This window comes from Natronorubrum sediminis (assembly GCF_900108095.1).
In the GTDB taxonomy this organism is placed as follows: Archaea; Halobacteriota; Halobacteria; order Halobacteriales; family Natrialbaceae; genus Natronorubrum; species Natronorubrum sediminis.
This window is the reverse complement of record NZ_FNWL01000002.1, coordinates 1196875-1300740: the sequence shown is the minus strand read 5'-3', so window position 1 is coordinate 1300740 and position 103866 is coordinate 1196875. Positions and strand designations below refer to the sequence as shown.

Below are 103866 nucleotides of genomic sequence, written 5' to 3'. Positions count from 1 at the left end.
TCGGAGACGTTCGGCGAGCCATACCCCTCGAGATTCGGGGCGTAAAAGCCCAGATCGCCCATCTCAGTGATGAGGTCGGTGGGGAACGTGCCGTTTTCGAAGTGTTCGCCGATGTCAGGGCGAACCTTTTCATCGACGAAATCCCGGGCCGTGTCCCGAATCATTCGTTCTTCCTGGTCGAGGTCCTCCTCGAGGGTGAGGAAATCCAACATGGATAGCACATCGGCGATGAGGTGCAAAGGTATTGTGGTTCACAGTTGCACGCCGTCTCACGAGAACGGCGTCGACTGGGACTAAATTGCTCCCGAATGTGACTTGGTACCACTGATCTTAGGAAGAGAGAAACACGCTCCGCGCTCCGTTTCGCGTTTCGGTACTTCTATAGGCGTTGCTCACAGACGACCATGGTATGGCACACCAACCGAGTGGCCAGTCTACCGTATCGACCCGGCGGTCGTTTCTGTACACTGCCGGCGTCGGGACGTCAGCAGTACTCGCAGGTTGTCTCGGTGGCAATCAGGGGGAACCAATACGCATGCGGACGTCGACCGAAGGGACGACTGCCTACGCCGCAAATCAGGGTATCGCGGCGGTCATCAACGAACACAGCGACGAACTCTTCCCTGAGGCACAGACGAGTCCCGGGACGGAGGCTAACGTCGGCGCGCTCATGCGAGAGGAAGCCGAGATGGCGTACCTCCAGGACTGGGCTGCCTACGAGGTCACCGAGGGAATCGACGAGTACGGCGACCTCGAGTTCCAGATGGCGCAAGTGTTTCACTTCTACGACCTGCCATGGTTCTTCTGTACAGCGGACGAGGACATCGAGACGATCGAGGACGCGACGAGTGATACGACGATCTCACCGACACCGGAAGGGTCGGGAACAGCTCCGGCACTCGAGTACATGCTCGAGAACGCGATCGGCGACTACAACCGCGTAAGCCTCACGTACGACGAGCAGGCCAACGCCATGGAGGAAGGCCGTCTCGACATCGGCGTCGGGACGTACATGAACTTCGACACCGAACCCGGGTGGCTCCAGGAGATGATGAGCACGGTCGATCTTCGTATCCTCGACGTTGCCGACGAGACCGTCGAGGAGTGGGAGAACGACGAACGGCTCTTCATCGAATCCTTCGATGGCAGCGAACTCGAGGAGGGCGAGTCCACGCCCGAATCGGTCCCCGACGAAATCCAGTCTCAAACGTTCGCTCACAACTTCGTCTCGCGAGCGGATCTGGAGTACGATCTGGTCTACGACTTTCTGGAGGAACTCCACGAACACCGCGAGTCACTCGACGAGTACCACGGCGTCCTCGGGCCACTCGAGGACGAGGAATTTTGGGTCGAAAACGCTTACGACGACATGCCGTTTCACGCGGCGGCTGCCGACTTCTTCGAGGAACTGGGTGTCTGGTCGGACGACCTCGAGCGCGCCGAGGAGCCGTAACCGAGTTGAGCACTAATGGAACGAACAATACCTTACGCCGATCGATTCGCTGCCCGAATGCCCCCGTTCGTCGCCGAGCGGGTTCCGAGACGACTCACGCCGCTAGTCGTCCTCAACGCATTGGTCACGCTGCTCGCGATCACGTTCACCGTCTGGACGATCTACTACGCGTACTCGCTGATGTGGATGCGTCTGCGGTTCTCGAACGTCTTCCTCGGATTAGGTCTCGCGTTGTACTACCTCGACGTGGTCCGAACGCGCTACGAGGAGGCGGAATCGGCCGAACAAGCGACTCCCGATCCGGGGGCGATGAACGCCTCTGGGTCTACCAGCGTGTCGAATCGCGGTCTATTCGCCCGGATTCGGGAGGGATACGACCGTATTGACCCGTACATCGCACTCGCCTCGGCGGTGTTGGCCCTCGCCGCGACGGCCTACGTCGAATTCAACTTCCAGCGGCTGCATCAGGACGTCCACCTTGCGGGTCACACGCAAGCGGACCTCGTCGTCGGCGTCGTGTTGATCGCGCTGGCAATCGACGCGACTCGCCGCGCGTTTGGGAACATCATCGCCGCCGTGACGGTGGCTTCGATCGCCTACGCGCACACGGCATTCGCGATGCACCTGCCCGGCGTGCTCCAGCACATCGGCTACGACTGGACGCGGATCACCAGGGAGGGTGCCATCGAACTCACGGGCGTCTACCACGACACGCTGATGGGGATCGGCTCGACGTGGGTCGCGATCTTCATCATGTTCGCCGGCATCGCCAAAGCCTACGGTCTGATGGACTTCGTCCTCAAGGTCGGTCGGGAACTGGGGAAGACGCTCAAGACGGGCGTCGTGCAGATCGCCGTCATCGCCAGTATGGTAATGGGATCGATTACCGGCAGCGCCGCGGCGAACACCGCCACGACTGGTAGCTTCACGATCCCGATGATGCAAGATCAGGGCATCCGCGACGACTTCTCCGCCGCGATTGAGTCGGTCGCCTCCGCCGGCGGCCAGATGCTCCCGCCGGTGATGGGCGTCGCCGCGTTCCTCATGGCTGACTTCATCGGCGTCAGCTACCTCGAGATCGTACAGGCGGGTATCATCCCGGCCGCGCTGTTCTACCTGAGCGTCGGTATCGGTATTCACTTCGCCGTCTTGAAGTTCGGCTGGACCTCGCCGAACGTCGGTTCGTTCGACTGGCGGCTCCTGTTGAACGGCATCCACTTCGCCGTGCCACTCGGTGTGCTCCTCGTCACGCTCATCTGGCTTCGGTACACGCCGCTCACCGCCGGACTGTACACGATCATCACGATCTTCGTCGTCGGCAGTCTGAAATTCGTCGTCGTCGACGCACTCGAGGCCTCACGTGCCGACTCCGGTCCGACCTCGGTGAAATCCGGTGTCGCGTGGGCATTCAAAGAGTGTTATCTCGTTTTCGAGCAGATCGCACTCGCCCTTCGTCGCGGTGGCCTCGAGATGGCGCCGCTCGTGGGCGTGCTGGCCGCGATGGGCGTTATCATCGAGATGCTGACGTTCACGGGGCTCGCGCCGCGAGTCAGTACGTCCATCCTCGGGATCGGCGGCGGCATGCTCTTCGTCGTCCTAATCCTCGCGATGATCGCGAGCATCCTGTTCGGTCTCGGAATGCCGACGCCGGCGGCGTACGTGCTCGTCGTCGTGCTCGTCGTTCCCGGTGTCACCGAGATGGGCGTCCCCGAGATCGCCTCGCACATGTTCGTCTTCTACTTCGCGATGCTCTCTGCGATCACGCCCCCGGTTGCAATTTCGGTCGCTATCGGTGCCCGAATCGCCGGGACGAGCTTCGTCAAAGCCTGCCTTCAGGCGCTCCGGATCGGTGCACCCGGCTTCGTCATCCCGTTCGCGTTCGTCGCCAACGACAGCCTCATCTACTGGTCCCAGGAGACGCTGCTCGCGTTCCCCGTCGTCCTCGCCGGAACGGTCGCCCTCATCGTGGCGACCATCGGCTTCGACGGCGCACGAAATCTCTCGTACCCGGTTCGTGGCTTCTACGTCGTCGCAGCGTTCGCCGCGATGTTCGGCTCGCTCGTCAGCGTCGTCCTTCAGGTCGTCGCGGCGGCGGCAATCGTGGCTGCGCTCGGCTACGCTAAGACCGTCATCGGCTACGACGAGTCCCACACCAAGGCGAGCCCGACGTCGGACTAACGTCTCGAGTCCACCGTTTTCGTTATCAACGCTGGGGGACCGACCCGGACAGGAATCCTTTAGTAGTGCTCAGCCAATCCACGAACAAGCGAATGACCAATCTCGTTACGACTGTCGCCGAGACCGTCGAATCGAACCCCGATTCTCCCGCAATCGTCTACGAGGGGACGGAACTCACCTACGAGCAGTTCTGGACTCGTGCCGGCCAGTTCGCGCAGGCGCTCCACTCTCGTGGCATCGGCGAGAACGACCGCGTCGGCATCTACCTCCCGAATCTCCCGCAGTTCGTGACCGCGTTCTACGGTACGCTGCGCGCCGGCGCCATCGTCGTCCCGATGAACCCCCAGTACAAGGCCCGCGAGATCGGCCACCTGCTAGACGACAGCGGGGCGAAGGCGGTCGTTTCCCTGGCTGATAACGTCCCGAACGTCGTCGAGGTACTCGAGGACACAGACGTCGAGCAGGTCATCAGCGTTGGTGACGCTGTCGAGGGTGCAACCGCTTTCGACGAGTTCCTCGCGGACGATACTACGGACGTCGTCGACCGCGCGGACGACGACGTGGCAGTCCAGCCCTACACGTCGGGGACGACTGGGACCCCGAAGGGCGTCCTCCTCACTCACGACAACATCCGCTGGACGACCGAAGCCAACGCCGACGTGCCACACGGCGGCTTCCAGTCTTCGGACCGCCTCGTCGGTACTCTGCCGCTCTTTCACATCTACGGCATGTCCGTCGTGATGAACGGCGCGATGTACAGCGGCGGTGCCTACTATCCGATCCCCGAGTGGGACGCACCGACCGTGATGGACCTGATCGAGGAAGAAGACCTCTCCATCATGTTCGGCGTGCCGGCGATGTTCAACGATATGATCAACCAGCCCGACGCCGCGGAGTACGAACTCGAGGCGCTCCGGTTCGTCAACTCCGGCGGCTCCAGTCTGCCCCTCGAGGTTCTCGAACGCTTCGAGGATCTCTACGGCGTCGAACTCTACGAGGGCTACGGCCTGACGGAAACCAGTCCGGTCACGCACGCGAACCGAAAAGGGGCGCGCCGAAAGGGCAGCATCGGAACGCCCCTCGACGGCCCCGGCGAGACGAGCGTCGACGCGAAGATCGTCGACGAAGACTTCGAGACGGTTCCGCGCGTCGAGGAGGGGCCGATCGACGAAGAAGAAGCCGACCTCCACGAGATCACGGGCGAACTCGTCATCTCGGGTCCGAACGTCATGCAGGGCTACTACGAACTGCCCGAGGCGAACGACGAGGCGTTCACCGAAGAAGACGGAACGACCTGGTTCCACACCGGCGACATCGGCTACTGGGACGAGGACGACTTCTTCTTCGTCGTCGACCGCGAGAAGCACATGATCGTCACCGGCGGCTACAACGTCTACCCGCGGGAAGTCGAAGAACTTCTCTTCGAACACGAAGATATCGCGGACGCGGCCGTCGTCGGCGTTCCGGACGACCGGCGCGGCGAGACCGTCCAGGCGCTCGTCGTCCCGACTCCGGACGCGGATGCCACGCCCGAAGACATCAAAGACTACTGTCTCGAGCACATGGCTGCGTACAAACACCCTCGCGAGGTCGAGTTCGTCGAGGAACTCCCGCGAACGACGACGGGGAAGGTCCAGAAGTTCAAGATCCGAGATCAGGAGTGAGATCTCCCGTTCGAAACGATTTGCGCCACCGGCGCTACACTCGAGTATAGCGTATGTGGCAATTACCGTTGTAAAGCATCGGGCAGGACGTGCTCGTCAGTCGACCGTTCGATGTGGAACCCAGAGCACCCCACTAGTCGGTTGAAGGGTCGAAATAGGGGTAACTGCGACGAAACCCGTCGAAAAGCACTCAGAATTAATACGCATCGTTCGTGTCGCATATCTTTACAACGTTCGGTATTGTTACGAGATCGGTTGCAACTGTTGAATGGATCGAAGCTATTTTGGTACCTGACCACAATCGTCACGTATGGCATTCACGCTGTCGGCCGAACACGAAGCGATTCGCGACGCCGTCCGTGACTTCGGCGAAAACGAGATGAAACCGGTCGCCGAGGAACACGACCGCGAGCACAAGTATCCAGAAGAGATCCGCAAAACGGCCGCGGAGTACGACTTCGTCGCCCCCGGCATTCCGATCGACTACGGCGGCGCTGGCATGGACAAGATCTCGAGTACCATCGTCACCGAAGAGCTCTGGCGTGCCGACCCCGGAATCGGCTCGGCTGTCGGTTCGGCCGGCTTCGGGACGAACATGATCATCGAGTTCGGCGACGAGTGGATGAAAGAGGAGTGGCTTCCCAAAATCGCCAACGGCGAAACGGCCTCCTGTTCGATGATCTCCGAGCCAGCGCACGGCTCGAACGTCGCCGGCATCGAGACGGTCGCCGAGAAGGACGGCGACGAGTACGTCTTGAACGGCAACAAGATGTGGATCACGAACGGCACCGTCGCAGACGTCGGCGTCTTGATGGCCAAAACCAGCCCCGACGAGGGTCACCGCGGCATCACCGCCTTCCTCGTCGAAATGGACCAAGACGGCGTTTCGACCGACAAGATCGACAACAAACTCGGCATCCGCGCCTCCGACCTCGCCGAGGTCGTCATCGACGACGTGCGCGTCTCCGAAGAGAACGTCATCGGCGAAGTCGACAAGGGCTTCTACCAACTCATGGAGTTCTTCGCCGCCGGTCGCACGAGCGTCGCCTCACAGGCCGTCGGCGCCGCACAGGGTGCCCTCGACGCCGCCATCGAGTACGCGAACGAGCGCGAGCAGTTCGACCAGAAGATCAAGGAGTTCCAGGCAATCGAGCACAAACTCGCAGAGATGGCGACCAAGGTCGAAGCCGCTCGCTCGCTGACCTACCGCGCCGCCAGCCAGGTCGAGAAGAACAACCAGGACGTCGCCGCGCAGTACTCGAGTATGGCGAAGCTCTTCGCCTCCGAAATCTCCGTCGAAGTCGCCGACGAGGGCATCCAGGTCCACGGTGGCTCGGGATACGTCACGGACTACCCCGCCGAGCGCTACTACCGCGACGCCCGCATCACGAAGATCTACGAGGGAACGAGCGAAATCCAGAAGAACATCATCGCCGACCAGATCCTCTAACGCGGACCTCGACTCTCGCTTTCTGCTGTCGTTTTCGGCTTCTGTCGCTGTCGTTTTCGGTTTCGGTTTCGTGTCGGAAGCCTCGCACAACGCGCCTCGAAAAACGTGGAGTACGTCGATTACTGCTCGGGAACGCGGAACTCCACAGCCGCTCCTTGTCCGTACCCGACGCACATCGTCGCGAGGCCGAGCCCGCCGCCCTGGCGCTCGAGTTCGTGGATGAGCGAAACGGGGAGGCGAGCGCCGGAGGCACCGAGTGGGTGTCCGATAGCGATTGCGCCGCCGTTGACGTTGAAGACGTCGTCGTCGAAGCCGAGTTCGTCCTGACAGTACAGCGTCTGGCTGGCGAAGGCCTCGTTGAGTTCGACGATATCGTACGCCTCGGCCGAGCGGCCGTTTCGCTCCCAGAGGCCGCGGACGGCGGGGACGGGGCCGATTCCCATCACCGTCGGATCGACGCCGGCGACGCTGTGATCCTCGATTTCGGCGCGGATCTCGAGGCCGCGTTCCTTGGCGAACTCGCGACTCGTGACGAGGACGGCCGCTGCGCCGTCGGAGACCTGCGAGGCGTTGGCTGCGGTGACGGTGCCGTCTTCCTCGAAGGCCGGTGGGAGGCCGCTGATCTTCTCTTTCGTGGTGCCCGGACGCAGCCCTTCGTCTTCCTCGACGACCTGTTCGCCCGTGTCGATGGGGACGATTTCGTCGTCGAACTTGCCCGCCTCGGTGGCTTCGACTGCACGCTGTTGACTGCGCGCGCCGTAGGCGTCCTGGCGCTCTCGAGAGATATCGTACTCTTGGGCGACCTTCTCTGCGGTCTGGCCCATTGTGAGGCCGGCGGCGTCGTACTGTTCTGCGATACCGCCGTAGGCGTCGATTCCCTTTCTGCGCTCAGTCCGTGACATGTTCTCGACGCCGCCGGCGACGATCACCTCGCGCTGGCCCGCGCGAATGGCGTCGCTCGCGCTCATGATGGCTTCCGCGGAGGAGGCACAGAGTCGATCGATACTGGTCCCCGGGACGTCCTCGCCGAGTTCCGAGAGGAGAGCGATAACGCGGGCGATGTTGTTACTCTGCTCGTCGACTTGCTTCGCACAGCCCCAGCGGACGTCGTCGACGTCGTCTCCCGTGAGCCCGCTTCGCTCGAGCATCGTATTTACGAGCGGAACGGAGAGTTCCTCGCTGCCGGTGTCGGCGAAGACGCCGCCGTGTTTGCCCTGTGGCGTTCTGCATGCCTGCACGATAACCGGTTGTTGGTCGCTCATTGATACGGATTAACTCGCACTCGGTCGGTAAAGTAACTCCGTTTGTGGACGCCGAGTCCACTCCCCGAAGAGCCAGTGGTGGGAAATCTCGGCGAACCAGCCGTTCGAAATCTCGCTACATCAGTCGTTCGGGATCTCGGCTGGTGATTTCGGACCGTCAGACGTGACGACTGTCCGATCGGGAAGCGCTGGCGGCGGAGCCTGGCCCAGCGTCAGCAAACGTTCGGTACGAGTGATTTCGTCCGCGCTCGGACTCGCCTTCTCGATCTCCTCGTACCCCACCGCCACGCCTTCCGAAACGGCCGAGATGCGGACGACACAGAGTTGATACGACGGGTAGAACACCGGTGGGAGCACCCCGGTTATCACGTCCCGTCGATGAAGCCGTTTGAGCCACGTTCCGGTGTTGACGAGCAGCCGCTCGTCGACCTCGCGCACCAGCGGGCGATGCGTGTGCCCGTAGCAGAACACCGCCGTCTCGGGCCTGTCGGTGAAGACCTCGCGGGCGGCCCGCTCGTACGGTTCGTCGGGGTCGACGGTGAGGTCGGTCTCGAGGACTCCGAATCGATCGACGGTCTTCCCGAAGTCGCGGAGGATGAAGTAGATCGGAACGCCCGCAAGGAGGAGCACGCCGGCGACCGCGGCGTTGACGACGAGGAGGAAGTGAACGGCTTCCCCGACGAACCCGAGTTGAGTGAGCACGGCGTCCGTTCGCTCGACCGGCATTCGCCAGACACCGGCGACGTCTAGTCCCGCCAGCACCGCCAGAACGACACTCACGTTGAACAACAGCAAAAACGGGATTACGGCGTATCGCAAGAGCGGATTCATTTCGCGGTAGAAGTACTTCGAGAGGAGCCAGCGAGGCACCCGTTCGGTGGGCGTAATCGCTTGCACGTCCTTCAACCAGTTGTATCGACCCCGATCCGAGAGTTGGCCCGCGCGACTCGTCACGAGGGTGTTGTAGTAGAACCCCAGTGGCCGCTCGTAGGGATTGCCGAAGTCCTCGAATCGGTTGTTGGAATCTTGTTGGTGACCGTGTTCGAACCAAATCGTTCGATCACCAACCGGACGAGTGATCGACTCGGCTTGCACGAGGTCGACGTTGTACTCGGCCAACCGCTCGACGTACTCTTCGTACGCCGCGAGCTCGCTATCGTGGTTTCCCGGCAAGAGCGTGATCGGAATCGAGTCGCCGGTCGCGCGTAACTGCTCGAACAGTTCGGGGTAGCGCTCGAGGAGGACGTCGAATTTCGCCACTCCACGGACCTCGGTGAACTCCCACAGGCCGAACGCGTCGCCGTTGATCACCAATTCGGCATCTTCGTCGGTCGTCTCCAAGCGCTCGAGGAACGCGAGTAACTCCTCGAGAAAATCGACCTGCCCCAACTGTTCGTCGCCGCCGATGTGAAGGTCACTGATCACGTAGTAGACCGGCCCATCGGAGTCGTCTGCTGGCGAGCCGTCGTGTTCGGCCATCGGTCAGCCATCCAACCCGAATACGTAAAATGCTGCGCCCCGCTGTTCTCGAATCGGGCGCCCCTCGAGCGAACGTCGCCACTCGTCTCGAGAGAGGAACGTTTTTGCTTCCGACTCGAGTCAACACGCACATGCAAATCGCAGTGCTGGGAGCCGGAAGCATGGGTCACGGTATCGCACAGGTGTCCGCAATGGCGGGTCACGACGTGATCTTGCGGGATATCGAGGACGAGTTCGTCGAAAACGGCATCGAGGGCATTCGAGACAATCTCCAGGGCGGCGTCGACCGTGACAAGGTCACGGAAGAGGAGATGCAGACGGCACTCGATCGAATTTCGGGAACGACCGACCTCGAGGCGGCCGTCGCTGACGCGGACCTCGTCATCGAGGCCGTTCCGGAGGACATGGACCTCAAAAAGGACGTCTTCTCGGACGTCGAGGCTGCGACGGGCGAGGAGACGATTATCGCCTCGAACACCTCCTCGATGTCGGTGACGGAGATGGGCAGCGTCCTCGAGCACCCCGAGCGCGTCGTCGGGTTGCACTTTTTTAACCCCCCTCACCTCATGGACCTCGTCGAGATAATCATCGCGGAGCAGACCGACGAGCGCACTGAATCTGTCGCCGTCGACTACGTCCGCGACATCGAGAAAGAAGACGTCGTCGTCCGCGACACGGCCGGGTTCGCCTCCTCGAGACTCGGCATCGCCCTCGGCCTCGAGGCGATTCGGATGGTCGAACAGGGCGTCGCCAGTCCCGCAGATATCGACGAGAGCATGTCTATTGGCTACGGTCATCCGATGGGCCCACTCGAGTTGACCGACCACGTCGGCCTCGACGTTCGACTCCACATCGCGGAGCACCTCCGAGAGGAACTCGGCGAGCGATTCAAGCCGCCACAATCCCTGCGCCGGAAGGTCCGCGCGGGCAACCTCGGCAAGAAATCCGGTGAAGGATACTACGTCTGGGAGGACGGCGAACGCGTCGGGATGAGCGGCGACTGGGACGACGAGTAACTCGCCGCGAACGTCGTCGGTTTCGAGGACGAAAGTCGATTTCCACTCGAGCAACCAGACCTCTCAACTTTCTTTGACAAACAGGGAGTTATAATATTTCGCCCACTTGATCCCGGGTGCAGCTACCCTCGTGTCGACATGCGTTTTCTGGAGGTTCTCTGGGGTATCGATCTCGTTACTTCCGCCCTCGGCCGGCTAAACGGCACCTCATAGGGGTCGAGTGAATGACTAACAATGGGATCGCCGTCGCTACTCGAGCGACGATTTCGGCACCCACTCGAGGAAGATGACGGATACGAATGATAGTATGAATACTGATCTACCGTGATTGAGGTACGTTCGAGTTGCGTGCTCACCTTGCGTCACAAATCTGCTCCCTCGTTCGTATCCGTCGTCGCGTTCGCTGTCGATGCACGGTTGACGCTTAGGTATCGTCGCGTCCAGTGGACTCCTATGGGCTGGAGCGCAACGGACATCCCCGACCAACATGGCCGAACGGCCGTCGTCACCGGCGCGAACAGCGGAATCGGTCTCGAGACGACCCGCGAACTCGCTCGTCACGGCGCGCGGGTTATCATGGCCTGTCGCGACGCTGCGAGCGGCGAGCAGGCTGCGCGAGACGTTCGAGCAGACGTTCCCGAGGCGGACCTCCGCGTTGAATCGTGTGACCTGGCGAGTCTCGAGTCGATCCACGAATTCGCCTCACGGCTTGCGGACGAACCGGTAGACGTGTTGGTCAACAACGCCGGAACGATGGCGATTCCGCGTCGGGAGACCGAAGACGGGTTCGAGACTCAATTCGGCGTCAATCACCTCGGCCACTTCGCGCTCACGGGGCTCCTCCTCGAGCGACTTCGGACCGACGACGAATCGGACCCTGCGCGGGTGGTGACGGTCTCGAGCGGACTTCACGAACGCGGTATGATCGACTTCGATGACCTCCACGGCGAGGGGAGCTACGACGGCTGGGACGCCTACGCCCAGTCGAAACTCGCGAACGTGTTGTTCGCCTACGAACTCGAGCGACGGTTTCGAGCGGGCGACGTGAACGCCACGAGCGTCGCCGTCCACCCCGGATACGCGGATACGCAACTGCAATTTCGCGGAATCGAGGGACGCGGAACGTGGATTCACACGGCGCTCCGTCGACTCATGAATGCCGTCTTCGCCCAGTCGGCTGAGGAGGGGGCCCTCCCGACGCTCTACGCGGCGACGGCACCCGACGTCGACGGCGGGGCGTACTACGGCCCCGGCGGACTGGCGAACATGCGGGGCGCTCCCGTTCGGCAGGCGTCCTCGGATCGATCCTACGACCGGGAAACGGCTCGTCGGCTCTGGGACGTTTCGAGCGAGTTGACCGGCGTCACGTACGACCTTCCGGAACCCGCCGTTTCAACGTAACTCACGCAGTCTCAGTGTGACCGACTCCAGTCTCAGTATGATTCTCTGGGGCCTCGTTCGCGGCGACCGTAACCTGAAAGTCGGCTCGGTCGAATAGGCTAGCAATGAGCGACGACGACGGTATCCAGCGTGCGAGCGACGTTGGCTCGAGCGACGCCCCGCCCATCGAGGAAAAGCCCTACAAACTCATCTTCGAGGCCAACAAGTGCTTCGGCGCAGGCAAGTGCGCCGAGGTCAGCGACAACTGGGAGATGTCTATCGCCTCCGGAATCGCCAAGCCGAACACCTACTTCTTCGACGAGGACGACCTCGAGCACAACGTTCGTGCGGCGGAGATCTGTCCTGCGAAGAAAGACGAGGGCTGTATCCACGTCGTCGACCGACGGACAGACGAGGAGATCGCACCGGATCCACACGGCGACGGCACGCTCAGCGTCGACTGGTAGTGTTTCTCGAGTCGACCTGAAACGCACCGCCCGCCGTAGAGCTGGAGTGTTTGCCGCGTTCGATCGCACTCGGCCGACACCGAAACGCACATCCCACCGTATGGCCAACGAACGAGTGCATTCTGCGCGAGGGTAGCCAAGCAGGCCAACGGCGGTGGGCTTAAGACCCGCTCCCGTAGGGGTCCTTGGGTTCAAATCCCAACCCTCGCATGTTGCCACGAACACCCGTGAGTGGCAACTGCGGCAAGCGGGATTTGAAGTAAACGAGTCGCAGCGCCCGAGCGAAGCGAGGGCGACCGTCTCGGCGTAGTTCAAATCCCAACCCTCGCATACCGACTCGAACGACTGTGAGAGTCGTGTATGCGACAAGCGGGATATGAACGAGAGAAGTCGCAGCCCGAACGCGAGTGAAACGAGCGTTCTGGACCGTCTTCGCGTAGTTCAAATCCCAACCCTCGCCGACTCTCGCCAATTCTCGCCAATTCTCACCCCTTTTCGTCAACCCACTCTAGTTCCCTCCACTCGAGCGAACGCACTCTCCTCGAGTATCGCTGTTCACGAATCGGGTCAGGACGGTCGAGTTCCTAACGGCGAATGCACACCTGCTCCCTGATCGCCGATGGAACGTGCAGGTGCAACCGTTTCACGTCCGGAACTGGTAGCATCCTCGAGCGATCGATGTCGGGATCGGACCAGACGCAATCACGGGTTGAGAACAACCGAGTAGCGATCGCCGTGGTCGTCGGCTCGTTAGTCGTCGCCGCGCTCGTCGTCGTACTCGCTCGAGCGGGCTGGATCGACTACCTCGTGCCGGAACACGGCCCCGCAGCCGACGCGTTACCGCTGTACGTGCTGGTTGCTGTCGTCCTCTTCGTGCTCGTGGTCTGGAGTTGGAGTCGCCTGTTTTCGTGGTTCAGCTGAGAACCCCCGTCGGTGGTGCCTCTCAGAACGGATACTCGCGGGTCTCACGCTGGATCGAGATCAGCTTCGTCGTCGTGAGTTCCTCGAGGATCGAGTCGGCGTTGTACCGCCCCAGTCCCGACTGTTTCATCCCGCCGAAGGGAACGTGTGGCTCGTCGTTGATGGGCTGGTCGTTGATGTGGATCATTCCGGTCTCGATCCCGTCGGCGATCTGTCGAGCCTGCGCGAGATCCTCGCTGTGGACCGATCCGGAGAGGCCGTGGATCGTCTCGTTGGCCAGTTCGATCGCCTCTTCGTCACTCGAGTAGGGGATCACTGGTGCAACGGGGCCGAAGTGTTCGTTGCACGCGGCGGCCATATCGTTGTCGGCCTCGGAGAGCACCGTCGGTTCGACGACCAGCGAGTCAGCGACCTCGTCGATGTCGGCCGCCCCGCCGCCGGTTTCGAGCGTTGCACCCTCGTCGACGGTTTCCTCGACGTACTCGAGGATCTGGTCGCGTTGGCTCTCGTCGATGATCGGGCCGATCACCGTCTCCTCGTCGGTCGGATCGCCGCTCGGCAGACTCGCCGCGCGGTCGGCGAGCGCGTCAACGTACTCGTCGTAGACGTCCTCGTGGACGAGATGACGATTGATCGAGATGCAGGCCTGACCCTGGTGGAGAAACGAGCCGAAGACACCGCCGTCGACGGCGCGCTCGAGATCCGCGTTCTCGGTGACGACGTGGACGTTGTTGCCACCGAGTTCGAGGGCGGGGAGCGCGCAGTTCCCGGCCGCGTTGGCGGCGACGCGCTGGCCGATTTCGGTCGACCCGGTAAAGGCGAGCACGCGCGGAACTTCGTGGTCCGAAACCGCGTCGCCGACCTCCGAGCCGCGGCCGGTGACGACGCTCAGGACGCCCTCCGGAACGCCGGCTTCTTCGAAGATGCGCGCAAGGAGTAATCCGCCCGAAATGGGCGTGTTCGAGGCTGGTTTGAGCACGACGGCGTTTCCGGTCGCGAGCGCCGGTGCAACTGCTCGCATCGAGAGGTGCAGCGGGAAGTTCCACGGCGAGATAACGCCAACGACGCCGGCAGGCTGGCGTTCGACGACGTTCTCCTTGCCGGGAATCGTCGATCCCTTGTGCGACCCGTCCATCCGGAAGGGGTAGCTCGCGGCCTGTTGCATCATTCCCGTCGCGGTCTGGAGTTCTGCACCACACTTGACCTGCGTGCTACCCGACTCGAGGGCGAGCAACTCCGTAATCTCCTCGCGATGGTCCCGTACGAACTCGAGTGCGGCGGTGATCGCACCCGCTCGAGCCTGTGGCGGCTGGTCGGCCCACTCCTGTTGGGCCGCGGCCGCGCGTTCGTAGGCCTGATCGACGTCGTCCTCGGTTCCGGCCGGAACGGTTGCAATCTCCTCGCGCGTGAAGGGGTTCTCGACGGTGATCGTCTCGCGGTGGTCAGGGTCTGTCCACTCGCCCGCGAGGTACAGTGCGTTCCATCCCGTCTCCGGTGCTAACGGTAGGTCCGTCATGCTCAATCTTTCCCGACGAGTGTGGAAAAGGGACACACGCGCAGGCGCAACGGGACGGAACTACCCTACCCTCAGCAGCGAGCAGCCCTCGAGTGGGTGTCGACGCTCACTCGCCCGTCCGAAACGACAGGTCCAGCGACGGCGCGGAGTGAGTGAGCGATCCCATCGAGACGATGTCGACGCCCGTCGCGGCGTAGTCGGCGACCGTCTCGAGCGTAATGCCACCACTCGCCTCCGTCAACACGTCGCTGTAGTCAGCGAGCAACGACACGGCTTCGGCCGTCTCGCCGGGAGACAGGTTGTCGAGCAAGACGACATCCGCGCCGGCCTCGGCGGCCCGCGGAGCGTCCGAAATCGTCTCGACTTCCACGTCGAGGTTCGTTGCGAAGGAGGTTCGTTCCTGGAAGTGCTCGATGGCTCCCTCGAGGCCCATCTCGGCGACGTGGTTGTCCTTGACCATCACCATGTGCGAGAGATCGAGTCGATGCGTGTCGCCGCCGCCCGCGAAGACGGCCCGTTTCTCGAGGCCGCGCAAGCCGGGAGTCGTCTTTCGGGTCGCGGCGATTCGCACGTCGTCGGATTTGCCCCGCGTCTCGTCGACGACTCGACGAGTGCGCGTCGCGACGCCCGAAGCGTGGCCGGCGAGATTGACGGCGACGCGCTCGCCCCGGAGGACGTCGCGTGCGGGTCCATCGACGCGACAGACGTCGTCACCAGGTTCGATTCGGGTGCCGTCCTCGAGCGCGTCGCGAACGTCGACGCCGAGATACTCGAAGACGGCCGTCGCCGCCTCGAGTCCCGCGACGACGCCGGATTCTTTCGCGACGAGTCGACCCGTCGTCTCGCCGGGCACCTGATTCGTCACGTCGTGGTGGCCGACGTCTTCCCGGAGCCAGCGTTCGACCTGTGCGTTCGTGATCATATGGATCAGTCGCTGGTTGGGTGTTCGGCCATTTGTTCGTCACTCGAGTCCTCGACGACGTAGTGACACCCCGCCGACTCCCCGTTCTCGCTCGCGGCACGTGCGATCAACAATGCGACGACGCTGGCGTTTCGGAGTTCGTAGAGGTCTCGAGCGGTCCGCGTTCGGACGTAGGCGTCGACCTCGCCTTTGAGCCGTCGGAGGACGGCACTCGCTCGGGCGATGTCGTCGGGGTCTCGCTCGAGGCCCAGATACTCGTCCATCGTCTGCCTGAGTCGGATTGCTTTCTCGGCGGCGAAGCGTTCTGGAAGTTCGGGGTCGCTGTTGCGGAGGTCAGGAGTCTCGACGATCTTGGGGTCGGCGTCCGTAGTCGCGGCATCCTCGCCCGCTCGCAGCCCCCAGACGAGGCCCTCGAGCAGGCTCGTACTCGCGAGTCGGTTCGCGCCGTGGACGCCCGTTCGAGCGCACTCGCCGACGGCGTAGAGTCGGTCCAGCGAGGTTCGCCCGCGCTCGTCGACGTCGATTCCCCCACACAGAAAGTGCTCGCAAGGGGCGACCGGAATCTCGGTGCCGTCGATGCCTCGGTCTCGGCACTTCTGAGCGAGGGCGGGGTACTCGGCGTCGAACTCGCCCTCGAGGGTGCTCACGTCGAGGACGACCTTGCCTGTCGCCTCGCGTTCGGTCTCGACGGCGCGGGCGACGACGTCGCGGGGTGCGAGTTCGGCGTCGGGGTGGGAGTCAGCCATGAACCGCTCGCCGTCCCCGTTTCGCAGGACGGCCCCCTCGCCGCGCAGGGCTTCCGAGAGCAAGAACGGGTCGTCACCATCGTACGCAGTGGGGTGAAACTGCACGTACTCGAGGTCCGCGACGTCGGCCCCGGCGAGGGCGGCCATGGCGATGCCGTCGCCGGTCGCGTCGTCGGGATTGGTCGAGCGCGAGTAGAGCGCGCCGATGCCGCCGGTCGCGAGGATCGTTGTTCCCGCACAGACGGGGTGGCCCGTCGCCACCTCGTCGGTCAGGACGCCGTGGACGCGCCCCTCGTGGGTGAGCAACTCGAGGGCGGCCGTATCCTGGCGTACCTCGATTCGCTCGTGATCGTCGATGTGGTTCAAAAACGGCCGGAGGATGTGGGTCCCCGTCGCCGCGTCGACGTGAAGAATTCGGTTTTCGGAGTGTGCCGCCTCGCGTGTGTAGTCGAACGCGCCGTCTGCGGTTTCGTCGAAGGGGATCTCGAGCGTCTCGAGGAGCACGTCCTCGACGGCGTCGTCGGCGTTTTCGACGAGTACGTCGATGGCGTCGGGATCGGCGGTCCCGTCGCTGGCTGCGAGGATGTCGGTTTTGAGGCTCTCGGGGTCGTCCCGCGTCGTCGAGATACCGCCCTGGGCCCAGTCGGTGCTGGTGTCGTCCGGGCGTTCGGCCTTCGTGACCAGACAGACGTCGGCACCGCCCCGGGCGGCCTGAAACGCGGCCGCACAGCCGGCGATACCGCTGCCGACGACGAGGACGTCTGTGGTGTCGTAGTCGGATGAGGTTTCCGTCATGGTGTTAGATCTCGAGCATGCGTTCGAGGGCGACGGTCGCGAGTTCTTTCTCCTCGGGGGCGACCTCGATCACGTTGCGTTCGCGGCCTTCGACCAGTTCCTCGAGGACCCACGTCAGGTAGTTGGGGTCGATCTGGCGCATCGCGTTGCAGTCCATGCAGGCGTCACCGCAGAGCGGGAGGACGTTCACCTCGGGATGCCAACGCTCGAGGTGCTCGGTAAGGTGGATTTCGGTGCCGATGGCCCACGTGTCACCGGGGGCTGCGTTTTCGATCGTTTCACAGATCGTCGCCGTCGAGCCGGCTTTGTCCGCGGCCTCGACGACCTCGCGGCGACACTCCGGATGGACGATAACCTTTGCGTCGTCGTGGGTGTCCCGAACCTGCTCGATGTGATCGACACGGAATCGCTCGTGGACCTGGCAGTAGCCGTCCCAGAGGATAATATTGCTCTCGGCGACGTCCGCGGCGTCTTTGCCGTCGGGGTCCCAGGGGTCCCACTCGGCGATGTCGTCTTCCATGCCCAGTCGGTAGGCGGTGTTCTCGCCGAGGTGCTTGTCGGGCAGAAAGAGGACTTTATCGCCCTTCTCGAAGGCGTACTCGAACGCTTTGTGGGCGTTCGAAGACGTACAGACCAACCCACCCTGACTGGCACAGAACGCTTTCAAATCAGCGTACGAGTTCATGTAGGTGATCGGGATGATGTTCTCCTCGGGCGCGGCGGCGGTAATTTCGGCCCACGCCGCGTCGACCTGCAGCGCTTCGGCCATTCCGGCCATCGGACACGACGCCTCCATGCTGGGAAGGATTACCGTCTGCTCGTCGTCCGTGATGATGTCCGCACTCTCGGCCATGAACGTCACGCCGCCGAAGACAACGTACTCGGCGTCCGCGTTGGCCGCCTCTTTCGAAAGCTGGTAGGAGTCACCGACGAAATCGGCGTGCTCGACGATTTCGCGTCGCTGGTAGTTGTGCCCGAGAATCACGACGTCGTCGCCGAGTTCCCCGAGTGCCGTCTCGATACGTCTCGTCCGTTCTCCCTCCTCGAGATCCCGATAGCGAGGCGGCAACTGCTCGAGGGAGTCGTATTTGAATAGACTGAGATCGGTGTCCAGCGCTGTGGTTTCCATTTTCACCATCGTGAGTCACTTTTGGGTAGTCTCACATCACATGGCTCTATTGAATAACTTTTTCCTTCGAACAACCATTTCGGTCGAATACCATCGATGGATACGGCCTTCGAATACGCGATAGTCAGTTATCGATGTTCGGAACACGTAGACGGCCGTGACGCTCTGAACGCTGTGAACTAACGATTTTTCGCTGTCGCTCGTAGGACGAGTATGGAACTCGAGGACACGTTCGTCGATTTCACGCGACGAGATTGGGAGACCGAGTCGCCCGACGGGACGGTTCGCGTCGCCGTCATCGGGATCGGCGGATTCGCGCGAACGCGAGCGCTTCCCGGCATCGCCGAGAGTTCGTACTGCGAGACGACGACGCTCGTCACCGGCTCGCCGGATCGGACGCGAGCCGTCGCCGAACGCTTCGACGTCCCACACGTCGTCGACTACGACGGATTCCTGGCCGGAACCCACGAGGAATCGTACGACGCGGTCTACATCTCGACGCCGAACGCGACCCACGGCATCTACGCGAACGCGGCTGCCGATCGAGGTGCACACGTCATCTGCGAGAAACCCCTCGAGTCCAGTCTCGAGGACGCTCAGGGAATCGTCGACGCCTGCCGCGACGCCGGTGTGACACTGATGACTGCCTACCGATTGCAGACCGAGCCGACGGTTCGACGGACGCGCGAACTCGTCCGTGACGACGTCCTCGGCGAGGTCGTGCAGGTTCACGGCGCGTTCTCACACCCGCTGTTGGAGGAGGCGAGCCCCGACTCCTGGCGACTCGATCCCGACCTCGCCGGCGGCGGCGCGCTGGTCGACCTCGGCGTCTATCCCCTCAACACGACCAGATTTATCCTCGAGCAGGATCCGACGGGAATCTACGCGACGACCCACTCGAGTGGCGACCCCTTCGAACGAGTCGACGAGCACGTCGCGTTCCAACTCGAGTTCGACACGGGCGCGACGGCCTCCTGTACGGCGAGTTTCGACGCCCACGCGAGCAGCCGACTCGAAATCGTCGGCACCGAGGGGATGATCTCGATCGCCTCACCCTTCGGCGGCGTCGTCCCGCAGGATATGATCGTCGAGAGCGGCGACCTCCGCATGGAGTACACGGGGGTGCCGGTCGACGAGGTCGGCGAGGAGTTCGACTACTTCGGCTACTGCGTGCTCACCGAGACCGATCCCGAACCCGACGGCGAGGACGGACTGGCGGACATTCGTGCGATCGAGGCGGCCTACGAATCGGCCGAAACGGGCCGCCGGGTCGACATCGACTGACCGAACACCGGCTAGAAGTGCGTCGGAGCCAGCGCGTCGATCGTCGCCTCGGTAATTTCGCTCGAGGCCGGTTCCGGAACCACGACGATCGGGTGATCGATCTCCGTCTCGGCGACGAGCGTCTCGAGTTGTTCGCGCGCGTCCTCGGGCGTCCCGGCGACGCCGAGATCCGCGAGCATCTCGTCCGTGACGGCCGCTGCGGCCTCCCGGTTGTCGCCGTTTCGCCACGCTTCGGCCACGCGTTCGGCCGCGTCGGGGTACGCCATCGCGGCCGCCCGTCTGTACCCCTCGCCGCTGCCGACGTAGTAGGCGATGTGTCGACGCAGCGTCTCTCGAGCCTCGGCTCGGTCCTCGCTGACGGCCGAGGGAACGTACGGCGCGATCGTTATTTCGTCGGGATCTCGCTCGCGTTCTCGAGCCGCGCTCGCGACCTCCTCGAAGGCCTCCTCGAGTTTCGAGAAGGGGATATTGTGGGGAATCCAGCCGTCACACAGACGGCCGACGACGCGACGGTTCGCCGGGCCGAGTCCCGCGTGGTAGATCGAAAGCGGAACGTCGAGCGCGGGGAAGTCCGCGGCCTCGAGCAGTTCGCCCTCGTACGCGACCGGCTCGCCGCCGGCGGCGGTGAACTCGCGGACGAGTTCGATGGTTTCGTGAGCTTGCCGGACGGGCCGATCGAAGGCCATCCCGTGGAGGTCCTCGACGGCCTTCGGCGTGCTGGTGCCGACGCCGAGCGTGAACCGGCCCTCGGACGCCCGCTGGAGCGACGCGGCCGTCATGGCGAGGACGGCCGGCGTCCGCGAGTAGACGTTCACGATCGCCGTGCCGAGGTCGATCTCGTCGGTTCGACAGGCCATCTCGGTGAGCTGGACGACGCTGCTCTCGCCCCAAAGTTCGCCGGCCCAGACGGCGTCGTATCCTAACTCCTCCGCGCGGACGGCGACGTCAGCCTGATCGACGTCACCGAACGACGTAACCATGAGTCCTGTGTGCATATCCGTGCCAACTATTCCCAGTACAAAAAGACGGTCGTTCGCGTAGGTGTCGACGATCGTTCGTCGCGAGGTCGCCACGCAGTCGCTCAGCAGCGTCGACGGCCACTCGCACGCTACCGCTCGAGCACGTCGTAGACGACCTCCCCGTCGACGGCCGTCATCGCCACGTCGATCTCGTCGATCCGTTCCGAGTGCTCCCACGGCGACTCCTCGAGCACCACGAAGTCGGCTCGTTTGCCGACCTCGAGCGTGCCGAGTCGGTCCTCGTCGAACCCGGCGTTGGCCGCCCCGTGCGTGTAGGCTCCCAACGCCTCAGTGACCGACAGTCGCTGGGATTCCGTGGGTGCATTGACGGCGTGGTGGACGCCGAACAGCGGATCCAGTGGCATGCCGTCCGAGCCGAACGCGAGCGGGACGCCGGCCTCGAGCACGTCTCGGAACCGATTCGTTCGATTCCGTCGCTCGCGTCCGAGTCGCTGGTCGTAGAGCCCACCCTCCTGGGCCCACCGGTGGAAATTCGGCTGCATCGACGCGACGACCCCCGCGTCCGCCATTCGCTCGAGTTGGTCGTCCGTCGCCAGCTCCGCGTGTTCGATTCGATGGCGCGACACTTCGGGATCAGCGGTGGCCTCGAGGATCGAGAGCGTCTCCTCGATCGCTTCGTCGCCGATGGCGTGGACGGAGAGCTGGAATCCCTCGTCGTCGGCTCGCGTGAGCAGCGACTCGAGGTCGTCGGGATCGACGACCCACTGGCCGCGGCCGTCGTCGCTCTCACCCGCTTGGGCGTCGTGGTAGGGCTCGGAGAGCTTCGCCGTCCGACTCCCCAGACTGCCGTCGGAGAAGGACTTGATCGCCCCCGTCTGGACGCGCTCGTCGCCCGCGTTCGTCGTCAGACCCACGTCGACGAGTGACTCGAGGTGGTCGCTCCAGTAGTCGATCCGGACGCGAAGGGGCAGGTCGCCCTCGGCCGCCAGTTCGCGGTAGACCTGTGGCGCTCTCGAGTTGCGAACTTTGTCGTGGACGCCGGTGACGCCGAGTTCGACTGCGCGCTGCGTCGCGGCCGAGAGTACGGCGTTCATCTCCTCGCGGTCGGCCGAGAGCGCCGTCCTGACGCGTTCGGCTGCGTCCTCGACGACGATTCCGTTCGGTTCGCCGTGTTCGTATCGAAGATCGCCCTCGGGCATCTCGTCCGCGAAGTGCTCGAGAGCGGCCGTGTTCAACGAGGCGGTGTGGAGGTCGACGCGCAGTGCGACGACGGGCCGTTCCGTGGCGACCTGATCGAGGTCGTCGCGCGTCAGTGGCTGTGTGCGTGTCCCCTCCCAGGCACTCTCGTCGTAGCCAAAGCCTTGCACCCACTCGCCGTCTTCGGTGGACTCGAGTCGTTCGCCCAGCAGGTTGAGACACTCCGTCGCGCTCTGGGCACTCGAGAGGTCGGCGTGGACGAGGTGTTGGCCCAATTGCTCCATGTGGGTGTGGGCGTCGACGAAGCCGGGGAGGATGATCCTCCCGCCGCAGTCGATCACGTCGGTCTCGACGCCCTCGAGGAATTCGACCTCTTCGCGTCGGCCGAGTCGGACGATTTCGCCGTCGCGAACGGCCATCGCGTCGTGAACGGTGTCGGGGTCCGTGAGGGAGTGAATCGCCGCGTCGATCAGCAGACGATCGGCAGCCTCGGTCATAGCTCACAGCGGGCGGGCAACGGGCAAAATAGTTCGGTCTGAGACGTCGAGCGTTCGACGTGAGGCGTCGATTCGGCCGCTGCATCTCGGCGCAACGTTGACCTATCCGCTCGTTGAGTGTCCGACTATGCTCGATCGAGACGGCCGCGTCGTCTTCGGGTCGCTGTTGGCGTTCGTCGTCATCCTCGGCACCTCGACGCTGATCGACGGCCAGTTCGGTGTGTCGCTGTTCGACCAACCGTTGCTCGCGTTCGTGGTGTTCGCCGGCGTCGCCATCGCGATTCCCCAACTCTACCTCGCCGTTGTGGACGACGATCCGTGGTCTCGAGAGCGCGTCCAGTTCGCGACGGTGACGACGGCCGTGCTTGCCATCGCCTTCGGTGCCGACGCCGAGGGTGGGTACTACCTCGTTATCTCGACTATCGGCGCGTGTTCGCTGCTCGGCCTCGTCGCCTACGAAGTGTACCGTTGGCACCGGCTCACGGTTGACGAGCGTCCCCAACAGACCCAGTAATCGCTCGAGTGGAATCAGCAACTGTTAGGGCATCCCACTGTCTCGACCAACGCATGACAGAGCCAGCGGACCTCGCCGAGCGCGTACGCGAGGGCGACCTTCGCATTCACGAACTCGAAGAGCACGCCGACTACGACACCGCAGTCGCGGCCCGACGGCTGGTCGTGGAGGGCGAAACGGGAACCGAACTCGACTCCATCGGCGACTACGGTTTCCCCGCGGAGGCCGCGGAGCCCAACATCGAGAACATGATCGGCGCGGCCCAGATTCCGATGGGAATCGTCGGTCCGGTCGCCGTCAACGGCGAGGCGACCGCAGCCACAGACGGCGGCGCGGCGGACGGCGAGTACTACCTCCCGCTGGCGACGACGGAAGGTGCGCTGCTCGCGTCGGTCAATCGCGGACTGGGCGTTATCTGGGACGCCGACGGGGCGACCGCTCGCGTCACGAAAAACGGCATGACTCGAGCGCCAGTCTTTCGGGTGTCGGGCGTCGCGGAAGCCGCACAGACGGTCGAGTGGGTCAACGACAACGTCGACGCGCTCCGCGAGCGAGCCGAGTCGACGACGAGTCACGGCGAACTGTTAGACGTCGAACCGTACGTCGTCGCCGACTCCGTCTTCCTGCGATTCGCCTACGACACGAAAGACGCGATGGGGATGAACATGGCGACCATCGCGACCGGCGAGGCCTGTGAACTCGTCGAGGCCGAAACGCCCGCGTCGCTCGTCGCGCTCTCGGGCAACCTCTGCTCGGACAAGAAGCCCGCCGCGATCAACGCCGTCGAGGGTCGCGGCCGATCGGTTACGGCCGACGTACTCATTCCGGGCGAACTCGTCGAAGACCGCCTCCACACGACCCCCGACGCCATCGCCGAGGCGAACACTCGCAAGAACCTCACCGGCAGCGCCAAAGCCGGCGCGCTTGGATTCAACGCTCACGCGGCCAACGTCGTCGCCGCCGCGTTCCTCGCGACGGGCCAGGACGAAGCCCAGGTCGTCGAGGCCGCCAACACCATCACGACGATGGAAGCGCGAGAGCGCGAGGACGGCACGACCGACCTCTACGCCAGCGTCTCGCTGGCCTCCCTCGAGGTCGGGACCGTCGGCGGCGGGACGAAGCTCCCGACCCAGTCGGAAGCCCTCGAGGTGCTCGGTCTCCGCGGTGGCGGCGACCCCGCCGGATCGAACGCTGACGCGCTCGCGGAGATCATCGCCGTCGGCACGCTCGCCGGCGAACTCTCCTTGCTCGCGGCGCTCGCTTCGCGGCACCTGGCGAGCGCACACGAAGACCTCGGTCGGTAACCGTCCGTCCTTCTAGTCACAAACTGTCTGGTCTTTCTGGTCGCAAACTGTTTCGTCCTCCTGGTCGATACTCCCTCTTAGCTCCCTTCTTAGCCCGCGAGTTCGGGGGTCTCCTCTCGAGCGCGAATCGTCACGACGGCGATGTAAGCTCCGCCCGCGGCGAGCAAGAGGTAGCCGCCGAGGGTCTGCGGGCCGCTGGTTGCCGGTGCGACGAGAAAGAGACCGACCGCGGCGACGCCGTTGGCGACTGCGAAGTCCCGTCGACCGTAGGCACCGTGAAGAATCGCGAGCGCGGCGAACGTCGCACCGAAGGCGCTGATCGCCAGATTCGTCGCCTCGATGCCGAGGACCGTTCCGTCGGCGAAGCTTCCGTAGGCGTAGAGCACCAGCGCCACCACCGTCCCGATACCGATGACCGTCCCCTGCACGTCCTCCGACTCGTCCATTTGCCCGTCGTTGGGACGCCCGGTGCAAAGCACTGGCGCTCTGTCGTCGACGTGGGCGACGGGTGAAACTGCCGTATTTCGTATCTCAGAGTCGACGGTACCGACCCCGACTCTCGCTGACCGTCCCGCGCCGAACGAGCTTCTCGAGTGCGTCCCGGACGTACTTCGCCGAGACGCCGCGTTCGCCCGCGTACTCGATTACCTCGGATTCGGTCGGCCGCTCGAGATTCTCGAGTGCTTGCTCGACGATTTCCTTCTTGCTCCCACTTCGGGTCGGCCTGCGCGGGTCTCGCTCGCCTGCCGCGTCGACTTCCTCGACATCGAGGCCGGACTCTTCGAGGTAGGTCTCGTCGTCGACGACGCCCTCCGACACGGTCTCCTCGAGTTCGTCGTAGGAATCCAGTCTGGCAAACGCCTCGCCTTCCCCCTGGCGGTTCGCGAGCATAGACGCGCGGACGTCTCGCGCGTGACTCGCGTCTTCGGTTTCGACGAACTTCTTGCGCTTCTCGTAGCCGCGGCGAGACCCACAGCGCGGACACTGGGTCGTCTCCGAACGTCCCTCGATGATCCAGAGGTTCGAACACTCGCTACAGCCGACGACGGCGTACATGTCTCGAGGTGGACGGGGCTCGTAGTTCAACCTTCGGCACGCGGGGTGAAAGTGAACGACTGCGCGCCGGTCGACCGGCGTGGCTCGAGTCCGACGTGGTGAACGTATTAGGCGATCCGACGCGAGACGTATCGTATGGAACGCGTCTCACTCTCCGACCTCGAGCCCACGGAAGCGGCAGACGGCGTCAATCTGGCGGTGATGGCCGGCAGCGAGTCGATGAACGTCCAGCACTTCGAGATCGAACCCGGTGCGGTCGTCGAGACACACAGCCACCCCCACGAACAGACCGGCTTCATCTACGAGGGCGAAGTGGTCTTCGTCTCCGAGGACGACGAGGTCGTCTGTGGCCCCGGTGACTCTTACGCGATTCCGGGCGAGCAACCGCATGCGGCTGAAAACCGCGGCGACGAGCCGGTCCGCGGCGTCGACATCTTCAGCCCGCCTCGAGAAAATCCGAGCTGGCAGGAGTGAGAGCGTCCGAGTTCAGGCCGTTTCGGACTGTCTGTGATCTGCTCGTTCGGTCGGCGTTACTTCCCGATCGATGAAGCCTCGGCTCGAGCGAGCAACGCGTCGGCGTCGGCAGGTAACAGATAGCCGTCGTCGACGGCTGCTTCGGTCGCCTCCCGAATCTTCGCGACGTAGGCCTTGTGCGTTGGATACAGCCTTTCGAGTTCCGACTCCTCGAGCCGGAACGTCTGGCCGTAGCTGTCACACGAACGCGCGTCGTAGAACGCGACAGGGACGTCGATCGGTGGCAGTCGGAGCCCACCCTTGGCGTTTCCATACTCGTCGGTGACAACCTCGACCGTCCCGTCGGATGCCACGTCTCGTTCGATTCGGGGTGCAGCGGGCGGCTCTTCGTTCCGTTTCACCCACTCGTTCACGTGTGACAGTCCAGATTTGTAGGCGTAGCGCATCGGGAAGTAGTTGCCCTGACAGTCGCCGTAGTCGGCGTCTGCACGCTCGCCGTACTGGCCCGCCTCGAGTGGATCCCAGCCGGGGTCGTCTCCCTCGAAGTCGCGAACGTCCATCGCGCCGGCCCAGGCCATGAGCCAGTAATTGATGTGGGAGGTTCCAGTCACTTCCCACAGTTTGAACAGGCCGGAGTCGGATCGGCGCACCCTGTCCGCTTCGTCCTCGCTCACGACCCACAGAACGGGGACGAGGTCGTCGCGTTGGTCCGCTGGCTCTTCTGGGGTGTGGGTAGTTGCGAACGGCAGGAATCCATCGACGAGCCCGTGCGTTTCCTGAATTTCGTTGAGGTAGTATCGCAGGTACTGGGCCGACTGTGACATCCCCGTCGCGATCACGTGTTTGACGTTGAATCCGGCCATCGGATCCGGTTTCGGTCGGGGACGCGTCTTGATCGCTCGAATCGCCTGCGAGAAGATATCGTAGGAGTAGACGTCTCCGGGGTGGTGTAGGTCTCCGTACCGTTCTGGGTTCCCCGTTCGGAGGTCTTGGTCCGTCGGTGAGTCGTCGACACCGACTTTCTGTGCCGATGCGATTACCACTGCGTAGCCCTCACGCATCGCGTAATCGAACGTGTTGATCCAGGCGACGGGCGAATCGCGCCCCGTCGACACGTTCGGCCACTCGATCAACGCCGTTCCGTTGAAGTCACGACGGTGTTTGGGTCGATAGACGAGCAGTCGCGTCTTGTACTTCGCGTTCGCCCTCGGGGGCGCTTCGCGTTCGTCGATGGGGTACGGATTCGGTGGCCCAAGTGGCTGTGCGTCGCCAGAAATGAGGTACTCCGATTCGGTATATCCGTACTCCTCGATGTCGTGAACGGCGCTCGTCTGCGGGACTCCGTCAGTGATCGGTCCCTCGAGCGTCGGTGTTGTGGCATCACGCCGCTTCCCACCCGCCACCGATCCGACCATAACCGAGCCTGCAGCGGTTACTGACAGCCCGCCGAGAACGGCTCGCCGCGTCGACGCAATGGGGTGCTCCTTCGAATACTTCTCACGGTTCGTTGCTCCTGACTCAGTGTTCGTCTCTCGATTTGTCATCTCTATTACTACACAATTTATCATTGAAAATAGTATTAAGCGTGGCTCTCGGCTTCATTCCACGATTCTTTCACAGTTACTACAACTGAAAAAAGGGACAATCCTCAGTCATCACTAGTACGTCTGTGAAGTAACCAGTTACTGAGGAATACCACGGAGTTATATACTCGAGTTGGCAACGAAAGTCGATGGCAACTGAATCACGATCGTCCGACTCGTGGGGTGTCGGACGCGTTGGATCGTATCTCGAGCGATTAGGGCCGACGTGGCTCGCCGGCGCGATTGCGGCGGGTCCGGCCACGATGGTTAGCCTGTTAGTCGCCGGGGCGAGTTTCGGCTACTCCATGCTGTGGGTCGTCGTCCTCTCGGCAATTTTGGGCACGCTCGGGCAGTATCTCGCGATGCGACTGGGAATCCTGACCGAGGCCGGGATCGTCACCGTCGTCGAGGAGCGACTGGGGTCGTTCTGGGCCTGGGTGCTCGTTGTCGACGTCGTGTTAGCTGCCGGGTTCGCCCAACTCGCGATCATGGGAACGCTGGCAGACGTCAGCGCGACGATTGTGGCAAACGCAGGCGTCAGCGTCGCTGCACTGACCGATCCGCGCTTCTGGGGCGTTACCTGGGCGGTCATCCTCGCGCTCGGACTCGCCGGCGGCGGCTACCGACTCGCCGAACTCGGCGCGAAAGTGCTCGTCTCGTTCGTCGTCCTCGCCTTCGTCGCCTCGCTGTTCGTCGTCCCGCTCGAGCCCGCGGCGGCGATCTCCGGACTCGCGCCGGAGATGCCCGGCGGTATCGACGGTGCGGTCGTCGCAGCCGGCGTCCTCGGCGGCGGCGTCCACATCACGCTGTTGACGATGCAGAGTTACACGATGCGGGCGCGCAACTGGACCGAGGGAGATCGAGACATCGCAACCTTCGACGTCGTCAGTTCGATGCTCGTGGCGTTCGGTATCTTCAGCGTCGCTGTCTTCCTCGTCGCGGCGAGCGTGCTGCCGGAAGCCGGCGTCGATCCGGCGACGCTCGACGAGATTCAGGCCGCCGAAGCCCTCGGTCCGATCGCCGGCGAGCACGCGACCTGGATCTTCCTCGCCGGATTGCTCGGCGCGGCTGTGTCGACACTCGGTGGCAACACGATTGTCCCGCCGTACCTCCTCGCCGACAAACTCGGTTGGGAGCAGTCGGTCGAGGATAGTCGCTACCGCGTTGCCATCGTCGCCGTCGCACTACTCTCCTCGCTCGGCGCGTTCTACGAGGGTGGATTCTTCAACCTGCTCGTGCTCGTCCTCGCGTTCGGACTCGTCGGCACGCCGTTCGCCCTCGCCGTCATCCTCTACTTGCTCAACGACCCCGAGGCCGTCCCCGAGACGAACTCGAGGCTGCTCAACGTCGGCGGACTCGCCCTGTTCGGCGTCGCAACCGTGCTCGCGGGTGAGTTCGTTCTCGACGAACTCGAGACGATCACTGAACCCGCCTCGGCGTTCGTCGTCGCCTTCGCCCTCGCGATGACGGTCGCGACGCTCGGACTCGCCGTCCGGTACGTCAGAGACCGATAACGGAGACCGCTGACGCGGCCGCGATGGTCGAATTCAGCCGGACGAACGTTCAAGGTACATGCCACCAATGGTCGTGGCATGTCCTCACCTGATGACGAGGGGTCACCGACGGTATCCGAAGCAGACAACGAACTCGCCGACGACGTAATTGTCGTCACGGGCGCGAGTCGCGGTCTGGGTCGCTCAATGGTCGAACGATACGCAGAGGAGGGTGCTCGCGTGACGCTCACTGCCCGCGACGAAGATCGATTGGAAGAAATCGCGGCCGACCTCCCGACCGAATCGCTCGTCGTGCCCGCTGACGTCCGCGACAGCGACGACGTTGCGAACGTTATCGACCGAACGATCAACGAGTTCGGTCGCATTGACACGCTCGTCAACAACGCGGGCGTGAGTCTCCTCGGCATGCAAGACTCGAGGAACGGCCTCGTGGACGTCTCCGAGGAAGAGTGGGACACGGTTCTCGAGGTCAACCTCAAGGGTGTCTTCCTGTTCACCCGCGAGACGCTGCCCCACATGTACGAGCAGGGCCAGGGCAACATCATCAACATTTCTTCCGGCCTCGGTCGGCGTGCCATCGCTGGAGCCGGCAGTTACGTCAGTTCGAAGTGGGGTCTCGAGGGACTCACCCGAACGACGGCGCTCGAGACCGAAGGGGAGGGAATCAACGTCAACGCGTTGGATCCGGGCGGCCGCGTCAACACCGATATCTGGGCCCACCTGCCAGAAGAGGAGCGACAGCAGATCCTCCAGCCGGACGTAATGGACGACGCTGCCGTCTTGCTCGCCGCACAGGACCCCCACGCTATCACCGGCGAGTCGATGGCCGCACAGGAATGGGAGGAACGACTCGAGTAACGACGAGCCTCGCAGTTCACTCGTGACGTTGTCAGTCCGCCGTTCGCGTAAGCCAAGAACGCTCGTCGATTATTCGAGGGGCTTTCGCATCTTCACGTGCGGAATGCCCGCTTCTTCGAACTCTTCGCCGTAGCGTTCGTATCCGAGCGTTCGATAGAACTCCGCAGCATGCGTTTGCGAGTGGAGTTTGAGCGACTCGAGTCCCTCACTTCTCGCTTCGGTTTCGACGACGTTCATCACCGTCCGCCCGACGCCGTCCTCACGGTAGGAGGCCAATACGGCGACACGTTCGACCTTTCCGACCCCCGAGTTGGGCTTCCGGAGGCGAGCGGCACCGACTGGCTCGCCACCGTCGTAGGCGACGAAGTGCGTCGACTCGTCCTCGTGCTCGTCGTACTCGAGGTCCTCGTCGACGCCTTGCTCCTCGACGAAGACGACCTGCCGGACCGCGAACGCGTCCTCGCGTTCCCCTGCTGTCTCGACCGTTCGTACCTCGACCATTACGCTCTCGTTCGAACTGCCGTACCGAGAGCGTTACGACACTGCGAGGAGGGCAGTGGGGAGTACGACCCTCCTGTCAGTGCTGTCGCTGGAAGTCGTGTACCGCGTGGAAGAACTCGTGGCGGGTTCGCTCGAGGAAGCTAAAGTGTGTTCCGCCCGCAATCTCGCGGTATTCCTTTCGGTCGTCGGCCGCACCGACGGCGTCGTAGAGGTTCAACGCACCCTCCCGGGAGATGGTCTCGTCGCTCGAGGAGCGGACGACCAGCGTCGGGTCGGTGATCTGTTTCGGGTGGTACTCACGTTCCTGGCGAACGAGCGGCGCGATGATCGTCTCTGCAGCGTTCGATTTCGACGCCGACTCGAGAGCCTGCTCGCTCTCGAAAATGGCCTGCCAAACGGCGGTTTGGATCTCCGAAGCCGTGAACAGTCCTCCGCCGATCCACTCGTCGTGATCCCTTCCCTCCGGAATTTCGCCGGTCCAGCCCGCGAGAAATTCCTCTCGTTGGTGTGGCAGATACGCTGGCCCGTCCGGATCCGCGCCCACCTCGAGCGTGTCGAAGGATCCGCCCGCGAGCGTGACGGTTTCGTAGCCGGGGTCGGCGAGTTCGTAAACCGCTCGGCCGCGCCAGGTGCCTCCGGACAATCCGACGTAGTGGATGCGCTCGAAGCCGCGGTCCTCGCGCAGCCAGCGCGTCACCTCGAGCAAATCGCGTGCCTCGCGTTCGAACGAGAGCGGGGGCGTGTTCGCCTCCGGGGGTTCGCTGTACTCGCGTGGTGGCTCCGACTCGCCGTAGCCGCGCATATCGGGGGCGAAAGCTGCTTGCCCGCGCGCCGCGGCGTCGGGTAACCACCCGAAGTCCTTCGCGACGGGCGGGTCGAACATCGGGACGCCACCGTAGGTCATCCCGTGGACGAAGAGCACGGCTTCCTCGGGGTCCTTGGGCGACCGTTCCCAGACGCGTAGCCGATGACCGTCGTCCATCTTCAGGTCGTGGGCCGGCGGTTTCCACGACGGACGCTTTCGGTTCTCGTTCGGTTCGTCTCGAGTGTCGTCACGGTGACTCGAGGCTGTTACGCCGGTGGTTCCGACGAGCGTCGTTCCAACGGCCCCAGCGAGGAACGCTCGGCGGGGTGTCGGTAGCATGTCGCGGGTTGGCATACGTGTCAATTCGCTACAATTCCGTGTCAGCGAATAACAGTATTCGATGGTTCCACGAACGCTACGTCAGGGTTCTAGCACGGTCTCGATAGCCGACAAATCGGCTCGAGGTACTCTCCGGGGACTGACCGTTATCATCCGCCATTGCCGTCACTGCCTTCGAGAACCTTCGCTGTCGAGTCGTGGACACTCGAGAACGGGCTCGACGAACGTCACGGGCCAGAGTGACGACAACCCAAAGACGGCAACGAAAAATGGTCGACCGAAGCGACCTACCTGTCCGAACAGTTGGCATACGCCAGCTGTTCGATGTTCTGGCGGCTCCGTCGCCAGAGGACGAGAACCGTTCGACGAACGGTTCTCGATATCGTCAGAACGCGGTGCGTTCTGACTGCTCGAAAAACCGGCTTACGCCAGTTTTTCGATGTTCGCGACGACTTCGTCGGCGTACTCGCTGGTTGCGAGTTTCTCGGCGTCCTCGAGCTGTCGTTCGAGGTCGTAGGTGACCTTACCCGAGGAGATGGTCTCCTCAACGGCGTCGCGCACGAGGTCCGCGGCGTCGTTCCAGCCGAGGTACTCGAGCATCATGCGACCCGAGAGGATCATGGCGGTCGGGTTGACCTTGTCCTGACCCTCGTACTTCGGTGCGGAGCCGTGAACTGGCTCTGCGAGGAGTCGACCGTCGCCGAAGTTCGAACCGGGGGCGATGCCGAGCCCACCGATCTGTGCGCCGGCGGCGTCGGACATGTAGTCCCCGTTCAGGTTCATCGTCGCGATGACGTCGTAGTTGTCCGTTCGGGTCAGCAGCTGCTGGAGCATGTTGTCGGCGATGCGGTCGTTGACGACGAGCGTGTCGTCGTCGGCCTCGCCATCCTGCTCCTCCCAGAGGGTGTCCTCGGTGATGACCTCGTCACCGTACTCTTCTTCGGCGACCTCGTAGCCCCAGTCGCGGAACTGGCCCTCGGTGAACTTCATGATGTTGCCCTTGTGGACCAGCGTGACGGAGTCGCGGTCGTGTTCGAGGGCGTAATCGATAGCGCGGCGGACGAGTCGCTTCGTGCCGAACTCCGTAATCGGCTTGACGCCGATACCGACGGGACCATCGTGGATGACGTCGTCTTCGCCCATCTCGTCTTCGACGAACTCCTTGACTTCCTGGACTTCGTCGGAACCGGCTTCCCACTCGATGCCGGCGTAGACGTCTTCCGTGTTCTCTCGGAAGGTGACCATGTCCATCTGCTCGGGCTCGGAGACGGGGGATGGAACGCCCTCCATGTGGTAGGTTGGGCGGACGTTCGCGTAGAGGTCGAGCAGTTTTCGCAGGCCGACGTTCAGCGATCGGAAGCCAGCGCCGACGGGCGTCGTCAGCGGACCCTTGATCGCGACGCGGTGTTCCTTGATGGCCTCGACGGTCTCGTCCGGCAGATTCTCGTCGTACTTCTCTCGAGCGGATTCGCCGGCGTAGACGCGCATCCAGTTGATGTCGCGACCGGTCGCCTCTGCGGCTGCCTCGAGGACCTTCTGTGCGGCGGGGCCGACGTCGCTGCCCACACCGTCACCGTAGATAATCGGGATAATCGGGTTGTCAGGCACCTCGAGTTCGGTTTCGGTACCTTCCTTCAGCGTGATCTTCTCCCCTTCGGAAGGGACTTCGATCTTGTCGTAGCTCATCTCGTGTGTACGGTTCTTCGATGGGGGTAAAAGGTCTCCCATTTCTATCGACGGACGACGAACAGTTGACGACACGCCCGAAGAGCCACACACAACTCGAAAAGTTCGAGCTTTTCACCCGATTCGGTTGTCGAAGCGCAACTTCCCATCGGCTGTATTGTTCATTATATAAGATGTCAGAGACGGGCGAGCGACGAAATTCGCGTCAGGACGCGTTGGACAGTTGAGGGTTCAGGACGCGTTTGACAGTTGAACAGTGTTCCAGTATCGGACCATCACCGCGACACCCGCGCCGACGATGCAGGTGCCGATGAGTGCCAGTAAGGCTTGCCCGACGGGTGAGAACCACCCTTCCTCGAGTGCAGCCCAGAACGTGGCGAGCACGGTAATGCCGACGACGACGAGCACGGACCCGATATCGACCCAGTCTCGCTGTGCATTGAGCACCAGTCGACCGATCGCAATCACTGCCATCGCCCCGCAGAACGCGGCGAGAATCACGACTGGTGTCATTGTCGTCAGCGGTACACAGGCCGCTGTGGTAAGTGTAGGGATTTCGGCGTGACGAACCGATAAACCGTTCCTGTCGGAGTGACCCACTGGAAGCTACGTATGCAGGTACTCGTTCACGGCGGCGCTGGCAGCGATCCTGACGACCCCGAATCCCGGCAGACGGTCCTCGACCGCGCCGCAGACGTCGGAGCATCACAGACGACCCCCGTCGACGCGCTCGAGGCCGCCGTCGCCGTCCTCGAGTCGGACCCACGATTCAATGCCGGCGTCGGCAGCGCGGTCCAGAGCGACGGCACGATCCGCACGGACGCGGGAATCATGACCGACGACCGGGAGGTCGGCGCGGCCTGTTCGATGCCGAACGTCGAACACGCGCTGGGCGTCGCGCGAGTCGTCATGGAAGAGACTCCACACGGCTTCGTCTCGGGCGAACACGCCGTGTCCCTCGCCGAGGCGTTCGATATCGAGACCGGTGTCGACCTCTGGTCCGAACGCACCCGCGGACAGTGGACCGACCTCGAGGCACCCGACGGCGACGCTGGCGACCACCTCGAGTGGATCCGCGAGCGCTACGGCCAGTCGGACCCGGGCGGTCGTGCCGAAGACAGGAATCCGAAGGATCACGACACTGTCGGCGCAGTCGCGTTCGACGGCAACTCACTCGCTGCGGCGACCTCGACTGGCGGTCGGTGGCTCGCGCTCGCGGGTCGCGTCGGAGACGTTCCGCAGGTCGGATCGGGCTTTTACTGCTCGCCTGCGGCGGCCGTCAGCGCGACCGGTGCCGGCGAAGATATCGCTCGCGTCACGCTCTCGAGACGCGTCGCCCGACACGTCGAGCGCGGTCGAGACGCCCAGGACGCGGCGAGGACTGCGATCGAGGAGTTTGCCGAACTTACCGGTGCGACTGCAGGCGTCATCGCGATCGACGCGCAGGGCAATCTGGGGTCGGCGTACAACAGCGATGCGATGCAGACCGCTCGAGCGACGCGTCACTCGTAAACAATCCACGCGGCACCCCTCGAAATTTTCGACGATCGACGTGAAGTAGTTTTATTATTGTCGTTCCCGTCGTCGGACGTATGCTCGAAACGCCGTATTACGCCTCACGTCAGTGTCCGCAGTGTTCGTCGACGCTCTCGAACGTCCAAGGTCTCGCTGCGTGTCCGGAGTGTGAGTGGATCGACGCCGACGCTCGCGTTCAGCCGTCGGTTTGAACAGCCGACGGGGTCGATGACGCCGACGAGAGACGGAACCTCTTTTTGTCGACCGGTACAACCCCGACCCATGGCCGAATCCGAGGTGGACCTCGAGTCCGAGATGTACGAAAAGCACCGCGAAGCAGGGGAGATTCTCTCGCAGGTGCGCGAAGAGACTGCCGAGCGCGTCGAGGTCGGCGCGAGCCACCTCGAGATCGCAGAGTACGCCGAGGATCGGATCCGCGAACTCGGCGGGAAACCAGCGTTCCCCGTCAATATCTCCATCGACGAAGAGGCAGCCCACGCGACGCCGTCGATCGACGACGAGTCGACTTTCGGCGAGGAGATGATCAACCTCGACATCGGCGTTCACGTCGACGGCTGGCTCGCAGACACGGCGATTACCGTCGACCTCTCCGGGAATCCCGAACTCGCCGAGGCACCCGGAGAAGCCCTCGAGGCCGCGATCGACGTGATCGAGCCGGGCGTCGAGACGGGCGAGATCGGTGCCGAAATCGAGGACGTCATCGACGGCTACGGCTTCAACCCAGTCGTCAATCTGACGGGCCACGGACTGGGGCACTGGGAACAACACACCAGTCCGAACATCCCGAACCGCGCCGTCTCCCAGGGCACGGAACTCGAGGCTGGCGACGTCGTCGCGATCGAGCCGTTCGCGACCGACGGCGGCGGCAAGGTCACCGAGGGTGCCAGCGAGGAAATCTTCTCCCTCGAGCGTGAGGGTTCCATCCGAAACCGGCAGGCTCGGAACGCACTCGAGCAGATCACCGAAGAATTCCGCACGCTACCGTTCGCGACGCGCTGGCTCGAGACGGATCGAGCCGAGATGGCGCTGCGCCGACTCAAACGCAACAACATCGTCCACGGCTACCCGGTTCTCAAAGAGGACGACGGCTTCCTCGTCAGCCAGAAAGAACACACGATCATCGTCACCGAAGACGGCTGTGAAGTGACGACTGCATAAGCAGACTGTCAGCAGTGAGCGCTATTCACTGCTACTGATAGATTGACTAACTACAGATGCTCTCCCTGCGCAACGTTAGGCGTTGTTCATTCGCTGACTCGAACGGGACCCACACCGTTGACATTCGGCGACGCGGTACGGCTCGCGGGAGAACTCGGCGTTTTCTTCCTTTCCACTTTCCGTTCGGAGCTGGACGGACACTTCGTGGAGCGTCTCGAGGTCGCAGTCGTCACAGTGTTCAGTTAGCCCGTTGACAGAGTCGTCAGTCGTTGCCATTAATCCACTTCTTCTGATAGGGGGGACTTAAAACCCCCCTTTGATTCGGACCGGTATGTGGATCATATGATAGAACGACACCGAAGTGGCCCTCTCCGCCACAAGAGGTGTTGATAGTCACGTATAGCAAACCTTCTACTAATCGTTGCTACCGTACAGTCACTCCTTGGAAACCCCTCGACCGTACTAATTTGGTATTCGATATCATCCTCCGATGGAGACTAATGTTCGATCTAACCGGCCGGAGTAAAACGTTTTAGGCGGCTCTCGAGTGGGTGGAGGATATGGAGCAGGTCTTTGCACCGTGGCGAATCGAGTGGATCAGGCGCGAGGAGAAAAACCCCGATATCGACGAGTGCGTCTTCTGTGAACTGCCGGCTCTCCCCGCCGAGCGGGACAATTTGCTCGTCGCGCGCAGCGAACACGCCTTCGTCCTCTTGAACAACTACCCCTACAATCCGGGCCATACGATGGTAATTCCTCACGCACACACCGGCTCGTACAGCGACCTTACCGACGAGCAACTGCTCGATCACGCCCGCTTGAAACAGCGAACGTTCGACGCTCTCGAGGTCGCACTCGAGCCAGACGGCTTCAATGCGGGCTTGAACCTCGGTGATGGCGCGGGTGGGTCGATCGGTGACCACCTCCACACCCACGTCGTCCCGCGCTGGCAGGGCGATACCAACTTCATGCCCGTCCTCAGCGATACGTCGGTGATCGTCGAGGCACTCGAGGAGACCTACGGGCGCGTCCACGATGCATTCGCGGCTCAGGAGGGTGCGACGGTTCCCGACGACGAGCGTGCAGTCGTCTTCGAGTGAGTTGTTTTCGCGGCCGACTCGGATCACGTTCGCACCCGAAACGGACTCGAGCGCTCGAAATCGAGCACCCAAAAGCAGCAATCGATGCCGGTCGACTGTACACTTTTGACACTCGTTGTCGTGCACTATTGTAGCATGGAGTACGAGGTCGTACACACCGACGACGTTCCGCTCACTGATCTCTCCGAGACCGACGACGTCCCGCCGGACCTACAAATTCGGGCGCTTGACGAGGTTCTCGACACCGACGACGTACAACTCAAACTCTGGTATTTCGAACCCGGCGAGGAGATCCAGTATCACGCCCACAGTGAACAGGAAGAGATTTTCTACGTCCTCGAGGGAGAGTTCTCGTTGAAACTCGGCCGATCGGGCGAGGAGGAGTTCGTGGAGGCCGACGCGGGAACGTTCTGGATCGCCAAACCAGAGATCGGCCACGGCCACCGCAACGTCGGCGACGAGCAGGGCGTCGTCCTCGCAATCGGTGCCCCAGCCGTCGACGACCCGGGGTTGGATCCACACGGAATCGACGACGAGTAACGCGGAGTCGACGGCGAGTGACGCGGTGCCGACGACGAGCGACACGGAACCGGCGGCGAATAGCGCGAACGGCCGTTTCCAGCGGTTCAGGCGTACGTCGAATCGAGGTACTCGAGAATGTGTTCTGATTCGGCCATCGTCACACCCTGCTCGTCGTCGACGACGATGGGAACCTGCCGTTGGCCGGAGATTCGTTTGACTTCGTTTCGTCGCGAGTGAAGTCCCTCTACCCAGACGCTCTCGTAGTCGACCGCGAGTTCCTCGAGGCGATCGACGACGAACTCGCAGTACGGACAGCCCTCCAGTCGGTACAGCGTGACCATAGACGGGAGTTCGCCGCGGGTCCCCAAAAGCCTGTGTGCGTGTCTGCCGCAGAACGGACGTTTTTGTCTCCCCGCCGTGAGTTTCCGAGCATGCCACCGACGGCGGGCGAGACGATTTCGGACTTCGAGGCACCGCTGTGTGACGGGGAGACGTTCCGATCGACGGCGCTTTCGGACGCCCTCGGGCCCCGCGGCGGCGTCGTGATCTGTACGGGCTTTGCGTTCAGTGCGATCGCACAGAACTGGTGGAAGCGCTTCGTTCGCGCCGGCTGGGACGAGTTCGACGACGTCTCGGTACTCGGTATCAGCCGCGACGGGCCCTACGCCCAAAATGAGTTCCTGCGCTGGTTGGACCGACCCGACTTCCAGTTCTTCGCGGACGTGAACGGCGCGATCAGCGACTCCCTCGAGTTACTCGAGTCGCGCGAGCACATGGCGAACGTCTCGACGCCGTGGCGGTCGGCGTTCGTCCTCGACGCCGACCTCGAGGTGCACTACGCCTTCGTCGCCGACGACTGGATCTCACCGTTACCACGGGAAGAAATCGAACGCGCTGTCGAAGGGTTGTAACCTCGTGCCATCGAGACATTGACTGACGGTAGCGCACTTTGGGTGGGACGCTCTTGGTCAATTCGGGACATGAGTATCTTTATGCGCCATCGAGATAGCCAGATGATATGAAACGTACCGAGCTACGGCGGCGAGACCTTCTCGTCGCCGTTTCGGGCGGGTGTGTGGCTCTCGCAGGCTGTTCGGAACTCTCGGCCACCCGAGCCGGATACGGAGCGGCGTACGGAAACGAATACGGGGCCGATTGAGTGTGGCCGACGAAACGCCGCGACTCGGATTGGGGACGTACGAGCCGGGAGACGAGTGGGATCACACTGACACGGTCGAGGCGCTCGACGAGCACGCACTGGTTCGTGGGCCCATCGCCGACCGGCCGGTAGAAGGCGAGTACGATGACGAACTCTACCACGCGACCGACCAGGGGATCACCTGGCGCTGGGATGCCTCGAGCGAGGACTGGGCGTATTTCGGCGGTCGCGGAAGCGCCGACCATCCGGTACCTGGAACGAGTTACTTCGAGGAGACGAGCGTCGAAACGGCGAGTCTCGTCGACGCACGGACCGAGGAAACTCCCGTCTGGAACGTCGAGGCACACGGCATCGAAGGTGACGGCACAACTGACGTCGGACAGACCGTCCACGATCTCCTCGAGACGGTCGCCAAGGCCGGGGGCGGTATCGTGTACTTCCCGCCCGGACGGTACCGCCTCGAGCGGACGCCGCTGATTGGTGACGAGACGATTGTACTTGGTGCCGGTCGCTCGACGGTCCTCGAGGGGGTGCGCGCAGATGGTAACGAAGGGTTTGCGCTCCTCTCCAACGTGGGCTACGACGCGGGCGGGTACGACGGCGCGTCGAACTGGGGCGTCTGTAACGTCCGGATCGACTCGCCGGCGACGAACGGAATTCTGCCCGCACACGCGGAGAACGTCCGGCTAGAACAGATCTACGGCGACGCCATCTACTACCACCACATCGACGTCGTCTCGTCGAAAAACGTGGTCGTGGACGGCTACTGGGCGACGTGTGGCGGGGAGGGCGACTCGGACGCGCCGATTCAGTTCGACAATCAGGTCTCCGGGACGGCTGCGAACGGGATCTGGGACGGGAAACGTGATGCGCGTGCGAACGACGACGGCACCCCGACCAGCAACTGTACCCTGAAGAACTTCGAAATCGATCCGACGAACGATCCGGAGTACGGGATCCACATCCACCGCGACGGAAACGAGTCGATCACGATTTCGGATGGCCACGTCACCGGCTGTCGACACTCGGCCATCAGGTCGGACCCTGGCGATCTAATCGACGATCTGACGATCGAAGGCGTCTCGTGTCTCGACAACGCGAGAGGCATTTCGTTGGGTCACGTCGAGAGCGGACGGCGAGCGCTGACGATCACGAACGTCACGATCAGAACTGACGACAGTGAATTGGCATCGGGTTCGGGGCTGTACGCGAGCGGATTCGACGGCACCTCAATTTCGAACCTCATCGTCGACGGCCCGTTCACGAATTCGATTATCTTCGACGATATGGACGACCTGAAGCTGAGCACGGTTACAGCGAGTGGTGCGGACCACCAGGCGTTCCGATTCCGGGAGAACGCCGAGGCGACACTAACGACCGCTCGAGCGGCGAAGTGTGGCACCGTGGGCATCTATTCGGGACCCGAGAGCAGCGTGGCCTACGGTGGTATCACGTTCGACGATGTCGGGGAGGAAGTCGTCGTCGACGGCGAGATTCGGGAGTGGGTTATGTCGTCATCGTCGTAAGAGCGTTTTCGCGACGCGATTCAGATCGGCTTGCCGAACGCGTACATCGTCTCGTGGGCCGTCACCTCGAGGTCGACGAAATCGCCGGGCTCGAGGCCGTACTCGCTCGCGTGCTGGACGATGAGCTGCCGATAGGCCGCGTCGCGACATTTGACGGAGTCTGCGGTGCCCTCTTCGACGACCAGACAGTCCGTGCGCGTATCGCCGACCATGTCCTCGTAGGCCGAACCCACGATGTCGCGCTTGGCGGCGCTCATCTCCTTCGAGCGTTCCTTCTTGATCGTCCCGCCGAGTCCCTTCATCTGGGCGGCGTCGGTCCCCGGCCGCTTCGAGAAGCGGGTGACGTTGACCTTCTCCGGGCGCGTCTCGCGGAGCAAGGCCATCGACTGGGCGTGATCGTGGTCCGTTTCGGTCGGAAACCCGACGATGAAGTCCGTCGAGAGCGTCCAGTATGGGAGTGCGTCGTCGAACGTCTCGATGACCTCGAGATACTCGGAGACCTGGTGTTGACGACGCATGTCGCCGAGTACGTCGTCCGACCCGGATTGGACGGGGGCGTGCAGGAAGTTGTAGAGTTCGTCGTTTTCGGCGAAGACCGAAGCGAGTTCCTCGCGGATGCCGTGGACGCCCTTCGGATTGGCCATGCCGACGCGGATGCGGAAGTCGCCCTCGATCTCACAGATTCGCTCGAGCAGGCGGTGGAGTTTGCGTTCGCCCTCGTCCCAGCCGTAGACGCCGGTGTCCTGGCCCGTGATTCGGATCTCCTTCGCGCCGGCGTGGATCAGCGCGCGGGCTTTTTCGACGTTCTCCTCGATGGAGGGGGAGTCGATTTTGCCCGTGGCGTGTTTCGTGATGCAGTACGAGCAATCAGACATACAGCCTCGAGCGATGGGGAGGATGCCGACGACGCCGTCCAGAATGGGTTCGGCGTCGGGGGTCGTCGTCGGACACTCGCCGTTGGTGACGGCCTCGGGGACTTCGTCCCAGTGGAGCACCTGGCCGTCGACTTCCGCCTTCGCGAACTCCTCGCCCTGTGCGAGGGCCATACAGCCCGTGATGAACAGATCGGCGGTTTCGTCGGCTAACTCCTCGGCCCGGCGGAGCATGTTTCGCTCGGTCTTCTCGACGACCGTACAGGTGTTCAAAATAGCGACGTCGGCCTCGCTTGGCCCCTCGACCTGGTGATGGCCCGCGTCACGGAGCCGTCGCTCGATTTCGCGACTCTCGCCGCGATTGGACGTACAGCCGTAGGTTTCGATGTGATACCGGGCCATTCGCGTGAGAGAGTATCCGACCTCACAGGCCAAAAGCGCGGCGAATCGCTTCACTCGCCTCACCCCGGGGTGGCTCCTCGGAGCAACTCGTGTATTCTTGCTGAAGGAATTCGACTTCATCTCTCTCAGTCGCCTGATAATCGTCCAAACGAAATACAGCTAGATGATCTATCTAGGATATGTAAATAAATGGTCTAGCGTCGAGAACCTTATGGCAGAATGTGATTTATATATTTCATATTGGGAGTTGTATCGAAAATCGGTGAGATCAAACCGAACGATTCTAGGCTCCTATGCTGTGTTTTTACCCCAATTACAAATATGAGAGAAAAAAGCAGAATTACCAGGTTGTATGTAGGTGATTACAAAACCCGGATCTGGGTATTGACATTGTGATGACTGGTGGTCCGAATGAGGGATGCCAACGGTGTGGTTCTCTCAGGCTAACTACTGAACGAATCGTTGAACACGACTGTGGGCACGTTGGACCGATAACGGTTTTCGAAGAGGGAGAGTGTCCGAAGTGTGGCCACGCTGAACCGCTTGGAGACCTGAACGCGGTCAATTCCGTATGCCGGTGTCTCGAGTGCGGACGGCGGTTCGAACTCGAGGGAGAAACGGAGGAAACACCGGCTACGAATAGACGGATTCAGTTTCCGGATCTACCGACGCCGACGCCCGGTGGTGAACTGTCTTGGATCCCGGATCGGTATCGACCGAACACGGAGCGCGGACAGCAACTGATGGTCTCGGCGCTGGTCATCGCCATCCTGCTGGCTGGAATCGCTGGCACCGTCTCGGTCAGCACGATACTCGATTCGGAATCGAGCGACCACCAATCAGTCGATCGGTCGTGGGAAACACACGAGACGATCGTCATCTTCAGGAACGACGACATTCAGCCGTGGTACAACCAAGAAGAGATGCGAGCCGTCGACCAGGTGTTCATCGACGAGGAAGTTCCCGTTACGCTCGGGATCATCCCAAAGGTAGCCGGTGAGAACGCGATTACCGACGACGACGAAACCTGCTCGTACCTCCGCTCACTCGAGTCCGAGTATCCCGACCAATTCGAGATGGCGATTCACGGATATACACACGAAGAACAGACCGATTTTTACAACGGAAGTGAGTTCGGGAACGTCTCGATCACGACCCAACACGAATGGCTCGTCGCTGGTGAGGAGATCATGCACGACTGCGTCGATAGACCCTCTCAGACGTTCATTCCGCCAATGAACACGTACGATGACAACACGGTGGAAGTCCTCGTCGAGGAGGGGTATCCGATCGTCTCTGGGGGAGAGTGGTTCACGTCAGCGTACTACAAGGAGGAAGCGCCGTTTGTGAAGGACGGTATCACACACGTGCCAGAGACGCAGGCGTTCGAGGACTGGTCGAACGCGGATAACGACTCCGACGAGGTCCCCTTCCACGACCTCGAGACGCTGACAGATTCGTTCGACGAGGCCGTCGAAGACAACGAACCGTACGTCCAAATGCTTCACTACCAGTACTTCACGAGCGAGGACCAACTCGAGATGTTGCGATCGCTTATCGAGCACATGAACGCGACAGACGACGTCACGTTCATGACGCTCGAACAGTTCGGTGATGGCCTCGAGTCGGGTGATATCGAAGAAACGGACGACGGATGGCGGGTTCTCGAACCGATCGAAGAAACTGTGAGCGAAACTGCGGACGATGACTCCTCACAGTCGATCACACCGAACCCGTGGACTGAAATCCGGAGCGTGCTGTTCTAATGAAATCCCCTCAAACCGTCGGCTTCCGACTTTGGTCGATACTTCGGTCAGTCAGGTGGCTCTCGGTCGCGTTGTTTCTCTCGGCGTTGCTTCCGTTCTGGTTGCTCGCCGGCGTAATGGACGATGGCTCGGTGTACGCGGTCGCTGGATTCGGACTGATCATGGCCTGTTACGTCGGGTGGTCGTACTACGTGGTTATGTACAGACCGTGGTACCGAGATGTCTTCGGTGTCGGGGCACTGGTGGTCGTTCTGTGCGGTTATGCGATCGGCGTCGTCACGATTGGCTGGGTCTATCCAACTCCCATCCAGTTCGTTCACCTCTTCGCGATTGCACTCATCTTCGTGTACTACTGGTTCATTGCCCTCATCGCACTCTATCACGATCAGGTCGATCACGCGAAGTTCACTCCGTCACCACCGTTTCCGTCGATCACCGTTCTCGTTCCGGCGTACAACGAGGCCGGCTACGTCGGTCGAACGGTCGCGTCGTTACTCGAGGCGCGCTACCCGGAAGAACAATTGGAGATCATCGTTATCGACGACGGAAGTACGGACGAAACGGCCGAGGAAGCACGTTCGTTCGAATCCGACGGAGTTCGCGTCGTGACGAAAGAAAACGGCGGCAAGTACTCCGCTCTCAACTACGGACTACTGTTCGCCGAAGGGGAGGTTATCGTCACGGCCGATGCGGACAGCATCGTCGCAACCGACGCCCTCAAACAGATCGTCGCGCCGTTCGCGTCGAATCCAGAAATTGGTGCCGTCGCGAGTAACGTGACGATTTGGAACCGCAACTCGTTGATCACGCGCTGTCAGCAACTCGAGTACACCATCGGGGTCAACATCTACCGTCGAATGCTCGATTACTTCGGCATCGTTCTGATCGTTCCAGGGTGTCTCGGCGCGTATCGCCGCGAGGCGATTGAGGGCGTCTTCGCGTACGATCCGGAGACGCTAACCGAGGACTTTGACGTGACGATGAAAATACTCCGCTCAGGGTATCGCGTTTCCGTTAGCGATGCCCGCGTCTATACCGAGGCTCCGGACACCTGGACGTCGCTTTACAACCAGCGACTCCGGTGGTATCGCGGTAACTACATGACCTTGTTCAAGCACATTCGGGTGGTCGTCGACTCCTCCTACGGGCTCCTTCATCGACTTGCGGTTCCATTTCGGTTGGTCGAGTTGTTCTTCTTGCCTGTCGCCACCTGGATTATACTTGGGTTCATCGCCTGGTTGCTCCTGGTCGGACAGGTCGTTCAGGTGCTCGCACTGTTCGTCTTCTTTACGAGCATCATCGTCCTCATCGCAGCGCTCGGCATTCTCATCGAGGGCGAGGACTGGCGGTTGATCATCTACGCGCCTCTTTTCGTTATCGGATACAAGCACTTTCACGATGCGTTGAACCTCAAGTGTCTGTTCGACGTCGTCTCCGATCGGGACCTCGACTGGACGCACGCACAGCGAATTGATCAACGAGAAGCCGACGACTCAGCCACCGAATAATGGCAGTCGATTCTTCCATTGTGCTGTCGCGTTCGCGTGTGTCGGACGTTCTCGTCGCGTATTGGCCGCAGTTATCGATGGCCATCGTCTTGCTCCTCGCCGGCGTCATCCGGTTTCACGGACTGACGACGGACGGCCTCTGGTTGGACGAAATCGCAGCCCTCGAGGGATGGACACCCAACCCCTCGAGTACGATCGAAGCGATTGTCGCGGGCAACGTCCCCGAATCGCCGCTGCATATCATGCTCGTACAGGGGTGGCTCGGACTCGTCGGTTCGACAACCTTCCTCGCCAGGTCGTTCTCGGTTCTCTGTGGGGTTGCCTCGGTCTACCTCCTGTACGCGACCGGACGTGTGCTGTTCGACCGACGCGTCGGCGTTCTCGCTGCTCTCGTTCTCGCGCTCTCACCACTCCACATTCAGTACTCGCGGGAAGCCCGTTTCCTCGCGTTGTTGTTTCTCTGTAGTACACTCTCGTTCTATTTCTTTGCGCGATTGTTATCCGGGGATCGCTCGCGGACCGTGTGGGCCGGATACGTACTCTCGTGCGTGTTGCTCGTCTGTACTCACGTCACCGGAGTGTTCGTCATCCTCGCGCACAACGTCCTCGTCGTTCGATGGATACTCCCTCGAGGGTGGCCAGATCGAATCCCGGGTCGAGCGTGGCTCACAGCGCAGGCGCTGATCGTCGTTGGATCGCTCCCGTGGCTCGGAACGTTCGTTTGGCACGTTCGTCTGGGGAACACCGAACCGTTCTCGTGGTTCGCGCCGCCAACGTTGGGCCAGTTCGCTCAGACGCTCCTCGTGTACGCCGGGAGGCTTGCGACCTACCCATTCGCCGTTCACGATCCGGTCAGCCACACCCTTTCTATCGTCGTCCTCGGCTGTCTCGTGGTGCTCGGGGCGTACTCGTTCATCACCTACACGCCGGAAAACGTCCGCGAGTGGCACCAAAACGCACCGTTCACCGCAGAGGAACCCGACGACGACCGTACAATCGTGACGAAGCGAATCGTTCGTTCAGGCGACGCGAACGCCGACGACACTGTCGTCAGAACCTACCTTCAACGCGAGTACGTCGTCCTGTGTTGGGCTTTCGTCCCGATTTTGGCTCCGTACGTCATTTCGCACGTCTTCGTACCGGTCTTTCACCTCGAGTACGCGTTCGTCTCGCTCGGCGGTCTCGCGTTGGTCGCCGCACACGGAGTGACTCGGATCGACCGGCGTTCACTCCGCTGGCTTCTCGTAACACTCCTGCTCGTCGGATTAGTCGCTTCCGCGGGCGTCTACGTCGGTGCGGAGACGCAGGAAGATTGGCCGGGAACGGCAGCGACGGTCGACGCGAGTCCGGACGAACCAATTTTCGTCACGCCGGGGTATACTGCAGACGCGCTCGTCGCCTATACGGATCGGCCGCCCGAAACCGTGCTGGATCCGCCCGACGCTGCAGTCGGTGATTCACAGGATCCGTTCGTTTCGCCGGAGGAGACGATCAATGAGACTGAAACTGCACTCGCTGAGACACCCGGTGACGGAACCCAATTTTGGGTCGTCGCCCCGCAGGCGTACGAACACGAGGACGAATGGATCACCGACCTCGAGGCCGCAGCGGCGGAGTACGAGTACTACGAGCACGGCGAGATTGACACCTATCGGTTTTCACTCGAGAACAACGAAACCGAATAACGAGTGCACTGAGTCGGTTTACATCTCAGAGTACGAGTCTCCCTCCGTGACTGACTCGAGGGCGACCTGATCGAGTATCGCCGTGATCGCGGTAGCTCTCGTGTCGTCACTCAAAACCGGCCCTGGAAGTGATTGCTCGAGAGGACGCCGGGCGTCTGGGTGCTTCCGCCGACGTAGTCACCCCGCTGGACCCGTTCCCGAAAGCTATCGTAGACGCGATAACGTTCGTCTCTGCGTTCGTCTTCGAACGTATCCGTGCCGCGAGCACCGCCGAAGACCGCCCAGTCGGTTTCCTTGTCGATGTTGAACCAACATACCATTCGGATATCGTTCGCCTCGATGTACTCGAAGACATCGTCGATCCACTCGTCTTTGGCGGATACGTCGTGCTCACCGTCTCTGACGGACGTCGATCCAAATTCGGGGATCGATACGGGTCGATCGCTGAGATCGGCGAGCCTGGTTCGCATCGGTTCGAAAACTGACTCCGGCGACTGCCAGCCGTCTCCCATCGAACTATCACCGAAATTGTAGCCGTCGATTCCGATCCAGTCGACGTACTCCTCACCCGGATAACTCGCTTCGGTTGGAACGTCGGTGTGTTCTGTTGCGTTCGGATTCCAGATCCACTGGACGCGTTCACGTGGATCGTCCGCATCGACTGCGTCCATCAACCGCTCGTGAACGTAGCGCCACGCGTCGACGAACGGTTCGACGTCGTCGTCCTCGAGGACGCTCCAGGGAAGCCAGTCCCCGTTCATTTCCGGAAACGGCCTAAAATAGAGTCGGCGTGGCCCGTCGATCACTGGGTCGTCGGCCGCCAACCACGCCGAAAGTTCGTCCACCCACCACTCGAGGACAGCGTCGTACTCACCATCGCGGATCTGGCGTGTGATCGTCGACGGCGTCTCCGACTCCGAATCGACGTAAGAAAGCCAGGTCACCATGGGGACGTGACCCGTCTGCCAGACGTCCGTTAGTCCCGAGAGGAAGTTCTGGCGGACACGCTCGTCGTCGTCCGCGTTCACGTAGAGCGTGAGCACGCCGAAGCGCGTCTCGAGCCACTTCTCGAAGGGGCGATAGCGTTCCGGTGAGGTGGCGTCGTCGCCGGGGTACGAGCCGATGAGACGAGTTCCCTCCTCGACCGTCGATTGAGTGCACCCGCTCACCGAACTTACAATCGCAGCCGTGGAGATCGTCCCGAGTATGTCACGTCGACGCACAGCGTTTGTAACGACTGTTGGTACTATATCTGTCACGGTGGAAAGCACACGATACAGTGAGCATCACAAAACTATATTATCGAATTCTGACAGCTATTCACTGTTCGGCGAGCTTGGTCTCATCGTCGATCATCCCTTCGAGGTCGAAATGAATTGCACCCTCGACTACCGGTCACGAATCACGTCTCCCTCGGTTCGGAATCGCCCCCGAGTCGGTCGTAGTTCTCGTCGATGACGTCGACGACCGCGAGGAACGCGCCGAGGATCACGGGTCCGAAGAAGAGCCCCATGATGCCGAACGCGTAGATGCCGCCGAGGACGCCGAGGATGATCACGGCGGGACTGATCTCGGCGTAGCGATCGACCACGATGGGCCGGAGGTAGTCGTCGGCAATGCCGACGACGATGGCGCTGTAGATCGCCAGCGCGAGCGCGAGGATGGGTTCGCCGATCATCAGGAGGTAGATCGACGCCGGAATCCAGACCAGCGGCGCACCGATCAGCGGGACGAGCGAGAGGACCACCATGACGAACGTCCAGAAGCCCGCGTTGGGAATTCCGGTCGCAAACAGCCCCAATCCGGCGATGACGCCCTCGATGATGGCGATCAGGACGTGTCCGGCGAGAACGGCCCACATGACTTCGTTGAGTTCGCCGTAGAGGTCGTCCTGTACGTCCTCGGGAAGTGGCGTCTTGTCCCGGAGCCACGTCATCAGTTTGTCGCCGTCCTTGAGCAGATAGTAGATGAGAAAGAGCGTAAGTCCGAGGCCGATCAGCGTGTGCGTGAGCATGCTGAACCACTCCGTCGAGCGCTCGAGCAGAATCGTCCCGATCTCTTGAGCCGAGTCCATCACGGAATCAGCGATGTCGACGTCGAGTCCGACCTGCTCTTCGATGCGGTCCTCGATTTCCGTCAGTTGGAGCGTCTCCGCGTCGGCATTCTGGAGAATTCTGACCGCGTCGTCGGCGATCATCGCGGCCACGAGCACGAACGGAACGATAAAACCGGCAATCGCCACCAGGAGCAAGACGAACGCCGAAATCGTTGGTCCCACGTGTTTCTCGAGTCGACGCTGTAGCGGGTAGAGCACGAACGCGATGAGCACGGCAGCGAGAACGAACTGTAAGAACGGCGTCACGAGTTGCCACGAGAGGTACGCAAAGATGGTGACGAGCACCAGCAGATAGCCTTTGCTCCGGTTCATGGCCCATACCTCGACGCCATCTCGGAAAAGACTAGACCAGACATATTTGTCCCCACGACTGTCGTACGCACTCGCCACACGGGTTCAAGAGGCTCCTACGCCAATCTACAGACGAATGTCGACCCAGCTCGACCCACTCTCTCTCTCGGCCGATCTGTTGTATACGGTCAAGACGGAGGGTGAGACGGCCTGGCTGCAAGAACATCTCGCGACACTCGAGCGAGCGCCGCTCCGACGAGCACTGGCGACGCGCGAGGCCAAACTATCGTTCTGGCTCAACTGCTACAACGCTTACGCGCAGTTGCTTCTCGAGTCGAATCCGGCGTCGCTCGAGGGCAGTCCGGTCCGCCGGTGGAAGTTCGCAACTCGCGATCAGATTCCGGTTGCCGGCGTCTGGCTGAGCCTCAACGACATCGAGCACGGGCTTCTGCGCTGTTCGAAACACCCCTGGGGATTCGGGTACGTTCCGCGACCGCTCCCCTCGACGTTCGAACGGGAGTTTCGCTTGCCCGCCTGCGATCCGCGGACGCACTTCGTGATCAGTCGCGGCGCTGAACACTGTCCGCCGGTCACCGTCTACTCGTCGGACGACGTCGACGAAACACTGGACATCGCCGTCGAGTGGTTCCTGGCCGAACACGTCTCCTACGACTCGCGTTCGAACATCGCCACGATTCCACGGCTCTTCAGTCGCTACCGCGGCGACTTCGGCGGCGTTCGCGGCATCGTCGACTTCCTCCGGACCTACAACGCGATCCCGGACGACGCGAAGCCGTCACTCGAGTACGAGTCCGGTCCGTACACGCCCGACCTCGAGTTCGACATCGAACTGGACGATTTTCACCCGTAGCCCGGTCTCCAATCGGTTACTCCGACTGGGCGTCCTCCAACCGAGCCGACGGAACGATCTCGCGCATATTGCGAACGGCTCGCCGGGCGTTCGAGCGCGAGGCGTACCCCTCGCCGCTGTCGGCGACGATGTTGCCATTCCAGTGAACGAGTCGCCAGCGCCACTCCTCCGCGCGGTCTTCGTAGACCTCGAATCGACTGGTTCGCCCGTTTCGGTTCTCCGCTGACTCGTCCGCGAGCGTCACTCCGGTAGTATCAGACTCCCGTTCTGACAGGTCGATACTCGAGCCGTCGGGATCGTCCCACTCGAGTTCGAGTTCGAATTCGGCGACGGGCGGGTCGGAATCGGCTTCGTACTCGACCTCGACCTCCGTTCGAATGCGTTCGGGGATCGCGACCGACGCCGTGTACTCCTCGGCGCTCACCCGAATCGATCGACCGTCTGTCAGCGCGTTCGCAAGCGTTCGTACCATCTCGGCGACGGCGGATCGGTCGTCCGTGCGTTCGAGTTCGAGTTCGTCGGTCTCGTCTTCGTCTTCGTCTTCGTCGTCGATCTCGCTCTCGTTGCTTCGTCGTTCGTCGTCGTGATCGGCCATATCTGGGCAACGACGAGCAGCGAGTTAGTGATGAACCGTGCGAGGGCCGTGTGGGGCTCGAGCCAGCATGTCGATTGCGTGTGGTCGGACTCGAGCCAGCATGCTTACTGTGCGTGTCGGACTCGAGCCAACAAGTCGACTCCCCGAGCGTGGAGTTCGCCTGCGAGCGGGTGAGCCGGTGTGTTTTTGTCGTCACACTGTCTGCTCACGCTCGTGACCTCTCGCGACTGGCAGGTCGAGCGACGAGCAGTCGTCGACCGAGACGAGTACGCGTGTCGATCCTGTGGATTCGAGGACGTCGAGGATTCCCGAACGGCCCTCGAGATGTATCCTGTCGACACGGCGGGATCTGGACCCGGAACACACGCCCACGAAAGCACCTTCGTTACCGTCTGTTCGGATTGTGCGACGACGCTACAGGGTAACCACGCCGCGCTCCCCGAAACACCGGCGGAGCTGTTTCGACACGTCCGGGAGACGACGCAAATTCAGGGCGAGGCGATCTCCGACGTCGCTTCGTTCGCGTCGCTCACGACGTCGCTTCCGTCGGCGCTCGAGGCCGACGAAATACCTGCAAAGTCGGTCGACGAAACGAACGGCGGGTCGGCAGACGAGAGTCAGACTGCCGCCGAGAACGCAGCTAGCGACCCCCTCGAGGAGTACTGCCGAACGCGTCGCGACGCTATCCTCGCACTCGACCTCGCTGACGCCCATCTCGAGGCACTCGAAACGGTCGACGAGACGGCGTTCGATACCGACGTTCGCACGTCGCTCGCGTCGGTGGTCGAATCGGGACGCTCCCTCCAGTCGACGCTTCGCACCGTCGTCGAGCGAGCGGAAACGGTTCCGGCCGGCCTCGAGCGATGTAGCGGGTGCGTCGACATGGTTCAGGACGGTTCGTGCTCGACGTGTGGACTCGAGTCTCGAGCGACGAGCGAGTGGGAGGATCCGGACGGAACGCTCGCGTTCGAACGGCTCTTCGCGGCGATCAATAGCGAGTTGCAGGCCGCGTCGGGGACGACGAAGACGCTGACCGAGCAAACGACGACGCTCGCCGAGGCGCTCTCTGGCGAGAAAGCACACTAGACTCGAGAAACGAGCTTCCGTGTCGATGCGGCGATTTTCCGCGTTAGTGTTGCGTGATGGCCTCGAGCGAGATGTCGATGGCGCGGCCGACGTTGTTTTTGGCTTTGTCCGGGAGTTCGTCGTCTTCGGTGTCGGTTCCCTTCTGGGTGCCTTCGACGAGGTTGCCGTCGACGGTACAGATGGCACCGGCGCGGAGCCCCTTCCGGCGCGCGAGCGTGAAGACGGCGGCGGCTTCCATCTCGACGCAGAGCAAGCCGGCGTCTTCCCAGTCGGCGACGTGTTCGTCGGTTTCGGCGTAGTAGGCGTCGTCGGAGGCGATCGGTCCGACGTGGATCTCTTCGTCGTTGGCCTTGGCGGAGTCGACGAGACTCGAGACGACGTCGTAGTCCGGCACGGCCGGGTACTCGACGTCTTCGTAGCGTTTCGAGGTTCCTTCGTTCTTCGCGGCACCGGTCGCGACGACCATGTCGCCGATTTCGATGTCCGACTGGAGCGCTCCGGTCGTCCCGACGCGGATGAAGGTCTCGACGCCGACGTTCGCGAGTTCTTCGACCGCGATTGCTGCGGAGGGACAGCCGATTCCGGTCGAACAAATCGTCAACTCAGTTCCCTCGTAGGTCGCGTTGACGACCTTGTACTCGCGGTTTTCGGCGACCGTTTCCGAACTGTCGCAGTGAGTAGCGATGCGGTCGACGCGACCGGGGTCGCCCGGAATGAGTACCCGATCCGTCAACTCTCCGTCATCGACTAACAGGTGTGGCTGCGTTGCCATACCCTCCGTTTCATGCCGACTACTGTAAGTCATTTCCGGAGCGACTCGAGGATAGCCCGTACTCTCCGTGATACATGACTAGCGGCCGACTCAGTTTCGGTGAGAAAAATATTCGAGGACGGGTCCCGAACGTCCGTCGGATCGCGACCTGCGTCGTCCCCGTTCCACCCACTGGGTCGTTCACTCGGCTGTGAATACCTCTTACTCGGCCGGACGGATTTCGATCTGTCCGGGCTGAATCGTTACCTGAACGTCTTCGACCGTGAATTCGACACTCCCTGCGGCCCGCGTCGTTCCGCTGTGAGTGTCCGCGAAGAGGGCATCGAGTGCATCGGGATCGATGTAGTCGTACAGCCGCATGCTGGTTGCCGCGACGTCTTCACCGTAGTATTGGGCCAGCGCTGTTGCGGTTGCGATACTTGGCGGTTCGTTGGTCTCTCGATCGTAGCGGACGCGACGTGCAAATTCGCATCCGTGGGACTCGCTAATCCTTCCTTCCGTCATGTCTCTCCGTCACGTTTCCGTGACGTTCCATATGAACGGCCAACGGCTCGGACTATATAATTACCGTCAGACAACGATCGGTGATAATTGCCAGACGGCGACGGGTTTGGGGGGCTCTTGGCTGGATAAAAGGTCTATTGGTCACGATCGTTCACTGAGAAACTCCTCGAGTGCCGTCGCCGTCGGTGCGCTTCGCGCCCCGTCTCGACTCGCCGTCAATGCTCCACAGGCGTTTGCGTACTCGAGCGCCTGCTCGAGATCGGCTCCCTCGAGTCGCGATGCGATGAATCCGGCCGCGAACGCGTCGCCGGCACCTGCGCTGTCTGCCGCCGTCACGTCGTAGCCGGGGTGGGTGTACGTTTTTGCCCCGCGTCTGACCGTTGCGCCGTCGTCGCCGGAGGTCGTCACGAGCAACTGCTCACCGCCTCGGTGTTTCGCAGGTTCGTCGACCAGTGCCGTCGCCTCCCGATCGGTGACGAACAGGATATCGGTGTGCTCGAGCGTCTCTCCGTACTCGCGGTCGCCGAATCGACGTCCGGGGTCGAAGCTGACGGTGACGCCGGCGTCCCCAGCGGTGCTCGCGATCGCGCTGGCAGTTTCGGGACGCTGGCTCGTCAGGTGCACGTGATCGGCCGTACGGATACGGGTCGGCTCGAGGTCCGACGGCTCGATGGCTTCGTTGACGCCGTCGGTGCCGAGAATCGATACTTCGCCCGTATCGTCGACGAGCAGGTACTTGACGGCCGTACTGGCGTCCTCGACGACCTGTACCCCCGACAACGCGACGCCAGCCTCCTCGAGTTCGCGTCTCGCGAGCAAGCCGTTGTCGTCGTCACCGACGCTACCGATCAGTCCCGTCTCGACCTCGAGGCCGGCGAGGGCGGCGGCGACGTTCGCGGCACTGCCGCCGCCGGATTGACGTTGCGAGCGAATCGTCGCTTCACCGTCGGCTTCGGGGAGTCGGTCGACGCGAAGCGTCACATCCCAGTTGACGTGGCCGGCGGCGAGTACGGTGGGGCCCATTCGATACGACAGCAAAGACGGGGGTCTCCGAAAAAAATCTAGGTGATAACAAACTGTAAGACGTTGTGAACGCCCGGCCCGAGGCCGACCGCTGCGATCAGGGCGAGCACCACTCGCGCCTGCTGTGGCCGTTCGTCGACGTACTCCTTGAAGAGTCCGAGGATCACCACTGCGAGCAGGACTTTGACCACGATGAACACCCAGCCGGCACCGATGTACTCGTCCGTCGGCAGCGACTCGCCGGCCTCGAGAATGAGCCTCGAGAGCGGGACCTCTTCTGCGGCGCCGAGGACGTCGTAACCGATTGCGGTCGAGACGCCGTCTAGGGCGTGGCCGAAGACGACGATCACGCCGGTAATACTCGTCGTCGCAGCGACGCCGGTGTAGCGGAGGCTGAGTGCGATCCAGGCGATGGCAGTGACGGCGCCGGCGATGACGACGCTGATGACGGGCCAGAACAGTTCAAAGTTCCCAACCGCCCAGCCGATGTTGAGGAAGATCATGACGAAGACGGCAAAGAACGCGGTCCCCGAGATCCCGACGAATCGTTCGATCGTCGGCTGCAAGCCACCTGCGTAGAGGAAGATTCCGATGATCCAGGCGCTACCGGCGATCACCGCCGTCACGAGGTAGACGCTCGGCGCGGCGAACAACGACTCGAGGTTGTCCGGATAGGCGTCGATGCGATGTAACACGTGGAGCGTCGATCCGAACATCATCCACGGTGCGAACGCCAGAACCGTTCGATCGGTCACTGGCGGTCCGAGTGCCCACAGCAGTGCCACGATCCCCACCAGCACGACTAAAAGCGGGACGAGAAGATACCACGGTGGAAGCACAAACCCCTCAGGTACTACCATATAGCTACTGGCACACACCATTACCAAACAATTTCCGATTGACAACAACTCAAATCGATCACGTCTCTGTCCCGGTGGACTCCTCGAAGGCGACAGTATCAACGCCTGATTCTCGGAGTTAGGGCTCCCACGGCTCGCTGGTCGTCTCGCCGAAGAGCTCTCGCATGAGTGTCACGATGCTCTCCGGCGGGTACTGGCCGCGCTCGGTGACGATGGCGTCGACGTAGCGCGGCGGGGTGACGTCGAACGCCGGATTCTCGACGACGAGGCCGTCGTCGGTGTACTCGTCGTCGATGTCGGCTCGTTCGTCGTCCGAGACGATTTCGCTCTCCGCGCGCATCTCGATTTCGACCGTGTGGCCAGTCATCGTGTCCGGGTGGAGTTTGATCGTCTGTGCGGCGACCATCACCGGAACGCCGCGCTCGCGCGCGTTGACTGCAAGCCCGCTCGTTCCGATCTTGTTGATCACGCTGCCGTCGGCCGCGATGCTGTCCGCGCCGACGAGGACGTGATCCGCCCGGTCGAGGTACCGACGCGCCGCGTTGTCGACGACGAGCGTCACCGGAACTCCCCACTCGCGCAACTGCCGCGCCGTGATGTGGCCTTGCTTTCTCGGCCGAGTTTCCTTGACGATCGCTTCGATCTCCTTGCCGTCCTCGAGGGCGGCTTCGACACACGAGAGGGCGTCCGTCGAGTGACAGTGGGTCATCACGACGTCGCCGTCTCTGAGCCGGTTCGACCCGACCGTGCCGAGTTTCGATTGTGCCTGGGCTAGCTCTCGCTGGAACGCCTCGGCCTGATCGATCGTCGACGCGCGCAACTCGGCGACGGTGGCTCCCTCCATTCCGCGGAGGACGTACCGAAGCGCGTTCGGCAGACTCACTGCCGTCGGTCGCGTCTCGTAGAGCGTTTTCGCCGCGGCCCGAAGCTCCGTCCGGAACGCCGCTTCCGTCGTCGCCTCGGATCGCTTGGCCTGCGTCGCGAGTGCGCCGGCGGCCGCATCCGCGATCGTCGCCGCCCCGCGGGTCCGCATCTCGGCGATGTCGTCGGCCGTCGACGCAACTGCCGAGTCGACGGCGTGATGACGGTCGGTCATATGCTCTCGTTTCATCCGGGCGGCCAAAAGTGATCGGTCGGGTTTTTCCCTGTCGAGTGAGAGCCTTGGGTATGAACCGCAGCGACCTCGCCCCGCTGATCGACCACACCGTCCTCGGCCCCGAGACGACGATGGCTGACGTTCGAACCGTCCTCGAGGAGGCAGCCGAGTACGGAATGAACGCCTGTATCCCGCCGTACGCGCTCGAGGAGGCGGACGAGTACGCCCCCGACGTGACGCTCGCGACGGTGATCGGCTTTCCCCACGGCCAGAACGATCACGACGTGAAACGACGGGAGGGCGTCCTCGCCTGGAAGGCCGGAGCCGACGAACTCGACGTTGTCGTCAATATCGGTCGACTGAAAGCGGGCGAAGAAGACGTCGTCAGGGCCGAACTGGCCGAAGTCGTCGCCGCCGTGCCGATCCCGGTCAAGGTCATCATCGAGACCGCGTTGCTCACCGACGAGGAGAAACACCGAGCCTGCCGGGCGGCAGACGCGGCCGACGCGGCGATGGTCAAGACGTCGACGGGCTTCGCTGATGGAGGGGCGACCATCTCGGACGTCGAACTCATGAGTGAGTACCGTCCCGTCAAAGCGAGCGGTGGCGTCGGCAGCTACGACGAGGCGATGGCCATGCTCGAGGCCGGAGCCGAGCGAATCGGGGCCTCGAGCGGCGTGGACATTCTCGAGGGCGCACCGGAGTAGGTCGCAATCTGCCGTCTTCGCTCGATTCGTACCCCCTCCGCTACTCGTCACCTGCGAGTCGATCGATGAGTTCGGTGTCGTCGCTGCCGAGCGCCGAGCGAACCAGCAGGTGACCGCCAAGCACGGTCGGGCTGATGACCGTATCCGCGCCCGCACGCTCGAGTTTCTCGCTGTTTTCGCTATCCGTCGCGGCGGCGACGATACGCGTCTCGGGTGCGAACTGTCGGGCGGTGAGGATTGTGAGTGCGTCCTGGGCGTCGTGATTCGTCGCGACGACGATGGCATTCGAGCGGCCGATCTTCGCCCGCTGGAGGGGTTTCTCGTCGCTCGGGTCGCCCGTGACGACGGGGATGTCTCGCTCGGAGAGCTCCGACGCTGCGTCCCGGTCGTTCGTTACGACGACGAACTTTCGGCCGCTGCCCGCGAGTTCGTCGACGATCGGTTCCGTCAGTTTGCCGTAGCCGAGCACGAGGAGGTGATCCTCGAGCAACTCGAGTTGTGAGTCGGACATTTTTCCAAGGGTTTTCGAGATCCGCGCCTGGATCGCCGGGCCGACGAGCGCTCCGATGGCGATACCGAAGCTGGCCACGCCGAGGACGACGACGGACATGGTAAACAAGATCGCTTCGGGTGTCTGAGGGCCGATATCGCCGTATCCAACGGTGCTCGAGGTGATCAGCGTGAAGTAAAACGCGTCGAGGATGTTTTCGACGCCGTCGAAATCCTCACGAAGGGCGTAGGCACCGGCGGTGCCGTAGGCCTGGACGCCGACGAGTGCGCCGCCGGCGGCCAGTTGCGTCGTCGTCAGTGAGATCGTCTTGTCGAAGCGGTCGCGCGTAATCAACAGGAACGGAATCGCGGCGAGCGAGAGGACGACCAGTGGGGCCGAGTACCGACTTACCTGCAACACGCCCTGAATCGCCGTCACCGGCAGGAGAATCAACGTCGCGTACCAGCCGGCACGCAGCCCACGGCGCAACGCGAGGGCGCTGCCGACCATTAAAAACCCGGTCAACGCCCCCGTGAAGCCGACCGATCGCTGGACGATTTCGGGGACTATGCCAACGAGTGGACCGTCGACGACGACGTCCTGGCCGATGTGCACTACGCCGGTGACGACCGAGAGAAGCGCGACGAGGAGCGAGAGTACAACGGCTGCACGAACCGTGACGATTCGCTTCCAGTTTTTGGGTAGCCGCTGGAACAACGCCTCACCGACCATATCGCTGTTCCATCACGCGATTAGTTAAACACCGTCGGTACCCATCGAAGACGAAGCAGATCGAGAACGGATTCGAGCGCTACCGGAACGCCCCCGCGCAACCCTCATACAACCACCTTCGCGTTACACTGAACCGAGGGGCGCGATCCACTCGAGAGCGGTAGCTACTTGCCCGCGGCGGCGATAGCGCCACCTATGACGGAGTGGAAACTGTTCGCGGACCTCGCCGAACGTGCGGGCGACAAACACGTCACCGTCGACGCCTCCGCCGGGGATACCGTCGGAGACGCACTCGAGGAACTCCTCGCGGGCCGACCCGACCTCGACGAGCGCGTTCGCGACGACGACGGCGAGTTGCGATCGCAGATCAACGTACTGCGCAACGGAACGAACGTCTTAGTCGAAGAAGATGGCCTCGAGACCGAACTCGAGGCGGAGGACGAACTGGCGTTGTTCCCGCCGGTTAGCGGGGGGTAGCGGTCTGGGTCTGCTGTCGCGTCGATTCTGATTGGCTTCGAGCACCGCTTTCGTGGCGTTCGTCGACGACCCGGTAGCGATGAATCGTCGTCTCGCCTTCGGGGTGGATCAACACGGTGTTGTCGTCACAGTAGGGCTCCTGGAACCACTCGGCAGCGACGGGGTAGCTCTGTAGCAGGGGCGTGTGCTCGCTTACCGCGTCGATGGGCGTGACGTGGGAGCGTAGGTCCGGCGTCACGACGACGAGCGTGCCGTCGAAGCCGACGTAGCGCGCTGGCGTTTCGAGGCCGTCGTCGGTAAAGGAGAGTGCACCGCCGTCGACGATATCGTCCGGTTCGTATGGAGGGTGTTGCATGAGTTCTTCGTTTCGAAGAACGTCTCAATACAATATGAATGCAAACGAGCGTGTTCTCCCTCAGAAACTCCGCTCGCGTCGAATCACCCGACAACCTACTAACTGATTTTGCTCCTCGAGCGAGGTGGGACACACGACCGATAACGCCTATTTCGCCGCCGCGTTCCGTTCGTTACGTTTGCAATCGTCGGAAAGACATCACCAAACAGTCAGGTCGGTTCCGAGAACGAAATCCGGCTCCTCGGCGATTTCGGCTCCGGCGAAGGGCGCGTCGCTAACGTATCGTGCAGTCTCCGGAATCAACACGCGCGTCTCGTCTGCGCCACACTCTGCCGCGTCTCGAGCGATGGCTGCGAACAGTGAACGGGCGGCCTCGACGTCCTCCCACGCGCCGATGCCGTACTCGGCCCAGGTTTCCGTCGTCTCCTCACCGTCGTCTTCGACGGGACGGTCGTACGTCCGCGTACGGTAGGAAACGCCGGCAACGCCGTCCTCGCGTTCGACGACGAAGACGGCCGTCTCGTCGTCGAAGCGCTCGAAATCACTTCGAGTGAGTTCGCGCATCGCCCAGGACTCTTCGGGCGCGAGTCCGAGCCCGCTCAGGTGCTCGCGTGCGTCGCTGTGAGTCCAGTAGCGCCAGGCCACCGCAGGATCGCTCGAGACCCGTACCGATCCCGTTGTGTCGGTATCAGTGTCGGGTTCGGGGTCGGGTTCAGGATGGGCGAAGCGAAACTCCGTTAGCGGTTCGTAGCCGCTGTAGCGCGCGGAGCCGAGCGAGGCCTGGTTCCACGAGAAGATCATGACGCGAGCGACCGTCGCCCCCTGCTCGCGGGCCCACTCGAACAACGACTCGTTCAATCGGTGGCTCACGCCCTTGCGTCGGTGGTCGGCCGCGACGCGCATCCCCTGGAACCACGCTTCGTCGTCAGTAAGCATGACGCCCTGAACGATTCCGGCCGCCTCGCCGTCGACCTCGGCGAGGAACGTCTTCTTCCCCGTCTCCTCGTCGTCCTCGAGCCAGTCGTGGTAGACGTCGGGGATGTAGTCGCCGCCTCGATCCGGCCAGATGTCGCTCGTGAAGGCGACGACGCCGTCGTAATCGTCGTGAGTCGCACGCCGAATCTCGAGGTCGAACTCGCTTGCGGCGACTCTCGCGTCGGCGTCTCCATCAGCATCGTCGGTCCGCTCGTTCATGCCCGGTGATTCGGCGTCCCTCGAGAAAGGCCTCACTATCCGATGATGTGGTGTTTCTCACACGACGTGGCATCGAACGACGTAAAAGGGCTCGACAGGCTGTCGCTCGTTCGTAGTGACCGAGTCACTATCGTGTCCTGTTGACCGAGTTGTCACAGTATCCGAATCAAAACCGTGTCCTGCTATCGTGGCGACGGGGATTTCCACGTCCTCCCCAACCGATTCGCTCCTTCGTCGCTCATCCCTCGCGCGGCGTTGGATCGCACCTCGCTCTTGCTCGCTGCGATCCAGCGCGCGCCACTGCACAAATTGCGCTCTCACAGCGACGAATCTCGGGTGACGAACGCGACCGAAAACGAGTGCGACCGAAGCGCCTGCCAGCTTACTCCCAGGGAACGGATCGCTCTTGAATCTCGCCTGCGAGCGACGTTCCCATGGCTTCCTCAACGTGTTCGCTGTTCTCGAGTGCCCACATGAGCTTCACTTTCGCGGTCCCCGGCAGGGTGTCGCCGGCCTCGACGACGCCGGCCTCGAGCAGGTCTCGACCCGTATCGTAGACGCGATCACAGACTCTGCCCTCGAGACACTGGCTGGTCATGACGACGGTCGTGCCGTCTTCGATTAGCGCTTCGATGCGGGGGATCAGATCGGTGTGGACGTGCCCGAGGCCGGTTCCCTCGATGACCAGCCCGTCGCTTCCCTCGACCACGTCGAGGAAGGCGGGGTCCATGCCGGGCGTGAATTTGAGGAGTTCGACGTCGCTCGCGAGTCCGTCTCGAACCTCGAGTTCGGTCTCGTCTCGCTGTTGGTACTCACGACGGAACTCGATCTCTTCGGTGTCGTAGTCGACGGTCCCCAGTGGCTCCGCGCCGACGGTCTCGAAGGCGTCGCGCCGGGAGGTGTGATTCTTCCGGACGCGAGTCCCACGGTGGAGCGCACAGATATCGTCGCTCTCGGAGCCATGCATACAGACCAGCACCTCCGCGCAGTCGCTCTTGGCGGCTTCGACGGCCGAAACGGCGTTCATCACGTTGTCCGAGGACGGTCGATCCGCCGACCGCTGGCTGCCCGTGAAAACGATCGGGACGGGCGTCTCGAGCATAAAGGAAAGCGCCGAGGCGGAGTACTGCATCGTGTCGGTGCCGTGCATGACGACGACGCCGTCGGCACCGGCTTCGATCTCCTCGGCGACGGCCCGGGCGAGGTCCTGCCAGAGCGGCGGTTCCATGTTCTCCGAGAGGATGTTCGCGACGACGCGCCCACGGTAGTTCGCCCGACCCGCGAGATCCGGCACCGCCCGAAGCACGTCCTCGGCGTCGAATTGGGCCGTCACCGCGCCGGTGCGGTAGTCGACTGTTGACGCGATGGTGCCGCCCGTCGAAATCAGCGAAATCGTCGGCAGGTCCTCGTCGAACTCGACTTCGGAGCCCGTCTCCTCTTCGGCACCGTCGCCGTCGATTTCGTAGACGTCCTCCTCGAGCACGTCGACGTCGGCCTCGGCGCTGTCGATACCGACGTTGTAGCCGCCCTCGAGTTTGACGACGAGGTGCTCGTCGGTGCTCGAGGGGAGCAACACGCCTTCGTACGTGCGATCCGCGCGGTCGACGCGAACGCGATCGCCTGGGTTCATGGGTTGGCGTTGCGCGGCGGTGGACTTGAAGGCACGCTTTCGTTCGTTCTTACTCGAGCACCGCGCCGGTTCCCGCTCGCTCGAGTCCGGCGAGGTCGATCTCGCCGTCGTCGACCGGCACGCCGTCGTAGGGGTCAGCGGCGAGCAACAGCGAGCCGTCGAGGTCGGCGTAGTCGAGTAGCGGCGCAAGGTGGGTGGCAGCGGCGATGGAGGCGTTGGATTCGGTCATACAGCCACACATGACCTCGAGGCCGTGCGCGCGGGCCGCGTGGATCATCCGTTTCGCTTCCCGCAGGCCGCCACACTTCATGAGTTTCAGGTTCGCGATGTCACAGCGATCGGCGATCCGCGGAATATCCTCGAGCGTGATGCAGGACTCGTCGGCCGCGATGGGGAGGGCGGAGCGTTCGTAAACGAACTCGAGGCCTTCGGGGTCTTCGGCGGCAACCGGCTGTTCGACGAACGCGAGGTCGTACTCGGCGAGTCGATCGATCTTCGAGACCGCTTCCCGGGGCGACCAGGCCTCGTTCGCGTCGACGAAGAGCGTCACGTCGGGGGCGACGGACCGGATCGTCTCGATAATCTCCCGATCTCGATCCGTGCCGAGTTTGACCTTTAGCGTCGAGAAGCCACGCTCGAGTGCCGTCTCGGTCTTCTCGCGCATGGTCTCCGTGTCGTCGATTCCGATGGTGTAGGAGGTCTCGAGCGTCTCACTCGGATCGAGGCCCCAGTACTGGTAGAGGGGCACGTCGAGCGATTTCGTGACCAGATCGTGGAGCGCGATGCTGACGGCACAGCGTGCGGCCGGATTCCGGTTCACCGTCTCGCGCATTCGCCGCTCGATTCGCTCGAGTTGGTGCGGGTCGCCCACGTCTTCGACGACGGCGAGCAGGTCAGGCAACACGGCGCTCACAGTATCGACGGTCTCGCCGTAGTGTGCGGACGGTCCCGCGCCGCCGATACCCACGTTTCCGTCGCTGTCTTCGATGCGGACCGTGACGACCTCCGTCTCGGTCGTCGTCCCGCGAGCGATGGTGAACGGGTACTCGAGGGGCAGCGTGTGGCGTTCGAAGCGCGTCTCGAGGGACATCGTCAGAACAGGGCCTCCAGTACGTCGTCGGTTCCGAAGCGAATCACGTCCGTCGCGGGGACGCCGAGTTCGTCGGTGTACGCCTCGACTGCCTCCTGGGCAGCGGCGTCGTCCTCGAGGGTCGTCGTGTTCAACGCGCCGGCGACGACCTCGCCGTCCGCGACGGGGGCGGAGAGTCCTTCGTAGAGGTCCACGTACGTCGAGAGTTCGGGGATGTCGAACGACTCGTAGCCGTGAATTTCCTCGCGACCGGCGACGTGACAGAGGACGAGTTTGTCTGCCATCGCGCCGTGGAGGATGCCACAGGTGACGGCCGAATAGGCCGGGTGGACGATGCTGCCCTGTCCCTCGACGAAGAGGTAGTCGTGTTCGGCCGCCTTCTCGAGGATCATCTCCTCGACCGCGCCCGCGGTGAAGTCCGAGACGACGCGGTCGATCGGGTTCCCCCAGCCCTCGATCATGATTCCGGTCTGGCCGGTCGGGATCACGCCGACGTCGTGGCCCGCCTCGCGGGCGTCTCGAGCCAGTTCCATCGTCGTCGTCATCTTGCCGACCGAGCAGTCGGTGCCGACGGTGAGGATGATCTCCGCGTCGACCTCGCCGGCGATTCCCTGAGCGACCGTGAGATCCTCCGGCGGCTTCCGGACGTCTCGCAGTTCACAGTCGTGCTCGTCGGCGAGGCGGACGAACTCCTCGTCCTCGCTCAGGAAGTAGTGTAGGCCCGAGACGACGTCACAACCGTACTCGAGTGCCGTCCGGACGTCCTCGCGCCAGCTTTCGACGAAGCCGCCGCCGATGGGAGCGATGCCGATGAGCAGCGTGTCGACCTCGTCGGCCTCGAGGTCTGCCATTCCCTCGTGGATCGGGGCATCCTGTACGTCCGGAACGAAATCGTTGACGCGCTGGCCGGCGTTGTCCCAATCGAGCACGGCGACGGCGTCGTGATCGGCGTAGCGAAGTACGCCCAGGGCGGTCTTCGCGCGGTCTGGAAACTTCTCGTGTGCAAGAATTGCGACGTTCATACCTGCCCATTGGTGAGTGTCCACTTAACGGTAGACACTTCCAGTCAGGGTTGTGGGTCCCGCTACAGTACTCGGAGATCGGTCGTCCAGAACGAGTGGTGAGCGTCCTCGAGTGCCGATTTCGGGCTTCCCGTGGCGTCGACGGCGGCCGTTCCGGTCGGCTCGAGGTCCGATTCCGAGACGAGGGTATCGATCACGCCACGCTGGCCGACGACGAACAGTCGCTCGACGTCGTGGTCGGCCAACGCGCGCTCACAGCGCTCGAGGTGGTCGTCGATCTGATCGTTGCGAATCCGCTCGAATCGGGCCTGCGAGAAGCCGCCTTTCGAGTGGTTGCCCTTGACGTCGCTCTCGAACCCCTGATAGTCGACGCGCTCGCCGTCCTCGTAGACGCCGAGTGCGAACAGGTCGGCTCTGAGAAGCGCGAGCGCGTACTCCCCGGTCGGGAGGAACCACTCGCGTTCGAGCGCGAACCGATCGTCCCACTCGAGTTTCGGCGTGCTCTCCGGGAGCACCGGTGGCTCGAGCGTGACGGCGACGAGGCCGGCGTCGTCGACGCACAGAACACAGGGCGCGGCGTCGGCGACGAGTCCGCGCCGGTCGCCCAGGACGTCCTCGAGGTCGTCACCGAACCCGTCTTCGAGGTCTTCGAGTGCGTCGTCGGCCTCGAGAACGGCCGTCGTGGCTCCTTCGGGTGCCGTCTGGAAGGATGCGAGTCGGTCGAGGACGTCCTCGAGTCGACTGCCCCGAAGGCGTTCGCGACGACGAAGCGAGAGCGACTGTCCGTCGTCGTCGACTCGCTCGAGTTCGCCCTCGAGTTGGGCGATGCGGTCCTCGAGTCGGTTCACCCGCTCTTCGGCGTCCTGTCTGGCCGTCGTCGCCTCTGCTAGACGCTCGGATTCTGCCTCGTAGCGCTTCTCGAGGCGGTCGTTTTCCTCCTCGAGGTCGTCGATTCGGTCCTTGAGCGAGGCGCGGCCGAGCAACTCGTCGAGCATCTACCCACAGACGCGAAGCGAAAACACTTCTAGGTTCCGACGTTGTGACCCCCCGCGTCGTCGTCCGTTTCACCGGCCCAGGAGAGTAGCTGATGGGCGCGCTCGCGTCGCGCGAGGAGAATCTCTCGAAGCGACGGCGGGTTTCTGACGTTCGCTTCTTCGACCATCGATTCGGGGAGAGCGAGGGTGTCCGTCGGCACGTTCTCGTCGCCGTGTACCGCGAAGTGGTGGTTCTCGAGTTTCATCACGAGCGGTGTATCGAGACGTTCGACGCCCGAACCGGTGGCGTACACCGCTTCGTTGATCTGCTCGTGTTGGTCCCTGTGCATGAGCGCACGGGTGCCGTCGGTCGGGGTGACGTAGAGTCGACCGAGGTAGTATCCCTGCGAAAAGCGCTCGAACATGGTAGTTAGTACCATGGTCGGATAGAATATAACTATTTTCGGACAACGTTAAGTCAGAGGACTATCAGTGAAGACTGCCGTCCGTCGACTTGTGCGCTGGTGGACGGTTATCGTCCGAACAATTGTCTCGTTGTTCTGGGTCGTATACGCGTCCGAAACCCGGAAAACGGCGTCGAAAACGCTCTCGAACAGTTCACAGTGTCGTTCACGTCAGTTAGTGACTCCATGAAACGATACGTCTCGCTGGAAAGGATGCGTCGACGCGGGTTTTCACCCACATTTTCGAGGAATAGCCACCAAATCAGCGTACTCCACGTGTGAGTCTGCCGTTCGTGAGATTCAAGCGGTAGTTGGACAGCGCAGACGGCAACTGTGCGGGTCGAAACCGTTGAGATACTCAGAAACACCCGTTTACAGTCGTAAACGATCCAAACGAAGACATCCCTTTTAGGATATTCGAGCCAACGCTCAGTCAATGACCACCAGACGGCCGGTTATCCTGCTCGTCTTCCTCGCAGTCCTCGGGCTCACGATGGCACCCGCTGCAGGAGGTGTCGTCGATAGTTCGGTGAGTTCCAGTCCGTCTATCGATAACGAGTCTGCAGAGAGTCCGGACACGAACGTCTCCACGTTTATGCAATCGAGCGCGGCAGATGCCGAAAGCGAGGTCGACGCTGGCATGTACGAATCGAAGTACGAATCCGCCGAGGACGACAGAGACGAGGTCGTCCACGACCGAACGGACCAACTCGAGGATCAACAGGAATCCCTCGAAGACGAGTACGAAACGTTGCAGGAAGAAAGCGACTCGACCGACGGTGAGTATCAGGCGCGGATGACGCAACTGACCGTTCAGATCAACGCCTTAGAGCGCTCGATCAACCAGACCGAACAGCAGGCTGCAGAGGCTGGCGTCGACGACGACCGACTCGATGCCCTGCAGGAAAACGCCTCTGAGATGGCCGGTCCGGATGTCGCTGCGTTCGCTCAGGAACTCACTGGACCGAGTGGCACTCCTGGCGGTGGATCGCTCCCTGATGCCGGTTCGTCTGCGGAGTCTTCCGACCGTGGACAAGGCGAGAGCCCACAGTCGACTGATTCTGGTCCTCCAGCAGAGACCCCGAACGGCGACGAATAAGCGCTAAACCCTCGCTCGGCCACGCTCCGTCGACCATTCGTTCTCGAAGCGAGCAGACACCCTTTTCAGCGACGACCCCCAACGAGATGACGATGGACTCCGCCGCGTTGCTCGATTTGCTGGGGAACGAAAATCGGAGACGAATCCTCCGGTTACTCGCCCGCAAACCCTGTTATGTGACCGAAATCTCGGAGTACCTCGGCGTGAGCCCCAAAGCGGTGATCGAACACCTCCGGAAACTCGAGGAGGCCGGACTGATCGAGAGTCGCGTCGACGATCAGCGTCGAAAGTACTTCCACATCGCTCGTCACGTCCGACTCGAGGTCAACGTCTCCCCCTACGGCTTCGCGAGTAAGAGTGCCTATCCCGCAAATAGCAGTTTCGATATTACGACCTGTAGACACCTCTCACTCGACGTTTCCTGGGACGAAACGGGCGAACTCGACGAGTTGCTCAGGGCGCTCGAGACGCTCGAACAACTCGAAAACGAACTGTCGTTGGCCCAGCGGTGGGTCCAGGGCCGACTCAGTGGCGTCCTCGATGCAATCTCCGAAACCGTCGGAACTGGCCCCGAAAGTCGAATTTACGCCGACCTCCTGGCGAGCATTCGATCCGAGCCGAAATCGGTCGGCGACCTCAGTAGCGACGTCGACGCACCTCGCGAACTCGTCGCCGAGTTGCTCGAGTCCATGGCGGACGACGGCGTCGTTCGCCGGACCGAACGCGGTTGGGAGCTGACGACCGGCAACTGAGGCCGAACGACGTGGCTGTTTCTCCTCGTGGCTCTTCAGAGTCTCGTGTCTTTTCGGACTTGGCCGTCTCTCTTCGGACTTGGTCGTCTCTCTTCAGACCTCGTTGTATCGACATCCGTCCCAACGGATTTTCCAGCACTCACTCGACATCTCGGAAGAGGCCGTCTCGTAAGTCCCGACCGAAGTAGTAGCCGCTGAGACACGCGAGAAGGCTGAACGCGATGCCGATCGCGACGACAGTCTGGAACGAGCCGGCCATCGCGAGATAGAGGTTTCCCGAGACGGCCGACAGCGCGCCGACGGTCGTTCCGGCCGCTCCCACCTCGAGGTAGCGTCGTTTCGAGGTCACCATGCCGAGGGCGAACGCGACGCCGAAGAGGCCGAGCACCCGGCCCGCAATGGGGATGGTCATCCCGCCGGCGAACAGACCGAACCCAAACAGGAGGGCGAACGCGAGAAACAGCTTCGGCGCGAAGTACTCGCTGATCGGGGGTCGCGAGGCGGTTCGTGAGAACCGGGATCTCAGCCCGGAGAACAAGCCACCGGCGTCGGCGTCAGTGCCACCCTTGGCTGCCGATGTGGACCCGCTCTCGGTCGCCCTCGAGCCCGTTTCGGACGAGTCTCCCGACTCGAAGGATGCGCTCCCGGAACCCGACTCCGAGAGCAAGTCCTCCGTCTCCTCGAGAAGGTCGTCCGTGTCACGGGGACGCGTGACCTCGTCCGAACGATCGCTCATAACCGATCGTTGCATGCCCGACAGCATGGGCTTTTCCCTGCGCAGTGATGGGCGATCAGCGTCGAGGCAATTCGACATGTCGTCTCTCGATTTCCCCGTTTCAATCGGCGAGCGCAGCGATTTTCCTCACCGACCGAGACGGGCAGGCCGTTTTTTCACCACGGAACCGGTAGTACTGGGAGATGAACGCCGAGTTGCTCGCGTTCGGACTGCTGTCGCTCGCCACGGGTATCGCCGTCCTCGTCGGCGCGCGACAGCTCTATCCGCGACTCGAGGTCACTGAGGACGCCGAGTCCTCGCTGCGAATGTTGACGGCGATGCTCGCGGGAGTACTCCTTTTTGCGGGGCTCGGATTGGTGCTTCTCGGCCTGTTTGGTTGAGTGAGAGGTCTACCGAAAGTCGGTTCCAGAGGGCCGCGACCAGTCGTCTGTCCGGCGATCGCTCGGATAACTCGGTACACCGACACGAACGAGTCGAGTCGCCGACGACTGGGATTACTCGACGAGTTCTTCGTAGCGCGCACCCGTCTGTTTCAGCGTCTCGGTCGAGTACAGTCGGTCGTGGTCGACGGGGAGGTACTCGGTAGCCAGTTCGTCGATCTTCGCGTCGACGGCGTCGGCATCACGGCCGTGAATCATCGTGAACAGGTTGTACGGCCACTCCTGGTCCGGTCGACGGGGTCGGTGGTAGCACAACGTGACGGACGCCAGCCCGCCCACGCGCTCCCCCCACTCGTCGAGTCGGCCGTCGGGAACGTCCCAGACGACCATACAGTTCGCGTCGAACCCGGTGACGATGTGGTTGATCACGCAGCCAACCCGTTTGATGCAGCCGTTCTCGAGAAGGCGTTCGATCCCCTCGAGAACACGTTCGACGTCGGCCTCGAGCGCGCGGGCAATCTCTCGGTAGGGCGTCTTCGAGATCGGGAAGCCGTTTTGAATCGCGAGTAACAGGTCGGCGTCGAAGGCACGCAGGTCGCCGGCCGCCGACTCGGTGATTCGCGTCGCCGACGAGTCGGTCGCCGTTTCGAGTGATTCGCGAGCGAATCGGTCGTCGTTGACGACGGGGAACTCGAGGTCGATGTAGTAGTCGGTGAGCATCGGCAAGTTGAGCACCGAACAGCCGGTTCGCTCCTCGATTTCGGCGAGTATCTCGTCGCGTTTCGCCCGCGAGCCAGCGGTGACGACGAACCACATATTCCACTCGTGGTCGCGGGCGTAGTTGTGGTTGACCTGCCGGTACTCGTTGATGATCGCCGCAATCTCTTCGAAGCGATCTTCGGGCGCGCTCACCGCCGCGAGCGTCGACGAACCGATCACCGGCGGATTGAGGACGGCACCGAACCGCCGGATTATCCCCGCGTCGTGGAGTCGGCTGACACGTTCGACGGCCTCGTCTTCGTCGATCTCGAGTTCGCGACCGATTCGTCGAAACGGGCGTTCTTCGACGGGAATGCCACTCTGGTAGCCGTCGATGATGGCCGCATCGACGTCGTCGACCTGCTCGCGCCAGTCCCCCGAGAGGCTGCTCATTGGTCCGTCTAGGGACATGGCCACCGTATTGCTTTCGGGTCCCGGGCACACTCGTGTGCACGCATGGTTCACTCGAGGACTCACCCTCGAACCTCGAAGCAGTTCGCCCTCGCACGCGCTCTCGAGACGCGAATTGTCGGGCTCGAAACGGCCTTCCTGTGAATCACCGAAATCGTAACCGCGCTCTCAGTACGCGTCCGCGAAGATGGTCTCGAGGTCGTCCGTAGTGACGCGTCGCGGGTTCCCGACTAGCAGTCGCTGAATTTCGGCCGTTTTCTCCGCGAGTCGCGGAATGTCGTCGTCTTCGACGCCCAGTTCCGCGAGTCCGTCGGGAATGCCGATGTCGGCACACAGCGATTCGACTGCGATTGCGGCTCGCTCGCCGGCTTCGCGGTCGCTCGCACCCTCGAGGGACTCTCCCAACAACTCGGCGATGGTTCCGTAGCGATCGTACGCCGTCGAGGCGTTGTAGCGCATCACCGATGGCAACAAGGCGGCGACGGTGACGCCGTGTGGCGTATGATTTTCGCCGGCGACCGGGTAGGCCATGGCGTGGGTCGCGCCGAGTCCGGCGTTCGTGAAGGCGATTCCGGCGAGTACGCTGCCGAGTGCCATGTCGCGACGGGCCTCGACGTCTTCGCCGTTGTTGACCGCGCGCTGGAGACTGCCGCCGATCAGTTCGATGGCCTGTTTCGCGTACATGTCGGTCATCCCCGTTCGACCCCCGTAATTCGCCCGCTCGGAGGCGTGCGTGGGTGTTTCCTTGGTGTCGTATCGACGCGTCGTGTAGGCCTCGATAGCGTGGGTGAGCGCGTCCATCCCGGACGCCGCGGTGATCGACGGCGGGAGCGAGACGGTCAACAGCGGGTCGACGATAGCGAGGTCAGGGTAGAGATAGCGACTCGAGATACCGACTTTCAGTTCCCGATCCGGGAGGGAGACGACCGCGGCTGGCGAGCTTTCGGCTCCGGTGCCGGCGGTCGTGGGGAGGGCGAACACGACGGTTTCGGACGCTGGAACGGGTTCTCCGCCCCCGATTGGCGGCGCGATGTACTCGAGGAGGTCGCGCTCCGTACCGACGAGCGCGCCGGTCACTTTCGCGACGTCGAGGGAACTCCCGCCGCCGACGCCAACGATCGCGTCCGGATCGGTGTCAGCGGCTGCCTCGAGGGCCGCTTCGTAGACATCGACGGCCGGGTCCGGTTCGACGCCCTCGAAAATTGTGACCTCGAGGTCGGCAGGAACCGACGACAGCGCGTCCTCGACGACGCCGGTTTCTCGAAGCTGTTCGTCGGTGACGACGAGGGCCGAGTCGACGCCGCGCGCCTCGAGTTCGGCTCCCAATTCCGTACTGGCCTCGAGACCGAATTTGAGCTGATCCGCCATCGCGAAGTCCCACACCGTCTCTGGGTCGTGCATTCGTAGCCAGAGGTTCAGCGAGCGATCACTTAACGATACAGCTTCACGCAGTCGGTCCCTGAGAGAGCGACTGATGGGCGCTCGAGAGGCTTCCTTCCGGCGAAAATGGTCCGCGGGTCAGTATCGGAGATCCAACGCCCAGTTCGCGACGATGAGCGCGAGCACGACGGCGAGCATGCCGATCAAGATGCCAAAGGAGACGGCCCAGCCGAACAGGTCGGCGAAGAGCCCGATGGCGATCGACCCCGACGCGGCGACGATCATGTAGACGGTTCTGATCATCCCGAACCCGACGCTTTGCTCCTCGGCCGAGAGGTGGTCCATGAACCGGGGCAAGACCGCTGCACCCCATCCCATCCCACAGCCGACCAGCAGGATGCCGACGAAGACGCCGGCCGGGCCAGTGGGGCTGATCAGCAGGCCGAATCCGAGCATTCCGGTGACGGCACAGACCCCGGTCGCTGCATCCCGGCCAAACCGATCGGAGAGGTTCCCGATCACGATCTGGAGCACTCCTAAGGCGACGAAGTAACAGCCGAACAGGATGCTCGCCGTCGTCGTGGAGTAGCCACGAAATTCGACCAGAAACGTCGGCAGGAACGTGGCGACGCCCTGCCAAATAAAGTCACAGATGATGGCGATGATGCCGGTGTAGACGATCGAGGGCCGCGAGAGAATCTCGAGGCTCTGTTCGGGGGAGATGCTGTCCCGAAGCCGTCGTTCGGGGAATCGAGGCGGCGTCGGCCGGACGCGCCAGACGAAGAGCACGGCAATCGGCACGGTGACGACGGCCGTGATCGCGACGGCGGGGCGCCAGCCGTAGCGGACGGCGATCCAGGCGACGATAACCGGCGTGATCAACCCGGCAGCGGGTGCTCCCGCGTTGTGAATCCCGATAGCCGTCCCGATATCGTCGTACGTTCGCGTGAGCAGTGCCGTCGCGACGCTGTAGTGAAGTCCCGCGGCACCGCCGACGAGCACCGTGCCGACCAGGAAGATCGCGAAGTGTGGCGCGAGGACGATCAGCAGGCTCGTGAGGCCCGTCCCGACGACGGAGGCGAGGATGATCAGTCGCTCGCCGTGGCGATCCGCGAGGACGCCGCTGGGGAACTGCGTGAGGGCGTACGCGAGCCACATGCCGGTCATCGCGACGCCGACGAGCGTGTTCGAGACCTCGAACTCGGCGATGATCTCCGGGATGACCGGGCTGACGGCCAGCCGTCCGACCATCGTCACGAAAAACGCCAGCGTACAACAGACGAGGACCGTATCACGGTAGCGCCAGGCCATAGCTACGACGATCGACCGCCCGAACGTTTCTGCCATCCGCGGGTATAGCTGTCGATCACCCCGGCTGGCTACCGGTTTCCACCGTCACCGCCCTCACGATTTCGTCGTGGTGGCGTTCCTCGTCGCCGTCGCGGCGTCCCGCATTACCATAACGGTGTCCACCGTCGTCGTGGTCGCACACCCCGCCGCCGTGGTCGTCTCCCTCGCCACCGTAATTCAGTCTCGTGGTTTCACACCACAATCATCTAGTAGCAGGCTCGGAAACCGATGCGGTATGTCTCCACCAAACACAGGCGAGTCGGGGCTCGACTCGAGTGCAGTGACGTTCACGGCGACGGATACCCGATTCGGTGCCGGCGTCTCGAAGACCGTCGGCGACCTCCTCGAGCGCGAGGGGATCACGAACCCGCTCGTCGTGACCGACGAGGGGATCGAGGCGGCCGGCTTGCTCGAGCCACTGGTCGCGGAACTCGCCGGCGACGTGTCGATTCAGTACGCGACGACGGAACCCTCGACGACCGATTTCGAGTCCGTCTCGAACGAGGAGTTCGACGGCGTGGTCGCTCTCGGCGGTGGCTCCGTCGTCGACACGGCCAAAGTCCGTTCGATCCTCCTGGCACACGGCGGCGACGCGAGCGACTACCTCGGGGTCGACGCCGTTCCCGGTTCGGTCGCCCCGCTCGTGGCAATCCCGACGACGAGCGGAACCGGATCGCAGGCGACCCAGACCGCAGTCCTCACGCACGACGGCGTCAAACGCGGAATCAGCGACGAGTCCCTTCGGCCGGATTACGCGCTGGTCGATCCCGAACTCACCGCTGATTTGCCGCCTCGACAGACCGCTCGCTCCGGCTTCGACGCGTTCGTCCACGCCCTCGAGTCCCTGACGGCTCGCGATCACCGCTGGATCGAGTCGCGCCCGATCACTTATCAGGGAGCGAACCCCGCTTCGCGTGGACTGGCTCGAGAGGCCCTCTTTCAGGTTCACGGCGCACTCGAGCGGGCCACCTTCGACGGAGACGACCGCGACGCGCGGGAGGCGATGAGCGTCGGCTCGCACCTCGCGGGGACGGCGTTTTCGATCTCCGGGCTGGGTATCGTTCACGCCCTCGCGAGCACGCTCGGGGGCCTTACTGACGACCCACACGGTGCCTGTCTGGCCGCGTCGATCGTGGCCGGACTCACGTACAATCTGCCCGTTCGCCAGGAGGCGTACGCCGATATCGCGCGCTCACTCGAGGTAGCCACCGTGGAGGCGACGGACGACGAGGCCGCCCAGGCGCTCGTCGACGAGTGTGATCGACTTCGGCGGTCGCTGAACCTACCGACCTCGATGCGAGCGCTCGGCCTCGAGCGATCCGACGTGGACACGATCGTCGAGAACACGCTCTTGCAGGAACGACGCTTGCCGACGAATCCTCGAGGGGCTGGTGACGACCTCCGGGAGCACCTGTTGGCGGTCGAATTCGACGATTGACTGGCTCGCTCGAGTGTTCGATTAGATGGTCTCGACGTTCGGATCTCTTTGCCGATTTGATATTAATTTGATGTATTTGGACGGATATCCCTTAGAAAAGAAAGTACCTCACTATCTTCTAAAATAAGTATAAGGCGACGCCTATTGGCACTCTGTGTGTCTTGGTAGATACTATCTGCCAATGAATGGAGTCAACAATACATGTCAGATGATGAGTTAGCCAGTTCCGAATGGTGGCAAACGTACAAGGAGAACGTAAACTCGGACCAGGAGATGAGCGTTCGCGGGCACGACCGCTTCGACGACAATTTCTTCGTTCAAATCGACGACGATCGGTATCTGATCGAGATGTACGGCGGTGAAGTCGTCGACGTCGTGGAGAACCCCGGTATCAACGGGGATTGGTCCTTCGGCGTCGAAGGAAAGCAGGACGCGTGGGAAGAGTTCCTCCAGGACGTTCCGCCCGCACACAACAACGAAATCATCGCGTCGGACTATCGCACCGCGGTGAGAGGCGACGAGGGGCACCTCGAGTTACACGGAAACAACAAGAAGGTGTTTCAGAATCTCCGTCCTTTCCAGCGAGCGCTCGAACTGATGCGAGAAACCCATCAATCGTAAGCAAATGAGTATTCAAGCACCCGAACACGGCGAACGCGTCTCGATTACCGGTCAATACATCGGCGTCGAAATAGACGGGGTCAATCACCGCGTGTATTACGAAGAAAGTGGCCCCGAGGATGGCATTCCGCTGCTCTGTCAACATACGGCCGGAAATCACGGACACGAGTGGCGACACCTTCTCGAGGATGAGGAGATCACCGAGCACTTCCGCGTCATCGCGTACGACCTCCCCCACCACGGAAAATCGCTTCCACCGACGAGTGAAGCGTGGTGGAACGAAGACTACACGCTGACCGAAGAGAAGTTCGCGGAGAGTATCATTAGCATCGCGGACGCCCTTGACCTCGACGATCCTGTCTACATGGGCTCGAGCATCGGCGGAAACATTATTCTCCAACTCGGTGACTGGCACCCGGACAGATTCCGCGCGCTCATCGGTCTCGAGGTCGGGACCTACAGTCCGGGCTACTACCTCGATTGGTTCCACGATCCACAGGTCAATATCGCCGAAGCCAGTGCCTACGCCTGCTGGGGGCTGATGGCACCACAGGGACCCGAATCGATGCGACGAGAGACGATGCACCTCTACGAACAGGGATCGACGGGCCTGTTCCGTGGCGACCTCTACTACTACTCGGTCGACCACGACTACAGGGGAAAACTGGATCAGGTCAACCCGTCGTGTCCCGTTTACGTGATGAACGGCGAGTACGATTTCGCGACCGATCCGGACGACGCTCGCGAAGTAGCCGAGGGAATCGGCGAGCAGGCCCAGGCGGTCGACATGGGGAGCATCGGCCACTTCCCGATGAGTGAAAACCCCGAGTTGTTCATCGAGTACCTCAAACCGGTGTTAGACGATATCCGCGGCGAAGACGTGGACGTCCCCGAGAAGATGACGCCCGAATCGGTCGGGATCGACGTCGACACCCCAGCCGCAGACTAACGGCTTCCCCGTCATTCATACCGGGAAACTCGCCCCAGACGTCACCGCTGCCTCCCCGGAAACGGGACGTTTTTGCACGGCGCTTTCCAACGAACGCACATGGCGCAGACTTCCCAGACGTTCGGCGAGTGGCCGCTCAAACGGCTGATGACCGAAGTCGTCGGCTCCGGTCCCAAGTCCGCAGACGACATGACTCGAGCGCAGGCTCGAGAGGCCTTCCAGCGCATTCTGGCCGGCGAGCCAGACGAGACGACCCTCGGCGCGTTTTTCCTCGCGAATCGCTGGAAGCGTAACAATCCCGAGGAGTTGGCTGGATACACCGACGTCATGCGCGAGGAGTCGGTCATCACCGCCGAACCCGACGCGAATCCGGTCGATTGCGGGGCGAACTACGACGGCAAGCACACGTCTGCCGTCCTCGGTGTCGGTGCCGGCCTCGTCGCTGCGGCCGCCGGGACGCCGATCGTCGTCCACTCCGGCGACCGCGTCCCGACGCAGAAGGCGACCGCCTACAAGCACGTCCTCGACGAACTGGACGTTCGAACGCAACTCGAGCCGACGGAGAGCGCCGAGATGGTCGACGAAACCGGTTTCGGCTTCTACTACCAGCCGTCGTTCAACCCCGGCGTGCACGGCCTCTACGCTCGTCGCGATCAGATGGGCGTTCGGACGTTCGTCAATACGATCGAAACCGTCGCTAACCCCGCGAACGCCGACGTTCACCTCGGCTCGTTCTACCACCTCGCGTTCGCGAAGAAGATGACCGATCTCATCGGGGAGAGCACGGAACTCGAGTACTCCCGCGCGATCTTCTTCCAGGGAATGGAAGGCTACGACGACATCCGACCCGGTTACACGAAGGTTGCCGAGTGGGACCACGGTGAGGAACTCGAGGATTACGAGATCGAGACCGACGAGTACGGCATGGAGATGGAAAACGACGACCTCGAAGTCGACGACGTCACCGCGGATTCGGCGTCGATCACCGAGGACGTGCTCTCGGGCGAGCGCGACGACCACTTCGCCGACGCCATCGCCCTCAACGCCGCGTTCCGAATGTACGCCCGTCAGGACGTCGAGAGTCTCGAGGACGGCCTCGAACGCGCTCGTGACGTGATCGCCGACGGCAGCGCGACGGCGGTGCTCGAGGACCTTCGATCGTTCTAAGGCGACGTTTACCACTCGCTCTAAGGCTGCATTTACCACTCGTTCTAAGGCGATGTTTACCACTCGTTCTAAGGCGATGTTTACCACTGTTCACTAACCCGAATGCCTCTCGAAACATTGGTTTGAATACGTTGCGTTCTATGAACGAATTTATGTGTCCGCCGTGTGATACGCGAGTATGAGACTCGAGGACAAGACAGTAGTCATCACCGGTGCGGCGGCGGGAATTGGACAGGCAACGGCCGAACGCTGTGCCGAGGAGGGCGCACACGTTATCGTCACCGACGTCGACACCGACGGCGGGGAGGAGGTCGCCGCGGATATCGAAGCCGACGGCGGGAAAGCGACCTTCTACGAACTCGACGTCACCGACAGCGAGGAGTTCCACGCCGTCATCGACGCCGTCGTCGAAACGCACGGCCTCGACGTGTTGGTCAACAACGCCGGGACCGGCCACCCCGGCGGCAGCCTCGAGAGCCTCGAGGACGAAATCCGTGACTTCGTCATCGACATCAACATCAAAGGCGTCTGGAACGGCTGTCACGCGGCGCTGCCACACCTCAAAGAACAGGGCCACGGAGCCATCGTCAACGTCGGTTCGCTGGCGAGCATTCTCGGCCTCCCCAAGCAGGCTGCGTACTCGATGACCAAGGGAGCAGTCCTGAACATGACTCGCGCCGTCGCCTCCGAGGCCGGCCCCTACGGCGTTCGCGCGAACACGGTCTGTCCCGGCTTCACCGAAACCTCGCTGCTCGATCAGTACCTCGAGCGACAGGATGATCCGGAGAAAGCCCGCAAACAGATGATCGCCCAGTACCCGCTGAAACGCCTTGCAGAGCCCGAAGAGATCGCAGACGCCATCCTGTTTCTGGCCAGCGAGGAGTCCTCGTTCGTCAACGGTCACGGACTGGTCGTCGACGGCGGTTTCTCTGCCTAAGCTCGCGTCGGTGTACGCTACACGTCTCGAATTTCTGCGACGCTCGCGAGTTGGTCGCCGCCGACGACGGTCGCTTCCTGCGTGAGCGCGTAGAGGATTCCGTCCCGATCCGCACTCGCCTCCTGGAGCGATTCGTACGTCGTCGGGTCGTAGACCGTTCCGAGCGCCGTTCCCTCGGTAACGTGTTCTCCCACCTCGAGTCCCGGGTTCGCGCGAAACAATCCGGCGTCGGTCGCTGTCACCTGCCCGAGGTGATTTCGCGCGACCGTCTGTGTGCGTGCTGGCACCTCGCCGGGGAGCATCTCGAGGGAGCGACAGACGTCGAGGAGGCCCTCGACGCCCGTTTCGACGGCCGTCTCGAGGATGTGTTCTTTGTGCGAGAGTTCGGGTGTAATCGACGGAATACCCTCCTCGGCGGCGGCGACGCGGAGCTTCCCCGAGAATGCGCGCTGGTGCCACTCGTCGTCGGCGTCGTCGTCAGCCTGCTCGGAGAGCAAGAGGTCGGTGCCGAAGGCCCGCGCGAGTTGGCGCGCTCGCTCGTCGCCCTCCCGGTAGACGACGTGGGTCTGCATGTCTGGGCTGCCCGTGTGCAAGTCGACGATGGCGTCGGCTCGGCTGGCTTCTTCCCAGAGGCGGGCGGCCATGCGCTGGTGGAGGCTGCCCGATTCGTTGCCCGGCCAGACGCGGTTCATGTTCGGATTGACGCTGTCGAATTCCTCCGGCGTGACGTAGGAGACGAGATCGAACGTGAGCGGATTCGCGACGGGAACGGCGACGACCGTTCCCGACAGCGACTCGAGTGGCAGTCGGTCGTGAAACCGTCGGAGCGCCTCGGTTCCGTTGATCTCGCGACCGTGCTGGGCGGCTTGCACGTAGAGCGTCGGGCCGTCCTCGTCGCCCACGTACGTGTGAATCGTCGTGCTCAGCGCCACGCCCGAGGGGAGACGTGCGAGGGTCACCTCCTCCATCGTATGCGTTCCATCCGTCATTGCCGGGTGTTCCACGGCCGTTCGTATGTACCTGCGGCCGTCTGTCACGCATGGAACTCTCGGTGGCTCGCCAGTTGCGTCTAGCGTTCCAATACGACTCACGGACGCGGAATCCGGATCGACTCACGCACAAAACGTTCGGTTTCGGCGACCCGAGACCACTACCGTTTTCACTCGGCCGACCGTCGTCGTGCGTATGGGAGACGTTACTGCGACACTCCACACGAACAAGGGAGACATCGATGTCGAACTGTACGACGAACGCGCACCGAGCACGGTCGACAACTTCGTCGGACTCGCGACTGGGGGCAAGACCTGGGAGGACCCCGAGACGGGCGAAGAAGTCGACGGCGAGCCGCTGTACGACGACGTTGCCTTCCACCGGATCATCGAGGGCTTCATGATTCAGGGCGGCGACCCGACCGAAACCGGTCGCGGCGGCCCCGGCTACCAGTTCGACGACGAGTTCCACGACGACCTCCGTCACGACGACGCAGGTATCCTGAGCATGGCGAACTCCGGCCCGAACACGAACGGCTCGCAGTTCTTCATCACGCTCGACGCCCAGCCACACCTCGACGGCCGTCACTCCGTCTTCGGGAAGGTTACCGACGGCATGGACGTCGTCGACGAGATCGGCAACGTCGACACCGACGCGAACGATCAGCCACGAGAGGACGTTGTCCTCGAGTCCGTCTCCGTCGACTACGAGTAATTCGTTGTCGAGCGATACCGTTTTTGCGCGAGCGTCGATTGCAGCTATTTTCGCCGTGATGTCGATCCCACTCGAGTTGTATTTCAGACACGAACGCGGTCGTTCGCGGTACCTTCGGTAATGCTGATCCTTTTAGCCACCTGTGCGTAAGGGACGCACATGTCTCTGGAGCCGAGCGCTGATCCGGCTACCGACCGACGCGCGAACTACGACTATGGGAGCGACGACGTCGACCGTCCGGCGCTGGTCGACGACCTCGAGGCACTCGTCGAGTGTTCGGTTCGCGCCGACTCGTACTCCCGGGAACTCTACGCGACCGACGCGAGCGCCTACGAGATGACGCCGATCGCCGTCGCGTTCCCGGAATCGACGGCCGACGTCGTCGGGATCGTCGAGTACTGCAACACGAGAGAGATCCCCGTGCTCCCGCGGGGCGGCGGAACGAGCCTCGCCGGTCAGACCGTCAACCGTGCCGTCGTGCTCGATTTCACGCGTCACCTGAACGACGTGCTCGAGATCGACACCCGCGACCGAACGGCGACGGTCCAGCCCGGAACGATCCTTGGAACGCTCAACGAAACGCTCGCCGAGCACGACCTGAAGTTCGCGCCGGACCCCGCGTGGGGCGACAAAAGCGCCATCGGCGGCGCGATCGGGAACAACTCGACGGGTTCGCACTCGCTGAAGTACGGCAAGACGGACGCCTACATCGAGTCCGTCGAGGCCGTCCTCGCCGACGGGACCCAGACCACATTCGGCGAGGTGACGCTCGAGGAACTCGCCGAGCGCGGTGATCCGGACGGCGACCTCGAGTCGCGAATCTACGCCGAAGTGAGCCGGCTCGTCGAAGAGGACGGCGACCTGATCGAGGAGGCCTACCCCGACCTCAAGCGAAACGTCTCGGGGTACAACCTCGACCGACTCGTCGCCGAAGCTCGGGGGAAGCCCTTGCCCGGCGGCCAGGAGACCGGGGAAGCAGGGACCGTCAACCTCGCGCGTCTGTTGGCCGGCAGCGAGGGAACGCTCGCCATCGTCACCGAAGCGACCGTCTCGCTCGAGCCCGTCCCCGAGACGAAGTCGGTCTCTCTCCTGTGCTATTCCGACCTCCACGACGCAATGCGCGACGTCGCGCCGATTCTCGAGCACGAACCCGCAGCAGTCGAAGTGTTAGACGACGTGTTGATCGATCTCGCGCGAGACACGGCGGAGTTCGGCCCCGTCGCCGCAATGTTGCCCGAGGGGACGAACGCCGTCTTACTCGTCGAGTTCTACGCCGACGACGCCGAACACGGGAAGGAACAGGTCGCTGGCTTACTCGCCGACCGCGTCCCCTCGGCGACCCCGACCGGCGACGTGCCAGCCGACGCGCCATCGACGCCCGAGGACGAGGCCGAGACCCTCGCACTCGAGGCGCTCGAGGCCTACGACAAAGAAGAGCGCGCCCAGCTCTGGAAGCTCCGCAAGTCCGGCCTGCCGATCTTGCTCTCGCGGACGACCGACGCGAAGCACATCTCGTTCATCGAGGACACGGCGATTCCGCCGGCGCAGTTGCCCGAGTTCGTCGAACGGTTCGAGGAGATTCTCGAGGACCACGACACGTACGCCAGCTTCTACGCCCACGCCGGCCCCGGCGTGTTGCACATCCGTCCGCTGGTGAACACGAAGAGCGAGGTCGGAATGGACCAGCTTCACGGCATCGCTGACGACGCGACCGACCTCGTGGTCGAGTTGGGCGGCTCGGTGTCGGGCGAACACGGCGACGGCCGCGCTCGCACTCAGTGGAATCAGAAGCTCTACGGCGACGAACTCTGGGAGCGCTTTCAGGACCTCAAAACGGCGTTCGACCCCGACTGGCTCTTGAATCCGGGACAGGTCGTCTTCCGCGACGACGATCCGACCGACCTACGTGAGCACCTCCGCTTCGACACCGACTACCACTTCGAATCCGGGTTCGAACCCGAACTCCACTGGGAGAACGACAACGGCATGCAGGGCATGATCGAGCTCTGTCACGGCTGTGGGGGCTGTCGCGGCGAGCAGGAGACGACGGGCGGCGTCATGTGCCCGACGTTCCGCGCGAGTCGCGAGGAGATCACCAGCACCCGTGGCCGGGCGAACGCGCTCCGGCAGGCGATGAGCGGGGATCTCGAGCCCGAGGAGGCGACCTCCGAGGAGTTCGTCGAGGAGGTGATGGGCCTGTGTATCGGCTGTAAGGGCTGTGCGATCGACTGCCCGAGCGAGGTCGACATGGCGAAGCTCAAAGCCGAGGTGACCCACGAGTACCACCAAGAACACGGGGCGACGCTCCGTGATCGACTCTTCGCGAACGTCGGCACACTCTCGGCGTGGGGCTCCCGTCTTGCCCCCCTCTCGAACACGATGGCGAAGGTGCCGGGCGCGCGAACGGTCCTCGAGAAGACGATCGGAATCGACGCGAGTCGCTCGCTGCCGACGTTCCACTCAGAGACGTTCCGCGACTGGTTCGAGAAACGAGGCGGCGCGCAGGTGAGCGAAGCGGAGGCGGACCGAAAAGTCGTCTGCTATCCCGATACCTACACCAATCACAGTCATCCCGAGGCCGGCAAAGCCGCCGTTCGGGTGCTCGAGGCCGCGAACGTCCACGTCACGGTTCCCGACGAACTCGGCGATACGGGCCGACCCGCGTTCTCGAAGGGCTTTCTCGAGCAGGCTCGCGAGACGGCTCGAAAGAACGTCTCGAGGCTCGAACCGCTCGTCGAGGACGGCTGGGACGTCGTCGTCATCGAGCCCTCGGACGCGGTCATGTTCCAACTCGACTACCTCGACCTCCTCTCGAGCGACCGGGCCGAACGCGTCGCGAACGCGACCTACGGCGTCTGCGAGTACGTCGACACGTTCCGACTGGACGAGGAGATGGCGTTCGCTGACGGGGCCGCGTCGGACCTCGTCTACCACGGCCACTGCCACCAGAAGGCCGTCGCGAAGGACCACCACGCCGTCGGCGTCCTTCGCCGGGCGGGCTACGCCGTCGACCCCCTCGATTCGGGCTGTTGTGGCATGGCCGGCAGTTTCGGCTACGAGGCCGAACACGCCTCCATGAGCGATGCCATCGCCTCCATCCTCTACGAGCAAGTCGACGACAGCGACGGCGAGCGCGTCGTCGCCCCCGGCGCGTCCTGTCGCACCCAACTCGAGAACCGACCCGGTGCCAACGAGGAGCCCCCAACCCCGGTCGAACTCGTCGACGCGGCCCTCGAGTAAACTCCTGTCACCGACTTGAGTGCGTATCGGCGACTCAAGTAGGGCCCGACGGCGGAGCGCCGTGGCGACTCCTCCGGCAGCCCGATTTCCGCTTCCCCCACCGATTTAGCGACGCCGACCGATTGGCCAGCTATGGGCTACGATACTGCGTCCAAGACCGATCCGGAGTCAGTCGTCCCCGAGGAGTTCGGCGGCATGTGGTTTCTCAAAGACGAACTCGAAACCGACCACATCGGCTTCTCGATCCTCGAACTCGAGCCGGGCGGGAAAGGGAAAGAACACGACGAGACTCACACTGACCAGGAGGAAATCTACTACGTCGCGAGCGGCAGTGCCGAGGTCGAACTGACCGATCGAGACGAGACGGTGACGCTCGAGGAAGACGACCTACTCCGACTCGATTCCGAGGAATCACGACAGATCTTCAATCGCGGCGACGAGCGCGTGAAACTGGTGCTCGTGGGCGCACCACTGTAACCTCGCAGGTCTCGAGTGTCGAGCGCCCGGCCGTACGTTTCAGATGACGTCGTCGGGGTCGTGGACCTCCGCCATCCGTTTTGCCTCGGCAGCGTAGTTCGCTCGCTGGTCGGGATCGTCGACGTCCCCGAGATTCGTGGGTTCGACCTCGACGGCGGCGGTTGTCTCTCGAGCGTCCGTAAACGAGGTGAGCGCGCGTTCCTTGCGGAAGTAGCGTTCGCCGTCGGTCGTCGCGTAGGTGAGGATGATCAGGTTTTGCTCGTCGTCCGAATACGTTCGTTCGACTAACCAGACACGAACCTCGTCGGTGGCTGTGTCAGCCATAAACTTGTCTTCGACGGCGGGGCCGAAGTAACCCGGCCCCGCGGCGCGAGCGTGAGCCGTCACTCCGAGTCGTTACTCCAGTCGATCTCCTCCCCGCGACTCGAGTCCCGGAGGATGAACGGACCGATGGCGAGCGTTCGCTTGGCCATCGTCGCGATGCGGAGGACGAACGCGATCAACAGGAGGAAGGGGGTGACGGCGATGGTCGACGTCAACGCGACCACCCAGACGGTGGCGTCGATGCCGAGCAAGGTCCCACCGACGGCGTCCGCGTCGAAAAAGAGCAACATGGACATCGTGACGACCAGCGCGGGGACCGCGACGTACATCATCGCTCGCGAGAGGTTGATGAGTTCCCACTGGAAGTACAGCGTCTTGAAGTGCTCGCGAGCGAGGCCGAACAGTTTGAGCGACTCGAGGAGGTCCTCGTAGGCCTCGGTCGCCTCCTCGTCGAAGGAGTCGACGTGGGCGTTTTTGATCCGACGGGCGCGGAAGATCTTCCAGGAGTAGTTGTAGTCGAGCGCCGACTTGATCACGCCGTACGTGCCGAACTGGGCGTTCTCGAGGTCGGCTTCGATCGAGTCGGCGTGGGTCGTCAGGTTATCGGTGAAGTCGTCGACGCGCTCGATGAGTTCGTCGTCGTGGCTATCCGAAACGGCTCGCTTGAACTCGGTCGCACGCTCCTGTGAGGCGGCGATAATCGCTTGCATGAACGACGACGGCTCCGGCGGGCTGATCGGCGCGTCGATCGATTTCTCGATATCTTCCCGAAACTCGAGTGCGCCCTCGAGTCGGCCTCGTTGGTCTTCGACGGCACCCAGTTCCTGTGAGAGCACGAGCGAGTTGATCGTCACGACGAGGGTGACGCCGGTGATCAGGGCCGTTACGAGCGCTTGAAAGAGCGTGTGAACGGGTTCTTTCTCGTCCATCAATGCCGGGAGCGAGACGGGGCTGAAATGGCTGACGACGAGTAGACCGACGAAGACGAACACCATCAACCCGGTCGTGACGAGCCAGCGATTCGCGTTCAACAGGAACTCGTGTTTCCAGGTCGGATCGTCGCTTCGCTCTGCCATCGTGTCACTCGGCGCGGAACCGTCATTACTCATCGCTCGAGCAGACCAAACAGGGACGGTCAGAAATAGATGTGGCAGCCGGCGAATCTCAGCGCTTCTCGCCTCGGTTTCCGGCGTGGAGACGCCCCTCGAGCGCCCGACCAGCGTGGTTCGAGGCTACCCGAGATCCTCGTCTCGAGCGGACTCTCTGAGGATGAACGGCCCCATCGCGAGCGTGCGCTTGGCGACGCTCGCGATCCGCAGGATGTAGGTGATGAAGACGATGAACGGAGAGATGCCCGCAACGAAGCCGGCGCTGGTCACCCAGACGAGGTTGTCCACGCCCAGCGTGGTTCCGAGTAACGTCGTCCCGTCGACGTACATGATCATGATCGCCATCACCGTCAGCGCGGGGACGGAGATGTATAACAGCGCACGCGAGAGGTTGATGAGTTCCCACTGGAAGTATAGCGTCTTGAAGTGCTCTCGAGCGGGACCGAAGTAGCGCAGCGTCTCGATCATCCGGGAGAGCTTCTTGTTCGCCTCTTCCGACAGCGCCCCCTGGTGGTGCGTTCGGATCCGTCTGGCGTCGTGAATCTTTCGCGAGTAGTTGAATCGAAGCGCGTTCCAGATCACCGCGAACGTCCCGAACTGGGCGTCCTCGAGCCCGTCTTTGACGAACTGGGCGTTCCCGGTGACGTCCTCGACGTAATCGGTGACTTCCGCCTGAAGCCCCTCGTCGCGTTCGTCTTTCATCTCCTCCTCGAGTTCCCTGGCTCGTTCTTCGATACCGTCGACGAGTTCCCAGAGGAACGCGGCGGGTTCCGGCGGGCTGATGTCCTCTTCGATCGTGTCTTCGATGTCGTGTTGGAAGTCCATCGATGCGCTCATCCGATCGCGCTGGTCGCCGATCGCGCCGAGTTCCTGTGAGAGGACGAGTTGGTTGATCGTGACGACGACCGACGTCCCAGTGATGATCGCGCCGATGAACGCCGAGAAGAGGAACTCGATCCCGTCTTGGTTCTCAACGATCGTCCGCAATGGCGTCAGCTGCAAAAAGCTGGTGAGCACGAGCACGACGTAGATGACGAGCAAGATCGCCCCGGTAAACACCCAACGGTTCAGTCGGAGCAAGACCCACAGTCGCATCCCCCCGAGTCGATCCTGTTCGTCGGTATTCCCGCTCGTATTGGTGTCGCTCATCGAGTACCAGTCCCACTACTGCGAGTGGCAAAACACCCGACCCAGGAAGTGACGGCACGCCGATATATTTCTGTTCGACGTGAGATTCGTGCCCGCTCGCAGTGCGGTCCGTACGGCGCTTGGACAAGCTATTTGGCACGTTTTTTATCCGGCTCCCGCTCCTACTGATGCGTGCGATGAGCTACCAGATAGACGATCCGACCACGTTCGGCATCGGCGGGTACGCAAACTGGCTTGTCGGTGGTGCGGTCGGTGGCGCTATTGGGTCGTTGCTCTTCGGCGCGATACTGTGGGTGATGGACCCATCGATCATCACCGACGCGATTCCGGCGATATACGGCCTCGAGCCGATTGGCACTGCCGGGTGGCTGTTCCATCTGGCACACGGGCTCGTCATCGGCGGCGTCTTCGGGCTCTTGGTCACGAGGGGGCCGATCCTGGGGACGATCACCGCCGACGTCGAGACCGGCTTCCTCTCGGCAATGGGGCCAGGTCTTCGGCTGACGCTCGCCGGCGTCGTCTACGGCCTCGCAGTCTGGGCGGTCCTTCCCGTACTCGCCTTGACCCTGTGGACGACGGTCGGCGGCGGCGCTGATCCGGGATTCCCGGGGCTCGCCCTCGAGAGTCTAACGGGTCACCTGCTCTACGGCCTGTTGCTGGGCGCGTTGTTCGCGCTGATTACCGATATGACGTCGGAAATAGAGACGGTCGACGCACCGTTCAGGGAAGCCGACGACTCGCCGCGAACGGAACGCCGTCGGTAACTCCCACTGTCGGATTTTTTGGGCTCGAGGACACGCATAGCCACACGACTCGCGGGCGCGACACCGCCGATCAGCGTGGATCGTTCGGTTCGACGCCGAAGAGATCCTGCACTCGTTCGACGATAATGCCGTGAAACCAGACGAGGAGGATCACGGAGGCGACGATGATAATGACCTCGAGTACCGTCGACATGAGTCCGAGCGCGACGATCAGCGTCGTCGCACAGGCAGCCGGATGGTTCGTATCCGACCAGAGCATGCCGATGGTCGTCAACACCATCGCGAGGGTGCCACTGAGGACGAGCAATCCGACGTCGCTCGAGAACGGAGCACCCTGCTCGAAGACGTCGACGGCGACGAGGCCGTCGGCGAAGACGAGATAGGTGATCAGTCCGCAGACGGCGGCGATCGCGTGCCCGCCAATAACGTGGTACGATCCCTCTGCGCGCGGTTTCTCACCGGTCGCGAGCAGGTACGCCGACGGGCCGAGGCTGGGAAAGAGAAACGGCTGTCCCGACCCCCAGGCGAGTCCACCGAGGAGCACGAAGTGTAAGAGGACGTTCGTTCCCGCGCTGAGGTCGTCTCGAAGGTTGATCGACTCCCCAGCGTCGAGTCGCAGTTTCTCTAACAGTTCCATCCACTCTATAGTACTCTCGAACGACGGATAAACGACCCGCCATCTCCTGCTGTAGGCCGGGCCACCAGCAACTGCTGGGGAACGTTTGCACGCGTTTGTTCAGTCTTCGTCTCCACTGTAGGAAACCTCGAACGGCCCCGCCTCCGGTTCCTTCTGTGGCAACATCGGCCCGATCGAGGACGTTCGACGGGTGATGGTTGCTGTCCGGAGAATGTACGCAACGAGCAACGAGAGCGGCGAGATTACGATCGTGATGAGGCCGCTGACGACGAACGGCAAGTACGCCACGCTCACCGTCGGTCCGGTGAGGTCCGCGTAGACGAACCCGAGAATCATCGCTGACAGAATCGCCGGAACGCCGAAGTAGATCGTCAACTGGGAGAATCTGGTGAGTTCGCGCTGTAGATACGTCGTTTTGAAGTGTTCGCGCGTGGTGATGAACAACTCGAGCGATTCGATCAACTTCTCTAACGAGTCGGACGCCTCGTCGGAAACGGACTCGTGGTGTCGTTCACGAAGTTGTCTGGCCACGTACAACTGCCAGGCGGCGTTGAACGCGACCGCCGCGGACATCGCCCGAAACGTGCCGAACGACGTCTGCTCGAGGGTATCGTCGATGCGGTCGGTGCTCTCTTTAACTCCAGTCGTGTATCGATCGATCAGTTCGGCGGCCTCGTGGTCGTCACCGACGGCATCCTCGAGTTCTTGGGCCTGGTGGTGGATGGTCTCGATGACGAGTTCGAGCAACAGCGAGGGCGATGCCGGACTCGCCGGAACGTCAGCTAGTTCTGCAACGTTCTCTCGGAAGGCAAGTACGCCTCCGAGTTGCTCGCGGGCGTCGCCCGCGGAGGCGAACTCCTGTGAGAGGATGAGCTGGTTGATCGAGACGACCAGCGTGACCAGCGAGAAGGTACCGGCGATCATGCCGCCGGCGAGTCTGGTAATCGAGTCGTCGTTGGTGACGGCGATGAACCCAATTTCGTTGAGAACGAGAAACAACACGAAGACGCCGAGTGAGACGAGCGCTGCGACGAACAGACGGTCTCCCTCGACGAGCACCCACTCTTTGACCCTCGTGATCGAACTCGTCCGCTTTCCGATCTCAGCGCCGTGAGATTCGAGCGCGTCGTCTCCCTCTGAAGCGGCCATACCCTCATTTCTTCCGGATGGACCAATAAGGCCTGCATTGCACATCCCGCTTATAGATACAGTAGCGAACAGTGACGAGTTCGGACTGGTCGCCACTCGCCTCTATCGACAGCCGACACCGCTGACGGTTCAGGGCCTACACTGAAATACATTCGTGGTGTCGCGTTTTGTATGAGTTATCGCGGGTACACCCCGTCGAAACGGTCTTCGTCTGCGAACAGGGGCCGACGATGACAGCGTCGCCAACCGGCCGTCGCCAACTCCTTCTCGCCGTCGGTGCCGTCTCGAGCGCCCTCCTCGCCGGCTGTAACGGTGGTGGGCCGGGTGTCGAGGGTGAACCCGATTACGAACGCGAACCGATCGAGGACATCGACGCCGAGGACCGCTCGGAAACCGAACTGACCGCGGCGGAGGCTCTCGCCGAACAGGAGATCAACGAGAGTGTCTCTGCCCTCGGAGAACTCTCGTTCGAACGCCACGAGTTCGTCCTCGAGGACGGCTTTCGGGGTCCGACCGTCCAGGGGGTCCTCGAAAATACGGGCGACGAGCGGATCGATCTCGCCGAAGTACGCGTCCGCGTGTACAACGACGACGGCGATCAACTCGGACGCTACCTCGACACGATCGGTGATTTCGACGGCGAAACGACCTGGGAGTTCCAGGTCGTCATCCTCGAGCCACCGGCCGAACTGGCGGAGTACGATATCACGGCACTCGGCACGCCGAACTGATCGATACGTCATCACGCATTCAGGACCCGAACAGACTGACACCGTCATCACGCATTCGAGACAGTGAACAGGCTGACACCGTCAGCGAGATACAGTCGATCGATGCCAGCCCATCGGCGACTCGCTCACTCCGCACGCTCGAGCAGTCGATCGTCTACACCCGCCTCGACGTCGTCGGCGTCGATTGCGAGCGAGTACGCCGGTCGTCCCTTTCCCGTCGGCGACCGCCGGTCTCTTTCGGCTTCCTCGAGAAACTCCGCGTCCTCGAGTCGATACAACGAACGCATTACGTCCGCTTCGGAGACCGTGCCGACGACGTCCGTCTCGGCGCTCTCGAGGTGTGCTCGACAGGCGTGTCGAACCTCGTGTGCCTGGACTGGCGTCTCGTCGCTTCGCTCGCACGTCGCTACGCAGAGTAACACCACTTGTTCGGTCGTCGATAACGTTTCGAAACCCGGATTCGTCCCCATAGGCGCGTTTCCACGTCGCCCGTGGTAGTCGTTGCTCCTCTCTCCAGTTCGTGTGAATGTCGGGTTCAGGCCGTCACCCTCCAGAACATAGCCTTACGCACAACGTTGCCGTCCACACACGAGAACGCCTACGCCAGCGCTACTCGAGTAACAGTGGCCCTCCGTAAGATCTGGTCTCTCGAGTAACAGTGGCCCTCCGTAAGATCTGGTCTCTCGAGTAACAGTGGCCCTCCGTAAAACCGCCTACTCCGTGTGAAACTGGGCGGATCAGGCGTTCTCTTCGTCCTGCAGTTCGGCGAGTTCGGCATCGATTTCGCTGTCGTCGACGTCCTCCTCGAGTTCCTCGAGTTCGTCCTCGTCGACGTCGCTCTCGACGTCCGGTGCTGGTTCCTCCTCGCTGTCACCCTCTCCAACCTCGGATTTGAGCGTCTCGAGTTCGGCTTCGACGCCGCTGTCGGTCGACAGTTCCTCGAGTTCGCGGTCGATATTGTCCTTGTCCGAGAGCACGTTGTCGAACGCCCCGGATTCGTGCAGTTCGTCGAGTGCGGCCGAACGCGCTTCCATGTCCTCGGTCTTCTCCTCGGCGCGCTCGATGGCGCGACCGACGTCTTCGAACTCCTCTCCGGTTGCTGTCATCGCTTCCGAGACCGTCGAACTCGCCTCTGCGGCCTCGTAGCGGGCTTTCATCGTCTCCTTTTTGGTGCGGAACTCCTCGATGCGGTTCTGGAGTTCGTTCTTCTGCTCGATCAACTGATCCTGTTGGCCCTGTAATTCGGAGATCTGGCGCTCGAGATCTTCGATCTGGTTCATCTTCGTCTTCTTCTTCTCGAGGGCGCGCCGACCCAGATCCTCGCGGCCCTGTTGGACCGCCGTTCGAGCCTGATCGTTGTGTTTTTCCACGTTATCCTCGAGTCGGCGCTTTTGCATCTCGAGGCGCTTTTTCTGCGTGGTCAGGTCGGCGATGCCGCGTTTGACGTCCTGAAGTTGATCCCGCATCTGCTCGTAGGAGTAATCGAGCGTCTCCGTTGGATCCTCGGCTCTGTTGAGCACCGAGTTGATCTTCGACCGGATGATGTAGGAGGTCCGAGAGAGGATGCCCATGCTAGGTACGTAACGCTCGTCACCCTTAAAAACATCACATCATCGACAGACGATGACGGAACCGGCGACTCTGGCGCGGTAGCGAACGTAAACCGACCGAACGCGAACGCACCAGCAACGCCAGTATCGACGTGATAGTCGAAAATCGGGTGACGTAGTCGACTCGACTCCCGATCAGCCGTCTACACACACCGACTGCACCGTGACGGTGTCGTCGACGACGACCGTCGCCGTCCCGTCGTCACCGTCGATCTCGAGGGCGAGTTCGAGGGGGTCGCGCGACTCGACTCGCACCGTTGCCCCGGGGAGTTGCCAGTCGTATGGCTCGCGACCAGTCCCGACTTCCTCGAGTGCGGTAGCGACCTGCCCGTCGTACAGTACCGTCGCGAGCGGTGCCGTTCCGATGGTGTACGAACAGGCGTCACAGTCGATTTTGATCCAGTACTCGTCGTCTTCGACGGCGTCGACTCGAGGGTCGACCGTCGTCGTCCCCGCACAGAACGGACACTGGCCTTCGGCGGCCATCGCGACGTGGTGTCTGGCCCGACGGGTGACGGCTCGAGCGACGGCGTCCGCATCTCGACCGTCGAACCCGCGTCGGGGGAACGGATACGTGAATCCAATCCAGTCGCAGGCGCTGCAGTCGACGGAGACGAAACCGCGTTCGTACTCCAACACCAGCGTCGCGTCGCAGCCGGGACACGCCGCGTCGATCTCGGTCTGGTCGTACTCGAACTCTGCAGTCGGCTGGTGGGCGAGTACGGCCCGATAGAGCGCCGTCACGCTCGCCGTCGGCACGTAGCCGTCCTCGACTTGCCACACGTAGACGCCGCGAAGCTTGTCGAGATGGTAGTTGAACTTGCCGCTGTCGCGCATTCCGACGGCCTCCATCAACTCGGCGTACGACCGCGGCTCCGTGTAGACTGCCTGCCAGTCCTCGAGCAGCGCCAGAACGATCTCGAGGCGGATTTCGTGGTTGAGCAGTGAGAACGCCTCCCGGACCTGGGGTCCGGAACCGGCATCGCTCCCCTCGTCCCTGGTCATGGGCGGGGCTACTCCCGATAGCTAATTGTCACTTCCGGAGCGACGTCGTCAGGAACTATCAACTCGCGTTGTGAAATCGTCTTCACAAAGCGATTACGTCCGTTCCCGACCGAGAGTCACTAATGACTGAGCAAGCCACCACCGAGACGGCGACGCCCTCAGCGCGGCTCAGGAGTGCGATCCGATCGTTCGAGCCGATGTATCTCGTCGCTCTCTCGGTGCTCGCGATTCCCGGCTATCTATTCGACTCGCTCGCCGTCTTGCAGATATTCCAGCTCTTCTTTCTCTTTTTCCTCTGGCCGCTCGTCGCTCCGCTGGTCGGACTGGTCTTGGGCCGTTACGCCGACGAAACGGACGCGACGGAACCGACCGACTGGATCCACATGGGAACGGGACGAGAGTACGCGATCGGCTACGCCATGCTCGTGCCGACGTTCCTCAATCCGCTCGTGATGGCCCAGGACCTCCAGCAACTCCTCGGCAGCGCCGTCGCGCTCGTGCGCTATCGCGGCTCGATTCCCGGCCCCGAGACGGACGAGCAGCACGGTTCGTACCGACTTCCCGTCGACGGTACCTGGACGGTCGTCAACGGCAGCCTCGAGCGAGAGTACTCTCACTCGTGGTTCCCGGTGAACCAGCGCTACGCCTACGACTTCGTGATTACCGATGACGACGGCCACTCGGCGACGGTGGAGGGGCCGACGGCCGTCGAAAACTACTACTGCTACGACGAGCCGGTTCTCGCACCCGCCGACGGAACCGTCGTCGACGCCTCCGACGATGATCCCGAGGCCGCCCACGGCGGCGGTCTCTCCCACCTCCTGAAGCGAGATATCCGTGGCAACTACGTCGTGATCCAACACGCGCCCGACGAGTACAGCAGTCTCGTCCACCTCGTCCCGAACAGCGTCGCAGTCGAGCCAGGCGACTACGTCGAGCGCGGCCAGCAAATCGGCCGCTGTGGCCACTCCGGCAACTCCTCGGAACCCCACCTCCACTTCCAGGTACAGGACCACCCGAATTTCGCCGTCGCAGCGAGCCTTCCGATCACGTTCGAGGGCGTCGAGACGGAGTCGCCCTGGCTCGAGGGTAAGGCAGTCGACTCGACGGCCGCGGATCGCACGCTCGAAGAAGGGGACGAAACCGACGACCAGTCGCCGACCGTTGTTGACGGCGGGCCCGAACGCGTCGCGATCACGGCTGGCCAGCGCGTTAGCTACGTCGATGCCTGCGACGACGACTCCTCGAGCATGCCGTCGAGCCAGCACGCAGCCCGGCCGACCTGGTCGACAGGACTCGAGCGATTGGGAGTCGGTGTCTCCGTCGGCGGGGTGATCACCTTTTTCGTCGGGATCGTCGCGTCGTGGTCGACCGTGGTGGCCCTGCTCGCCGCGTCGGTCACGATCGGCGGAGTGTACTGGCTCGTCGGCCCGCTCGTTCGCGACGAGGGCGTCGTTCCACGACCGACACGCGCGGGCGTCCCGATCGGACTCGCCGTCACGGCGGCGACCGTCTGGTACGCCGCATCGTCGCCGTTCGCCGCTGGCCGCCAGACGCTGGGCGGAGCGCTGTTCTTGCTTGGATTCGGCTGTCTCGTCATTGTTGCCGAATACGATCGGCGTCGGTTACAGCGGGCGTTCGACGGACTCGGGGCCGTCTCCGATACTGACTCGCGACGACACGAGTCTTGATTAGTCGTCGCACGTAATCGCCAGCCATGACCGACGTGTTGATCCCCGGCGGCCGCGACGTCCGCGGGACGCTCGAGGAACCAGACGACGAGCCACGCGCCGTCGTCGTCGCCTGCCCGCCGCACCCACGACACGGTGGGTCGCGTCGAGACGCACGACTCGTCGCCGTCGCGGAGGCGCTTTGCGAGTCGGGAATCGCCTGCTTACGATTCGACTACGGCGAGTGGGACGACGGCTACGGCGAACGCGAGGACGTACGAAACGCGATTCGCTGGGCCAGAGACACTGACCGGTTCGACGGCGCGAGCGGCGACGAATGTGAATCGCTCCCCGTCGGCGTCTTTGGATACAGTTTCGGAGCGAGTATGGCGCTGCTCGCGGCCCCAGACACCGATCCCGACGCTGTCTCCGCACTCGCACCGACAGCACGGATCGCACCTGATCTCGACGTCGTTGCCGCCCTCGAGTCACTCGAGTGTCCCGTTCAGATACTCTACGGTGAACGCGATTCGACCGTGGAGTGGGAACCCGTGGTCGAACGAGCGCGAGATCGCGGTGACACCGTCTCGTCGATGGCTGGGGATCACTTCTTTTCCGGAAACCGTACGGCGATCAGTGCCGAGGTGTCAGGATTCTATAACGGTCTCCTTTCGAAGTAAATTACGTGGAGGCGAACACGACTGTCGGGCATCCTCGTTCTCGAATTCCACGTCACTTCTGGCGTTGACGCGGGTGAGATCGGCGGATCATCCCGTGATCGAAGCGACTTCCGAACATACCGCTGGTACCCCCTCACTGGTCCGTTCCCGGATGGATTGCCTCTGCGAACTCGTCTCTCGAGTTACTCTCGTTCAACTGTTTCAGTGTTTGAAACAGTTCGGTCGGGAAGCAAGGATTGCTTCTCGACGTGGTCCACCCGGGTAGTCAGTCTCGCCTTCGAACCGACTGAGTCGGCCACCGAGGCGCTGTTGCCACGCTTTCCCGCCGATTGCGTGAGCGACAACCGTGTTCTCACGGCACTCTCAGCACCCGTCGACACCACGGAAGATTCCGGGTTTGATGAACGTTCGAATAATTTTTATTACTTGTTTCCAGACCTACTTCGGATGAGGAGACAATCGAAATCGATCGGAACCGGACTACTCGTCGCTATTCTCGTCGTAAGCCTGATCGGTGTTGGGGCTACAGCACCCGTCTCGAGTGCGACCGAGGACACCGACGAGTCGGTCGAATCTGTCGACATCGACGACGTCGAACAGGCAATCCACGACGCCGTAAATGAGGAACGCGCCGCCGCAGGCGTCGACGAACTCGAGTTCGACGACGAACTCCGAGACGTCGCGTACGTTCACAGCGAGGATATGGTCGAGCGTAACTACTTCGCCCACGAAGACCCGGACGGTGACAGGTTCCTCGACCGGTACGAGGACGCGGGATACGAGTGCAGCGTCAACGGCTACCTCGGCGGCGAGAACCTCGCCCAGACGTGGTTCGACACGCCGGTGGCCACTGACGACCGCGGCACCGTCCACTACGAAGACGAACAGGAACTCGGCGAGGGAGTCGTCGACCAGTGGCTCGGATCGTCGGGCCACGAAGCGAACCTCCTCGCCGAACACTGGGAGAACCAGGGCATCGGCGTCTACGTCACCGACGACGGACAGGTGTACGCCACGCAGAACTTCTGTTGACGCGTCACCTCCTAGTGCAATCGGAAACGCCTCTCTCGAGTCTGTCCGTTAGAACGGCGAAGCAATCACTGCTCGAACGCGTTGTACAACGTGACGTCGATACCGAGGCGGTTTTGCAGCGACCTCGGACGACGTTCTCGTCCCGCTGAGATTCATCGCATCGAAAACCTACACGCGATTTCGATTCGACGAACGGTGAGAACGGCCAGAGTACAGTACGTTTCAGTCGTTCAACTATCGGTGCGCATCGCTAACAGGGACTGTCCAACGGCTACGATTTTCATCCTGAGCGGTAGCTGGTCTGTTACTATTGTCGTATCTCTCGTGAAATATACTGCGGATGAAACACAAATCGATACTGACCGCAGCAGTCGCAACGATACTCATCCTGAGCATGATCGGTGCGGGGGCCGCAGCGCCCGTCTCGAGCACGGTCGATGACGCGTCGACCAACAGTGACGATGTTTCACAATCAGCTGTCACCGATCAATCAGACGATACGACGATAACGTCGACGTCGGAGGCTGGTGACGGCGGTGACGCCCCCGCCAGCGACGTGAGCGTGGACGTGGGCGATGATGACGTCGTCGATTCGATATTCGACAGTCTCGGTCTCGATGGTGACCTCGGATCGCTCGTCGAGGAACTGCTCGACGGGGTCGATACGATCGACGACGACGCTGATGACGAGGACGATGCCGATGAGGACGACGCAGACGATGCTGATGAAGATGATGCCGACGAGGACGACGCGGACGACGCTGACGACGCAGATGATGCCGACGAGGACGACGCAGACGATGCTGATGAAGATGACGCAGACGACGCCGATGACGAAACTGACGACGAAGCCTTCGATCAGGACGCAGCCGAACAGTACGCCCACGAAGCGGTGAACGAAGAACGCGCCGCCGCAGGCGTCGACGAACTCGAGTTCGACGACGAACTCCGTGACATCGCCTATGCACACAGCGAGGACATGGCCGAACGCGGCTACTTCGCCCACGACGACCCGGAGGGTAACGACGTCTCAGACAGGTACGAAGAAGCCGGGTACGAGTGTAACGTGAACGGGTACGTCGGCGGCGAGAACATCGCCCAGACGTGGTACGACACGCCGGTCGACACGGACGACCGCGGGACCGTCCACTACGAGGACGAACAGGAGCTCGGCGAGGGTATCGTCGACCAGTGGATGAACTCACCGGCTCACGAGGAGAACCTCCTCGCTGACCAGTGGGAGAATCAGGGCATCGGTATCCACCTCACCGACGACGGACAGGTGTACGCCACGCAGAACTTCTGCTGACACACCGCGAACGTCGATCGCTTTTTTCAGTCCCGACCGTGACGCGTCACGCATTTCGAGAGTCCGATCAACTCGACTGGTTCGGAGTTGTCTGGCGAGTAGACGACCATCTGGCCCTTCTCCATGTAGGGCACCTTTGACTCGAGGTTGCTCGGGATGTTGACGCTCTTGATGGCGTCCTCGTCGCCGAGGTTGAGCACGACCGTCGTGTTGATCTGCTTGAAGACGGCGTCGTGGATGTCCTGTGGGTCCTGCGTGATGAGAAAGAGCCCGAGACGCTCCTTTCGGCCCTGTTTGGCGGCCTCGGTGAACTTTGTGATGACCTTCCCGGCCTGCACGCTGTCCGCGTCGGTGAGGAAGTTGTGCGCTTCGTCCATGCCGAGGACGAGCGGCGTCTCCTTGATCCGCTCGTAGGTCGAGTCGTTCGAGAGCTTTTCGTCGATCAGCAGCGAGGAGAGGGCGAGCACGATGGTCTCCGTCGCCCGCGTGTCGTTGATGTGGTAGGTCGGGACGACGGAGAGCCCGCCGGGGCGGACGAACTCGTGGACCATATCCGTAATCGGCCGGGCGTCCTGATCGAAAATCTGGTTGAAGCCGAGGACGCGTCGTCGAACCGCGTCGAACGTTGCCTCGTGGACTCGTCCGGATTCGTCTAACTCCTCGCGCAGGGCGGGGTCGTCGAGGAACGTCGTGAATTCGTCGTACGTCGCGTCCGGGCCGTACTGCTCCCGGAATCGGGGTAGAAGAACGCTCACGAGCGCGCCGTACTGGTTGTCGTTCAACCCGCTGCCCGCGACCAACCACGGGTTCTCGTGAACCATCGAGAACGGAATCGTGAACTCGAGTTGCTGAGCGCGGTGGTGGCCCGCGGCGTAGGAGGCCGACCCGACTTTCGGAACGAACGCCGTCGTGTCGTCGTGACCGCCGTAGGCGATTCCCTCACGCTCGAGGCGGCGGGCGAAGTCGCTCTCGAGGTCGGGGTTGTCGTCGTGCATCTGGGCGTACTCGTCCTGGGGGTCGAACTGGACGACGGCGGGGCTGACTTCGCGACCGTCGGCCATAGGGTAGGTCCGTTCGTCGGCAAGGAACTGCCGGAGGACGTTCTTCGCGCCGTGGGTCTTCCCCGAGCCGGTGCCGCCGGCGATGAGACTGTGTCGGAAGATGAGCGGATCTCCCGCCTCGTAGTCGTCTTTCAGTCGGTAATCGATCGTGGGTGGCGAGGCGGCGGTAGTGACCTTCTCGCCGCCGACGGAGAGGTGTCCGAGAAAGACGCCGTCTTCGGGCATCTTGAGACCGGTCTTGATCTGTTCGGTGTCGTCGGCCTGCTCGATCACCGTCTGGGGTTTCGGAACCCGGTCGGTCATCCGCCGTTTGAGTTCGCCATCGTCGTCGTAGAGGACGGCGACGGGCTCGAGTTCGGCGACGAACTTGTAGTCGGCTTCGTCGACATCGTCGGCGCGCATCGCGCGGCGTGCGTGGATCTCCGTCGCGTCGTCTGCGTGGTACTGTTGATCGTACTCGAGACTGGTAATGCGACAGAACAGCGTTTCGCCGTCACCACCGGGGCCGGCCGACTCGCCCGGATACGGTGCAAGCAGGTAACTGCCCAGTCGAATGTCCGATCGATTCTCCTGTGTAACGTACGCACGGAGGGTCGTCTCGTCGCCGTCCTCGGCGACGCGAAGTCCCTGCGAGACGCAGACGGCACCGATACCGACGTCTTCGCCGCGTGGCTCCACGCCGGTCGCTTCGAAGTCGTCCATCGGTTGGCCGGACGTCCCGGTCGACTCCCCACTCGAGGCGCTCGAGTCGGATTCGACGGCGTCGCCGGCTCTCTCGGAGTTGGACGCGGCGGAATGCTCACCGAAGTCACCCAGGTCGGTCATATCACCTTCATGAAAGCGCGTCCTCAAACCCGTTTCCCTCCTCGCACGACTGTCCGGCTGTCGCCACTATCTGAATCGACTCGATATCCCTCCGGAGACGCTCGAGACGCCTCGAGACGTACTCGTTCCGGACGAACGTCTCTCGGACTCCCTGAAGTACCACGAACGAAGAAAACCGAAGCGAAATGGGCAGTGACTATACGTCGACCGTCTGTCTATCCGTCACGCATCCGACTACCGGATCGTCTGAACGTGTTGGTCCTGTTGGGTCACGACACCGGTGTCGTGATCGAACTCGAGGAGGCCAACTGCTTCCAGCGTGGGAAGGTGAACGTGGTGGAGCATGCGTTTTACTTGGAGGGGATCTGTGCTTCCCACGTCGTGTGCGGCGAGCGTCGACGCGATGTACTCGAGGGTGGCCGGTTGCTCGTGCTCGGTGAGCAACGAGACGATTTCGAGACGGACTGGGTGGACGATCGCCTCGAGCAGGTCCTCACCGTTTTCCTGGCGACAGTACTCGAGGAGTCGCGAGAGGTCGGCCGGATAGAGCGGCGAGTCGTCGACGAGTTCGACACCGCTCTCGGTGTCCCACTCGACGATGCCGTAGTCGGCCAGTCGGGGGAGGTGATTGTGGAGCAACGAGAGCCGGACGTTGTAGCGTGCCTCCCCGTTCGAGACGTCGGGCGATTCCCGTTCGACGATTGCCGTGGTCAGCGACGCCAGCGACACCCGTGTTCGATGCATGCGAAGTTCCTCGAGTAGTCGAAGTCGTCGCGGATTTCGAAGGATATCGTACCACTCCGATGGGATGTCTTCGAGCGGAGTCCACTTCCTGTCACTGCCGGATGACGCTTCCGAACTCATCAATCACAGCAACTGCTGCATCAGGGATAAGCACGTTTCCAAAACGATTTGGCTCGAGAAGTACTGATTACTCGGCTAACCAAGCACTACTCGCCCGTGGTATGCTTGAACAAGCCATGTAATGGCTGTTTACGACACTCGCCGAGATTGTGTGCATTGCTAACTCGAAACTATATCAGCCAGGATAGACGAGTTACTCCGCCGAAAGCACTGTCAGTTTGAAGAGAAATTAGTCAGTCTCCGATCACCGAACAGTAACGGGTCGTCGGAATCGAGCGACGAGTTCGGCATCAAAACCAACGCCGTCATCTCCCAGCCGTAGTGTTTTGTTCGCGCCAGTGTCCTTTTGCAGTTACGACACGTAGGAACGACTATGCTCATCGTCTGCGGACGGGCTGGCGGAACCGAACTCTCCGGTACCTTATACGAACGCGGAGAGCGCGCACCCACGTTTCGTGGGGCACCGGACGAAGACGCCGCGTACGTCTGGGTCTGTGACGAGTTCTACGAAGTCGACAGCGGCGGCTCGACGCAACTCGTCGGCGACCGCGAGGTCAACCTCGCGTTCGAATCGCCCATGCCTCGTGGCTTCGATACTCGCGATCAGGCCCTCGAGGCCGCGAAAGAACACGTCCGAACGCAGTTTGCTCGAATCGGTCTCGACCCGGAAACGGTCGACCTCGAGGTCGAAACCGACGTCGAGTCGAACCGCTCGAGTTAGTAGGGCTCTTCGGCCCACCGGTGATCGTCGTAGGTCCGCGCTTGGGTCGTATCGAACTGACTCTCGAGTCGCTCCCGGAGCGAGGCTTTTTCCGACCGGCTGATTCGGGCGAGTTCGTCGGCCTTCTGGACGATGGTCGGCGGGCCGTGTGCGATCGCGACGTTCTGTAGCACCTGCAGCGTGAGCCGTTCGCGCAACTCTGACTGGCGAGTGAACGCGTACGGTGCTTCGACGCGGTAGACGAGGTCGTCACGCGGATCGTAGACGACGAAAAAGGTCACCTCGTAGGCCTCGTGTGAGAGCTTTCGATCGACGCCGAGTGCGTCGCCGTCGACCGACAGGGGCCGATCGACGCCGCCTCGAGACCGGAACCAGTTCGTGTAGGTGAGCGCCGAGGTGTCTCGCTCCCAGCGATCCCCCTCGACGTCGTCGACGTACTCGCCGCGCTCGAGCAGGCGGGTGAACAGCGCCGAGTCGTCGTTCCACGGCGTCGCCAGGTCGGCGTCGCGTTTGTTCTTCAGCGTTCGCGTGATGACGCGGGTCGCCGGATTCTTCACGAACCCCACGAGGGGAACCTCGCGGTCGACGAAGCGTTCGACCAACCGGACGTAGTTCTCGAGGACCGTCGTCGGGCGCGGGTCCTCGAGCAGGAAGTCGGCCAGATCGGGGTGCTGGTCGGCCCAGCGTAACAATCCACGCGGGTAGATCGGGCCGTCGAGGACGAGCAGGTCTTCCACCATTTCGGCGTGATCACAGGCGTGTTTGCTCTCCGCGAGGTAGAGTGCGAGCGCGTGGACGACGCCCTCGGCGAACCGGGGCAGCGGCGGAATCTTCACAGCGCGACTCCGGAGGTACCCCTCATCGTCTTTCTGCCAGTTTTCGTCGACGGTCATCGTCTCGTCGTTCGAGTGAACAGTCATCACCGTCGTTCGCGAGCGATGGAGGTCGAGGTCGCTCGGCGTCGCGCTCATCGCGGCCTGTGCGATGTCGATGACGAGGCCGTTTTTGAACGTCGTCGGGTTGATCGTCCCCGCGTCGAGGCCGTGTTCGGTCGGAAACGACCGTTCCTGGAGGGCGACGTCCTCGCAGTCGACGTGACGGCGACGCTGCTCGTCGACTGGCTCGACGATGGTCCTGCCGTCGTGGACGAGCGGGTCGAGAAACTGGCCCCAGACCGTTTCGGCGAGCGCGCGCCGGTCGCGCTCGTCGGCACCGTGATCGATCCGCCTCGCGAGTCGCGCGATCCCGTCGTAGTGAACCGGATCGAGTGTCATACGCTGTGACGCTCAGTCCACCTGCAAAAAGTCAGCGGTCGGCTTGGAGTTCGACCTCGGCGACACGTTTACTCGAGACCGCGTTACAATTCCATCAGAAAAATTATGAGAGGGGACAGAATTCGTGCGCATAGACCGATGTCCAAGCGAACCGGACGTGTTGCAGAAACTGACAGTGTATCTATCAATTGGCGTCAACACGGCAGCAGCGTGACCCTCTACGACGAAACCGACACCGACGCCTGGATCCGGATGACGTTCGAAGCCGGAACCCCGCCCGAACACCGCCTCTACATGATCTGTGACGACTGCGGCGGCGTCTTCGCCCAGCGGACGACACCCGGGCGCTCGAGCGTCTGTGGTGACTGCGGGGCGACGTTCAATCACCGCCGGGACTAAGCCGGCGATGTCGCTACTCGAGAATGCGTTCCTGAACGTTTCCAGTTGGCATCATACACTGGTCTTTCTGGCCGAAGAGTCGATACCGGTGTTTCGCGACGAGGTCGTACACCCAATCTCGCAGGCGACGCGGGAGGAAGCGAGACGGCCCGAGCAGTCGGTAGACGCCCCCGAGTAGCTGCGCGATTCGGATGACGGCCCCCGATTTGACGTAACAGTGCTCGCCTTCGATCAGGACGACCGACTCGAGGTCGTGGTCCACGAGTCCGTGGTCGGCCAATAACTCCTGGCCGACGTCGGATTGCAGCGAGGCGAAGTAGAACTGCTCGTCGGTGTCTCGAGGAACCAGAAACTGCACGAAGCCGTGACAGAGGTTACAGACGCCGTCGAAGAGCACGATCGGATCGTCGTCCGGAATCTCCGTGGCCATCGGTTGCACGACTGTTAGGTCGTCCGTTAATTCAGCGTTCCGGTCCGGGTACCGGGCGGGTGGTGAGCGACCGCGAACCGCCACACTGCGAGGAACGACAATAGGGACGCGACACTGACGAGCGACAATAGGGACGCGACACTGACGAGCGACAATAGGGACGCGATACCGGCGGGTAACGACAGGTAGTTACGCCGCGCACGTGACCCCTCGCACATGGACGCTGCGCTGATCATCCTCGACGGATGGGGACTCGGCGACGGGAGGAGCAGAGACGCCGTCGACGCGGCCGAGACGCCGAACTTCGACCGGTTGGCGGCCGAGGGCGCGTACGGGACGCTCGAGGTCGCGGGCCGACGAGTCGGCCTACCGGACGGACAGATGGGCAACAGCGAGGTCGGCCACCTCAACATCGGTGCTGGTCGGGTCGTTCACCAGGAGTACACGCGCATTTCGGACTCCATCGCGGACGGCTCCTTCCGGGAAAACAATGCCATCAACGCGGCCTTCGAGCGGGCGCGGGAAAACGGCGGACGAGTCCACTTTCTCGGCCTCGTCAGCGACGGCGGGGTTCACTCGGATCAGGCCCACCTCCACGCGCTGATCGAACTGGCGGCCGACCGTGACGTGGAGGCCGTCACCCACGCCGTTACCGACGGTCGGGATACGTCCCCGACGGGAGGTCGCGAGTATCTCTCCACGCTCGAGGCCGTCGTCGACGAACACGGGACGGGCGACGTGGCTACCGTCTCGGGCCGATACTACGCGATGGACCGCGACCAGAACTGGGAGCGAACGAAGCGCGCCTACGACGCCATCGTGAACCGCGAGGCCGACCACGAGGCGGAATCGGCTCTCGAGGCCGTCGAGAACTCCTACGAGCGGGACGTGACGGACGAGTTCGTCGAGCCAACCCGTATCGACGGCCAGCCGGCACTCGAGGACGGCGATTCGGTCGTCTGGTTCAACTTCCGTTCCGACCGGGCGCGCCAGCTCACGCGGATGCTCGCCGACATCCGTCCCGAGGACTGGACCGACGAGTTCGCGACCAGCCCGCCAGACACGGAGATCGTCATGCTGACCCAATACGACGAGACGTTCGACCTGCCGATCGCGTACCCACCCAATCAGCCCGAGCAGGTCCTCGGGGAGGTGCTCGCCGACGCGGGCAAGACGCAGCTTCGGCTCGCCGAATCGGAGAAGTACGCCCACGTCACCTACTTCCTGAACGGCGGCCGCGAGGTCGAGTTCGACGGCGAGATTCGCGAAATCGTCGAGAGTCCCGACGTGGCGACCTACGACGTACAACCCGAGATGAGCGCCCCCGAAGTGACCGAAGCGGCGGTTTCTCGTATCGAAAGCGAGGGTGGTGAGACACGCGCCGACAGCCCCGACGTGCTCGTCCTCAACTACGCCAATCCCGACATGGTCGGGCACACGGGCGACTACGAAGCGACCATCGAGGCCGTCGAAGCCGTCGACGCGCAACTGGGCCGACTCGCTGAGTCGCTCGAGCGAGCCGGCGCACACGTCTTCGTGACGGCAGATCACGGCAACGCCGACGATATGGGGACCGAAGCTGCGCCTCACACGGCACACACGTACAACCGTGTTCCCGTGGTATACGTCGCCCCTGATGGCTCGAGCGCCGGGCGATCGATCCGAGAAAACGGCACCCTCGCCGACGTCGCGCCGACGCTGCTCGAGGCGCTCGGGATCGACCAGCCCCTCGAGATAACCGGCGAGTCACTACTCGAGTGACGATACCAATTCTGCAGAAAGCGGTCACTCCCCCGCTACCTCGGGTCGATGAACTGGAACGTCGTTCCGTCGCAGTTCGGACACGATTTGTGGTTCCGAGGGGCGGGTGACGTCTCGTCTTCGGGAATGTACACGAACTCACAGTCGCTGCACTCGACGTACTCCCCGTTTGTCACACGGTTCTCACCCTGCTGTAATCGGTGTGCAGGTGACGACGCCGGTGCTCGAGACGGTGACGTCGAAGTCGCTGTAGCGAAACGTGACCTGCGTGTCGGCTTGCGTCTCGGTGAAGATAGTATCGAGGCCAGTCGGATCGACTGCGTCGTACAGTGGCGGCAACTGTGTTGGATCTGTTTGCGATGCGACTCCAACGGCGGTGACGACGGCGAGACTGGTATCGTCGACTGATGGATCGTACGAGACGCGGTAGCGTTCGTGTCGCTCGTCGAATTCGACCTCGTCCGCTGACTGCAACAAAATCGTACCCCCCTCGTCGAGGGAATCGAGTTGGCTCACACTGTATCGATGCGACTGCGACGAGTAGTTCTGACTGTTGCTTGCGTAATGCGTTTATATACTTATTCGGCCGATTCGACGATCGACCCCGCGATCAGCCGTCTGGTCCCTCGCTGTAATCTCGAGGCGACCGCCTGTCTCGTAATCCCCAACTCTTCGGCGATCTCCTCCTGTGATGCTTCGCGGGGTGAATCGTAGTAGCCTCGAGCGTACGCCAGTATCAACGCTTCACGTTGTGTATCGGTCAGGTCGGATTTGTTTCGAATCGGTGAGAGCGCGTGAAGTTGCGTGAGTTCGACGGGAATGTCTCGTTCACGGCAGTAGGTTTGAAACTCGGAGATGTCGTGTTGTTTCGTCCCCCGAAGTTCGAACGTCCACCGTTCTTCTTTCCCGATGGCCGAAACGAGTGAGACGTTCGTCTCGAGAATAGCCGTTAAAATACCCTCGTACTCGAAATTCCAGTCGATCCGGACGAACACCTTACCGTCGACGTCGTCGATGACGCGCAAGTCCTCAATGCCGGGATGCTCGATACCGCTCATCGTAATCTCAGATTCGTCGGCATTCTCGAGCCAGAAGTACGGGACGAGTACCTTGTTCGTCGGGACGACCCTGTCGAGTTCGATCCGGCCGGCGGGAAACTTCGCGAACACTTCGGCGAGCGGAAACTCACCTTCCGTTGCGACGAACGAGGCTTCGATGGCCATGAACAGCGTACGACCGAACAGCTGAAAAGTTTCGTGCAGGCCACCATCGCCCGCTCGAGTCGGTTCCCGGCCGATGGCAATTTTCGCGAACACTTTTTGCGTTCTACCGTGTGGGAGAAAACCACATGAGCGACGACGCCGACGACCACCGATTCGCGACGAACAGCGTCCACGCCGGACAGGAGG

The 103866-nt window shown here is 62.4% G+C and carries 104 protein-coding genes and 1 tRNA gene (1 of these 105 only partly in view); 51 read left to right on the top strand and 54 right to left on the bottom strand.

What is annotated here, in order from left to right:
• The coding region (locus BLW62_RS13590) for an acyl-CoA dehydrogenase family protein (RefSeq protein ID WP_175459749.1) at positions 1 to 212 on the bottom strand (212 nt) is incomplete at its 3' end.
• A gap of 197 nt (positions 213 to 409) precedes the next feature.
• Between BLW62_RS13590 and BLW62_RS13585 the strand changes: the two genes are divergently transcribed.
• The 4 genes from BLW62_RS13585 (at position 410) to BLW62_RS13570 (ending at position 6745) form a co-directional block, all read left to right on the top strand.
• Positions 410 to 1453 carry a TAXI family TRAP transporter solute-binding subunit gene (locus BLW62_RS13585; protein ID WP_090507531.1) on the top strand — a complete coding sequence of 348 codons (1044 nt, stop codon included), beginning with the start codon at positions 410 to 412 and terminating at the stop codon, positions 1451 to 1453.
• Between the two features lie 15 nt (positions 1454 to 1468).
• Positions 1469 to 3631 carry a TRAP transporter permease gene (locus tag BLW62_RS13580; RefSeq protein WP_090507530.1) on the top strand — a complete coding sequence of 721 codons (2163 nt, stop codon included), beginning with the start codon at positions 1469 to 1471 and terminating at the stop codon, positions 3629 to 3631.
• Between the two features lie 92 nt (positions 3632 to 3723).
• Positions 3724 to 5295, top strand: a complete 1572-nt coding sequence (locus BLW62_RS13575) for a class I adenylate-forming enzyme family protein (RefSeq protein WP_090507529.1) — start codon at positions 3724 to 3726, stop codon at positions 5293 to 5295.
• 310 nt (positions 5296 to 5605) lie between these two features.
• Positions 5606 to 6745 carry an acyl-CoA dehydrogenase family protein gene (locus BLW62_RS13570; RefSeq protein ID WP_090507528.1) on the top strand — a complete coding sequence of 380 codons (1140 nt, stop codon included), beginning with the start codon at positions 5606 to 5608 and terminating at the stop codon, positions 6743 to 6745.
• A 119-nt stretch (positions 6746 to 6864) separates the two neighbouring features.
• Here the strand turns inward: BLW62_RS13570 and BLW62_RS13565 are convergent, their stop codons facing one another.
• Positions 6865 to 8007, bottom strand: a complete 1143-nt coding sequence (locus BLW62_RS13565) for a thiolase family protein (RefSeq protein ID WP_090507527.1) — start codon at positions 8005 to 8007, stop codon at positions 6865 to 6867.
• 120 nt (positions 8008 to 8127) lie between these two features.
• Positions 8128 to 9486: a metallophosphoesterase gene (locus BLW62_RS13560; RefSeq protein ID WP_090507526.1), complete on the bottom strand. Its 1359-nt coding sequence runs from the start codon at positions 9484 to 9486 to the stop codon at positions 8128 to 8130.
• Positions 9487 to 9617: 131 nt separating this feature from the next.
• Here BLW62_RS13560 and BLW62_RS13555 point away from each other — a divergent pair, with 131 nt between their 5' ends.
• The 5 genes from BLW62_RS13555 (at position 9618) to BLW62_RS13535 (ending at position 13270) form a co-directional block, all read left to right on the top strand.
• A complete protein-coding gene (locus BLW62_RS13555; protein WP_090507612.1) occupies positions 9618 to 10502 on the top strand; it encodes a 3-hydroxyacyl-CoA dehydrogenase family protein in 885 nt (294 codons plus the stop codon).
• Positions 10503 to 10955: 453 nt separating this feature from the next.
• Positions 10956 to 11903 (top strand): oxidoreductase, encoded by a 948-nt coding sequence (locus BLW62_RS13550; RefSeq protein WP_090507525.1) that lies wholly within the window; start codon positions 10956 to 10958, stop codon positions 11901 to 11903.
• Positions 11904 to 12007: 104 nt separating this feature from the next.
• Positions 12008 to 12349: a ferredoxin gene (locus BLW62_RS13545; RefSeq protein ID WP_076581512.1), complete on the top strand. Its 342-nt coding sequence runs from the start codon at positions 12008 to 12010 to the stop codon at positions 12347 to 12349.
• Positions 12350 to 12475: 126 nt separating this feature from the next.
• Positions 12476 to 12559 (top strand) — tRNA-Leu (locus BLW62_RS13540).
• Positions 12560 to 13027: 468 nt separating this feature from the next.
• Entirely contained in the window at positions 13028 to 13270 is a 243-nt protein-coding gene (locus BLW62_RS13535; RefSeq protein ID WP_090507524.1) for a hypothetical protein, read from the top strand.
• A 22-nt stretch (positions 13271 to 13292) separates the two neighbouring features.
• On the opposite strand, the gene BLW62_RS13530 is transcribed toward BLW62_RS13535, so the two are convergent.
• From BLW62_RS13530 to nadA, 4 genes are all read right to left on the bottom strand, one after another.
• Positions 13293 to 14786 carry an aldehyde dehydrogenase family protein gene (locus tag BLW62_RS13530; protein ID WP_090507523.1) on the bottom strand — a complete coding sequence of 498 codons (1494 nt, stop codon included), beginning with the start codon at positions 14784 to 14786 and terminating at the stop codon, positions 13293 to 13295.
• A 106-nt stretch (positions 14787 to 14892) separates the two neighbouring features.
• A complete protein-coding gene (gene nadC / locus BLW62_RS13525) occupies positions 14893 to 15708 on the bottom strand; it encodes a carboxylating nicotinate-nucleotide diphosphorylase (RefSeq protein ID WP_090507522.1) in 816 nt (271 codons plus the stop codon).
• Between the two features lie 5 nt (positions 15709 to 15713).
• Complete coding sequence (locus BLW62_RS13520) at positions 15714 to 17249, bottom strand: L-aspartate oxidase (protein WP_090507521.1); 1536 nt, start codon at positions 17247 to 17249, stop codon at positions 15714 to 15716.
• Positions 17250 to 17253: 4 nt separating this feature from the next.
• A complete protein-coding gene (nadA, locus tag BLW62_RS13515; RefSeq protein ID WP_090507520.1) occupies positions 17254 to 18387 on the bottom strand; it encodes a quinolinate synthase NadA in 1134 nt (377 codons plus the stop codon).
• A gap of 204 nt (positions 18388 to 18591) precedes the next feature.
• Here nadA and gfo6 point away from each other — a divergent pair, with 204 nt between their 5' ends.
• The gene (gfo6, locus tag BLW62_RS13510) at positions 18592 to 19662 is read left to right on the top strand and encodes a D-xylose 1-dehydrogenase Gfo6 (protein ID WP_090507519.1); all 1071 of its coding nucleotides are present in this window, start codon (positions 18592 to 18594) and stop codon (positions 19660 to 19662) included.
• Between the two features lie 11 nt (positions 19663 to 19673).
• Here the strand turns inward: gfo6 and BLW62_RS13505 are convergent, their stop codons facing one another.
• Positions 19674 to 20657, bottom strand: a complete 984-nt coding sequence (locus tag BLW62_RS13505; protein ID WP_090507611.1) for an LLM class flavin-dependent oxidoreductase — start codon at positions 20655 to 20657, stop codon at positions 19674 to 19676.
• A gap of 113 nt (positions 20658 to 20770) precedes the next feature.
• A complete protein-coding gene (locus BLW62_RS13500; protein WP_090507518.1) occupies positions 20771 to 22336 on the bottom strand; it encodes an amidohydrolase in 1566 nt (521 codons plus the stop codon).
• Positions 22337 to 22463: 127 nt separating this feature from the next.
• On the opposite strand from BLW62_RS13500, the gene BLW62_RS13495 reads away from it, so the two are divergent.
• Together BLW62_RS13495 and hmgA are read left to right on the top strand one after the other, a co-directional pair.
• Positions 22464 to 22850: a hypothetical protein gene (locus BLW62_RS13495; RefSeq protein ID WP_090507517.1), complete on the top strand. Its 387-nt coding sequence runs from the start codon at positions 22464 to 22466 to the stop codon at positions 22848 to 22850.
• 53 nt (positions 22851 to 22903) lie between these two features.
• On the top strand, positions 22904 to 24154 hold the full coding sequence (gene hmgA / locus BLW62_RS13490; protein WP_090507516.1) for a hydroxymethylglutaryl-CoA reductase (NADPH): 1251 nt from the start codon (positions 22904 to 22906) through the stop codon (positions 24152 to 24154).
• A gap of 89 nt (positions 24155 to 24243) precedes the next feature.
• Here the strand turns inward: hmgA and BLW62_RS13485 are convergent, their stop codons facing one another.
• Positions 24244 to 24600 (bottom strand): hypothetical protein, encoded by a 357-nt coding sequence (locus BLW62_RS13485; RefSeq protein WP_090507515.1) that lies wholly within the window; start codon positions 24598 to 24600, stop codon positions 24244 to 24246.
• Between the two features lie 85 nt (positions 24601 to 24685).
• Positions 24686 to 25210 (bottom strand): DUF5817 domain-containing protein, encoded by a 525-nt coding sequence (locus BLW62_RS13480; RefSeq protein WP_090507514.1) that lies wholly within the window; start codon positions 25208 to 25210, stop codon positions 24686 to 24688.
• Between the two features lie 135 nt (positions 25211 to 25345).
• On the opposite strand from BLW62_RS13480, the gene BLW62_RS13475 reads away from it, so the two are divergent.
• Positions 25346 to 25684 carry a cupin domain-containing protein gene (locus BLW62_RS13475; RefSeq protein ID WP_090507513.1) on the top strand — a complete coding sequence of 113 codons (339 nt, stop codon included), beginning with the start codon at positions 25346 to 25348 and terminating at the stop codon, positions 25682 to 25684.
• Positions 25685 to 25740: 56 nt separating this feature from the next.
• On the opposite strand, the gene BLW62_RS13470 is transcribed toward BLW62_RS13475, so the two are convergent.
• Positions 25741 to 27099, bottom strand: coding sequence for an alpha/beta hydrolase domain-containing protein (locus tag BLW62_RS13470; protein ID WP_090507512.1), 1359 nt, complete (start codon positions 27097 to 27099; stop codon positions 25741 to 25743).
• Positions 27100 to 27416: 317 nt separating this feature from the next.
• On the opposite strand from BLW62_RS13470, the gene BLW62_RS13465 reads away from it, so the two are divergent.
• A complete protein-coding gene (locus BLW62_RS13465; RefSeq protein ID WP_090507511.1) occupies positions 27417 to 28781 on the top strand; it encodes an NRAMP family divalent metal transporter in 1365 nt (454 codons plus the stop codon).
• A 78-nt stretch (positions 28782 to 28859) separates the two neighbouring features.
• A complete protein-coding gene (locus BLW62_RS13460; RefSeq protein ID WP_090507510.1) occupies positions 28860 to 29639 on the top strand; it encodes an SDR family oxidoreductase in 780 nt (259 codons plus the stop codon).
• Between the two features lie 69 nt (positions 29640 to 29708).
• Here BLW62_RS13460 and BLW62_RS13455 read toward each other — a convergent pair whose 3' ends face one another.
• The 4 genes from BLW62_RS13455 to BLW62_RS13440 form a co-directional block, all read right to left on the bottom strand.
• Positions 29709 to 30140: a GNAT family N-acetyltransferase gene (locus BLW62_RS13455; protein ID WP_090507509.1), complete on the bottom strand. Its 432-nt coding sequence runs from the start codon at positions 30138 to 30140 to the stop codon at positions 29709 to 29711.
• A gap of 76 nt (positions 30141 to 30216) precedes the next feature.
• The gene (locus BLW62_RS13450; RefSeq protein ID WP_090507508.1) at positions 30217 to 31299 is read right to left on the bottom strand and encodes an alpha/beta hydrolase; all 1083 of its coding nucleotides are present in this window, start codon (positions 31297 to 31299) and stop codon (positions 30217 to 30219) included.
• 408 nt (positions 31300 to 31707) lie between these two features.
• Complete coding sequence (gene icd, locus BLW62_RS13445) at positions 31708 to 32970, bottom strand: isocitrate dehydrogenase (NADP(+)) (RefSeq protein WP_090507507.1); 1263 nt, start codon at positions 32968 to 32970, stop codon at positions 31708 to 31710.
• Between the two features lie 231 nt (positions 32971 to 33201).
• Complete coding sequence (locus BLW62_RS13440; protein ID WP_090507506.1) at positions 33202 to 33483, bottom strand: hypothetical protein; 282 nt, start codon at positions 33481 to 33483, stop codon at positions 33202 to 33204.
• Between the two features lie 99 nt (positions 33484 to 33582).
• Between BLW62_RS13440 and BLW62_RS13435 the strand changes: the two genes are divergently transcribed.
• From BLW62_RS13435 to map, 3 genes are all read left to right on the top strand, one after another.
• On the top strand, positions 33583 to 34482 hold the full coding sequence (locus tag BLW62_RS13435) for an isoaspartyl peptidase/L-asparaginase (protein ID WP_090507505.1): 900 nt from the start codon (positions 33583 to 33585) through the stop codon (positions 34480 to 34482).
• 80 nt (positions 34483 to 34562) lie between these two features.
• The gene (locus tag BLW62_RS19125; protein WP_281246653.1) at positions 34563 to 34697 is read left to right on the top strand and encodes a hypothetical protein; all 135 of its coding nucleotides are present in this window, start codon (positions 34563 to 34565) and stop codon (positions 34695 to 34697) included.
• A gap of 70 nt (positions 34698 to 34767) precedes the next feature.
• On the top strand, positions 34768 to 35664 hold the full coding sequence (gene map / locus BLW62_RS13430) for a type II methionyl aminopeptidase (protein ID WP_090507504.1): 897 nt from the start codon (positions 34768 to 34770) through the stop codon (positions 35662 to 35664).
• 75 nt (positions 35665 to 35739) lie between these two features.
• On the opposite strand, the gene BLW62_RS13425 is transcribed toward map, so the two are convergent.
• Positions 35740 to 35940: a DUF7835 family putative zinc beta-ribbon protein gene (locus BLW62_RS13425; RefSeq protein ID WP_076581476.1), complete on the bottom strand. Its 201-nt coding sequence runs from the start codon at positions 35938 to 35940 to the stop codon at positions 35740 to 35742.
• 284 nt (positions 35941 to 36224) lie between these two features.
• On the opposite strand from BLW62_RS13425, the gene BLW62_RS13420 reads away from it, so the two are divergent.
• A complete protein-coding gene (locus BLW62_RS13420) occupies positions 36225 to 36764 on the top strand; it encodes an HIT family protein (RefSeq protein WP_090507503.1) in 540 nt (179 codons plus the stop codon).
• Between the two features lie 135 nt (positions 36765 to 36899).
• Positions 36900 to 37304, top strand: a complete 405-nt coding sequence (locus BLW62_RS13415; protein WP_090507502.1) for a cupin domain-containing protein — start codon at positions 36900 to 36902, stop codon at positions 37302 to 37304.
• Positions 37305 to 37390: 86 nt separating this feature from the next.
• Here BLW62_RS13415 and BLW62_RS13410 read toward each other — a convergent pair whose 3' ends face one another.
• Positions 37391 to 37627 (bottom strand): glutaredoxin family protein, encoded by a 237-nt coding sequence (locus BLW62_RS13410; RefSeq protein WP_090507501.1) that lies wholly within the window; start codon positions 37625 to 37627, stop codon positions 37391 to 37393.
• 90 nt (positions 37628 to 37717) lie between these two features.
• On the opposite strand from BLW62_RS13410, the gene BLW62_RS13405 reads away from it, so the two are divergent.
• The 3 genes from BLW62_RS13405 (at position 37718) to BLW62_RS13400 (ending at position 39971) form a co-directional block, all read left to right on the top strand.
• Entirely contained in the window at positions 37718 to 38197 is a 480-nt protein-coding gene (locus BLW62_RS13405) for a redoxin domain-containing protein (protein WP_090507500.1), read from the top strand.
• 107 nt (positions 38198 to 38304) lie between these two features.
• The gene (locus BLW62_RS18745) at positions 38305 to 38445 is read left to right on the top strand and encodes a hypothetical protein (protein ID WP_175459748.1); all 141 of its coding nucleotides are present in this window, start codon (positions 38305 to 38307) and stop codon (positions 38443 to 38445) included.
• Between the two features lie 2 nt (positions 38446 to 38447).
• On the top strand, positions 38448 to 39971 hold the full coding sequence (locus tag BLW62_RS13400) for a glycosyl hydrolase family 28-related protein (RefSeq protein ID WP_090507499.1): 1524 nt from the start codon (positions 38448 to 38450) through the stop codon (positions 39969 to 39971).
• A 20-nt stretch (positions 39972 to 39991) separates the two neighbouring features.
• On the opposite strand, the gene BLW62_RS13395 is transcribed toward BLW62_RS13400, so the two are convergent.
• Positions 39992 to 41245, bottom strand: coding sequence for a tRNA (N(6)-L-threonylcarbamoyladenosine(37)-C(2))-methylthiotransferase (locus BLW62_RS13395; RefSeq protein WP_090507498.1), 1254 nt, complete (start codon positions 41243 to 41245; stop codon positions 39992 to 39994).
• Positions 41246 to 41988: 743 nt separating this feature from the next.
• Between BLW62_RS13395 and BLW62_RS13390 the strand changes: the two genes are divergently transcribed.
• Genes BLW62_RS13390 through BLW62_RS13380 form a run of 3 tightly spaced genes read left to right on the top strand, consistent with a single transcriptional unit; the run spans position 41989 to position 46204 of the window.
• On the top strand, positions 41989 to 43011 hold the full coding sequence (locus BLW62_RS13390; protein ID WP_245726723.1) for a DUF2334 domain-containing protein: 1023 nt from the start codon (positions 41989 to 41991) through the stop codon (positions 43009 to 43011).
• Positions 43011 to 44519 carry a glycosyltransferase family 2 protein gene (locus BLW62_RS13385; RefSeq protein ID WP_090507496.1) on the top strand — a complete coding sequence of 503 codons (1509 nt, stop codon included), beginning with the start codon at positions 43011 to 43013 and terminating at the stop codon, positions 44517 to 44519. Before BLW62_RS13390 ends, BLW62_RS13385 begins: the two co-directional genes overlap by 1 nt.
• Before the next feature lie 38 nt (positions 44520 to 44557).
• Positions 44558 to 46204 carry a glycosyltransferase family 39 protein gene (locus BLW62_RS13380; protein WP_175459747.1) on the top strand — a complete coding sequence of 549 codons (1647 nt, stop codon included), beginning with the start codon at positions 44558 to 44560 and terminating at the stop codon, positions 46202 to 46204.
• A gap of 110 nt (positions 46205 to 46314) precedes the next feature.
• Here the strand turns inward: BLW62_RS13380 and BLW62_RS13375 are convergent, their stop codons facing one another.
• Positions 46315 to 47373, bottom strand: coding sequence for a glycoside hydrolase family 26 protein (locus BLW62_RS13375; RefSeq protein ID WP_139305414.1), 1059 nt, complete (start codon positions 47371 to 47373; stop codon positions 46315 to 46317).
• Between the two features lie 233 nt (positions 47374 to 47606).
• Positions 47607 to 48632, bottom strand: a complete 1026-nt coding sequence (locus BLW62_RS13370; protein WP_090507493.1) for an AI-2E family transporter — start codon at positions 48630 to 48632, stop codon at positions 47607 to 47609.
• Positions 48633 to 48747: 115 nt separating this feature from the next.
• Between BLW62_RS13370 and BLW62_RS13365 the strand changes: the two genes are divergently transcribed.
• On the top strand, positions 48748 to 49482 hold the full coding sequence (locus BLW62_RS13365; RefSeq protein WP_090507492.1) for a DUF547 domain-containing protein: 735 nt from the start codon (positions 48748 to 48750) through the stop codon (positions 49480 to 49482).
• Positions 49483 to 49498: 16 nt separating this feature from the next.
• Here the strand turns inward: BLW62_RS13365 and BLW62_RS13360 are convergent, their stop codons facing one another.
• On the bottom strand, positions 49499 to 50077 hold the full coding sequence (locus BLW62_RS13360; protein ID WP_090507491.1) for an amphi-Trp domain-containing protein: 579 nt from the start codon (positions 50075 to 50077) through the stop codon (positions 49499 to 49501).
• Between the two features lie 213 nt (positions 50078 to 50290).
• On the opposite strand from BLW62_RS13360, the gene BLW62_RS13355 reads away from it, so the two are divergent.
• Positions 50291 to 51163, top strand: coding sequence for a hypothetical protein (locus BLW62_RS13355; protein WP_090507490.1), 873 nt, complete (start codon positions 50291 to 50293; stop codon positions 51161 to 51163).
• A gap of 43 nt (positions 51164 to 51206) precedes the next feature.
• Here BLW62_RS13355 and BLW62_RS13350 read toward each other — a convergent pair whose 3' ends face one another.
• The 5 genes from BLW62_RS13350 to BLW62_RS13330 form a co-directional block, all read right to left on the bottom strand.
• Entirely contained in the window at positions 51207 to 51935 is a 729-nt protein-coding gene (locus BLW62_RS13350; protein ID WP_090507489.1) for a nucleoside phosphorylase, read from the bottom strand.
• Positions 51936 to 52136: 201 nt separating this feature from the next.
• Positions 52137 to 52439, bottom strand: a complete 303-nt coding sequence (locus BLW62_RS13345) for a HalOD1 output domain-containing protein (protein WP_090507488.1) — start codon at positions 52437 to 52439, stop codon at positions 52137 to 52139.
• Between the two features lie 141 nt (positions 52440 to 52580).
• A complete protein-coding gene (locus BLW62_RS13340; RefSeq protein ID WP_090507487.1) occupies positions 52581 to 53462 on the bottom strand; it encodes an ATP-dependent ribose-1-phosphate kinase in 882 nt (293 codons plus the stop codon).
• 38 nt (positions 53463 to 53500) lie between these two features.
• On the bottom strand, positions 53501 to 54322 hold the full coding sequence (locus BLW62_RS13335) for a DUF63 family protein (RefSeq protein ID WP_090507486.1): 822 nt from the start codon (positions 54320 to 54322) through the stop codon (positions 53501 to 53503).
• 118 nt (positions 54323 to 54440) lie between these two features.
• The gene (locus BLW62_RS13330) at positions 54441 to 55418 is read right to left on the bottom strand and encodes a ribose 1,5-bisphosphate isomerase (RefSeq protein WP_090507485.1); all 978 of its coding nucleotides are present in this window, start codon (positions 55416 to 55418) and stop codon (positions 54441 to 54443) included.
• A gap of 71 nt (positions 55419 to 55489) precedes the next feature.
• Between BLW62_RS13330 and deoC the strand changes: the two genes are divergently transcribed.
• Positions 55490 to 56125: a deoxyribose-phosphate aldolase gene (deoC, locus tag BLW62_RS13325; protein ID WP_090507484.1), complete on the top strand. Its 636-nt coding sequence runs from the start codon at positions 55490 to 55492 to the stop codon at positions 56123 to 56125.
• 40 nt (positions 56126 to 56165) lie between these two features.
• Here deoC and BLW62_RS13320 read toward each other — a convergent pair whose 3' ends face one another.
• Positions 56166 to 57347 (bottom strand): NAD-binding protein, encoded by a 1182-nt coding sequence (locus BLW62_RS13320; protein WP_090507483.1) that lies wholly within the window; start codon positions 57345 to 57347, stop codon positions 56166 to 56168.
• A gap of 195 nt (positions 57348 to 57542) precedes the next feature.
• Here BLW62_RS13320 and BLW62_RS13315 point away from each other — a divergent pair, with 195 nt between their 5' ends.
• Positions 57543 to 57824 carry a ubiquitin-like small modifier protein 1 gene (locus tag BLW62_RS13315; protein WP_090507482.1) on the top strand — a complete coding sequence of 94 codons (282 nt, stop codon included), beginning with the start codon at positions 57543 to 57545 and terminating at the stop codon, positions 57822 to 57824.
• Here the strand turns inward: BLW62_RS13315 and BLW62_RS13310 are convergent.
• From BLW62_RS13310 to BLW62_RS13280, 7 genes are all read right to left on the bottom strand, one after another.
• The gene (locus BLW62_RS13310; RefSeq protein ID WP_175459746.1) at positions 57811 to 58179 is read right to left on the bottom strand and encodes a hypothetical protein; all 369 of its coding nucleotides are present in this window, start codon (positions 58177 to 58179) and stop codon (positions 57811 to 57813) included. The two genes, BLW62_RS13315 and BLW62_RS13310, sit on opposite strands and share 14 nt — an antisense overlap.
• Before the next feature lie 198 nt (positions 58180 to 58377).
• Positions 58378 to 59373 carry a GNAT family N-acetyltransferase gene (locus tag BLW62_RS13305; RefSeq protein ID WP_090507481.1) on the bottom strand — a complete coding sequence of 332 codons (996 nt, stop codon included), beginning with the start codon at positions 59371 to 59373 and terminating at the stop codon, positions 58378 to 58380.
• Between the two features lie 382 nt (positions 59374 to 59755).
• Complete coding sequence (gatD, locus tag BLW62_RS13300) at positions 59756 to 61003, bottom strand: Glu-tRNA(Gln) amidotransferase subunit GatD (protein WP_090507480.1); 1248 nt, start codon at positions 61001 to 61003, stop codon at positions 59756 to 59758.
• Positions 61004 to 61052: 49 nt separating this feature from the next.
• Positions 61053 to 62093: a dipeptide epimerase gene (locus tag BLW62_RS13295; RefSeq protein WP_090507479.1), complete on the bottom strand. Its 1041-nt coding sequence runs from the start codon at positions 62091 to 62093 to the stop codon at positions 61053 to 61055.
• A gap of 2 nt (positions 62094 to 62095) precedes the next feature.
• A complete protein-coding gene (locus BLW62_RS13290; protein WP_090507478.1) occupies positions 62096 to 63115 on the bottom strand; it encodes an N-acetyltransferase DgcN family protein in 1020 nt (339 codons plus the stop codon).
• Positions 63116 to 63177: 62 nt separating this feature from the next.
• Positions 63178 to 64110 carry a Vms1/Ankzf1 family peptidyl-tRNA hydrolase gene (locus BLW62_RS13285; protein ID WP_090507477.1) on the bottom strand — a complete coding sequence of 311 codons (933 nt, stop codon included), beginning with the start codon at positions 64108 to 64110 and terminating at the stop codon, positions 63178 to 63180.
• Between the two features lie 29 nt (positions 64111 to 64139).
• Entirely contained in the window at positions 64140 to 64514 is a 375-nt protein-coding gene (locus tag BLW62_RS13280; protein WP_090507476.1) for a DUF5802 family protein, read from the bottom strand.
• 475 nt (positions 64515 to 64989) lie between these two features.
• Between BLW62_RS13280 and BLW62_RS13275 the strand changes: the two genes are divergently transcribed.
• Both BLW62_RS13275 and BLW62_RS13270 read left to right on the top strand, forming a co-directional pair.
• Positions 64990 to 65652 (top strand): DUF3450 domain-containing protein, encoded by a 663-nt coding sequence (locus BLW62_RS13275; protein WP_090507475.1) that lies wholly within the window; start codon positions 64990 to 64992, stop codon positions 65650 to 65652.
• A gap of 92 nt (positions 65653 to 65744) precedes the next feature.
• Entirely contained in the window at positions 65745 to 66404 is a 660-nt protein-coding gene (locus BLW62_RS13270; protein WP_076581733.1) for an ArsR/SmtB family transcription factor, read from the top strand.
• 139 nt (positions 66405 to 66543) lie between these two features.
• Here the strand turns inward: BLW62_RS13270 and BLW62_RS13265 are convergent, their stop codons facing one another.
• Positions 66544 to 67140 carry a hypothetical protein gene (locus BLW62_RS13265; RefSeq protein ID WP_090507610.1) on the bottom strand — a complete coding sequence of 199 codons (597 nt, stop codon included), beginning with the start codon at positions 67138 to 67140 and terminating at the stop codon, positions 66544 to 66546.
• A gap of 182 nt (positions 67141 to 67322) precedes the next feature.
• Between BLW62_RS13265 and BLW62_RS13260 the strand changes: the two genes are divergently transcribed.
• Complete coding sequence (locus BLW62_RS13260; protein WP_090507474.1) at positions 67323 to 67520, top strand: hypothetical protein; 198 nt, start codon at positions 67323 to 67325, stop codon at positions 67518 to 67520.
• Between the two features lie 114 nt (positions 67521 to 67634).
• Here the strand turns inward: BLW62_RS13260 and ahbB are convergent, their stop codons facing one another.
• The 3 genes from ahbB to BLW62_RS13245 all read right to left on the bottom strand — a co-directional run bounded on the left by ahbB (position 67635) and on the right by BLW62_RS13245 (position 71381).
• Entirely contained in the window at positions 67635 to 68672 is a 1038-nt protein-coding gene (gene ahbB, locus BLW62_RS13255; RefSeq protein WP_090507473.1) for a siroheme decarboxylase subunit beta, read from the bottom strand.
• 186 nt (positions 68673 to 68858) lie between these two features.
• A complete protein-coding gene (locus tag BLW62_RS13250) occupies positions 68859 to 70091 on the bottom strand; it encodes a hydroxyacid-oxoacid transhydrogenase (RefSeq protein ID WP_090507472.1) in 1233 nt (410 codons plus the stop codon).
• A 117-nt stretch (positions 70092 to 70208) separates the two neighbouring features.
• Positions 70209 to 71381, bottom strand: coding sequence for an MFS transporter (locus tag BLW62_RS13245; RefSeq protein WP_090507609.1), 1173 nt, complete (start codon positions 71379 to 71381; stop codon positions 70209 to 70211).
• A gap of 274 nt (positions 71382 to 71655) precedes the next feature.
• On the opposite strand from BLW62_RS13245, the gene BLW62_RS13240 reads away from it, so the two are divergent.
• From BLW62_RS13240 to BLW62_RS13220, 5 genes are all read left to right on the top strand, one after another.
• Entirely contained in the window at positions 71656 to 72858 is a 1203-nt protein-coding gene (locus tag BLW62_RS13240; protein WP_090507471.1) for an iron-containing alcohol dehydrogenase family protein, read from the top strand.
• 201 nt (positions 72859 to 73059) lie between these two features.
• Complete coding sequence (locus tag BLW62_RS19025; RefSeq protein WP_090507470.1) at positions 73060 to 73479, top strand: hypothetical protein; 420 nt, start codon at positions 73060 to 73062, stop codon at positions 73477 to 73479.
• Between the two features lie 4 nt (positions 73480 to 73483).
• Complete coding sequence (locus BLW62_RS13230) at positions 73484 to 74428, top strand: alpha/beta fold hydrolase (protein ID WP_090507469.1); 945 nt, start codon at positions 73484 to 73486, stop codon at positions 74426 to 74428.
• A gap of 99 nt (positions 74429 to 74527) precedes the next feature.
• Complete coding sequence (locus BLW62_RS13225; protein ID WP_090507468.1) at positions 74528 to 75595, top strand: anthranilate phosphoribosyltransferase; 1068 nt, start codon at positions 74528 to 74530, stop codon at positions 75593 to 75595.
• 178 nt (positions 75596 to 75773) lie between these two features.
• A complete protein-coding gene (locus tag BLW62_RS13220) occupies positions 75774 to 76532 on the top strand; it encodes an SDR family NAD(P)-dependent oxidoreductase (protein ID WP_090507467.1) in 759 nt (252 codons plus the stop codon).
• 17 nt (positions 76533 to 76549) lie between these two features.
• Here the strand turns inward: BLW62_RS13220 and BLW62_RS13215 are convergent, their stop codons facing one another.
• Positions 76550 to 77521, bottom strand: a complete 972-nt coding sequence (locus BLW62_RS13215; protein WP_090507466.1) for a succinylglutamate desuccinylase/aspartoacylase family protein — start codon at positions 77519 to 77521, stop codon at positions 76550 to 76552.
• A 196-nt stretch (positions 77522 to 77717) separates the two neighbouring features.
• Here BLW62_RS13215 and BLW62_RS13210 point away from each other — a divergent pair, with 196 nt between their 5' ends.
• From BLW62_RS13210 to BLW62_RS13200, 3 genes are all read left to right on the top strand, one after another.
• A complete protein-coding gene (locus tag BLW62_RS13210) occupies positions 77718 to 78236 on the top strand; it encodes a peptidylprolyl isomerase (protein ID WP_090507465.1) in 519 nt (172 codons plus the stop codon).
• A gap of 159 nt (positions 78237 to 78395) precedes the next feature.
• Positions 78396 to 81476 carry an FAD-binding and (Fe-S)-binding domain-containing protein gene (locus BLW62_RS13205; protein WP_090507464.1) on the top strand — a complete coding sequence of 1027 codons (3081 nt, stop codon included), beginning with the start codon at positions 78396 to 78398 and terminating at the stop codon, positions 81474 to 81476.
• Positions 81477 to 81608: 132 nt separating this feature from the next.
• Positions 81609 to 81953 carry a cupin domain-containing protein gene (locus tag BLW62_RS13200; protein ID WP_090507463.1) on the top strand — a complete coding sequence of 115 codons (345 nt, stop codon included), beginning with the start codon at positions 81609 to 81611 and terminating at the stop codon, positions 81951 to 81953.
• A 39-nt stretch (positions 81954 to 81992) separates the two neighbouring features.
• Here the strand turns inward: BLW62_RS13200 and BLW62_RS13195 are convergent, their stop codons facing one another.
• The 3 genes from BLW62_RS13195 to BLW62_RS13185 form a co-directional block, all read right to left on the bottom strand.
• Positions 81993 to 82277 (bottom strand): DUF7967 family protein, encoded by a 285-nt coding sequence (locus tag BLW62_RS13195; protein ID WP_090507608.1) that lies wholly within the window; start codon positions 82275 to 82277, stop codon positions 81993 to 81995.
• 59 nt (positions 82278 to 82336) lie between these two features.
• Positions 82337 to 83386 (bottom strand): DUF7972 family membrane protein, encoded by a 1050-nt coding sequence (locus BLW62_RS13190; RefSeq protein ID WP_090507462.1) that lies wholly within the window; start codon positions 83384 to 83386, stop codon positions 82337 to 82339.
• 123 nt (positions 83387 to 83509) lie between these two features.
• Entirely contained in the window at positions 83510 to 84535 is a 1026-nt protein-coding gene (locus tag BLW62_RS13185) for a DUF7972 family membrane protein (RefSeq protein ID WP_090507461.1), read from the bottom strand.
• A gap of 176 nt (positions 84536 to 84711) precedes the next feature.
• Here BLW62_RS13185 and BLW62_RS13180 point away from each other — a divergent pair, with 176 nt between their 5' ends.
• Positions 84712 to 85299, top strand: a complete 588-nt coding sequence (locus BLW62_RS13180; RefSeq protein ID WP_090507460.1) for a hypothetical protein — start codon at positions 84712 to 84714, stop codon at positions 85297 to 85299.
• Positions 85300 to 85369: 70 nt separating this feature from the next.
• Here BLW62_RS13180 and BLW62_RS13175 read toward each other — a convergent pair whose 3' ends face one another.
• Positions 85370 to 85936, bottom strand: coding sequence for an HPP family protein (locus BLW62_RS13175; RefSeq protein WP_090507459.1), 567 nt, complete (start codon positions 85934 to 85936; stop codon positions 85370 to 85372).
• 99 nt (positions 85937 to 86035) lie between these two features.
• Complete coding sequence (locus tag BLW62_RS13170) at positions 86036 to 87085, bottom strand: DUF7972 family membrane protein (protein WP_090507458.1); 1050 nt, start codon at positions 87083 to 87085, stop codon at positions 86036 to 86038.
• Between the two features lie 230 nt (positions 87086 to 87315).
• Here BLW62_RS13170 and BLW62_RS13165 point away from each other — a divergent pair, with 230 nt between their 5' ends.
• Complete coding sequence (locus tag BLW62_RS13165) at positions 87316 to 87816, top strand: FxLYD domain-containing protein (protein ID WP_090507457.1); 501 nt, start codon at positions 87316 to 87318, stop codon at positions 87814 to 87816.
• A gap of 125 nt (positions 87817 to 87941) precedes the next feature.
• Here the strand turns inward: BLW62_RS13165 and BLW62_RS13160 are convergent, their stop codons facing one another.
• The 3 genes from BLW62_RS13160 to BLW62_RS13150 all read right to left on the bottom strand — a co-directional run bounded on the left by BLW62_RS13160 (position 87942) and on the right by BLW62_RS13150 (position 90431).
• On the bottom strand, positions 87942 to 88286 hold the full coding sequence (locus BLW62_RS13160) for a hypothetical protein (RefSeq protein ID WP_090507456.1): 345 nt from the start codon (positions 88284 to 88286) through the stop codon (positions 87942 to 87944).
• A 267-nt stretch (positions 88287 to 88553) separates the two neighbouring features.
• Positions 88554 to 89387, bottom strand: a complete 834-nt coding sequence (locus tag BLW62_RS13155; protein ID WP_090507455.1) for a PspA/IM30 family protein — start codon at positions 89385 to 89387, stop codon at positions 88554 to 88556.
• Positions 89388 to 89561: 174 nt separating this feature from the next.
• Positions 89562 to 90431: a winged helix-turn-helix domain-containing protein gene (locus BLW62_RS13150; RefSeq protein WP_090507454.1), complete on the bottom strand. Its 870-nt coding sequence runs from the start codon at positions 90429 to 90431 to the stop codon at positions 89562 to 89564.
• A gap of 122 nt (positions 90432 to 90553) precedes the next feature.
• Between BLW62_RS13150 and BLW62_RS13145 the strand changes: the two genes are divergently transcribed.
• The 4 genes from BLW62_RS13145 (at position 90554) to BLW62_RS13130 (ending at position 95122) form a co-directional block, all read left to right on the top strand.
• Positions 90554 to 92122 (top strand): M23 family metallopeptidase, encoded by a 1569-nt coding sequence (locus BLW62_RS13145; protein ID WP_090507453.1) that lies wholly within the window; start codon positions 90554 to 90556, stop codon positions 92120 to 92122.
• Between the two features lie 26 nt (positions 92123 to 92148).
• Entirely contained in the window at positions 92149 to 92781 is a 633-nt protein-coding gene (locus BLW62_RS13140; RefSeq protein WP_090507452.1) for an alpha/beta hydrolase, read from the top strand.
• Positions 92782 to 93228: 447 nt separating this feature from the next.
• On the top strand, positions 93229 to 93813 hold the full coding sequence (locus BLW62_RS13135; protein ID WP_090507451.1) for a CAP domain-containing protein: 585 nt from the start codon (positions 93229 to 93231) through the stop codon (positions 93811 to 93813).
• Between the two features lie 340 nt (positions 93814 to 94153).
• Positions 94154 to 95122, top strand: coding sequence for a CAP domain-containing protein (locus BLW62_RS13130; protein ID WP_090507450.1), 969 nt, complete (start codon positions 94154 to 94156; stop codon positions 95120 to 95122).
• A 26-nt stretch (positions 95123 to 95148) separates the two neighbouring features.
• Here the strand turns inward: BLW62_RS13130 and BLW62_RS13125 are convergent, their stop codons facing one another.
• Together BLW62_RS13125 and BLW62_RS13120 are read right to left on the bottom strand one after the other, a co-directional pair.
• Positions 95149 to 97008 (bottom strand): ATP-binding protein, encoded by a 1860-nt coding sequence (locus BLW62_RS13125; protein ID WP_090507449.1) that lies wholly within the window; start codon positions 97006 to 97008, stop codon positions 95149 to 95151.
• A gap of 234 nt (positions 97009 to 97242) precedes the next feature.
• Positions 97243 to 97872 (bottom strand): DUF7344 domain-containing protein, encoded by a 630-nt coding sequence (locus BLW62_RS13120; RefSeq protein WP_090507448.1) that lies wholly within the window; start codon positions 97870 to 97872, stop codon positions 97243 to 97245.
• A gap of 373 nt (positions 97873 to 98245) precedes the next feature.
• On the opposite strand from BLW62_RS13120, the gene BLW62_RS13115 reads away from it, so the two are divergent.
• Positions 98246 to 98593 (top strand): DUF7113 family protein, encoded by a 348-nt coding sequence (locus tag BLW62_RS13115; RefSeq protein ID WP_090507447.1) that lies wholly within the window; start codon positions 98246 to 98248, stop codon positions 98591 to 98593.
• Here the strand turns inward: BLW62_RS13115 and BLW62_RS13110 are convergent.
• Complete coding sequence (locus BLW62_RS13110; protein ID WP_090507446.1) at positions 98590 to 99867, bottom strand: DNA double-strand break repair nuclease NurA; 1278 nt, start codon at positions 99865 to 99867, stop codon at positions 98590 to 98592. The genes BLW62_RS13115 and BLW62_RS13110 overlap by 4 nt on opposite strands.
• Before the next feature lie 138 nt (positions 99868 to 100005).
• Here BLW62_RS13110 and BLW62_RS13105 point away from each other — a divergent pair, with 138 nt between their 5' ends.
• Positions 100006 to 100266 (top strand): hypothetical protein, encoded by a 261-nt coding sequence (locus BLW62_RS13105; protein WP_090507445.1) that lies wholly within the window; start codon positions 100006 to 100008, stop codon positions 100264 to 100266.
• Between the two features lie 13 nt (positions 100267 to 100279).
• Here the strand turns inward: BLW62_RS13105 and BLW62_RS13100 are convergent, their stop codons facing one another.
• A complete protein-coding gene (locus BLW62_RS13100) occupies positions 100280 to 100696 on the bottom strand; it encodes a thiol-disulfide oxidoreductase DCC family protein (RefSeq protein ID WP_090507444.1) in 417 nt (138 codons plus the stop codon).
• Between the two features lie 216 nt (positions 100697 to 100912).
• Here BLW62_RS13100 and gpmI point away from each other — a divergent pair, with 216 nt between their 5' ends.
• Complete coding sequence (gene gpmI, locus BLW62_RS13095; protein ID WP_090507443.1) at positions 100913 to 102457, top strand: 2,3-bisphosphoglycerate-independent phosphoglycerate mutase; 1545 nt, start codon at positions 100913 to 100915, stop codon at positions 102455 to 102457.
• A gap of 183 nt (positions 102458 to 102640) precedes the next feature.
• Here gpmI and BLW62_RS13090 read toward each other — a convergent pair whose 3' ends face one another.
• Together BLW62_RS13090 and BLW62_RS13085 are read right to left on the bottom strand one after the other, a co-directional pair.
• Positions 102641 to 102973, bottom strand: coding sequence for a HalOD1 output domain-containing protein (locus BLW62_RS13090; protein WP_245726722.1), 333 nt, complete (start codon positions 102971 to 102973; stop codon positions 102641 to 102643).
• Between the two features lie 62 nt (positions 102974 to 103035).
• Positions 103036 to 103680: a helix-turn-helix domain-containing protein gene (locus tag BLW62_RS13085; protein WP_090507607.1), complete on the bottom strand. Its 645-nt coding sequence runs from the start codon at positions 103678 to 103680 to the stop codon at positions 103036 to 103038.
• Between the two features lie 125 nt (positions 103681 to 103805).
• On the opposite strand from BLW62_RS13085, the gene BLW62_RS13080 reads away from it, so the two are divergent.
• Positions 103806 to 103866 carry the 5' portion of an O-acetylhomoserine aminocarboxypropyltransferase/cysteine synthase family protein gene (locus BLW62_RS13080; protein ID WP_090507442.1) on the top strand. The gene runs 1226 nt beyond the window's last position, so the window shows 61 of its 1287 coding nt (coding positions 1–61); the start codon lies at positions 103806 to 103808; the stop codon falls past the right edge of the window.

Bases quoted from the DNA above. Each gene is read 5' to 3' on its own strand.
- BLW62_RS13470 (WP_090507512.1), bottom strand. From the start codon at position 27,099: ATGGTCGGATCGGTGGCGGGTGGGAAGCGGCGTGATGCCACAACACCG.
- BLW62_RS13365 (WP_090507492.1), top strand. From the start codon at position 48,748: ATGTCGACCCAGCTCGACCCACTCTCTCTCTCGGCCGATCTGTTGTAT.
- BLW62_RS19025 (WP_090507470.1), top strand. From the start codon at position 73,060: ATGTCAGATGATGAGTTAGCCAGTTCCGAATGGTGGCAAACGTACAAG.
- BLW62_RS13585 (WP_090507531.1), top strand. From the start codon at position 410: ATGGCACACCAACCGAGTGGCCAGTCTACCGTATCGACCCGGCGGTCG.
- BLW62_RS19125 (WP_281246653.1), top strand. From the start codon at position 34,563: ATGCTCGAAACGCCGTATTACGCCTCACGTCAGTGTCCGCAGTGTTCG.
- BLW62_RS13580 (WP_090507530.1), top strand. From the start codon at position 1,469: ATGGAACGAACAATACCTTACGCCGATCGATTCGCTGCCCGAATGCCC.
- BLW62_RS13260 (WP_090507474.1), top strand. From the start codon at position 67,323: ATGAACGCCGAGTTGCTCGCGTTCGGACTGCTGTCGCTCGCCACGGGT.
- BLW62_RS13560 (WP_090507526.1), bottom strand. From the start codon at position 9,486: ATGGCCGAACACGACGGCTCGCCAGCAGACGACTCCGATGGGCCGGTC.
- BLW62_RS13570 (WP_090507528.1), top strand. From the start codon at position 5,606: ATGGCATTCACGCTGTCGGCCGAACACGAAGCGATTCGCGACGCCGTC.
- BLW62_RS13180 (WP_090507460.1), top strand. From the start codon at position 84,712: ATGAGCTACCAGATAGACGATCCGACCACGTTCGGCATCGGCGGGTAC.
- BLW62_RS13165 (WP_090507457.1), top strand. From the start codon at position 87,316: ATGACAGCGTCGCCAACCGGCCGTCGCCAACTCCTTCTCGCCGTCGGT.
- BLW62_RS13110 (WP_090507446.1), bottom strand. From the start codon at position 99,867: ATGACACTCGATCCGGTTCACTACGACGGGATCGCGCGACTCGCGAGG.
- BLW62_RS13340 (WP_090507487.1), bottom strand. From the start codon at position 53,462: ATGGGCCCCACCGTACTCGCCGCCGGCCACGTCAACTGGGATGTGACG.
- BLW62_RS13105 (WP_090507445.1), top strand. From the start codon at position 100,006: ATGTCCAAGCGAACCGGACGTGTTGCAGAAACTGACAGTGTATCTATC.
- BLW62_RS13100 (WP_090507444.1), bottom strand. From the start codon at position 100,696: ATGGCCACGGAGATTCCGGACGACGATCCGATCGTGCTCTTCGACGGC.
- hmgA (WP_090507516.1), top strand. From the start codon at position 22,904: ATGACAGAGCCAGCGGACCTCGCCGAGCGCGTACGCGAGGGCGACCTT.
- BLW62_RS13240 (WP_090507471.1), top strand. From the start codon at position 71,656: ATGTCTCCACCAAACACAGGCGAGTCGGGGCTCGACTCGAGTGCAGTG.
- BLW62_RS13120 (WP_090507448.1), bottom strand. From the start codon at position 97,872: ATGAGTTCGGAAGCGTCATCCGGCAGTGACAGGAAGTGGACTCCGCTC.
- BLW62_RS13140 (WP_090507452.1), top strand. From the start codon at position 92,149: ATGACCGACGTGTTGATCCCCGGCGGCCGCGACGTCCGCGGGACGCTC.
- BLW62_RS13465 (WP_090507511.1), top strand. From the start codon at position 27,417: ATGGCAACTGAATCACGATCGTCCGACTCGTGGGGTGTCGGACGCGTT.
- BLW62_RS13170 (WP_090507458.1), bottom strand. From the start codon at position 87,085: ATGGCCGCTTCAGAGGGAGACGACGCGCTCGAATCTCACGGCGCTGAG.
- BLW62_RS13345 (WP_090507488.1), bottom strand. From the start codon at position 52,439: ATGACGGAAGGAAGGATTAGCGAGTCCCACGGATGCGAATTTGCACGT.
- BLW62_RS13245 (WP_090507609.1), bottom strand. From the start codon at position 71,381: ATGGCCTGGCGCTACCGTGATACGGTCCTCGTCTGTTGTACGCTGGCG.
- BLW62_RS13545 (WP_076581512.1), top strand. From the start codon at position 12,008: ATGAGCGACGACGACGGTATCCAGCGTGCGAGCGACGTTGGCTCGAGC.
- BLW62_RS13530 (WP_090507523.1), bottom strand. From the start codon at position 14,786: ATGACGGACCTACCGTTAGCACCGGAGACGGGATGGAACGCACTGTAC.
- BLW62_RS13330 (WP_090507485.1), bottom strand. From the start codon at position 55,418: ATGACCGACCGTCATCACGCCGTCGACTCGGCAGTTGCGTCGACGGCC.
- BLW62_RS13220 (WP_090507467.1), top strand. From the start codon at position 75,774: ATGAGACTCGAGGACAAGACAGTAGTCATCACCGGTGCGGCGGCGGGA.
- BLW62_RS13115 (WP_090507447.1), top strand. From the start codon at position 98,246: ATGCTCATCGTCTGCGGACGGGCTGGCGGAACCGAACTCTCCGGTACC.
- BLW62_RS13305 (WP_090507481.1), bottom strand. From the start codon at position 59,373: ATGAACGAGCGGACCGACGATGCTGATGGAGACGCCGACGCGAGAGTC.
- BLW62_RS13360 (WP_090507491.1), bottom strand. From the start codon at position 50,077: ATGGCCGATCACGACGACGAACGACGAAGCAACGAGAGCGAGATCGAC.
- BLW62_RS13125 (WP_090507449.1), bottom strand. From the start codon at position 97,008: ATGACCGACCTGGGTGACTTCGGTGAGCATTCCGCCGCGTCCAACTCC.
- BLW62_RS13275 (WP_090507475.1), top strand. From the start codon at position 64,990: ATGACCACCAGACGGCCGGTTATCCTGCTCGTCTTCCTCGCAGTCCTC.
- BLW62_RS13390 (WP_245726723.1), top strand. From the start codon at position 41,989: ATGGTCTCGGCGCTGGTCATCGCCATCCTGCTGGCTGGAATCGCTGGC.
- BLW62_RS13395 (WP_090507498.1), bottom strand. From the start codon at position 41,245: ATGGCCCGGTATCACATCGAAACCTACGGCTGTACGTCCAATCGCGGC.
- BLW62_RS13550 (WP_090507525.1), top strand. From the start codon at position 10,956: ATGGGCTGGAGCGCAACGGACATCCCCGACCAACATGGCCGAACGGCC.
- BLW62_RS13190 (WP_090507462.1), bottom strand. From the start codon at position 83,386: ATGAGTAATGACGGTTCCGCGCCGAGTGACACGATGGCAGAGCGAAGC.
- BLW62_RS13155 (WP_090507455.1), bottom strand. From the start codon at position 89,387: ATGGGCATCCTCTCTCGGACCTCCTACATCATCCGGTCGAAGATCAAC.
- BLW62_RS13495 (WP_090507517.1), top strand. From the start codon at position 22,464: ATGCTCGATCGAGACGGCCGCGTCGTCTTCGGGTCGCTGTTGGCGTTC.
- BLW62_RS13335 (WP_090507486.1), bottom strand. From the start codon at position 54,322: ATGGTAGTACCTGAGGGGTTTGTGCTTCCACCGTGGTATCTTCTCGTC.
- ahbB (WP_090507473.1), bottom strand. From the start codon at position 68,672: ATGAGCAGCCTCTCGGGGGACTGGCGCGAGCAGGTCGACGACGTCGAT.
- BLW62_RS13420 (WP_090507503.1), top strand. From the start codon at position 36,225: ATGGAGCAGGTCTTTGCACCGTGGCGAATCGAGTGGATCAGGCGCGAG.
- BLW62_RS13225 (WP_090507468.1), top strand. From the start codon at position 74,528: ATGGCGCAGACTTCCCAGACGTTCGGCGAGTGGCCGCTCAAACGGCTG.
- BLW62_RS13280 (WP_090507476.1), bottom strand. From the start codon at position 64,514: ATGTTCGAGCGCTTTTCGCAGGGATACTACCTCGGTCGACTCTACGTC.
- BLW62_RS13505 (WP_090507611.1), bottom strand. From the start codon at position 20,657: ATGCACACAGGACTCATGGTTACGTCGTTCGGTGACGTCGATCAGGCT.
- BLW62_RS13290 (WP_090507478.1), bottom strand. From the start codon at position 63,115: ATGAACGTCGCAATTCTTGCACACGAGAAGTTTCCAGACCGCGCGAAG.
- BLW62_RS13415 (WP_090507502.1), top strand. From the start codon at position 36,900: ATGGAGTACGAGGTCGTACACACCGACGACGTTCCGCTCACTGATCTC.
- gatD (WP_090507480.1), bottom strand. From the start codon at position 61,003: ATGAACCCAGGCGATCGCGTTCGCGTCGACCGCGCGGATCGCACGTAC.
- BLW62_RS13160 (WP_090507456.1), bottom strand. From the start codon at position 88,286: ATGGGGACGAATCCGGGTTTCGAAACGTTATCGACGACCGAACAAGTG.
- BLW62_RS13520 (WP_090507521.1), bottom strand. From the start codon at position 17,249: ATGACGGAAACCTCATCCGACTACGACACCACAGACGTCCTCGTCGTC.
- BLW62_RS13565 (WP_090507527.1), bottom strand. From the start codon at position 8,007: ATGAGCGACCAACAACCGGTTATCGTGCAGGCATGCAGAACGCCACAG.
- BLW62_RS13270 (WP_076581733.1), top strand. From the start codon at position 65,745: ATGGACTCCGCCGCGTTGCTCGATTTGCTGGGGAACGAAAATCGGAGA.
- gfo6 (WP_090507519.1), top strand. From the start codon at position 18,592: ATGGAACTCGAGGACACGTTCGTCGATTTCACGCGACGAGATTGGGAG.
- BLW62_RS18745 (WP_175459748.1), top strand. From the start codon at position 38,305: ATGAAACGTACCGAGCTACGGCGGCGAGACCTTCTCGTCGCCGTTTCG.
- BLW62_RS13485 (WP_090507515.1), bottom strand. From the start codon at position 24,600: ATGGACGAGTCGGAGGACGTGCAGGGGACGGTCATCGGTATCGGGACG.
- BLW62_RS13410 (WP_090507501.1), bottom strand. From the start codon at position 37,627: ATGGTCACGCTGTACCGACTGGAGGGCTGTCCGTACTGCGAGTTCGTC.
- gpmI (WP_090507443.1), top strand. From the start codon at position 100,913: ATGGACGCTGCGCTGATCATCCTCGACGGATGGGGACTCGGCGACGGG.
- map (WP_090507504.1), top strand. From the start codon at position 34,768: ATGGCCGAATCCGAGGTGGACCTCGAGTCCGAGATGTACGAAAAGCAC.
- BLW62_RS13085 (WP_090507607.1), bottom strand. From the start codon at position 103,680: ATGGCCATCGAAGCCTCGTTCGTCGCAACGGAAGGTGAGTTTCCGCTC.
- BLW62_RS13185 (WP_090507461.1), bottom strand. From the start codon at position 84,535: ATGAGCGACACCAATACGAGCGGGAATACCGACGAACAGGATCGACTC.
- BLW62_RS13195 (WP_090507608.1), bottom strand. From the start codon at position 82,277: ATGGCTGACACAGCCACCGACGAGGTTCGTGTCTGGTTAGTCGAACGA.
- BLW62_RS13295 (WP_090507479.1), bottom strand. From the start codon at position 62,093: ATGTCCCTCGAGACGCGCTTCGAACGCCACACGCTGCCCCTCGAGTAC.
- BLW62_RS13135 (WP_090507451.1), top strand. From the start codon at position 93,229: ATGAGGAGACAATCGAAATCGATCGGAACCGGACTACTCGTCGCTATT.
- BLW62_RS13455 (WP_090507509.1), bottom strand. From the start codon at position 30,140: ATGGTCGAGGTACGAACGGTCGAGACAGCAGGGGAACGCGAGGACGCG.
- BLW62_RS13145 (WP_090507453.1), top strand. From the start codon at position 90,554: ATGACTGAGCAAGCCACCACCGAGACGGCGACGCCCTCAGCGCGGCTC.
- BLW62_RS13535 (WP_090507524.1), top strand. From the start codon at position 13,028: ATGTCGGGATCGGACCAGACGCAATCACGGGTTGAGAACAACCGAGTA.
- BLW62_RS13315 (WP_090507482.1), top strand. From the start codon at position 57,543: ATGACGGAGTGGAAACTGTTCGCGGACCTCGCCGAACGTGCGGGCGAC.
- BLW62_RS13555 (WP_090507612.1), top strand. From the start codon at position 9,618: ATGCAAATCGCAGTGCTGGGAGCCGGAAGCATGGGTCACGGTATCGCA.
- icd (WP_090507507.1), bottom strand. From the start codon at position 32,970: ATGAGCTACGACAAGATCGAAGTCCCTTCCGAAGGGGAGAAGATCACG.
- BLW62_RS13575 (WP_090507529.1), top strand. From the start codon at position 3,724: ATGACCAATCTCGTTACGACTGTCGCCGAGACCGTCGAATCGAACCCC.
- BLW62_RS13130 (WP_090507450.1), top strand. From the start codon at position 94,154: ATGAAACACAAATCGATACTGACCGCAGCAGTCGCAACGATACTCATC.
- deoC (WP_090507484.1), top strand. From the start codon at position 55,490: ATGAACCGCAGCGACCTCGCCCCGCTGATCGACCACACCGTCCTCGGC.
- BLW62_RS13205 (WP_090507464.1), top strand. From the start codon at position 78,396: ATGTCTCTGGAGCCGAGCGCTGATCCGGCTACCGACCGACGCGCGAAC.
- nadC (WP_090507522.1), bottom strand. From the start codon at position 15,708: ATGATCACGAACGCACAGGTCGAACGCTGGCTCCGGGAAGACGTCGGC.
- nadA (WP_090507520.1), bottom strand. From the start codon at position 18,387: ATGGTGAAAATGGAAACCACAGCGCTGGACACCGATCTCAGTCTATTC.
- BLW62_RS13210 (WP_090507465.1), top strand. From the start codon at position 77,718: ATGGGAGACGTTACTGCGACACTCCACACGAACAAGGGAGACATCGAT.
- BLW62_RS13320 (WP_090507483.1), bottom strand. From the start codon at position 57,347: ATGGTCGGTGAGGCGTTGTTCCAGCGGCTACCCAAAAACTGGAAGCGA.
- BLW62_RS13175 (WP_090507459.1), bottom strand. From the start codon at position 85,936: ATGGAACTGTTAGAGAAACTGCGACTCGACGCTGGGGAGTCGATCAAC.
- BLW62_RS13250 (WP_090507472.1), bottom strand. From the start codon at position 70,091: ATGCACGACCCAGAGACGGTGTGGGACTTCGCGATGGCGGATCAGCTC.
- BLW62_RS13200 (WP_090507463.1), top strand. From the start codon at position 81,609: ATGGGCTACGATACTGCGTCCAAGACCGATCCGGAGTCAGTCGTCCCC.
- BLW62_RS13230 (WP_090507469.1), top strand. From the start codon at position 73,484: ATGAGTATTCAAGCACCCGAACACGGCGAACGCGTCTCGATTACCGGT.
- BLW62_RS13265 (WP_090507610.1), bottom strand. From the start codon at position 67,140: ATGAGCGATCGTTCGGACGAGGTCACGCGTCCCCGTGACACGGACGAC.
- BLW62_RS13480 (WP_090507514.1), bottom strand. From the start codon at position 25,210: ATGTACGCCGTCGTCGGCTGTAGCGAGTGTTCGAACCTCTGGATCATC.
- BLW62_RS13435 (WP_090507505.1), top strand. From the start codon at position 33,583: ATGCAGGTACTCGTTCACGGCGGCGCTGGCAGCGATCCTGACGACCCC.
- BLW62_RS13405 (WP_090507500.1), top strand. From the start codon at position 37,718: ATGCCACCGACGGCGGGCGAGACGATTTCGGACTTCGAGGCACCGCTG.
- BLW62_RS13310 (WP_175459746.1), bottom strand. From the start codon at position 58,179: ATGCAACACCCTCCATACGAACCGGACGATATCGTCGACGGCGGTGCA.
- BLW62_RS13370 (WP_090507493.1), bottom strand. From the start codon at position 48,632: ATGAACCGGAGCAAAGGCTATCTGCTGGTGCTCGTCACCATCTTTGCG.
- BLW62_RS13500 (WP_090507518.1), bottom strand. From the start codon at position 22,336: ATGACCGAGGCTGCCGATCGTCTGCTGATCGACGCGGCGATTCACTCC.
- BLW62_RS13285 (WP_090507477.1), bottom strand. From the start codon at position 64,110: ATGCTCGACGAGTTGCTCGGCCGCGCCTCGCTCAAGGACCGAATCGAC.
- BLW62_RS13460 (WP_090507510.1), top strand. From the start codon at position 28,860: ATGTCCTCACCTGATGACGAGGGGTCACCGACGGTATCCGAAGCAGAC.
- BLW62_RS13215 (WP_090507466.1), bottom strand. From the start codon at position 77,521: ATGACGGATGGAACGCATACGATGGAGGAGGTGACCCTCGCACGTCTC.
- BLW62_RS13150 (WP_090507454.1), bottom strand. From the start codon at position 90,431: ATGACCAGGGACGAGGGGAGCGATGCCGGTTCCGGACCCCAGGTCCGG.
- BLW62_RS13425 (WP_076581476.1), bottom strand. From the start codon at position 35,940: ATGGCAACGACTGACGACTCTGTCAACGGGCTAACTGAACACTGTGAC.
- BLW62_RS13350 (WP_090507489.1), bottom strand. From the start codon at position 51,935: ATGGCAACGCAGCCACACCTGTTAGTCGATGACGGAGAGTTGACGGAT.
- BLW62_RS13450 (WP_090507508.1), bottom strand. From the start codon at position 31,299: ATGCCAACCCGCGACATGCTACCGACACCCCGCCGAGCGTTCCTCGCT.
- BLW62_RS13475 (WP_090507513.1), top strand. From the start codon at position 25,346: ATGGAACGCGTCTCACTCTCCGACCTCGAGCCCACGGAAGCGGCAGAC.
- BLW62_RS13440 (WP_090507506.1), bottom strand. From the start codon at position 33,483: ATGACACCAGTCGTGATTCTCGCCGCGTTCTGCGGGGCGATGGCAGTG.
- BLW62_RS13385 (WP_090507496.1), top strand. From the start codon at position 43,011: ATGAAATCCCCTCAAACCGTCGGCTTCCGACTTTGGTCGATACTTCGG.